The 115,343-nt window shown below is 71.8% G+C and carries 97 protein-coding genes and 2 tRNA genes (1 of these 99 running past the window's edge); 26 read left to right on the top strand and 73 right to left on the bottom strand.

Annotated features, from left to right (window positions below; translation table 11 throughout):
- Positions 1-47, bottom strand: the beginning of a protein-coding gene (locus R3E98_03815; GenBank protein MEZ4422510.1) for a hypothetical protein. It extends 208 nt beyond the left edge of the window; only the first 47 of its 255 coding nucleotides appear in the window; it begins with the start codon at positions 45-47; its stop codon lies beyond the left edge, outside the window.
- A gap of 304 nt (positions 48-351) precedes the next feature.
- Between R3E98_03815 and R3E98_03810 the strand changes: the two genes are divergently transcribed.
- A complete protein-coding gene (locus tag R3E98_03810) occupies positions 352-1,893 on the top strand; it encodes an amidase (GenBank protein MEZ4422509.1) in 1,542 nt (513 codons plus the stop codon).
- A gap of 83 nt (positions 1,894-1,976) precedes the next feature.
- Positions 1,977-2,945 (top strand): hypothetical protein, encoded by a 969-nt coding sequence (locus R3E98_03805; protein MEZ4422508.1) that lies wholly within the window; start codon positions 1,977-1,979, stop codon positions 2,943-2,945.
- Positions 2,946-2,951: 6 nt separating this feature from the next.
- Here R3E98_03805 and R3E98_03800 read toward each other — a convergent pair whose 3' ends face one another.
- The 3 genes from R3E98_03800 to R3E98_03790 form a co-directional block, all read right to left on the bottom strand.
- Positions 2,952-3,416, bottom strand: coding sequence for a prepilin-type N-terminal cleavage/methylation domain-containing protein (locus R3E98_03800; protein MEZ4422507.1), 465 nt, complete (start codon positions 3,414-3,416; stop codon positions 2,952-2,954).
- Between the two features lie 225 nt (positions 3,417-3,641).
- Positions 3,642-4,520: a tetratricopeptide repeat protein gene (locus R3E98_03795; GenBank protein MEZ4422506.1), complete on the bottom strand. Its 879-nt coding sequence runs from the start codon at positions 4,518-4,520 to the stop codon at positions 3,642-3,644.
- Between the two features lie 6 nt (positions 4,521-4,526).
- Positions 4,527-5,378, bottom strand: coding sequence for a Ku protein (locus R3E98_03790; GenBank protein ID MEZ4422505.1), 852 nt, complete (start codon positions 5,376-5,378; stop codon positions 4,527-4,529).
- A 26-nt stretch (positions 5,379-5,404) separates the two neighbouring features.
- Here R3E98_03790 and ligD point away from each other — a divergent pair, with 26 nt between their 5' ends.
- Together ligD and R3E98_03780 are read left to right on the top strand one after the other, a co-directional pair.
- Positions 5,405-7,906, top strand: coding sequence for a DNA ligase D (ligD, locus tag R3E98_03785; GenBank protein MEZ4422504.1), 2,502 nt, complete (start codon positions 5,405-5,407; stop codon positions 7,904-7,906).
- Positions 7,907-7,988: 82 nt separating this feature from the next.
- Positions 7,989-8,456: a hypothetical protein gene (locus R3E98_03780; GenBank protein MEZ4422503.1), complete on the top strand. Its 468-nt coding sequence runs from the start codon at positions 7,989-7,991 to the stop codon at positions 8,454-8,456.
- Positions 8,457-8,544: 88 nt separating this feature from the next.
- Here R3E98_03780 and R3E98_03775 read toward each other — a convergent pair whose 3' ends face one another.
- From R3E98_03775 to R3E98_03755, 5 genes are all read right to left on the bottom strand, one after another.
- A complete protein-coding gene (locus tag R3E98_03775; GenBank protein ID MEZ4422502.1) occupies positions 8,545-9,846 on the bottom strand; it encodes a Zn-dependent hydrolase in 1,302 nt (433 codons plus the stop codon).
- A complete protein-coding gene (locus R3E98_03770; protein MEZ4422501.1) occupies positions 9,843-10,262 on the bottom strand; it encodes a hypothetical protein in 420 nt (139 codons plus the stop codon). Before R3E98_03770 ends, R3E98_03775 begins: the two co-directional genes overlap by 4 nt.
- Complete coding sequence (locus R3E98_03765) at positions 10,259-10,777, bottom strand: histidine phosphatase family protein (protein ID MEZ4422500.1); 519 nt, start codon at positions 10,775-10,777, stop codon at positions 10,259-10,261. The genes R3E98_03770 and R3E98_03765 overlap by 4 nt, the downstream gene beginning before the upstream one ends.
- A gap of 45 nt (positions 10,778-10,822) precedes the next feature.
- Positions 10,823-11,857 carry a carboxypeptidase-like regulatory domain-containing protein gene (locus R3E98_03760; GenBank protein MEZ4422499.1) on the bottom strand — a complete coding sequence of 345 codons (1,035 nt, stop codon included), beginning with the start codon at positions 11,855-11,857 and terminating at the stop codon, positions 10,823-10,825.
- Between the two features lie 176 nt (positions 11,858-12,033).
- Complete coding sequence (locus R3E98_03755) at positions 12,034-12,720, bottom strand: DUF2461 domain-containing protein (GenBank protein ID MEZ4422498.1); 687 nt, start codon at positions 12,718-12,720, stop codon at positions 12,034-12,036.
- Positions 12,721-12,819: 99 nt separating this feature from the next.
- On the opposite strand from R3E98_03755, the gene infA reads away from it, so the two are divergent.
- The gene (infA, locus tag R3E98_03750; GenBank protein ID MEZ4422497.1) at positions 12,820-13,035 is read left to right on the top strand and encodes a translation initiation factor IF-1; all 216 of its coding nucleotides are present in this window, start codon (positions 12,820-12,822) and stop codon (positions 13,033-13,035) included.
- A gap of 39 nt (positions 13,036-13,074) precedes the next feature.
- Here infA and R3E98_03745 read toward each other — a convergent pair whose 3' ends face one another.
- The 4 genes from R3E98_03745 to R3E98_03730 are packed head-to-tail and all read right to left on the bottom strand — an operon-like array spanning position 13,075 to position 15,756.
- Positions 13,075-13,584 carry a hypothetical protein gene (locus R3E98_03745; GenBank protein MEZ4422496.1) on the bottom strand — a complete coding sequence of 170 codons (510 nt, stop codon included), beginning with the start codon at positions 13,582-13,584 and terminating at the stop codon, positions 13,075-13,077.
- On the bottom strand, positions 13,581-14,252 hold the full coding sequence (locus tag R3E98_03740; GenBank protein MEZ4422495.1) for an alpha/beta family hydrolase: 672 nt from the start codon (positions 14,250-14,252) through the stop codon (positions 13,581-13,583). Before R3E98_03740 ends, R3E98_03745 begins: the two co-directional genes overlap by 4 nt.
- Positions 14,249-14,959: a DUF72 domain-containing protein gene (locus R3E98_03735; GenBank protein MEZ4422494.1), complete on the bottom strand. Its 711-nt coding sequence runs from the start codon at positions 14,957-14,959 to the stop codon at positions 14,249-14,251. The genes R3E98_03740 and R3E98_03735 overlap by 4 nt, the downstream gene beginning before the upstream one ends.
- Positions 14,956-15,756 carry a DUF4105 domain-containing protein gene (locus tag R3E98_03730; GenBank protein ID MEZ4422493.1) on the bottom strand — a complete coding sequence of 267 codons (801 nt, stop codon included), beginning with the start codon at positions 15,754-15,756 and terminating at the stop codon, positions 14,956-14,958. The genes R3E98_03735 and R3E98_03730 overlap by 4 nt, the downstream gene beginning before the upstream one ends.
- A 132-nt stretch (positions 15,757-15,888) precedes the next feature.
- Here R3E98_03730 and R3E98_03725 point away from each other — a divergent pair, with 132 nt between their 5' ends.
- Complete coding sequence (locus R3E98_03725; protein MEZ4422492.1) at positions 15,889-16,257, top strand: phage holin family protein; 369 nt, start codon at positions 15,889-15,891, stop codon at positions 16,255-16,257.
- 51 nt (positions 16,258-16,308) lie between these two features.
- On the opposite strand, the gene R3E98_03720 is transcribed toward R3E98_03725, so the two are convergent.
- Positions 16,309-18,687: a serine hydrolase gene (locus tag R3E98_03720; protein MEZ4422491.1), complete on the bottom strand. Its 2,379-nt coding sequence runs from the start codon at positions 18,685-18,687 to the stop codon at positions 16,309-16,311.
- 70 nt (positions 18,688-18,757) lie between these two features.
- Here R3E98_03720 and R3E98_03715 point away from each other — a divergent pair, with 70 nt between their 5' ends.
- From R3E98_03715 to R3E98_03700, 4 genes are all read left to right on the top strand, one after another.
- Complete coding sequence (locus tag R3E98_03715; protein MEZ4422490.1) at positions 18,758-19,078, top strand: XdhC family protein; 321 nt, start codon at positions 18,758-18,760, stop codon at positions 19,076-19,078.
- Positions 19,075-19,761 (top strand): XdhC family protein, encoded by a 687-nt coding sequence (locus tag R3E98_03710; protein ID MEZ4422489.1) that lies wholly within the window; start codon positions 19,075-19,077, stop codon positions 19,759-19,761. Before R3E98_03715 ends, R3E98_03710 begins: the two co-directional genes overlap by 4 nt.
- A 9-nt stretch (positions 19,762-19,770) precedes the next feature.
- A complete protein-coding gene (locus R3E98_03705) occupies positions 19,771-21,423 on the top strand; it encodes a molybdopterin-binding/glycosyltransferase family 2 protein (GenBank protein ID MEZ4422488.1) in 1,653 nt (550 codons plus the stop codon).
- Between the two features lie 117 nt (positions 21,424-21,540).
- Complete coding sequence (locus tag R3E98_03700) at positions 21,541-23,796, top strand: patatin-like phospholipase family protein (protein ID MEZ4422487.1); 2,256 nt, start codon at positions 21,541-21,543, stop codon at positions 23,794-23,796.
- Between the two features lie 4 nt (positions 23,797-23,800).
- Here the strand turns inward: R3E98_03700 and R3E98_03695 are convergent, their stop codons facing one another.
- Both R3E98_03695 and R3E98_03690 read right to left on the bottom strand, forming a co-directional pair.
- The gene (locus R3E98_03695; GenBank protein ID MEZ4422486.1) at positions 23,801-25,210 is read right to left on the bottom strand and encodes an alpha/beta hydrolase; all 1,410 of its coding nucleotides are present in this window, start codon (positions 25,208-25,210) and stop codon (positions 23,801-23,803) included.
- Positions 25,211-25,309: 99 nt separating this feature from the next.
- Positions 25,310-26,068 carry an alpha/beta fold hydrolase gene (locus R3E98_03690; GenBank protein ID MEZ4422485.1) on the bottom strand — a complete coding sequence of 253 codons (759 nt, stop codon included), beginning with the start codon at positions 26,066-26,068 and terminating at the stop codon, positions 25,310-25,312.
- 170 nt (positions 26,069-26,238) lie between these two features.
- Here R3E98_03690 and R3E98_03685 point away from each other — a divergent pair, with 170 nt between their 5' ends.
- From R3E98_03685 to R3E98_03675, 3 genes are all read left to right on the top strand, one after another.
- The gene (locus tag R3E98_03685; GenBank protein MEZ4422484.1) at positions 26,239-28,626 is read left to right on the top strand and encodes a choice-of-anchor B family protein; all 2,388 of its coding nucleotides are present in this window, start codon (positions 26,239-26,241) and stop codon (positions 28,624-28,626) included.
- Between the two features lie 61 nt (positions 28,627-28,687).
- The gene (locus tag R3E98_03680; GenBank protein ID MEZ4422483.1) at positions 28,688-29,812 is read left to right on the top strand and encodes a YncE family protein; all 1,125 of its coding nucleotides are present in this window, start codon (positions 28,688-28,690) and stop codon (positions 29,810-29,812) included.
- Between the two features lie 8 nt (positions 29,813-29,820).
- Complete coding sequence (locus R3E98_03675) at positions 29,821-31,644, top strand: VCBS repeat-containing protein (protein ID MEZ4422482.1); 1,824 nt, start codon at positions 29,821-29,823, stop codon at positions 31,642-31,644.
- Positions 31,645-31,686: 42 nt separating this feature from the next.
- On the opposite strand, the gene R3E98_03670 is transcribed toward R3E98_03675, so the two are convergent.
- From R3E98_03670 to R3E98_03635, 8 genes are all read right to left on the bottom strand, one after another.
- A complete protein-coding gene (locus tag R3E98_03670) occupies positions 31,687-32,862 on the bottom strand; it encodes a glycosyltransferase family 4 protein (GenBank protein MEZ4422481.1) in 1,176 nt (391 codons plus the stop codon).
- A gap of 58 nt (positions 32,863-32,920) precedes the next feature.
- Positions 32,921-34,000: a glycosyltransferase gene (locus tag R3E98_03665; GenBank protein ID MEZ4422480.1), complete on the bottom strand. Its 1,080-nt coding sequence runs from the start codon at positions 33,998-34,000 to the stop codon at positions 32,921-32,923.
- A gap of 175 nt (positions 34,001-34,175) precedes the next feature.
- Positions 34,176-37,679 (bottom strand): efflux RND transporter permease subunit, encoded by a 3,504-nt coding sequence (locus tag R3E98_03660; protein MEZ4422479.1) that lies wholly within the window; start codon positions 37,677-37,679, stop codon positions 34,176-34,178.
- Between the two features lie 64 nt (positions 37,680-37,743).
- Positions 37,744-38,820, bottom strand: coding sequence for an efflux RND transporter periplasmic adaptor subunit (locus tag R3E98_03655; GenBank protein MEZ4422478.1), 1,077 nt, complete (start codon positions 38,818-38,820; stop codon positions 37,744-37,746).
- A gap of 38 nt (positions 38,821-38,858) precedes the next feature.
- Complete coding sequence (locus tag R3E98_03650) at positions 38,859-40,403, bottom strand: TolC family protein (GenBank protein MEZ4422477.1); 1,545 nt, start codon at positions 40,401-40,403, stop codon at positions 38,859-38,861.
- Positions 40,404-40,558: 155 nt separating this feature from the next.
- Complete coding sequence (locus R3E98_03645) at positions 40,559-41,218, bottom strand: TetR/AcrR family transcriptional regulator (GenBank protein MEZ4422476.1); 660 nt, start codon at positions 41,216-41,218, stop codon at positions 40,559-40,561.
- A 294-nt stretch (positions 41,219-41,512) separates the two neighbouring features.
- Entirely contained in the window at positions 41,513-43,444 is a 1,932-nt protein-coding gene (locus R3E98_03640) for a peptidylprolyl isomerase (GenBank protein ID MEZ4422475.1), read from the bottom strand.
- Positions 43,444-46,032 carry a M1 family aminopeptidase gene (locus tag R3E98_03635; protein ID MEZ4422474.1) on the bottom strand — a complete coding sequence of 863 codons (2,589 nt, stop codon included), beginning with the start codon at positions 46,030-46,032 and terminating at the stop codon, positions 43,444-43,446. The genes R3E98_03640 and R3E98_03635 overlap by 1 nt, the downstream gene beginning before the upstream one ends.
- A gap of 151 nt (positions 46,033-46,183) precedes the next feature.
- Between R3E98_03635 and R3E98_03630 the strand changes: the two genes are divergently transcribed.
- Both R3E98_03630 and R3E98_03625 read left to right on the top strand, forming a co-directional pair.
- Complete coding sequence (locus R3E98_03630; GenBank protein MEZ4422473.1) at positions 46,184-47,221, top strand: alpha/beta fold hydrolase; 1,038 nt, start codon at positions 46,184-46,186, stop codon at positions 47,219-47,221.
- 136 nt (positions 47,222-47,357) lie between these two features.
- Positions 47,358-47,573: a cold-shock protein gene (locus R3E98_03625; protein ID MEZ4422472.1), complete on the top strand. Its 216-nt coding sequence runs from the start codon at positions 47,358-47,360 to the stop codon at positions 47,571-47,573.
- Positions 47,574-47,804: 231 nt separating this feature from the next.
- On the opposite strand, the gene R3E98_03620 is transcribed toward R3E98_03625, so the two are convergent.
- The gene (locus R3E98_03620; protein ID MEZ4422471.1) at positions 47,805-48,299 is read right to left on the bottom strand and encodes a hypothetical protein; all 495 of its coding nucleotides are present in this window, start codon (positions 48,297-48,299) and stop codon (positions 47,805-47,807) included.
- Complete coding sequence (locus R3E98_03615; protein MEZ4422470.1) at positions 48,289-49,443, bottom strand: AI-2E family transporter; 1,155 nt, start codon at positions 49,441-49,443, stop codon at positions 48,289-48,291. Before R3E98_03615 ends, R3E98_03620 begins: the two co-directional genes overlap by 11 nt.
- A gap of 123 nt (positions 49,444-49,566) precedes the next feature.
- Between R3E98_03615 and R3E98_03610 the strand changes: the two genes are divergently transcribed.
- On the top strand, positions 49,567-49,944 hold the full coding sequence (locus tag R3E98_03610) for a peptide chain release factor-like protein (protein MEZ4422469.1): 378 nt from the start codon (positions 49,567-49,569) through the stop codon (positions 49,942-49,944).
- Positions 49,945-49,982: 38 nt separating this feature from the next.
- On the opposite strand, the gene R3E98_03605 is transcribed toward R3E98_03610, so the two are convergent.
- Positions 49,983-50,056, bottom strand: a tRNA-Ile gene (locus tag R3E98_03605).
- A 183-nt stretch (positions 50,057-50,239) separates the two neighbouring features.
- Here R3E98_03605 and trkA point away from each other — a divergent pair.
- Both trkA and R3E98_03595 read left to right on the top strand, forming a co-directional pair.
- Positions 50,240-51,583: a Trk system potassium transporter TrkA gene (gene trkA / locus R3E98_03600; protein ID MEZ4422468.1), complete on the top strand. Its 1,344-nt coding sequence runs from the start codon at positions 50,240-50,242 to the stop codon at positions 51,581-51,583.
- An 8-nt stretch (positions 51,584-51,591) separates the two neighbouring features.
- A complete protein-coding gene (locus R3E98_03595) occupies positions 51,592-53,073 on the top strand; it encodes a potassium transporter TrkG (protein ID MEZ4422467.1) in 1,482 nt (493 codons plus the stop codon).
- Positions 53,074-53,182: 109 nt separating this feature from the next.
- Here R3E98_03595 and upp read toward each other — a convergent pair whose 3' ends face one another.
- The 6 genes from upp to R3E98_03565 are packed head-to-tail and all read right to left on the bottom strand — an operon-like array spanning position 53,183 to position 58,866.
- Complete coding sequence (gene upp / locus R3E98_03590; GenBank protein MEZ4422466.1) at positions 53,183-53,821, bottom strand: uracil phosphoribosyltransferase; 639 nt, start codon at positions 53,819-53,821, stop codon at positions 53,183-53,185.
- 46 nt (positions 53,822-53,867) lie between these two features.
- Positions 53,868-55,508 (bottom strand): short-chain dehydrogenase, encoded by a 1,641-nt coding sequence (locus tag R3E98_03585; GenBank protein ID MEZ4422465.1) that lies wholly within the window; start codon positions 55,506-55,508, stop codon positions 53,868-53,870.
- The gene (locus tag R3E98_03580; protein MEZ4422464.1) at positions 55,505-56,269 is read right to left on the bottom strand and encodes a pseudouridine synthase; all 765 of its coding nucleotides are present in this window, start codon (positions 56,267-56,269) and stop codon (positions 55,505-55,507) included. The genes R3E98_03585 and R3E98_03580 overlap by 4 nt, the downstream gene beginning before the upstream one ends.
- Complete coding sequence (gene scpB / locus R3E98_03575; GenBank protein ID MEZ4422463.1) at positions 56,241-57,413, bottom strand: SMC-Scp complex subunit ScpB; 1,173 nt, start codon at positions 57,411-57,413, stop codon at positions 56,241-56,243. The genes R3E98_03580 and scpB overlap by 29 nt, the downstream gene beginning before the upstream one ends.
- Positions 57,410-58,210 (bottom strand): segregation/condensation protein A, encoded by an 801-nt coding sequence (locus tag R3E98_03570; protein MEZ4422462.1) that lies wholly within the window; start codon positions 58,208-58,210, stop codon positions 57,410-57,412. The genes scpB and R3E98_03570 overlap by 4 nt, the downstream gene beginning before the upstream one ends.
- Positions 58,211-58,215: 5 nt before the next feature.
- Entirely contained in the window at positions 58,216-58,866 is a 651-nt protein-coding gene (locus R3E98_03565; GenBank protein MEZ4422461.1) for a site-2 protease family protein, read from the bottom strand.
- A 128-nt stretch (positions 58,867-58,994) separates the two neighbouring features.
- Here R3E98_03565 and rpsT point away from each other — a divergent pair, with 128 nt between their 5' ends.
- Positions 58,995-59,249 carry a 30S ribosomal protein S20 gene (gene rpsT / locus R3E98_03560; GenBank protein MEZ4422460.1) on the top strand — a complete coding sequence of 85 codons (255 nt, stop codon included), beginning with the start codon at positions 58,995-58,997 and terminating at the stop codon, positions 59,247-59,249.
- A gap of 17 nt (positions 59,250-59,266) precedes the next feature.
- Here the strand turns inward: rpsT and R3E98_03555 are convergent, their stop codons facing one another.
- Together R3E98_03555 and R3E98_03550 are read right to left on the bottom strand one after the other, a co-directional pair.
- A complete protein-coding gene (locus tag R3E98_03555; protein MEZ4422459.1) occupies positions 59,267-60,559 on the bottom strand; it encodes a dihydroorotase in 1,293 nt (430 codons plus the stop codon).
- Entirely contained in the window at positions 60,556-61,530 is a 975-nt protein-coding gene (locus R3E98_03550; GenBank protein MEZ4422458.1) for an aspartate carbamoyltransferase catalytic subunit, read from the bottom strand. The genes R3E98_03555 and R3E98_03550 overlap by 4 nt, the downstream gene beginning before the upstream one ends.
- Positions 61,531-61,808: 278 nt before the next feature.
- On the opposite strand from R3E98_03550, the gene R3E98_03545 reads away from it, so the two are divergent.
- Positions 61,809-63,758 carry a Na+/H+ antiporter NhaC family protein gene (locus R3E98_03545; protein ID MEZ4422457.1) on the top strand — a complete coding sequence of 650 codons (1,950 nt, stop codon included), beginning with the start codon at positions 61,809-61,811 and terminating at the stop codon, positions 63,756-63,758.
- An 85-nt stretch (positions 63,759-63,843) separates the two neighbouring features.
- Here R3E98_03545 and tadA read toward each other — a convergent pair whose 3' ends face one another.
- From tadA to R3E98_03490, 11 genes are all read right to left on the bottom strand, one after another.
- Positions 63,844-64,311, bottom strand: a complete 468-nt coding sequence (gene tadA, locus R3E98_03540; protein MEZ4422456.1) for a tRNA adenosine(34) deaminase TadA — start codon at positions 64,309-64,311, stop codon at positions 63,844-63,846.
- Positions 64,312-64,343: 32 nt separating this feature from the next.
- A complete protein-coding gene (locus R3E98_03535) occupies positions 64,344-65,009 on the bottom strand; it encodes a S24 family peptidase (GenBank protein ID MEZ4422455.1) in 666 nt (221 codons plus the stop codon).
- A 114-nt stretch (positions 65,010-65,123) separates the two neighbouring features.
- Positions 65,124-66,554, bottom strand: a complete 1,431-nt coding sequence (gene gltX / locus R3E98_03530; protein MEZ4422454.1) for a glutamate--tRNA ligase — start codon at positions 66,552-66,554, stop codon at positions 65,124-65,126.
- 81 nt (positions 66,555-66,635) lie between these two features.
- Positions 66,636-69,758 carry an efflux RND transporter permease subunit gene (locus R3E98_03525; GenBank protein MEZ4422453.1) on the bottom strand — a complete coding sequence of 1,041 codons (3,123 nt, stop codon included), beginning with the start codon at positions 69,756-69,758 and terminating at the stop codon, positions 66,636-66,638.
- Positions 69,755-73,108 (bottom strand): efflux RND transporter permease subunit, encoded by a 3,354-nt coding sequence (locus R3E98_03520; protein ID MEZ4422452.1) that lies wholly within the window; start codon positions 73,106-73,108, stop codon positions 69,755-69,757. The genes R3E98_03525 and R3E98_03520 overlap by 4 nt, the downstream gene beginning before the upstream one ends.
- Before the next feature lies 1 nt (position 73,109).
- Positions 73,110-74,474: a TolC family protein gene (locus R3E98_03515; GenBank protein ID MEZ4422451.1), complete on the bottom strand. Its 1,365-nt coding sequence runs from the start codon at positions 74,472-74,474 to the stop codon at positions 73,110-73,112.
- Positions 74,471-75,664, bottom strand: coding sequence for an efflux RND transporter periplasmic adaptor subunit (locus R3E98_03510; protein MEZ4422450.1), 1,194 nt, complete (start codon positions 75,662-75,664; stop codon positions 74,471-74,473). The genes R3E98_03515 and R3E98_03510 overlap by 4 nt, the downstream gene beginning before the upstream one ends.
- Positions 75,665-75,858: 194 nt before the next feature.
- On the bottom strand, positions 75,859-76,890 hold the full coding sequence (locus R3E98_03505; GenBank protein ID MEZ4422449.1) for a hypothetical protein: 1,032 nt from the start codon (positions 76,888-76,890) through the stop codon (positions 75,859-75,861).
- 126 nt (positions 76,891-77,016) lie between these two features.
- Positions 77,017-78,312, bottom strand: a complete 1,296-nt coding sequence (locus R3E98_03500) for a 6-bladed beta-propeller (protein ID MEZ4422448.1) — start codon at positions 78,310-78,312, stop codon at positions 77,017-77,019.
- The gene (locus R3E98_03495) at positions 78,288-78,821 is read right to left on the bottom strand and encodes a hypothetical protein (GenBank protein MEZ4422447.1); all 534 of its coding nucleotides are present in this window, start codon (positions 78,819-78,821) and stop codon (positions 78,288-78,290) included. Before R3E98_03495 ends, R3E98_03500 begins: the two co-directional genes overlap by 25 nt.
- A 28-nt stretch (positions 78,822-78,849) precedes the next feature.
- The gene (locus R3E98_03490; protein MEZ4422446.1) at positions 78,850-79,032 is read right to left on the bottom strand and encodes a hypothetical protein; all 183 of its coding nucleotides are present in this window, start codon (positions 79,030-79,032) and stop codon (positions 78,850-78,852) included.
- 437 nt (positions 79,033-79,469) lie between these two features.
- Here R3E98_03490 and R3E98_03485 point away from each other — a divergent pair, with 437 nt between their 5' ends.
- Genes R3E98_03485 through R3E98_03475 form a run of 3 tightly spaced genes read left to right on the top strand, consistent with a single transcriptional unit; the run spans position 79,470 to position 81,261 of the window.
- A complete protein-coding gene (locus R3E98_03485; protein MEZ4422445.1) occupies positions 79,470-80,315 on the top strand; it encodes a hypothetical protein in 846 nt (281 codons plus the stop codon).
- A gap of 45 nt (positions 80,316-80,360) precedes the next feature.
- Complete coding sequence (locus R3E98_03480; protein ID MEZ4422444.1) at positions 80,361-80,888, top strand: RNA polymerase sigma factor; 528 nt, start codon at positions 80,361-80,363, stop codon at positions 80,886-80,888.
- A 49-nt stretch (positions 80,889-80,937) separates the two neighbouring features.
- On the top strand, positions 80,938-81,261 hold the full coding sequence (locus R3E98_03475) for a hypothetical protein (protein MEZ4422443.1): 324 nt from the start codon (positions 80,938-80,940) through the stop codon (positions 81,259-81,261).
- Between the two features lie 22 nt (positions 81,262-81,283).
- On the opposite strand, the gene ispG is transcribed toward R3E98_03475, so the two are convergent.
- The 24 genes from ispG to trxA form a co-directional block, all read right to left on the bottom strand.
- Positions 81,284-82,519, bottom strand: coding sequence for a flavodoxin-dependent (E)-4-hydroxy-3-methylbut-2-enyl-diphosphate synthase (gene ispG, locus R3E98_03470; protein MEZ4422442.1), 1,236 nt, complete (start codon positions 82,517-82,519; stop codon positions 81,284-81,286).
- A 146-nt stretch (positions 82,520-82,665) separates the two neighbouring features.
- Positions 82,666-83,652, bottom strand: a complete 987-nt coding sequence (locus R3E98_03465) for a flagellar motor protein MotB (protein ID MEZ4422441.1) — start codon at positions 83,650-83,652, stop codon at positions 82,666-82,668.
- Positions 83,649-84,425 (bottom strand): MotA/TolQ/ExbB proton channel family protein, encoded by a 777-nt coding sequence (locus R3E98_03460; GenBank protein ID MEZ4422440.1) that lies wholly within the window; start codon positions 84,423-84,425, stop codon positions 83,649-83,651. The genes R3E98_03465 and R3E98_03460 overlap by 4 nt, the downstream gene beginning before the upstream one ends.
- Positions 84,426-84,744: 319 nt before the next feature.
- On the bottom strand, positions 84,745-85,221 hold the full coding sequence (locus tag R3E98_03455) for a c-type cytochrome domain-containing protein (protein ID MEZ4422439.1): 477 nt from the start codon (positions 85,219-85,221) through the stop codon (positions 84,745-84,747).
- 53 nt (positions 85,222-85,274) lie between these two features.
- Positions 85,275-85,358, bottom strand: a tRNA-Ser gene (locus tag R3E98_03450).
- A 202-nt stretch (positions 85,359-85,560) separates the two neighbouring features.
- A complete protein-coding gene (gene purH, locus R3E98_03445; protein ID MEZ4422438.1) occupies positions 85,561-87,195 on the bottom strand; it encodes a bifunctional phosphoribosylaminoimidazolecarboxamide formyltransferase/IMP cyclohydrolase in 1,635 nt (544 codons plus the stop codon).
- Positions 87,192-87,878, bottom strand: a complete 687-nt coding sequence (locus R3E98_03440) for a phosphoribosylglycinamide formyltransferase (protein MEZ4422437.1) — start codon at positions 87,876-87,878, stop codon at positions 87,192-87,194. The genes purH and R3E98_03440 overlap by 4 nt, the downstream gene beginning before the upstream one ends.
- Positions 87,875-88,525, bottom strand: a complete 651-nt coding sequence (locus R3E98_03435) for an MBL fold metallo-hydrolase (protein MEZ4422436.1) — start codon at positions 88,523-88,525, stop codon at positions 87,875-87,877. The genes R3E98_03440 and R3E98_03435 overlap by 4 nt, the downstream gene beginning before the upstream one ends.
- Positions 88,526-88,601: 76 nt before the next feature.
- Positions 88,602-88,934: an iron-sulfur cluster assembly accessory protein gene (locus tag R3E98_03430; protein MEZ4422435.1), complete on the bottom strand. Its 333-nt coding sequence runs from the start codon at positions 88,932-88,934 to the stop codon at positions 88,602-88,604.
- A gap of 93 nt (positions 88,935-89,027) precedes the next feature.
- Positions 89,028-90,422, bottom strand: a complete 1,395-nt coding sequence (selA, locus tag R3E98_03425; protein MEZ4422434.1) for an L-seryl-tRNA(Sec) selenium transferase — start codon at positions 90,420-90,422, stop codon at positions 89,028-89,030.
- A 4-nt stretch (positions 90,423-90,426) separates the two neighbouring features.
- A complete protein-coding gene (locus tag R3E98_03420; protein ID MEZ4422433.1) occupies positions 90,427-91,779 on the bottom strand; it encodes an Ig-like domain-containing protein in 1,353 nt (450 codons plus the stop codon).
- On the bottom strand, positions 91,776-94,532 hold the full coding sequence (locus R3E98_03415; protein MEZ4422432.1) for a valine--tRNA ligase: 2,757 nt from the start codon (positions 94,530-94,532) through the stop codon (positions 91,776-91,778). Before R3E98_03415 ends, R3E98_03420 begins: the two co-directional genes overlap by 4 nt.
- A 110-nt stretch (positions 94,533-94,642) precedes the next feature.
- Positions 94,643-94,861, bottom strand: coding sequence for a hypothetical protein (locus R3E98_03410; protein ID MEZ4422431.1), 219 nt, complete (start codon positions 94,859-94,861; stop codon positions 94,643-94,645).
- Positions 94,862-94,934: 73 nt separating this feature from the next.
- Complete coding sequence (locus R3E98_03405) at positions 94,935-95,699, bottom strand: hypothetical protein (protein ID MEZ4422430.1); 765 nt, start codon at positions 95,697-95,699, stop codon at positions 94,935-94,937.
- A gap of 145 nt (positions 95,700-95,844) precedes the next feature.
- Positions 95,845-97,002 (bottom strand): aminotransferase class I/II-fold pyridoxal phosphate-dependent enzyme, encoded by a 1,158-nt coding sequence (locus tag R3E98_03400; GenBank protein ID MEZ4422429.1) that lies wholly within the window; start codon positions 97,000-97,002, stop codon positions 95,845-95,847.
- Positions 96,999-97,622, bottom strand: coding sequence for a fumarylacetoacetate hydrolase family protein (locus R3E98_03395; protein ID MEZ4422428.1), 624 nt, complete (start codon positions 97,620-97,622; stop codon positions 96,999-97,001). The genes R3E98_03400 and R3E98_03395 overlap by 4 nt, the downstream gene beginning before the upstream one ends.
- A gap of 8 nt (positions 97,623-97,630) precedes the next feature.
- On the bottom strand, positions 97,631-97,831 hold the full coding sequence (locus tag R3E98_03390; GenBank protein MEZ4422427.1) for a hypothetical protein: 201 nt from the start codon (positions 97,829-97,831) through the stop codon (positions 97,631-97,633).
- Between the two features lie 65 nt (positions 97,832-97,896).
- The gene (locus tag R3E98_03385) at positions 97,897-100,443 is read right to left on the bottom strand and encodes a helicase C-terminal domain-containing protein (protein ID MEZ4422426.1); all 2,547 of its coding nucleotides are present in this window, start codon (positions 100,441-100,443) and stop codon (positions 97,897-97,899) included.
- Complete coding sequence (locus R3E98_03380) at positions 100,440-101,705, bottom strand: asparagine synthetase B (GenBank protein MEZ4422425.1); 1,266 nt, start codon at positions 101,703-101,705, stop codon at positions 100,440-100,442. The genes R3E98_03385 and R3E98_03380 overlap by 4 nt, the downstream gene beginning before the upstream one ends.
- Positions 101,702-102,298 (bottom strand): hypothetical protein, encoded by a 597-nt coding sequence (locus R3E98_03375; GenBank protein MEZ4422424.1) that lies wholly within the window; start codon positions 102,296-102,298, stop codon positions 101,702-101,704. Before R3E98_03375 ends, R3E98_03380 begins: the two co-directional genes overlap by 4 nt.
- Positions 102,295-105,645: a hypothetical protein gene (locus R3E98_03370; protein ID MEZ4422423.1), complete on the bottom strand. Its 3,351-nt coding sequence runs from the start codon at positions 105,643-105,645 to the stop codon at positions 102,295-102,297. Before R3E98_03370 ends, R3E98_03375 begins: the two co-directional genes overlap by 4 nt.
- Positions 105,642-106,316: a DUF4159 domain-containing protein gene (locus R3E98_03365; protein ID MEZ4422422.1), complete on the bottom strand. Its 675-nt coding sequence runs from the start codon at positions 106,314-106,316 to the stop codon at positions 105,642-105,644. Before R3E98_03365 ends, R3E98_03370 begins: the two co-directional genes overlap by 4 nt.
- Positions 106,313-107,146, bottom strand: a complete 834-nt coding sequence (gene rsmI / locus R3E98_03360) for a 16S rRNA (cytidine(1402)-2'-O)-methyltransferase (protein ID MEZ4422421.1) — start codon at positions 107,144-107,146, stop codon at positions 106,313-106,315. Before rsmI ends, R3E98_03365 begins: the two co-directional genes overlap by 4 nt.
- Before the next feature lie 29 nt (positions 107,147-107,175).
- On the bottom strand, positions 107,176-107,511 hold the full coding sequence (gene trxA / locus R3E98_03355; protein ID MEZ4422420.1) for a thioredoxin: 336 nt from the start codon (positions 107,509-107,511) through the stop codon (positions 107,176-107,178).
- A gap of 84 nt (positions 107,512-107,595) precedes the next feature.
- Here trxA and mce point away from each other — a divergent pair, with 84 nt between their 5' ends.
- Positions 107,596-108,015: a methylmalonyl-CoA epimerase gene (gene mce, locus R3E98_03350; protein ID MEZ4422419.1), complete on the top strand. Its 420-nt coding sequence runs from the start codon at positions 107,596-107,598 to the stop codon at positions 108,013-108,015.
- A gap of 55 nt (positions 108,016-108,070) precedes the next feature.
- On the opposite strand, the gene R3E98_03345 is transcribed toward mce, so the two are convergent.
- The 3 genes from R3E98_03345 to R3E98_03335 all read right to left on the bottom strand — a co-directional run bounded on the left by R3E98_03345 (position 108,071) and on the right by R3E98_03335 (position 112,959).
- Positions 108,071-108,571, bottom strand: coding sequence for a hypothetical protein (locus R3E98_03345; GenBank protein ID MEZ4422418.1), 501 nt, complete (start codon positions 108,569-108,571; stop codon positions 108,071-108,073).
- Positions 108,572-108,695: 124 nt separating this feature from the next.
- A complete protein-coding gene (gene clpB, locus R3E98_03340) occupies positions 108,696-111,308 on the bottom strand; it encodes an ATP-dependent chaperone ClpB (protein ID MEZ4422417.1) in 2,613 nt (870 codons plus the stop codon).
- Between the two features lie 196 nt (positions 111,309-111,504).
- Positions 111,505-112,959 (bottom strand): M48 family metallopeptidase, encoded by a 1,455-nt coding sequence (locus R3E98_03335; protein MEZ4422416.1) that lies wholly within the window; start codon positions 112,957-112,959, stop codon positions 111,505-111,507.
- Positions 112,960-113,151: 192 nt separating this feature from the next.
- Here R3E98_03335 and R3E98_03330 point away from each other — a divergent pair, with 192 nt between their 5' ends.
- Positions 113,152-115,161: an oligopeptide transporter, OPT family gene (locus tag R3E98_03330; protein MEZ4422415.1), complete on the top strand. Its 2,010-nt coding sequence runs from the start codon at positions 113,152-113,154 to the stop codon at positions 115,159-115,161.
- The coding region (locus R3E98_03325; GenBank protein ID MEZ4422414.1) for a hypothetical protein at positions 115,158-115,343 on the top strand (186 nt) is incomplete at its 3' end. The genes R3E98_03330 and R3E98_03325, both read left to right, overlap by 4 nt.

The following is a 115,343-nucleotide window of genomic DNA, read 5'->3' as shown; positions in this document are numbered from 1 at the left end:
CGCGCCAGGATCATCGCGTCCAGCTCCTGATCGGTCAGCTCGGCCATCGGCCCTCCTGAGGGGTGCGCACGTCGACCAAGGCTAGCCGACGGAACTGGCCGACGCCAACCCGCTCAGCGACGACCCCGAGGCTTGCGCCCGGCGTGCCCCCACCCTACCCCTTCGGGATCGAGTCGTCTGCTTCATCATCCCAGGAGTTCCGTGGCCCCGCATCCCGAGGCCGGCCCGGGCGATCCCCCATCGCCCGATCGGGCCGAGCTGAGCCGCCGCGCGTTCGTCGGTCTGGGCGCCCTGGCCGCGTTCGGCACGGCGTGTGCGCCCGGTGAGGTCCCGCCCGAGGCGACGCAAGCGCTGCGCGCCGAGCCCGCCCCGGCTGCGACGCAATCAACCGCGTTCGCGCTCGACGAGGTCACGGTCGACGCGCTGCAGGAAGGGATGGCGTCCGGACGATGGACGGCGCGCGACCTGACGCGCATGTACCTCGAGCGCATCGAGGCCGTCGACCGGTCGGGGCCCACGCTGCGCTCCGTCATCGAGACCAACCCGGACGCGCTGGCGATCGCCGAGCGACTGGACGCCGAGCGGCGCGACGGGACGGTGCGCGGACCGCTGCACGGGATCCCCGTCCTCATCAAGGACAACATCGGCACCGCCGACCGCATGAACACGACGGCGGGGTCGCACGCGCTGGCGGGCGCATTCCCCGACACCGACTCGTTCGTCGCGCGCCAGCTCCGCGCCGCGGGTGCGGTCCTCCTCGGCAAGGCCAACCTGTCGGAGTGGGCGAACTTCCGCTCCACGCGCTCGTCCAGTGGGTGGAGCGGTCGCGGGGGCCAGTGCAAGAACCCGTACATCCTGGACCGCAACCCGTGCGGCTCCTCGTCCGGCTCGGGCGCCGCCGTCTCGGCGAACCTCTGCGCGCTCGCGGTGGGCACCGAGACCAACGGCTCCATCGTCTGCCCCTCCTCCGCGAACGGCGTGGTCGGCCTCAAGCCCACCCTCGGGTTGGTCTCTCGCTCCCGCATCATCCCGATCGCGCATTCGCAGGACACCGCCGGCCCGATGTGTCGCACCGTGAAGGACGCTGCGTATCTGCTGGGCGCGCTCACGGGCCTCGACGCCGAGGACGAGGCCACCGGAGCGTCCGAGGGCCATCGACAGACCGACTACACGCAGTACCTCCAGGCCGACGGTCTGCGCGGTGCCCGCATCGGGGTCGCGCGCGCCTACTTCGGCTTCCACGCCGACGTGGACCGCGTGCTGGAGGAGGCGCTCTCGGCCCTGCGCGCCGGCGGCGCGACGCTCGTCGACCCCGCCGACATCCCCACGCGTGGCGACATGGACGAACCGTCCTACCAGGTGCTGCTCTACGAGTTCAAGGCGGATCTGAACGCATACCTGGCGGGATTGGGCCCGTCGACCCCCGTTCATTCCCTGGCCGAGCTCATCGAGTTCAATCGCGCGAACCGCGAGCTCGAGATGCCGTGGTTCGGGCAGGAGATCTTCGAGGCCGCGCAGGCCAAGGGACCGCTCTCGTCCCCCGAGTACCAGGAGGCGCTGCAGACCATGCGGCGCCTGGCGGGACCGGAAGGCATCGACCGCGTCATGGACGAGCACCGCCTGGACGCGATCGTCGCGCCCACCGGCGGTCCCGCGTGGGTCACCGACCTCGTCAATGGCGACCACTTCGGGGGCGGCAGCTCGAGCCCGGCCGCGATCGCGGGCTATCCCAACCTCACGGTACCGGCCGGCGCCGTGCACGGTCTGCCCGTCGGGCTCTCGTTCTTCGGACGCGCCTGGAGCGAACCCGTGCTGCTACGCATCGCGTATGCCTTCGAGCAGGCCACCCGACACCGCACCGTCCCGCTGTTCCGACCGACCCTGGGGCTCTGACGACGGCACCCGGCCGGTCCAGCGTTGGCGCGGCCCGGTAGCGCCGGATACGTTGCAGTCCCACCCCCGGACCGGAGGCAGCGGTGTCCACCGATCCCGCCGAACGCGTTCAACGCCGGGTCCTGCTGCTGGTCCTGCTCGCGTTCCTGCCCTCCGTCGCGCTGTACGTCTACGCCAACGGCGCCTTGCGGCGCACCGAGCTGGCGGGCCACGAGGAGGCACTCCTGCACGCGGCCCGTGGCATCGCGGCCCACCACGACCAGAACGTGCAGGAAGCCACGCGGTTGCTGGCCACGCTCGCCGAGGTGGACGCCGTCCGCAGCCTGGAGCGGGGGCGCTGCAGCGAGCTGCTGGCGCGCGTCCTCCCGCACACGCCACAGTTCACGACGCTGTCCGTCATCGGCGGCGACGGCTTCCTGGCCTGCGGCTCCATCACCGCCGGCGGCGACCTCTACCTGGGCGACCGCGCCTACTTCACCCGGGCCACCACGGAGAACCGGCCGGCCGTGGGCGACTTCGCGCTGGGCCGCCTGACGGGCAAGCCCGGCCTGGGGGTGGCCGTCCCCATCGCCACGCCGTCGGGCCTTCCCGGCGTCGTGGCCACCACGCTGGACCTGACCCGCATCGGCACCTGGGCGGAGTCGGTCGAGCTCCCCGAGGACGTCTCCCTCACCCTTCTCGACCGGGACGGCATGGTCCTGGTGCGGCGCTCCAATGGCCCTCCGCCGCTCGAGGGCGACACCCTGGGCACGCCGGCACCGCCGGGCTTCCCGCCCCGGCCCCTCAACTTCACGCCGCTGCTGCTGGACGGGACCGACCTGGACGGCACCGGCCGTCGGTTCGGCGTGGTCGCGCTCCGCGGCGACGGGGTGGAGCCGGTCGGCTACATCGCGGTGGGCCGACGGCGCGACGCGCTCAATGCGGAGGCGTCGCGCATCTTCCACACCGAGCTGGCGCTGCTGGGGTTCGCGGCGCTGGCCATGCTCGCGGCCGCGTCCGTGATCGCCCACTTCGCCTTCGCCAGCCACGACCGCACGCAGCGCGGCGGCTGAGCGGCGTCAGCGGATGATGGAGTTGTTGGGGTTGGGGGCCGAGGGGGGCACGCCGAAGGGCTGCTGGCCGCGCGCACAGGCGACCGTCCCCGCCTGTTGGGCCGGCCAGACCCCGCTGGCCGCGGAGAGGTGGTGGAAGACGGAGCAGCGGACGTCGGGATCGCGACGGCTGGTGGCCACGGCGGACCACCCGTCCTGGGTCGCCTCGCTCACGACGAGATCGACCCCTTCGCTGGGTACGAAGCCCAGCTCGGCGAGGTCCGTGGAGTAGCTGGGCCGCCCGTCCGCCACGTATTGCTCCTGCGCCAGGCGCAACCGGTACAGGTCGGCGGCGAGTGCGGCCCCGAGGGCCCGCGTCCGGACGCGGTCCAGACGCGGGATGGCGGCGGCCACCAGGATCCCCAGCACGACGAGCACGATGAGCAGCTCGACGAGCGTGATGCCTCGACGGCCCTCTGTACGACCCACCATCAGCGTTCTCCGGGACCGGATGCCCCCGGCCCGTGCGTCCGACCCGCGGGCGCGAAGGCTACTGCCCCCGGAACCGCCGCGCCAGCGCAACGTCGGCCGCCGGGAGGCTCGGGAGGGCGCCGTCCGGGGAGCCGGAGCCCGTCCGTCGGGGCGGACCGGCACGACCCCCGCGGCCGCGCCCGGTCGGCCGGAGGCGGGGGCGGCGGGGGTGGACCGGGAGGCGCGTCAGCGGGCGCGCGACAGCCGCCGGTACTCCACCAGGTGGTGGAGCGCGTCGGTCTCCCGCCCCATGGCCTCGTACAGGCGCGACAGGTTGAAGTGGGGCTCGGGCCGCCCGGGGTCGGCCACCAGGGCGCGCGCGTAGGCGCGGACCGCTTCGGCCTCCCGACCCAGATCTTCGAGGGCCACGCCCAGGTTGAAGGCGGCGGTGGCGCTTCGCGGATCCAGCTCGGCGGCCCGTCCGTAGTGATCCACCGCCAGGTCGAGCCGACCTTCCTGGTGGAGCAGACGGCCCAGGTTGGCGTGGGCGTCCGCGAGGTCGGGATCCAGCTGGAGGGCCCGGCGATAGGCGGCCTTGGCCTCCGGGGTGGAGACGTCCTCCAGGTCGATGGCCCGGTCGAACCATTCCGTGGCCGTGCTGCCCTGCAGCCGGGGTTCCACCCAGGCGTCGGCGACGATGTCGTCGGCCGGCTCCAGGACGGCGGTGGCCGTCCCGGGCGGAGGGGGCTCGGGCAGCGTGAAGTTGAAGTAGCGCTGCCCGGTCTCCGGCGCCCAGACCCCTTCACGGTCCCGTGCGATGACCGTCTCGCCCAGCGCGTCCACGCGGATGGCGCTCAGCGGCAGGTCGTCGGCGAGCTGCTCCCGGAGGCCGTGCAGCGCCTTGCGCACCGCGTGGAGCGGGATGCGGGAGCGCTGCAGCTGGGCGCCCATCCGGAGCAGCACCAGGTCCTGGAAGGAGAAGCGGTAGTCCCCCCGCGGCCCCTTCACGGGTTCGATCAGACCGGCGTAGACGAAGGAGCGCACCTGGCGGGGCGACAGCCCCATGACGTCGGCCACCTCGGCGGTGCCGTAGCCCTGGGATTCGCTGTAGACCACGACGGCCATGCGGCCCTACCCTGCCGCCCGCTTCCGGGCGGTCTTGGACGCGTCCTTCTTCTCGGCGCGGGCGGGCGGCTTGCGTTCCTTGCCCCCGTCGGCGGCCAGGCTGGCCTTCAGCGCCTCCATGAGGTCGATGATCTTGGTCTCCGGCTCCACCTCTGCCGACACCGTGATCTGCTCCCCCTCCACCTTCTTCTGGATCAGGGCTTCGACCCGCTCGCGCACCTCGTCCTGATAGGCGGATGGATCGAACCGCTCCTTGGCGGCCTGGTCGATGAGCTGGATGGCGAGCTTGAGCTGCAGCTCGTCCACCTTGCCCTCCTCGAGGTCCACCTCGGAGAAGGCCCGCAGCTCGTCCGGGAAGTAGAGCTGCTCGAGCATGAGCCCGTCCTCCATCGGACGGATCATCACCAGGTGCGTGCGGCCGCGGGCGGCGTAGGTTCCGATGGCCACCCGGTCGGTCTCCCGCAGGGCAGCCGACAGGAGCCGATAGGCCTGGGCCCCGCCCTTGTCCGGACCGAGGTAGTAGCCGCGATCGTAGTAGAGCCGGTCGACCGTGTCGGCCGGCACGAACTCCTTGATCTCGATGCTGTTGGTCGACTGGGCCTCGATGGCCTTGAGCTCGTCGGGCTCGAAGGTCACGTACTGGTCCTTGGCGAACTCGAAGCCTTTGATCATGTCGTCGCGGGAGACGACCTTGTCCGTCGTAGGATCGACGTACTGCTGCTTGACCCGCTTCCCCGTCGCCTTGTTCAACCAGTTGAACGAGATCTTCGACGACGATTCAGCGGTCGAGTAGAGCTTGGCGGGAATCGACACGAGCCCGAACGAGATCGTGGCTGCCGCGATCGGACGTGCGCTCATGGGATCAAGAATATAGGCCAGGGTCCATGCCGGCAAGAAAGAGCGATCCCCTAAAGCCATACCGTGCAAAGCGATCCCCTTCCGCCACGCCGGAGCCCTTCGGGGGAGGGGTCCTGCCGGGCGCGAATCGCTTCGTGGTACAGATGCATGCGGCCACCCGGCTCCACTACGACCTGCGGCTGGAGCTGAACGGCGTCCTGCTCTCCTGGGCGGTACCCAAGGGCCCCTCCCCCAACCCGGCGGACAAGCGCCTGGCGGTCCACACGGAGGATCACCCTCTGGAATACTACGATTTCGAGGGCGTGATCCCCGAGGGCAACTACGGCGCGGGCGGCGTGATCGTCTGGGACGCCGGCACCTGGATCCCCCTGGAGGATCCCGAGGAGGGCCTGGAGAAGGGCAAGCTCCTCTTCAACCTGCGCGGCTACAAGCTGCAGGGCCGCTGGACCCTGGTTCGCACGAAGACCGACTGGCTCCTGATCAAGGAGCGCGACGGGTGGGTGCGGGAGGAGGGCACGGAGCTGTATCCGACCGAGTCCATCTTCTCGGGCCTGACGGCGCAGGAGGTCAAGGCCGGGTCCAGCAAGGGATCCGCCCTGATCGAACGCCTCGAAGCGGAGGGCGCGCCCGCGCGCGACGTGGACCCGCGCACGCTGCGGATGATGCTGGCGGAGGCGCGCGCCAAGGCCTTCACGCGGGAGGGATGGATCTTCGAGATCAAGTACGACGGATACCGTCTCCTGGGCGCGCGCAACGACGGCAAGGCACGTCTGATCTCCCGCAACCACAACGATCTCACGGCGACGTTCCCCGAGATCGAGCGCGCCGTGCGCGGCTTGCCCTACGACGGACTGATCCTGGACGGCGAGGCGGTGGTGCACGACGAGCAGGGCCTGCCCAGCTTCCAACGGCTGCAGAAGCGGGGACGCCTGACCCGCCGCACGGACGTGCTGCGCGCCTCGGTGGAGCTGCCGGCCACGTACTACGCCTTCGATCTGCTGGCGCTCGAAGGGCACGACCTCCGCCCGCTTCCGCTCCTCGAGCGCAAGGCCCTGCTGCGGGAGCTCCTTCCGCCGATCGGGCCCATCCGCTTCTCGGACCACATCCCCACGCAAGGCGAGGCCATGTTCGACCATGCGACCCGCATGCGTCTCGAGGGCATCGTGGCCAAGGACGCGAACGCGCCCTACGTGGCCGGACGATCCAGCAAGTGGATCAAGATCCGCACGGTGGAGACGGACGACTTCGTCGTGGTGGGATGGACGGAGGGGACCGGCACGCGGGACGCCTTCGGCGCGCTGCACCTGGGGCTGTACGACGGCGACACCCTGGTCTACAGCGGGCGCGTGGGCACCGGCTTCGACCGGAAGACCCTGCAGGCCATCGGCGAGCGCCTGGACGCGCTGCCCGCCGCGGATGCTCCCTCGGCGGGGCCGGTGCCCACGGGCGCCGGTCACCACTGGGTGGCACCCGACCTCGTGGCCGAGGTGCGCTACAAGGAGGTCACGGACGACGGCATGCTCCGGCAGCCGTCGTTCGTACGGCTCCGGGAGGACAAGCCGCCCACGGACTGCGTCCTCCGCCTGCGGACCGACACGCTGGAGGAGCCGGTCGAGGTCGTGAACGACGCGGCTGCGAGGGTGGTCCACTTCACCAACCTCGACAAGGTGTTCTGGCCGGCGGAAGGGTACACCAAGGGCGACCTCATCGAGTACTACCGCACCATCTCCCCCGCCCTGCTCCCGTACCTGGCGGACCGGCCGCTCGTGCTCACCCGCTACCCGGACGGCATCGAGGGCAAGAGCTTCTACCAGAAGAACGCGCCGGACTTCGCGCCGGACTGGCTCCGGCTGGAGACGGTGTGGAGTGAGAGCTCCGAGAAGGAGCTGCGGTACTTCGTGTGCGACGATCTCGAATCCCTGCTCTACGTGGCCAATTCCGCGGCCATCCCGCTGCACGTGTGGTCGAGCCGCGTCGCGACGCTCCAGCATCCCGACTGGTGCATCCTGGACCTCGATCCCAAGGACGCGCCGTTCGCCGACGTGGTGGCGTGCGCGCTGCTCATCCGCGAGGTCACCGACGAGATCGGCCTGCCCGCGTTCATCAAGACGTCCGGATCGACGGGACTGCACGTGCTGATCCCGCTCGGCGGCCGCTGCACCTACGACCAGTCCCGCACGCTCGGCGAGCTGCTGGCCCGGGTGGTCGTGCAGGAGCTGCCCGATCAGGCCACCGTCACGCGCAATCCCAGGAAGCGCGAAGGGAAGGTCTACGTGGACTTCCTGCAGAACCGCTCCGGGCAGCTCCTGGTGGCCCCGTTCTCGGTGCGCCCCCTCCCGCACGCCCCGGTCTCGACACCGCTCCACTGGAGCGAGGTGGACGACACGCTCGACCTGCGCGACCACACCATCCGCTCCGTGCCCGAGCGGGTGCGCCGGCAGAAGCGCGACCCCTTCGAGGGGCTGCTCACGCTGAGGCCGGATCTGGTGGGGGCGCTGTCCCGTCTGGCCGGGCGCTTCCGCGGGTAGCGGCCCCTTCCGGGGGCGTGCGACCCCGGGGCGTCCGTTCCCGGCCCGCTCGCGCGTTTCCCTCTGAACCCGGAGGAGACGCATGACCCGAAGCCGTAGACGCTGCCTGACCGCCGTGTTCATCGTGGCAGTCCTCCAGCACGCGTGTGACGCGTCCTCGCCCGCGGACCTGCGGCTCGAGGAGCTGTCCTCCGCGGTGACGTTCGGCTCCGGCGCGCCGGCCTCGTGGGCGCGCGATCCGGTGGAGATCCTGCGTGGCGCCGTCGCCGGAGACACGCTGACCCTGGAGGTCCGCTACGGTGGCGGGTGCGCGGAGCATCGCTTCCAGGTGGTGGGTCAGGGTTCCTTCCAGGAATCGTGGCCCGTGGGACTGGCGCTCATCCTCGCCCACGACGCAGGAGACGACCCCTGCGACGGGCTTCTGCAGACCACCCTCCGCTTCGACCTGACCCCGGTCGCGGAGCGGTACCGCGCGTCGTACGGCGCCTCCAGCGGGATCGTGCGGCTCCACCTGGAGGGGCTCGCGCACGCGCTGGACTACCGCTTCTGAGGAGAGAGCCGGGGGCGGCAGCGGGGGGAGCCCGCGAGGTCGGGCGCCCGTGTCAGCGCACCGGTGCACGTCCGTGCGTGTGGACGCGTCAGTCCGCGTCGGCGGCCAGCACCGTGCCCAACAGGACGTTCGCGCCCTGCACGATGTGCGGGTCCCGCGTGAGCTCGTCGGGGGAGTGGCTGATCCCGTCCACGCTCGGCACGAAGATCATCCCGATGGGACCGAGCCGCGCCATGCTCTGCGCGTCGTGCCCGGCGCCGCTCGGCAGGCGCAGCGTCTCGAGGCCCAGCGCTTCGGCGCTGGCCTCGACATGGCGGCGCAAGCGCTCCTCGGTCGGCGCCGCGTAGCTGACGTAGTACGGCTCGAACGAGACGCGTCCCCCGGCCCCGTCGGCGATCGCCTCGGCGCGCGCACGCACGTCGGCGAAGAGCGCGTCGATGGTCTCCATGCGCAGATCGCGGATCTCCAGCGTGTGCACCACCCGGCCCGCGATCACGTTGGCCGCACCCGGGAACGCCTCGATCTGCCCGACCGTGCCCACGTGGGTTCCGGGCCGCGCCCGGAGCACGTCGTCGATGGCCACCACCACGCGCGCGGCCAGGACCATCGCGTCCGTCCGGTCGGGCATGGGCGTGGTGCCGGCGTGGTTCTGATGCCCCTCCACGGTCACGCGCCAGCGCCGGATCCCCACGATGCCTTCCACCACCCCGATCGGGATCCCCCTGCGGTCGAGCACACCCCCCTGCTCGATGTGCAGCTCGAAGAAGGCCGCGACGGAGTCGGGGCCGCGCGCGGCCTCGGCCAACCGGGCGGGATCCCCGCCGATGCGCGCCAGACCTTCCCCGATGGTGAAGCCGCTCGCGGTGGGCAGCGTCATCTCCTCCGCGCCCACCTCCCCGGCCAGCGCACGGCTCCCGGTCTTGCCGCCCTCCTCGTTGGGGAAGATCAGCACCTCGAGCGGATGCCGCAGCCGGACTCCGCTGTCCAGCAACGTATGCGCAACCTCGACGGCTGCCGCCGATCCCACCTGCCCGTCGAAGTTCCCGCCTTCGGGGACGGAGTCGATGTGCGAGCCCAGACAGATCGGGGCCAGGTCCTCGCGGCCCGGACGACGCCCGACCAGGTTGCCCGCCACGTCGACGTGCACGTCCAGCCCGGCCGCACGCATCCAGTCGGTGAGGTAGGCGCGCGCGGCCAGATCGGCGTCGGAGAACGCGACGCGGGAGATGCCGCCCTCGGGCGTGGCGCCGAAACGCGCGAGGCCGTGGAAGCGCTCCAGCAGGCGCGGCCCATCCACGGACGGCGCGGCGCCGCGGCCGGACCATCCCACGAATGGCGCGAGCGTCAGCGGTCCCAGCGCCGTCACGAACCCGCGTCGCGTGGGAGTCACCGTCGCCCCCCCGCCATGCGCAGCAGCGCGCGTTCATTGCGCCGGAGCGCGTACGTGAGCACCGCCACGGACAGCACGGCGTTGAGCACGCGGAACAGGGAGTGCGGCGCCGCCGGATCACCACCCGCGAGGACGGCATCGGAGAGCGCCACGATCGGCAGCCACAGGCCCACGAAGATCAGGGTCAGATTGAGCGCGCTCTCGGCGATGCCCGCGACCGGAGCCCACCGCGGCCGCCAGCGGCAGACCGCACCGATCGCGAGCAGGCCCACATAGTAGGCGGCACGCGCGCGCGGCGTGGACAGCGCGACCCGCACGGGCGCCTGCACGAGGACATCCAGCACCCAGAACAGCAGCGTCCCACCCAGATAGTAGGCGCTCAAGAACGCGGACGCGTCCGGGCGCCGCGTGCTCATCCGTCCAGGTCCTTCGGGCGCACGAAGTCCACGAGCGTGGCGCGTGTCCACTCCACGTCACGCCAGGCCTCGACGTCCACGTCGAAGACGGCCAATGCGCAGGTGGGGTACTTGGTCTCCAGCCGCTCCACGTCCTTGCGGCGGCCGTCGCCCACCAGCCGACGGGCCAGCTCCTCCATGCCGGGATTGTGGCCCACGAGCATCAGGCGGTCCTCGGACGAGCGCACGGCCTGGATGCGCCGCAGCAGCGTCGACGGCGCCGCCATGTAGATCGTCCGGTCCTGCTCGACCTCCGGGTCCTCACCCAGCTCGGGGGCCACCGCCTGCCAGGTCTCGACCGCGCGTCGGGCCGGCGAGCACAGCACCCGGTCCGGGATCCATCCCTGCGCCCGCAGGTGGCGTCCCATCCGGGGGGCGTCCGCGCGGCCGCGGGGCGCGAGCGGACGATCGAAGTCGTCGAGCGTGGGGTCGTCCCAGCTGGACTTGGCGTGGCGGAGCAGCAGCAGTCGCTTCATGCCGGACGTCTTACCGATCCGGCTCCGCCCGGGCAAGGTCGACGCTCAGCGCGTCGCGCGGATCGAATCCCGGACCGGCAGGAAGGGCACGGAATCCCCCGGAGAGACCAGCCACCCCTCGTAGCGCTGGTAGCGCTCCTTGTAGGTGCTGCCTTCGAGCCGCCGCCAGAACATGCCTTCGGCGGGCAGCGGCCAGGGCCGCGCCTCGGGTCCGGCGTTGGCAAAGACCACCCGTCCCCCGGCGCCCTCCTCCGGCGGCTCCGTACGGAAGGTCCACTCCGCCCACGTCAGCGTGGTGTCGGCAGCGGACACCTTGAGCAGCCCACGGATGCTGGGCCGATCCTCGTCCTTGGGGCAGAACCGGAGCAGCCATCCGTCGGCCGTCTGCTCCTCGACCGAGAAGCGGTGCAGCTTCCCGAACACGGGGTCGACGAAGTGGGTGGCGAAGTCGGCCTCGAGCGGCGGGTAGCCCCACGCGACGTACATGCCATCGGGGCTGGCTGCCGACAAGCGGCGCGCGTATCCAGTGCGCTCCACCCGTCGGGCCCAGCTGGCGCGGAAGAGCGGGGCCGAGCCGCGCTGCTGGGTCCCGGGATGCTCGACGTCGAGCGGACCCAGCTCCGAGATCGGCACCGCTGCGATGGCCGAGGCGAGGTAGGTCGCGATCCCCAGGTCGGCGATCCCCCGGTCATAGCGATCGGTGGCCGCCTCCCAGAGCGCGCGCGCCTCGTGGTCCTCCTCCACCCGGCACACCGGCTCCTCCACCCCCACGACGATCCCGTCGAGGACCACGGGGTCGGCCCGCATGCGGTAGGTGCGCTCGGTCAGGCCGGATTCGACCTCGGGGCGCATGGCCTGGTAGCCCAGCCGGTACAGGTACAGACTACGGGCCCGCTCGGCGATCGGGCGGGTGAACGCGAACCGCCCCTCGCCGTCGCTGCGGGTCGTGGCGAGGCGGTCGGAGGCGCTCCATGCCTCGACCAGCACGTCGGCCAGGGGCGCACCGGCGTCGTCCACCACGCGCCCCCGGATCTGGGCGGCCAGGGGACCGGTCCCGGCGACGCAGAGGACCAGAGCCATCCAAAGGATTCGTCGTGCCATCCCCGGGTACTAGCGGAGCCGCCCGCGTCGTGTTCCCGCGAGGGTGGCGCGCCCCTCGGGGGCGTTCGCGGAGGTGCGGTCCCGGCCATCGCCGGCCGCCGGGACAGGTCCGGTGCCGCGGTGTCCCTGCCTCGGGTCCGTCGCGCTCTCCGGGGTCAGAACGGCACGCCTACCGCCTCGCAGAGGAACCGCATGAAGGGGGTGGCCTCCCGGCACAGCGTGCCCAGGTGCCGGTCCAGGTCGGGGCGGGTGAGGTCGTCCGGCGCCAGGGCGGCCACGGCGATGAAGTCCTTGCGCTTCAGGTCGTCGATGGCCGGGTGGTCGGCGTCGTACCCGCGCGGCGGGCGGACCAGGCTGTGGCCGGCCAGCTCGAAGCGGCGCGCGAAGGCGCGCCCGTTCCGCGCGCGACCCCAGGCGGCGGGATCCTCTGCGATGCGCTCCCGCACCCGCTCCAGGGCGTCGCGCTCGGGCCGCCACATCCCCACACCCAGGAACGCCTGGGTCGGCTCGGCGTGCAGATAGAAGCCGGGCGCGTGCGCGGTCCGGGCCTGCTCGTGCCGGAAGTGGATGCCCAGATGGGTCTTGTAGGGGCTCTTGTCCTTCGAGAAGCGCACGTCGCGGTGGATCCGGTAGAGCGAGCCGCCGACCGGTCGCGGGTCGGCCCGGAAGTGCGGGGAGACCGTGTGCAGCCGGGGTCCGAAGGCGGCGATGAAGGCCAGCGCGGGCTCCTTCAGGGTCGCCTCGTAGCGGTCCCGGTTGTCCTCGAACCAGCCCCGGCGGTTGTTGTCGGCGAGATCCTGCAGGAAGCGGAACAGGTCGGGGGTGAACCAGGGCTCGGCCACGCGGTCTCCAGGAGGTCAGGGGGATTCTCGTTGCTCGGGCGCTGGCGCCGAGGTACTATCTTCGGGGACGTTGAACGCTTCTGATCTGGAACGGAGTGGATGGCCAACGACGCGATCGAAATGGAAGGCACCGTCACCGAGGTGCTTCCGAACGCCAATTTCCGCGTGCAACTCGAGAACGGGCACGAGATCCTCGCCTACCTCTCGGGCAAGATGCGCAAGTTCTACATCCGCGTCCTCGAAGGGGACCGGGTGAAGGTCGAGATGTCGCCCTACGACCTGACGCGCGGCCGCGTCACGTATCGGTACAAGTAGCCCCCCGCCTCCTCCGTCCCGTCCGGGACGGATCCTCCTTCACCGCTCGTCCTCCGGTTCGCTGCGCGAGGCGTCGTCGTCGAGGCGCGCCACCCATTCCTCGATCCGGCGGCGGGTGCCGTCGGGCAGGCGCGGATCGGTCAGCAGCTCCTCCAGCTTTCCGATGAGCGAGTCGGCGCCGCGGGCCCCCGCGGCGAACAGGCCGTCCTCGCGGGCGTCCGCCTCGCGGGCCGGCTGGTAGAGGCTGAGCCACAGATCCCAGCGCTCCCCGAAGCGCAACACCCGGTAGAAGCGCTTGCCCAGGTGGGGTCCGCCCACCGCGAGGTCGAGCAGGAAGACGACCGCGGCGATGGGGCCCAGGATCAGGTCCATGGCGCCGTCCAGCAGCAGCTTCAGCTCGAAGATGAGGAAGTCGCGCACGAGCACCTGCCGGCTGGGGGCCCGCTCGGCCGTGAGCGCGCCCAGACGGCCGTCCGCGCCACAGGCGCTGCAGCGCGGTGCTTCGGCGTCGGGCCAGGGCGCGCCGCACTCCGCGCAGCGGGCGCTCACGACCCCGCCCCGGCCGTCCAGGCCGCGAAGGTGGCGACGGCCTCGTCGAGGACCTCCTCTCCGGTGCGTCCGTCCTTCTTGCGGGTGTGGAAGCCGTGGTCGGCCCCGGCGAGCACGTGCAGGGTGGCCGGCGCGTGCACCCCGGCCAGGACGGAGGCCAGCAGCGCGGGCGCGCCCAGGGCGTCCCGCTCGCCCTGGAGGAAGAGCATGGGGACGTCCACGTCCGACAGGTGGGCCGCCCGCTCGGTGGACGGCCGCCCGGCCGCGTGGAGCGGATAGCCGAAGAAGAGGAGCCGCTGCACACCGGGCAGCGGCGCCTCGGCCTGGGCGAGCGAGGTCATGCGGCCCCCCATGGACTTGCCCCCGGCCCAGAGCGGCAGGTCCGTGTGCGCGGTGGCCGCTGCCACGGCTGCCCGGACGGTCGCCAGCAGCACGGGTCGGGCGTCGGGCCGCTTGCTGCCCCGCTCCATGTACGGGAACTGATAGCGCAGGGTGCCTACGCCCACGCCCGCCAGGCGCGCGGCGACCGCGTCCATGAAGGCGTGGCGCATCCCGGCGCCGGCCCCGTGCCCGAACACGTAGAGGCCGCGCGCGTCCGGGGGCTCGCGGAGCAACGCCGTCACGGCACCAGCGCCCGGCACGTCCAGGGTCCACACACGCTCGCTCATCGGGCCGCCTCCACGTGTTCCAGGAAGCGGGCCGCCAACGCCGGGCCGGTGCCCTCGTCCTCGTGTTTGAAGAAGACGTAGAGATCCTCCGCGTCCAACGCCACCAGCCGTCGGGCCCACTCACCCACGTCCGCATCCGTGTAGGCCACGCGCCGCAGCCGCGCATAGACGAAGGGGGCCGTGCGCTCCACCCGTAGGAGATCGTCCTCGTCGGCGTCCGCGATCACCCACGCCGCGCCCGCGGCTTCCAACGCGGCGCGGACGGCGGGCTCGGCCGCCCAGGACGGATGGCGGAACTCGAAGGCACACCGGAACCCGCGCGGGACCTGGTCCAGGAAGCCCTCCAGGCGAGGCACGTCCACCTTCAGGTTGGGGGGCAGCTGGACGAGCGTGGGGCCGAGCTGTGTCCCCAGCGTCCCCGCGGTGGCCACCCAGTAGTCCATCTCGTCCCCCGCATCCTTCAGGCGCTTCCGGTGCGTGATCCTCTGGGACGCCTTCAGGACGAACTGGAAGGTGTCCGGCACCTGTGCGCGCCATCCCTCCAGCACCGACACGCTCGGCATGCGGTAGAAGGTGTTGTTGATCTCCACGCTCGCGAACCGCTCCGCGTAGAAGCGCAGCATGTCCGCATTCTTCAGATCCTCCGGATAGAAGGACCCCTTCCACTCCTTGTAGGCGAAGCCGGACGTGCCCACCCGCACCGTCATTGCGTCTCCCGGATGCGGGTGGAGAACGCCGGGTCGACCCAGTGCGTGCGCGCCCGGTCACCGACCCGGAAGCGCGCGCGGGCCTCCTCCAGCGTCAACTCGGTGTCGATGAGCCCGTTCTCGAGCGCGACCCGGTCGGAGTACCCGGGCAGCAGGATCCCCGGGCCATAGCGGATGTGGCGGGGGCTGACGCGATTGACGTGCGCGAGGATGTTCGTCGTGCAGTTGTTGAAGAGCGTGTTGTAGAACTCCGGCCGCTCCCGCAAGGCGTTCGCCCGTTCCAGCATCTCCACGAAGAGCGCGCGGACCCCTTCGGGGGTGGCGCGGATGGGGTAGAGATACACGTCGTCCTCCCGATGCACCGCGCGTACGCCGAGGAGGTCCTTCTCCTCACCCACGACGTAGATGACCTGGAAGCGGCGGAGCATCCCCCCGAGCATCGAGTACGGTCTGCCCATCTGTCGGCGCGCCTCCACCGACACGGACACGAAGGTGGAGTCGGCGAACCCGAACGTGAGGAACGAGTGGGCCGGCCCGCGCCAGTCGGTGGAGAACGGCACCAGGACGTACCAGACCGACTCCAGGGCGTCCAGATCGAACGTGCGCGTCTCGTAGCGCGGGACGTACTCGCTGGCGGAGCGGTACTCGAAGTTCCGGTACCCCTGCACCGTGACCGTGCGGCCGGCGAACTCCACCCGGGGCAGCTCGGCGTGGTCGTCCGCCCAGGGCCCGGCGATGGGTGGAGCCAATGTCCACCACGCGCCGGCCGCCGCCGCTGCCAGGGTCAGGACCAGCATCAGCATCCACATGCGGCGCGAGCCTTTGGGAGTCACGGGACCGGATCTACCTTCGGGGGAACCGCACCTGACACCGGCGCGCTGCCGACCGCGTAGGGTCGGCCAGCCCGTCCACGCCAGCCGGATCCGTCCATGCGCGCGCTGCTGCTCCGACTCCTGGTCAACGCCGTCGCCCTCTGGGCCGCCGCCCGCCTGGTGGACGGGGTCTCCCTCGTGGGGGAGCCGATCGACATCGTGATCGTCGCGGCGATCTTCGGGCTGGTCAACGCGCTGCTCAAGCCTCTCGTGACGTTCTTCAGCTTCCCGCTGATCGTCGTCACGCTCGGTCTCTTCACGCTGGTGGTCAACGCCGCCATGCTGGCCGTCACGTCCTCCCTGTCGTCGGTGTTGGACGTGGACGGGTTCGGCCCGGCCCTCCTCGGGGCCCTGGTGGTCTCCATCGTCAGCATGCTGCTCAACTGGCTCGTCCGGGACGAGGGCGACACCCGCAGACGACGCTGAGGCCTGCAAGGCCGGGGCCTGGCCCGCAGCGCCGGGCGAGGCGGAGCGGCCTCAACGCCCGATCCGGTCGAAGGTCTGGTTCCCGAGGGCGTACTCGCGCCACTCCCCATGATCGAAATGCCACCACTCCCATTCGTAGACGTGGAAGCCCTCGTCTTCCATGGCCTCGCGCAACCGCTCGCGTAGCCAGCGCTCACGATCGCTGCCCCCGGGATAGTCCGGGAAGGCCCGGTCGGAGAACTCGTCGTAGCCGCTGACCATCCGGATGGGCTCGCCGGTGCGCAGGTCGTAGAGCGTCAGGTCCACCGCCGCGCCGCGGTTGTGCCGCGACCCCGAGGCGGGATCGGCGACGAACAGGCGCTGCTCCGGCGGGGTCGCATCCCAGAACATCTTCGTCACGTACCAGGGACGGTAGCCGTCGTGCACCAGCAGTCCGTACCCGTCCCGCGCCAGCGCGCGGTGGGCGCGCACGAGCGCCTCCGCGGCGGGCCGTTGCAGGAATGCGCGGGGCTCGTCGTAGAAGCGCGCGCCCATGAAGTTGTTCGTCGTCGCGTAGCGCACGTCCAGGCGGATCGAGGGGTCGAGCGTCACCAGCTCCACGAGCTCCGTCGGGCGGAAGCGGCCCTCCTCCACGGGCGGAGACGCCGCCAGGGCCTCGGGTCTCAGCTCCTCCGCCGTGCGCGTGGGCTCGATCCGGAACGTGCTGCCGTCCTCACCGGAGAGCGCACGCCGCTCGAAGACCACCGAACCCGCCAGCACGGCCCGCGTGGCGCGTCCATCCGCGTCGCGCTCGAAGACCAGCGTCTCGTGGTCGTACAGACCCCGATCGGGGAACCGGAAACGGTCGGGCCCCTCCTCGATCAACGGGTAGCGGAAGAACCACTCGATGAGCGCCTGCAGCTGCCCGTCCTGTTCCAGGACGTAGAGCGTGTTGTGGTCCCACCCGTACTCGCCGATCAGCCCCTCCCAGCGGGCGGGAGGTGGCGGCGGCAGGGGCCGCTGCGTACGGCGCAGCACCGTCCCGTCGGCGGAGACGAGCCCCTCGGCCGCTTCGACGAACCGCGCCCCCCAGGCGGTGCGGTCGTCGACGACGAGCGTGTCGCCGAGCGCGCGGAGCTCGGCCACGGAGCCGCCCGCCACCGGGTCCAGGAACAGCCGGCCGGCCCGCTCGTGCAGATCGAAGGAGGCCGTCCCGTCCGGGCGGACATAGCGCCCCTCCAGGCGCTCGGCGCGCTCGGGCGCCAGCGGGGACGTGGAGACGAGCTCGGGCAGCGGCCCACCGGCCCGGATGGCCAGCGCGGTGCGCAGCGCCGCGTCGGCGATGCGCTCCACGACAGGATTGGCGATGTCCAGGGACGTGACGGCCACGACGCCCAGGCGCTCGTCGGGAAGGGCGGCGAGCTCGGTGGCGAACCCGTAGATCGCGCCCCCGTGCCGCACGACGCGGTGGCCGTCCAGCGCATCGATGAAGAACCCGAGCCCCGCCCCGTCGGCCGTGCCCGCCGGCTGGAACTGCGGGGTCCACATCGTGTCCAACGTGGCCTGCTCCACGATGCGACCCCCCTGCCCCACGCCCCCGGCGAAGAGCATGCCCAGGAACCGTCCGAGGTCGAGGACGGTCGTGTACATGCTGCCGGCGGGCGCCATGCCGAGTTGGAACCCGGGCGCCGGGGTCTCGCGTCCGTCGAGGGTCCACATGGACGCCCGGGCGAGCCGCTGCTGCAACGCCGGACCCGGCTCGAAGGCGCTGCTCTCCATCCCCAGTGGGGCCAGCACGTCGCGCTGCAGCAGGCCCGCGAAGTCCTCGCCCGTATGCTGCTCCAGCGCGTAGCCCACCACGGCGATCCCGGCGTTGGAGTACTTGGTGCGCGTGAGCGGCGGATAGACCAGGCGGGTCTTGCCCAGGCTCTGCACGGTGGCGAGCAGCGTGGGCCCGGTGTCGTCGAAGTAGTGGCCCACCGGCGGCTCGCGCACGAGACCTGAGCGGTGCGACATGAGCTGCCGCAGCGTGATCGGCGTGCCCTCGTCGGGGGGCAGCGCCCCCGCCACGAGGTCCGCGAGCGGCGCGTCCAGGTCCAGCGCGCCCTGCTCCACCCGCTGCATGACGGCCAGGTCGGTGAACAGCTTGGACACGGAGCCGACCCGGTAGACGGTGGTGGCGCTGGCGGGAACCGAATCGGCGGGCCGCTCCCACCCGAAGCCTTCGGCCCAGACGGGCGTCTGGTCGTCCACGAGCACCACGGACACCGCCGGGAGGCCCTTCGCCTCCATCTCGGTCCGGATGAACGCCCGCAGCCGCTCGACCCCCTCTTCCCACCCCGCGGCCGGGTCGATGCGTTCGGGGTCGCCGGACGGAGGTGCGGACGGGGTGCACGCAGCCAGGACGACGGCCAGCAGGGCCGGCCGGAGCCGGACTGGAACGGCCCGCATGGAGCACTCCTCCCGTTCGAGGCAGGCGCGGTCGTTGCCCGCGCGGCGGTGCGTCGGTCACATTCCCGACATGGGAACTGACCGGGAGGTGCTCGCGCAAGCCGCGGCCTGGACCAGGGAGGGCGCCCGGGTGGCGCTGGCCACCGTGCTCTCCACCTGGGGGTCCGCTCCCCGCCCCGCCGGGAGCTACCTCGCGGTGCGGGAGGACGGGCGCTTCGTGGGCTCGGTGTCGGGCGGGTGCGTCGAGAACGCCGTCGTCGACGAAGCGCGTCGCGTGCTCGCGTCCGACGTCCCGACCGTCGTCGCCTACGGGGTGAGCGACGAAGAGGCCTGGGAGGTCGGGCTGGCCTGCGGCGGCCGCGTCGAGATCCGCATCGAGCCGATCACGTGAGGGTCGAGCTCCTGGAGGGCGTGGCGGCCAGCGCAGGAACGCGCCGCGCGCAGGTGCTGGCCACCGCCCTGGACGGCGAGCCCGAGGCGCGTCTGCTCGAGTTCGATGCGGACGCGGTCCCCGCCCCGGACCCGCTCCAGGCCGCGGCAGCGGTCGCGCTGCGGGCCGACACGGCCGCGGTGCACGACGTGGACGGGCGGCGCTGGTTCCTGCGCCCCTTCAACCCCGAGCCGCGCGTGATCGTCGTGGGCGCGGTGCACGTGGCGCAGGCGCTGGCCGCCCTGGCTCCACCCGCCGGCTTCGAGGTCGCGGTGGTGGACCCGCGGACGGCGTGGGCCACGGCCGAGCGCTTCCCCGGCGTGCGTCTGGTGCATGCCTGGCCGGACGAGGCGTTCGGCGCGTTGGGGCTGGACGCCCGCACCGCCGTCGTGACGCTGACGCACGACCCCAAGCTGGACGACCCCGCGCTGGTGGCCGCGCTCGCGGCGCCGGTCTTCTACGTCGGGGCGCTCGGCAGCCGTCGCACCCATGCGCGGCGCGTCGAGCGACTCGCGGCGGGTGGCCTCGCGCCGTCCGCGCTGGAGCGCATCCGGGCCCCCGTGGGCCTGGATCTCGGGGCCCGCACGCCGGGCGAGATCGCGCTCGCGATCCTGGCGCAGGTCCTCGGCGCCCTGCGCTCGTAGCGCCCGGGCGTGCGCTTCGGTCCCCTCCCCCTCGACGCCCTCGCGGGCACGGTGCTCGCGCACAGCGTGCGCCTCCCCGACGGCGTGCTGCGCAAGGGGCTGCTGCTCGGGCCGGACGAGGTGACCCGGCTGGCTGCCGCCGGCCACACGGAGGTGGAGGTGGTCCGGCTCGAGCCGGGCGACCTGTCCGAGGACGCGGCGGCCGCCCGGGTGGTCGCGCTGCTGGCCGGGCCCCACCTCGAGGTCGGCCCGGCCGCGACCGGCCGCGCCAACGTGAGCGCCGTCCGCGCGGGCGTGGTGCAGGTGGACGCCGCCGGCGTGGCAGGCCTGAACGGAGTGGACGAGGCCGTGACCGCCTCCACGGTGCCGGACGGAACGGCCGTCCAGGCCGGGCAGCTCGTCGCCACCGTGAAGATCATCCCCTTCGCGGTGCCCGACCCCGTCGTGGGGGCGGTGGAGGCGCGGGTGGCCGGTGCACCGCTGCTGACGCTCCACCCGTTCCGCCCGGCGCGGGTGGGGCTGATCGTCACCACGCTGCCGCATGAGCCCGCCCGCAAGGCCGCGCTCGCGGAGGTGGCCGTAGGGGCCCGCGTGGAAGCGCTCGGGGCCCGGCTGGACCGGGTGGACGTGGTCGCGCACGAGCGCGCGGCCGTGGCCGCCGTGCTGACGGCGCAGCGCGCCGACGGCCTGGATCCCGTGCTGCTGTTCGGCGCCACCCAGACCAGCGACCGACGCGACGTCCTGCCGGAGGCCGTGACGCGGGCGGGCGGCCGCGTGCTGCGCGTGGGCATCCCGGCCGACCCCGGCAACCTGCTCTTCCACGGGGAGCTGGACGGCGGAACGGTCCTGGGCGTGCCCGGGTGCGCCCGCGCGCCCGCCCGCAGCGGCTTCGATCCCGTGCTCGAGCGCGTGCTCGCCGGACTGGATCTGTCGCCCGCGTGGATGGCGGGGCTGGGCGCCGGCGGCCTGTACAAGGAGAGCGCGGCCCGGGGTCGACCCCGGCGCGCCGCGGAGGAGGAGCGGAGGCCTCCGCGCGTGGGCGCCATCCTGCTGGCCGCGGGTCGGTCGTCCCGCATGGGCGGGCCCAACAAGCTCACCGAGCCCTTCGCCGGGCGGCCCCTCGTGACGTGGGCGGCCGACGCGCTCGTCGCGTCACGCGCCGCTCCGGTGGTGGTGGTCACCGGCCACGACGCCGACGCGGTGCGCACGGCGCTGACGGGGCGGTCCTTGCGCTTCGCGCACAACCCCCGCTTCGCCGAAGGGCTCAGCACCTCGCTGCGCGTCGGTCTCGACGCCCTCGCGGACGAAGCGTTGGACGGGGTCCTGGTGGCGCTGGCGGATATGCCGCTGGTGGGCGCGGGCGACCTCGCGCGCCTGCTGGACGCCTTCGCGCCGGACGAAGGCGTGCATGTCTGCGTGCCCGTGCACGACCGCACGCGCGGCAACCCGGTCCTGTGGGGCCGGCGGCACTTCGGGGCACTCGCCGGCCTGGAGGGCGACGTGGGTGCGCGCGGCCTGCTGGAGGCCCACCGCGCCGAGGTGTGCGAGGTGCCCGTCGACACCCCGTCCGTGCTGACGGACCTCGACACCCCGGAGGCGTTCGCCCGCGCCCAGGCGGCCTTCCCGCCCCCCGACGGGCACCTCCATCCCCGAGACGAGTAGCACGCCCTTCGGCCGGTCGGGCCCGGATCGTCGGGCGGCGAGCCCACGGATGACGTCCCGACGCACGGAAGCCGGTCCTTCCACGAAGGGGGCGGGGTGTCGGGGACCCGAACAGGCATGCGCGGCGCCCACGGGTCCGGTCTCCGGCCGCTCCGCGCGCTCGCGCGCCGCACCGCACGGGCGGGCTCCGCCACCCTGCTCCTCCTCGCGGGCACCCTGCTGCCCCTCCAGGCCCAGACCCCGCCCCGCGCGCGCGTCGCGCTCGTGCTGGGCGGCGGCGGCGCGCGCGGGGCCGCGCACATCGGGGTGCTGCGCGCGCTCGAGCGGATGCGCATCCCGGTGGATGTCGTCGTCGGCACCAGCATGGGTGCGGTCGTCGGCGGGCTCTTCGCCGCGGGTGCCACCGCCACCGAGATCGAGCGCGAAGCGCTCTCCATCCACTGGGGCGACGTCTTCCGTGGCAGCCCGCCCCGCGCCGACCTCAACTACCGCCGGCGGCAGGACGACCGCACGCTGCCCGTGCAGCTGGAGCTGGGCTTCCGCGACGGTTCCCTCGTGCTGCCGCGCGGCCTCGTGACGGGCCAGAACCTCAGCACCCGCTTCATGGCGCTCACACTCCCGCTCGGGCCGGTGCAGGACTTCGATTCCCTGCCCGTGCCGTTCCGCGCCGTCGCGGTGGACATCGGGACGGGCGAGACCGTCGCCCTGGGCAGCGGCAGCCTGTCGAACGCGATCCGCGCCAGCGTCGCCATCCCCGGCGTGTTCGTCCCGGTCGAGATCGACGGACACCTGCTGGTCGACGGAGGCCTGCGCAACAACCTTCCGATCGACGTTGCGCTGCGCTTCGACCCGGACGTGATCATCGCCGTGGATGTCGCGACCCCGCCCATGGCGCGGGAGAACCTGGCCACGGCGCTGGACATCTCGCAGCAGGCGTTCCGCTTCCCCTTCCAGGCCATGACGGCGGAGCAGACGGCGCTGCTGCGTCCGGGGCGCGACGTGTTGATCCGGCCCCAGCTCGACTCGGTGCGCTTCACGTCCTTCGAGGACGCGCCCGCCGCGATCACCGCGGGCGAGCGCGCGACCGAGCGGGCGGCCCTGCGCCTGCGGCAGTGGTCGCTCTCCGAAGACGCCTATCGCCGGTGGCGGGAGGACCGGACCGATCCCGAGCCGCCCGCGACCGTGCCCGCCTTCGTGCACATCGACAACCGATCGCGCATGGCGTCGTCGACGTTGCGCGAGACGCTGGGCATCGCCGCGCACCGGCCGCTGGACATCGACGCCCTCACGCGGGGCATCGACCGCATCTACGGCATGGGCTGGTTCGAGTCGGTCCGGGTCCGCTGGGCCGTGGAGGCCGCCGACACCGGCCTGGTGGTCGACGTGGTCCCGGAGCCGTGGGGACCCAACTATGTCCGGTTCGGCCTGGGGTTCGCCGACGACCTGGGTGGGAACTCGGCCTTCGACGTGCTGGTCAGCTACACCGCCTCGTTGCTGAACGGGTGGGGCGGCGAGGCCCGGGCGGATGTCTCGGTCGGGCGTCGACGTCGCTTCGGGCTCGAGCTCTACCAGCCCCTCGGTGCGCGCAGTCGGTTGTTCGTGTCGCCGCGTCTGGAGTGGTTCCGGGACCTCGAGGATGTCTTCGACGGGCAGGTCCGCGTGGGGCAGCTCCGGCGCACGCGCTACGGCGGCGCGCTGGACGCCGGGTTGGAGCTGGGCAACTGGGGGGAGCTGCGCGCCGGCTGGTGGCTGGGACGCACGGAGCTGGACCGCCGGACGGGGCCCATCGACTCGCTGGAGACGTCCACGCGGGTGAGCGCGCTGCACCTGCGGCTGGGCGTCGATCGGCTCGACGATCGCGCCTTCCCGACGCGCGGCGAGGCCTACCGTGTGGGGGTCGAGCGTCCCTTCCGCGTCCTGGGCGGTGAGACCGAGTACACGCGCCTTTCCTTCCATGCGCTGAAGGCGCTGACGAATCGCGCGGGCACGCTGGTGGCGCACGGGCGCGTCGCCACGTCCTTCGACGCGCCCCTGCCCTATTGGGACGCGTTCGAGCTGGGCGGCTTCCTGGACGTGTCCGGCCTGCGCAACCGCCAGGTCGTCGGGAGCGAGCTCGCGCGGCTGGCGCTGACGGGGTACCGCCCGGTCGCGACGGTCCCCACCACCCTGGCCGGAGGCCGCCTGTTCGTGGGTGCATCCTTCGAAGCCGGGAACGCGTGGGAGCGGACCCGGGACATCGCGCTGGACGATCTGCGCCTGGGCGGGACCGTCTTCGCGGGTCTGGAGACGTTCCTGGGACCGGCGTGGCTGGGCTACGGTCGGGCGGACCGCGGGAGCGGCGCGTGGTATCTGCTGCTCGGCCGCACGTTCTGAGGCCTCAGCCCCCGAAGCGCTCCAGGATCCAGCCGGTCATCAGCTCGAGCGCGGCCGGCGCCACGGTCTCCTCGATCTGCGTGTATTCTGCGGGCGAGCCGGTGCCCGCCGTCTGGAACAGGTGGTTGAGCCCGGGGAGCACCCGCGTGGTGACGTCCGCGTTCCCGCCGGCCAGCAACGCCTCGGCGATGGCGTCCAGGTTCGCCCGTGAAGGGACCTGCAGATCCTTGGCGCCGTTGACGGCCAGCACCGGCACGTCCACGGCGCGCAGCGTGGGCACGGGGTCGTACGCGAGGAAGAACCGGAACCAGGGACCCGCCAGCTCGCGCGCCTGGGCGCGGATGGCCTCCGGGGTCAGGCCCTGCGCTGCGCGCTCACGGCGGCCCATCGCCTGTGCCATGGCTTCGATGCGGGCCACGAGCCGGGTCTCCAGCCCGCGATCGTCCCCGGCCTCGAGGATCATGCGGTCGAGCTCCCGCGTCCGGGCCACCGCCGCCGCCACCTGCTCCGCGGACGCCCCGTTGGCTTCGAGGATCAGACCGGTCTGGAGCTCCAGGATCTCGTGGCCGGGCAGACCGGGACCGGCCATCAACACCAGGAAGGCGACGCCGCCGTGGCGCGTCTCCACCAGAGGGGCCACCAGCCCGCCTTCGCTGTGCCCCACCAGGCCGATGCGTGCCGGATCGATCTCCGGTCGGGCGGCCAGGAAGCGCACGGCGGCGGCGGCGTCCTCGGTGAAGTCTTCCGAGGTGGCCGCAGCGAAGGTGCCCGTGGAGCCGGCCACACCGCGATCGTCGTAGCGCAGCACGGCGATCCCCGCCCGGGTGAAGTGGTCCGCGAGCACGAGGAACGGCTTGTGGCCGAGGAGCGTCTCGTCCCGGTCCTGCGGGCCCGAGCCGCTGATGAGCACCACCGCCGGGAAGGGACCGGAGCCGGGGGGCAGGGTGAGCGTCCCGGCCAGGGTGACGTCCGCCGCGCCACCCGCGAAGGACACGTCGGAGACCTCGTAGGGCAGCGCGCCCACCGGCTCCTGGGGCCGGGGCTCCCGGGCCACGGGGCCGGTCGCGCGCTCCAGCGTCAGCGGGAGCGACGCCGCGCCCTGGCTCCAGGTCCCCTGGACCCGACGCCCGCCATCGGTCCAGGACCCCTCGTAGCGGCCCTGGATGGAGGGAACCGTGAACGTCAGCCCGCGGCCGTCCGCCTGCACCTCCGCCAGGGGAAGGCCGTCCACGCCCTGATCGGGGCTATCCATCGTCCCGGTCCAGGCGCCGTCCGTTCCCGTGAGGTGGACCACGAGGCGCAGGCGCAGGGCGCCGGCCTCGATCGTCCCCGTCCAGTCACCGGCGGGGTGATCCTGGGCGTCGAGGAGCGTGGGCAGGGTCAGGAGTGCAATCGCGAGCAGCAGCCGGCGCATGGACGTCTCCGGGTGGACCGACGGGTGCCGGTGGGTGGGGATCGGGACCTCGTTCCTCCGGCAGACTGTCCGGGTCTACGGCTCCGGCCCGCCGTCCCTTCACGAAGGCGGTGGGGCCGCGGTCTCGCGCAACCAGCGGACCAGCAGCGTGACGAAGGCATCCGGCTGCTCGAAGGGCGCCGCGTGCCCGGCGTCGGGCACGACCGCCAGGCGCCCGCGCGCCCCCAGGGCCTCCACGACGCGCTCCCCCACCGCGCGGTAGCGCCCGTCCCGCTCGCCGACGACGTACAGGACCGGCATCGCCAGGTCCGGGAGCCGGTTCCACAATGGCTCCTGCGTGCCGGTGCCCGCGTCCCGCAGCGCGCGCGCCAGCCCCGCGGCGCGATTCCCCCGGCGCGCCTCGGGGGCACGGGCGGCGGCGGACAACCCGGCGAACAGCGGCTGGGCCAGCCACTCCTCCAGGAAAGCGTCGACGCCGATCTGCTCCAGGCGAGTGGCCAGGGCCTCGTCCGCCGCGCGGCGGCGGGCGCGCTCGGCGTCGTCCTCCAGGCCCGGATGCGCGCCCACGAGCACGAGCCCCCCCACCCGTCCGGGATGGGCCAGCGCGACGTGGAGGGCGTAGCGGCCCCCCATCGAATAGCCGACCCAGGTCCCGGTCCCCCCGCGCTCCGCCAGCCGGTCGGCGCCTTCGGCCAGCGAGCCCCCTTCATCCGAACCGGCTCCGTGGCCCGGCAGATCGAGCGCGACGCTCTCCCGCGGCTCCAGCGCCGCCCGCACCGGATCCCAGATCCGGGCGGACTGCGTGAATCCGTGGAGGAGGATCAGCCGTTGTGGGGACCCGGAGGTCGGAGGGCGCATGGCCGGCAACCTGGCGCGCCCCCGGTCCCATCTCAAGACGGTGCCGGCGCACGCACACCGCCCGCCGCTGCCCCAGGCGCGCGGGAACCGGCGGCGCCGCCCTCCTGTACCCTATGCGGCGCCCGCCGGACCCCGTCGTCGGGCCCTTCCACGGAACCCAGAGAGCGAGCATGACCAGACCCCGACTCCCCTTCCTGTTGGCGGCCGGGACGATCCTGCTGTCCGCTTCCACCGCCCGCGCGCAGAGCTTCCCGGGCGCCCCGGCGGCCCTCCAGGCCGGCTTCGGCGCGTCCGTCGAGATCGCCGGTGCGGACGTGCTGGTGGGCGAGGCCCAGAACCGCATCCGCTCGGGACTCGTCTACGTCTATCGCAAGAGCGGCGGGGCCTGGACGGAACAGGCGCGGCTCGCCGCGTCCGACGCGGAGGGGACCGACGGGTTCGGAGCGGCGCTCGCAGCGGACGGCGACCTGCTCGCGGTCACGCGGCTCGGCGGTGCCGGGGCGCTGTACCTGTTCGAGCGCGATGGGTCCGGCACCTGGGGGGAGGCGCAGAAGTTGACGGGCTCGGACGCCGCCGAAGGGGACGGCTTCGGAGCGTCGGTGGCGCTGTCGGGCGGACACCTGCTGGTCGGCGCTCCCAACCAGGGCATGCGACGCGGCGCGGTCTACGCATTCCGGCGGAACGCGGACGGGGCCTGGACCGAGGTGGGCAAGATGGCCGCGGCCGACCTGCGCGCCGCCGATGGGTTCGGGACCCAGGTGGCGCTGCACGGAGACGAGGCCTTCGTCGCCGCTCCCCTCCGCGATCAGCAGACGGGCGCGGTCTTCCGCTTCCGGTTCCAGGGCAACCGCTGGACCGAGGTCGGCCCGCTGCCGCTCGACGGGCTCGAGCGCGGCGTGCGCTTCGGCAACGCGCTGTCCGCCGGGGAGGACCGGCTGCTCGTCGGCGCGGCCCGCGCCGCAGGTCAGATGGGCGCGGCGTTCGCCTTCGTGCGCGACGCGGACAGCGGGGAGTGGGTACCGGCCGCGCAGCTCCTGCCGTTCCTGGCGGGGCCGCGCGAGACCTTCGGCTCGGCGGTCGCCTACGCCGGCGCGCAGATCTGGGTGGGCGCGCCCGGGGCGGCGGGCGCACAGGGCGCCGCCTACGTCTACAGCCGCGGGCCGTCGGGGCAGTTCGACCAGGTCTCGCGTCTGTCGCCGGGCGTCGAGGGGCGCACCGGCTTCGGCGGCTCGCTGGCGGTCGACGGCGACCTGGCTGCGGTCGGCATGACCGCCGCGGACTTCGGGCTGGGCCGCGTCGCGGTCTACGAGCGGGGCGCCGACGGGGTCTGGCAGAGCGAGACCCTGATGAGCGAAGAGGAGAACTTCGACCGGGTGGCCGGGGGCCAGGTGGATTGCGCGGAGGGCTCGGCCACGGCCTTCGCCTGCACCGAGGTGGATCTCCTGTCGTTCGTGCCGGTGGCCGAGCTGGGCGGCGGCCGCGGTGTGCGCCTGAACGACATCTGGGGCTGGACCGATGCGGACACCGAGCGCGAGTACGCCATCGTGGGCCGTATGGACGGCACCGCGTTCGTGGACGTCACCGATCCGTTCAACCCGGTCTACCTCGGCAACCTGCCGCTGACCGACGGCGCCAATCCCGCCGCCTGGCGGGACATGAAGGTGTACCGGAACCACACCTTCATCGTCTCGGACGGAGCCGGGAGCCACGGCATGCAGGTCTTCGACCTGACCCGCCTGCGGGACTTCGACGGCACGCCGGAGACCTTCGAGGCCGACGCGCTCTACACCGACATCCACAGCGCCCACAACATCGTCATCAACGAAGAGACCGGCTTCGCGTACAGCGTGGGCAGCAGCATGGGCGGGGAGACGTGCGGCGGAGGGCTGCACATGATCGACGTGCGCGACCCCAAGAACCCGACCTTCGCGGGGTGCTTCGCGGATGCGCAGACCGGCCGCGCGTCCACGGGCTACTCGCACGATGCGCAGTGTGTGGTCTACCGCGGCCCCGACGCGGAGCACGAAGGCAAGGAGATCTGCTTCGGCGCCAACGAGACGGCGCTCTCCATCGCCGACGTGACGGACAAGAGCAACCCGGTCGCCCTGTCGCGGGCCTCCTACCCGAACGTGGGCTACTCCCACCAGGGCTGGCTCACCGAGGATCAGCGCTACTTCTTCATGAACGACGAGCTCGACGAGCTCCAGGGTGCCGTCGAGCAGACGCGCACCTTGATCTGGGACGTCAGCGATCTGGACGACCCGCAACTGGTCAAGGAGCACTTCGGCACGCAGAAGTCCAGCGACCACAACCTCTACATCGTGGGCGACCGCATGTACCAGTCCAACTACCAGAGTGGACTGCGGGTGCTCGATATCAGCGACGTGGAGAACCCGGTCGAGGTCGGCTATTTCGACACGGTGCCCTACGGCACCAACGACCCCGGCTTCGGCGGCTCGTGGAGCAACTACCCGTTCTTCAAGAACGGGGTGGTGGCCGTCACCAGCGGTGCCGAGGGTCTGTTCCTGGTGCGTCCTCGCGGCCGCGCCGTGTTCTAGCCCAACGGGCGGCCGGGCCCCCGGCCCGGCCGCCTCCGTCATCCCCAACCTCGAGGGCCCCATGCCCCGCTTGCACACCCGGGCCACCATCGGTGGTCTCGCCATCGTCCTGGCCGCCTGCGCGGCCGCTCCGGCCGCGGCCGGCAACGGACCCGTGCGCCCGCAGGAGGCGCCGGTCTACGCCTACGTCTGCAGCCAGGACGAAGCGATGATCACGGTGATCGACCTGACGACGCAGCGCGTCGTCGAGGAGATCCATCTGACGGAGCTGGGGTTCACGCCGAACGCCAAGCCGCATCACGTGGCGGTCGAGCCGGACGGGTCGTTCTGGTACGTATCGCTGATCGGGGAGAACCGCGTCCTCAAGTTCGACCGGGACAACACGCTGGTCGGGCGGGTGGACTTCGAGGTGCCCGGCATGCTCGCCCTGGACGCCGACGCGGACATGCTCTTCGCCGGCCGTTCCATGAGCGCCGTGAATCCTCCGGCGCGGCTGGGCGAGTTCAGCACGGACGGCATGCGCGCCGATGAGGTGGACGTGTTCTTCCCCCGTCCGCACGCCCTGGCCCTCTCCCCCGACGGAGCGCGCATCTACACCGCCTCCCTGGCGGAGAACCAGCTCGCCACGGTGGACCGGGAGACCGGCGACGTGGAGCTGACGAACGTGGACCAGGGCGGGCACGGCGCCCACGGCGAGCACGGTCACATGATCGCCCACTTCGGCATCGCGCCCGACGGCGACCTGCTCGTGGCCACCACCGAGATGACCGGGCTCCTGCTCTTCTTCGACCTGAGCGGAGACGGCCTGCCCAAGGCGGACGGCCAGATGGAGCTGGGCCAGCGGCCCTGGCTCCCGGTGTTCTCGCCGGACGGCGGCACGCTCTACCTGGCGGTGAAGGACGCGAACGCGGTGGACATCATCGACGTGGCGTCGCGCCAGGTGCGGACCCGGATCACCCACCCGGCGATCTCGGAGCCGCACGGGGCCGCGCTGTCGCCGGATGGTCGCTGGCTCATCGTGACCAACAACAACACGAAGGGAGCCTACGCATCGACCCGCCGCAGCGAGAAGGGCGGCGGCCCCGTCGGCACGGCCGTGATCATCGACACAGGCTCCAACGAGGTCGTCGAGGTCATCGAGGTCGGCGCCAACCCCACCGGGGTCGGCGTCCGGCCCGGCGCCTGATGCCGCGGATGCGGTTTCGACCCGCGCGGGTGCTGCCGGTGGTGCTGACCGCCGCCGGGTGCGCCGGCGGCGGTGGCCCCTCCGATTCGCCGGGTCCCACGACCGGGGTGCCGGTTCCCGGCGGCGCGGCCGCCTGGGTCAAGCAGGTGACGCCGCTGCCGGTGGTGGACGCGGAGGGCACGCCGTACGCCCACCCCTTCCTCGGGGGCTTCGACGTGCCCCGCCCGCAGATGGCCGACATCGACGGGGACGGCGACCTGGACCTCTTCATCCAGGAGCGCACGGACGAGCTGATGTTCTTCGAGAACACCGGCACCGCCCGCGCGCCCGAGTTCGTGTGGCGCACGGACCGCTACCAGGACATCTCCGTCGGAGAATGGACCCGATTCGCGGACTTCGATGAGGACGGGGATCTCGATCTCCTTACGGAGCTTCCGTATTCCTACCTCAGGGAGTATACGAATCAAGGCACGGCCACCGACCCCCGCTTCGTCCAGCGGGCGGACTCGATCCGGGATCCCTCCGGGGAGCCGATCTTCTCGGATCGCCAGAACATCCCCAGCGTGGCCGACATCGACTGCGACGGCCGGCTGGACCTGTTCCTGGGGCGCGTGGACGGGACCGTGCGGCGCTACGAGCAGGAAGGCTCGAATCCCCTGCGCTTCCGCCTGGTGGCCGAGCGCTTCGAGGACATCTCGATCGTGGCCCAGATCGGGTCACGCCACGGCGCCAACAGCATGGCCTTCGCGGACGTGGACTCGGACGGGGACCTCGACCTGATCTGGGGCGACTTCTTCGAGCCGGGCCTGCTCCTGATCGAGAACACCGGCACGTGCGAGAACCCGGTGCTGCGCTCGGAGCCGATCCCGCTCCCGGCGGTGGACACCATCTCCACGTCGGGCTACAACGCGCCGGTGCCGGTGGACCTGGACGCGGACGGCGACCTGGACCTGCTGGTGGGGGTGCTGGGCGGCGCCTTCAATCCCAGCCGCACCGCTCCGGCCAACCTCTACTACTACGAGCGCACACCCGCCGGCCTCACGCTGCGCACGCGCCAGTTCCTGACCCAGATCGACGTGGGCAGCGAGAGCACGACCACGCTGGTCGACGACGACGGCGACGGGGACCTCGATCTCTTCGTGGGCAACAAGCTGGACCTGTCCGCGCCGAACCGCTCCAAGCTCTATCGCTACGAGAACGTGGGCACGTCCACGGCTCCCCGCCTCCGGCTGGCCGACACGCTGGACCTGGGCGAACACTATCACCTCGTCCCCGGGTTCGCGGACCTGGACGCCGACGGGGACCTGGACCTGGTCGCGGGCACGTGGCGCGACGGAGTGTTCTGGTGGCGGAATACGGGCACGCGCACCGCTCCCGACTACGCCGAGCCCGACAGCGCGCTCGTGACCCTCACCCGGGGCAGCAACGCCACGCCGGCGCTCGGGGACGTGGACGGGGACGGCGACCTGGACCTGATGGTGGGCGAGTCCTCCGGCGAGATCAACTACTACCGCAACGAGGGCACGGCGGCCGTGCCCCGGTTCGAGCTGGTGACGGATCGCTTCCTGGACATCGACGCGGGTCGTCGCAGCTTCCCCGTGCTGATGGATCAGGACGGGGACGGAGACGTCGACCTGCTCGTGGGAGGGGAGGACGGCGCCGTCCGGCTCTGGGAGAACACCGGTGGGGAGATCTTCGTGGAACGGCCCGAGTTCGAGCTGCGCTTCACGCCGTTCTCCACGCCCACCTTCGGCGACCTGGACGGAGACGGTCGTCTGGAACTCCTCACGGGGGGGCTGAGCGGCGGTGTGTTCTACTACACGCAGCGGTAGGAACCACGACGGGCGCGCCCACCCGGGGCGCGCCCGTGCGCCTCAGCCGCGCGCCGCCTCCCGGATCACCCGGTACACCTGCTCGAAGTTGGCCTCCTCCCCGTAGTGCTCCGCCTGTGCGCGCGCGGCCGCTCCCATGGCGTCGCGCACGCCGGCGTCCAGCAGGCCGCGCAGGGCGGCGTCGAGCGCCGACCGGTGGTCGGGCGCATCCAACACGAAGCCGTCCACACCGGATCGGACCACTTCGTGGGCTCCCGCGAAGCGGGTCGTCACGACGGGCAGGCCCGACGCCATGGCCTCGAGCACCACGAAGCCGAAGGCATCGTGCCAGCTGGGGAACACCAGCGCGTCGGCCGCAGCGTAGGCGCGGGAGACCGGCCGGACATCACCCGCGAAGCGCACGCGATCCTCGAGCCCGGAGCGCGCCACGTGGGCGCGGGTCCGGCGCCGCTGCCCCTCACCGGTCCCCCGTCCCGCGACCAGCAGCCGGACGGACGCACCGGCCGGACCGAGCCCCGCCAGCGCATCCAGCAGCTCCAGCAGGCCCTTGCGGCGGAAGTTGTGACCCACGAACAGCAGGCACACCGCCTCGGGCTCGATGCCCAGCCGCGCCCGCTCGGCCGCCCGGGCCTCCACCCGCCGCAGCGGCGAGAACTCCTCCAGGTCCACGCCGTTGTGGACGACGTGTACCCGCTCAGCGGGCACGCCGTAGTCGGCGCGGATGGCTCGCGCCATCCGCTCCGAGATGGCGATGACGTGGGGCGCCGGTCGGGTCTGCGCGTACCAGGCGCGCTCGCGGGCCAGGGCCAGGCGCTCCCAGGGAGCCGCACGCGCCAGCGCGTATCCGGCGCGCAACCAGGGGTTGCGGACGGAGCGCAGGTTCTGGATCCCCTGCCGGGTGCCGTATCCCGGCCGGAGCACGTGCATGGGCAGGCCGCGATACGCGTCGGCGCGCTCCGGGTTGGCGAAGAACACGTCGAGGTCGAGCGCACGCACGGCCGCGCGCAGCGCGCCGCCGCGCAGGCCCTTCAGCGAATGCACGCGGCGGCGCGGGTGGGGCGGGACGGCGGAGTCCCCACTTCGTGTGGAGAGCACCTCCACCTCCTCCCCGCGGTCGGCCAGCCAGGTGGCCAACCGCCACAGATAACGCTGCTGTCCGCTCGCAGCGTCGATCGTGCGGATGTCGATGCCGATCCGCAGAGGGACTCCCTCCGTCATGGACCGAACGCTCCGGCCCGGGAGGCGGGGGAGGGGCGCCGCCGCGGTCCCACCCCACTCATCGCCGGATCCAACGTTCGGCGTCCCCGTACAGCGCCAGGTACGCATCGAGGACGGCTCGACGGCCGTGCCTGCGCTCCAGCGCGTCGCGGCCGGCCTCCACCCAGGCGCGGCGTGCCTCGGGACCGGCGGCCCAGGCGCTCTCGAGCACGCGGGCGAGGCCCGCCGGATCGGCCACCGGCGCCAGGCGCCCGTTGACCCCGTCCTCGATCAGCTCGCTCGGGCCGGCCGTACGCGTGGCCACGACCGGAACTCCGTGCGCCCACGCTTCCAGCACCACGTTGCCGAGGGTCTCCTCCCGCGACGGCACCACGCAGAGGTCGGCGGCAGGCAGCAGGGCATCGGGTCCGGCGACCCAGCCCCCGATCCGGACCCGGTCCCCGAGGGTCGCGGCGGCCGCCTCCAGCGCCGGAGCTTCGCGTCCCTCCCCGGCGAGGAGGAGGAACGGTCGCTCCCCCTCCCGGGACGCCGGCAACCGGCCTACGGCCTCGATCAGGTCCTGGAAGCCTTTGCGCGCATCGAAGCGCCCCAGCGCGGCGAGGACGAACGCAGGCTCGGGCACCCCCCACTCGCTCCGCCGCCGCGTGCGGTCCGCCGGGTCCCCCGCCCTGCGTGGCTCGACGAAGTTGCCGATGTGGAAGACCCGTTCCGCCGGGAAGCCGGCGTCCACCATCCACCGACAGAGTCCGTGCGTGTTGCCGACCCACACGTCGGCGTGCCGGAAGTCGCGCAACCGGTACCGCCCGCCGAGCCGCGCCACGTGCAGCGTCCGGCGGGGTCCGCGCAATCGGGTCATGCGCGTCGCGCGTGCCATGTAGGTCTGGATCGCGGCGGGCGCGCGGTCCCGCACCAGGGATCGGAGCGCGCCGGGGCTGCGCAGGTCGATGCCGCGCCGCAGCGGCAGCTCCACCCGCTCCACGCCGGGATCGACCGCCGCGGCGACCGCGCTGCCGCGCTGCACCACGGCCGTCGCCGGGTGACCCGCCCCGGTGAGCGCGGCGGTGAGCCGGAGCAGGAAGTGCTCCGCTCCGCCCAGGGCGGGGCTCCCCACGACATGAAGGCTGGTCAGCGTCTCCACGCGGCGCGGGGTCCGGGGACGAAGGAAGCGCCCCTCGGGGCGCGCTGCGCGCAATCTAACCCGCGACCGCGATCGCGGGCGCAAGCCTCGGCCGGGCCGCACCAGGGATCCCGGACGCACGACGGGGCGGGCCAGGCGGCCCGCCCCGTCGGGAACGTCCTTCACCCCGGGTGGATCAGGCCGGATCCGGACGCAGACGGCTCCGGAACGCGCCCACCGGCTCGGGCTCCGGCACCCGGTCCGGCGTCGGCCGGGCGGGCTCGGACCGCGGCTCGGCCGCCGCGGGCTCGTCCTTGGCCACGTAGTGCCGCTGGAAGAACCGCGTGAAGTCGTCCACCAGCGAGTACATCACCGGCACCAGGACCAGCGTCAGGAACGTCGCGAACAGGATGCCCGCGATCACCGCGATGGCCATCGGACCCCACCAGGCCGCCTGCTCGCCACCCCAGAAGAGGTCGGGCCGGAGCGCCGTGTAGAGGCCGATGAAATCGAAGTTGAGCCCGATCGCCAGCGGCACCAGCCCGAGCGCCGTCGTGATGGCCGTCAGCAGCACGGGACGCAGGCGGGTCTTTCCGCCCTGCACCAGCGCCTCGCGCCGGTTCATCCCATCGCGGTCCCTCAGGATGTCGACGTAGTCGATCAGCACGATGGCGTTGTTGACCACGATCCCGGCCAGGGAGATCACACCCACCCCGGTCATGATGATGCCGAAGGGCATCCGGAAGAACACCAGGCCGAACAGCACGCCCGCCACCGACATGATCACCGACGTCAGGATGATCACGGGCTTGACCACCGAGTTGAACTGCGAGATCAGGATGAAGGCGATCAACGCCAGCGCGATGAGGAACGCCATGCCCAGGAAGTCCGCGGCTTCCTGCTGGTCCTCGTTCTGTCCCGTGTACCGCATGGAATACCCGGGCGGCAGCGACGCATCGAAGTCCGTGAGCGTCTGCTGCACCTCGGCCAGGACGGCGTTGGAGTTCAGGCCGGACGCCACGTCCGCCGAGATGGTGGCCATGCGATCCATGTTCTTGCGCCGGATCGAGCCATACCCCTCACCCACCGTCCAGCGCGCCACCGAGGTGATCGGGATCTGCTGCCCCTCGGCCATGATGGTGAGGTCGTCGAGCGAGTTGAGCTGATCCCGATATTCCGGTGCGAGGCGGACGATGATGTCGTACTCGTCGTTGCCCGTCCGGTACTTGGCCGCCTCGATGCCCTGCACGGCGCCGCGCACCGCATTGGCCACGTCGAACGTGCTCAGGCCGTAGAGCCCCGCCTTCTCCCGGTCCACCACCAGAGAGAGCTCCGGCCGCGCCTCGTCCAGATCACTCTCCAGGCCCACCAGCTTCGGGTAGACCGGCGCGTTGCGCAGCACGCGCAGCATCTGGTCCGACAGCTCCTTCAACACCGCGGGCTCCTCACCGATGAGCTCCACGTTGACCGGCGGTCCGGACTGCGGCGATCCCTCGCTGGGGGCGTCCACCGAGACCTCGGCGCCGGCCAGATCGCGACCCAGCTGCGCCTGCATCTCGGCCAGGAGCGCGAACCCGTCGTGCGCGCGCTCCTCGAAATCGACGAAGCTGAGCGTGATCCGCGACCCGTTCGGCCCTCCCGGCCCGCCGCCCATCGGGTTCCCGCCGCCGCCCCCGCTGCCGGTGGTCGTGACCACGGACTTCACATCCGTCATCAGACCGTCGATCCCGGGCAGCTCACGCTCGATGCGCTGCGCGATCCGGTCGGTGGACTCCGCCAGTGTTCCCACCGGCGCCTCGATGTCCACCATGACCTGCGCGGGCGGGATGTCCTCGGGGAAGAACTCGACGCCCTGGTTGAAGGCACCGAACACCACGAAGGACAGGATCAGCACGCCCACGGAGGCGCCGATGACGCGGACCCGGTGATCCAGCGACCAGCGCAGGGTGCTCTCGTAGCGGTCCGCCAGCCGGGGTAGGAAGGCGTTCTGGAACCACACGCCCGCGTTGGCCAGGAACCTCGTGTGCAGGAAGTACAGTGCCACACCGGTCACGGTGAGCAGCAACGCGGTCAGCGGATTGGCCGCCGCGATCAGCAGCCCCGTGAGCACCACGGCAGCGATGATGGTGAGACGAGCCTCGCGCGTCAGCGGCTTGCGAGGCTCGTCGTCCAGTCGCAGGTAGGCCGCGCACAGGGTGGGCACGATCACCAGCGCCACGAACAGTGAGCTGCTCAGCGTTACGATGAGCGTCAACGGCAGGTACTTCATGAACTCGCCGGTCATGCCCGGCCAGAACATCATCGGTCCGAACGCCGCCAACGTGGTGAGCGTAGACGCGATGACCGGGATCGCCACCTCGCCGGTGGCCTTCTTGGCCGCTTCCTTCCGGTCCCACCCCTCGGTGACGTAGCGGTAGATGTTCTCCACCACCACGATGGCGTTGTCCACCAGCATGCCCAGGGCCAGGATCAGCGAGAACAGCACCACCATGTTCATGCTGACGCCGACCAGCTTGAGCACCAGGAAGGACAGCAGCATGGACGTGGGGATGGACACCGCCACGAACAGGGACGTGCGCAGCCCCAGGAAGAAGAGCAGCACCGCCACGATCAGCAGCAGACCGGAGATGATGTTGTTCTCCAGGCTGCTCACCATCTCATGGATGTCCTCCGACATGTCGGACGTGATCTTCACGACCGTCGTCGGGGGGAACGTCGGCTCCATCTCGGCGAGCACCTCGCGCACCGTCTCCGACGTCTCGATGATGTTGACCCCGGACCGCTTGATCACGTCCAGCGTCACCACCGGGTTGCCGTCGAGGCGCGCAAACGACTCCCGCTCTGCGAAGCCGAAGTCCACCGTAGCCACGTCGCGTACGTAGATGGCCCGGCCCGCGACGGTCGTGACCACCAGGTCCTCGATCTGAGCGGGGTCCTCGAACTCGCCGTCCACGCGCACCAGGTATTTGCGATCCCCGACGTCGATGGCACCGCCCGGGATGTTCACGTTCTCCGCCCGGATGGCGTCCACCAGGTCGTTGAACGTCAGGTTGTAGTACTGGAGCTTGACCAGGTCGGCTTCGACCTTGACCTCACGCTCCAACCCTCCGCGCAGGTCGGCCCGCAGCACGAGCGGCAGCTGTTCCAGCTCGTCCTGCAGGTCCTCCGCGATCTCCTTCAGGCGGACGAGCCCGTACTCGCCGGACAGGTTGACCTGCATGACCGGCACTTCGGAGAAGTTGAACTCGATGATCGAGGGCTCCTCGGCGTCGGCCGGCAGGTCCGGCTTGGCCAGGTCCACCTTCTCACGGACCTTGGCCAACGCGTCGTCCAGGTTCACGCTGGTCTGGAACTCGGCGATGATGCTTGAATAGCCCTCGACCGAGGTCGACGTCAGGTCGTCGATCTCGGAGATCGTGTTCAGCTCCTCCTCGAGGGGCCGGGTCACCAGCGTCTCGATGTCGGCGGGCGAGACCCCGGGATAGATCGTGTTGATCGCGATCATCGGGATCTCGATCTCCGGGAACGACTCCTTGGGAATCGACCGGTACGACAGGATCCCGGCGAGCGAGATGATCACGAACATCATGAAGATGCTGGTGCGGTGCTCCACGGCGTAGCTGGTCATCCCGAACTCCTTGTGGGAGTCGGGGCCCCGGCTGGCCTCCGGTCGCTCCTCCTGCGCTCCGTGTTGACTCATCGATCTCTATCGTTGGCCGCCCGGGGGCGGCGTACACGTCAGGGAGGTCTCTCTTCGGTCCGTCTCAGGAATCGCCGTCGACGATCCGGATGCGATCGCCTTCGGCTACCTGCTGTTGTCCGACCACGATGAGGCGTTCTCCGGCCGCGAGACCGGAGCGGATCTGGACCTGGTTCTGCTGGGAGGCACCGACGTCCACGGTCCGACGACGCGCGACGGTCTGGCCCCCTTCATCCTCCGCCACGAAGACCACGTACCCGTCCTCCACGCGGATGAGCGCCTGCTGCGGCACGACGATGGCGTCCTCGACGCGGCGGCTGCGGATGGCGACGCTCGCCACCATCTCCGGCTTGATGGCCTCGTCGCGGTTCGGGAGCGTGAACTCCACCGGGAACGTGCGATTGCCCGGATCCACCGCGGAGCCGACGTAGCTGATCGTGCCGGTGTAGCTGTCGCCCCCCAGGGCGGCGAAGCGCACGGAGACGGAGTCTCCCGACCGCACGTCCTGGGTGTATCTCTCGGGCACACCGGCCGCGACCTTGACCGGCGTGAGCTGAAGCACACGGGCCACCGGGGTTCCGGGCGAGACCATGGTGCCCACCTCGACCCGTCGATCCTCGAGGATGCCGGCGATCGGCGCCTTGATGGTCGTACGCGCGAGCCGCTCCTCCAGCGAGCGCAGGCTCGCCGTCGCCTGCTCGGCCGAGTACTTCGACTCCAGGTAGGCCAGCTCCGATCCGACCTTGTCCTCCTCGTACAGCCGCTTGCGGCGCTGCCAGGTCTCCTCGGCGAGCCGCGCCTGCGCCCTCGCCTGTTCCACCTGCGCCGCGAGCACGGCGTCGTCGATCCTGGCGATGGGCTGACCGGCCTGCACGCGACGGCCCTTCTCGACGAAGAGCTCGCGGATCACGCCGCCTTCCTCCGCGGAGATGATCACGTCGCGGTTGGCCTCGACCGTACCCGTGAGCCGGATCTCCTCGTCGAACGCCGTCGGCTGGATCGGGCTCACCTGCACGTTGATGATGCGCTGGAACCCGGGCTCCGCATTGGCCTCGTCGCTGGCCCCCGCCTCGGCGCTTCCACCGCACGCCCCGACGGCCAGCACCAGGGCCAGCACGCCCCAGGCCGAACGCCGCTTCACCTCTATCGTCATCGGGATGTTCCCTGTGGTTCGGTTCGTCATGAGCCTGCCTGCGCCATCTGACCTGCGTCCACGCCCGGCACCCGCCCCAACGCCTCGTCGAGACGGGCGCGCGCCACCAGGTAGTCGTATACCGCCTGCGCGTAGTTGAACTCGCTCTGGCGGAGCGCCACCTCGGAATCGGTGAGCTCCAGCTGACTGCTCAGCCCCTCGCGGAACTGCGCCGAGGCGATCTGGAAGCCGCGTCGCGCCTGCTGCACCGCGAGGCTCTGCCCCATGGCCCGCTGACGCGCCTCCTGGGCCTGCTCCACCAGCGACTCCGTCTGGCTGCGTGCCTGGTCGACCATGAGCCGGGTCTGCGTCTCCGCCTGACGCAGCGCCGCCCGCTTCTGGTCGATCCGCGCGTCACGTCGGAACCCCGTGAACACCGGGACCGACACGCGGACCCCCGCGAAGGCCGAGGTGGCGCGCTGGGTCTCGCCGCTGCCGAAGAAATCGGGGCTGCCGTTCTGCTGCGCATTGACCGCGTAGGAACCGAACAGCGAGATCTCGGGCAGATACTCGGCCTGCTCGAGCCGCATCTCGGTCCGGCGCAGGTCCTCGGTCAGCTCCGACTGGCGCAGGTCCGTCCGTCCTTCCAGCGAGAAGGTGGCACCCCCGCCGACCAGCCCCAGGAACTCGGTGTCCGATACGCCGGTGAAGGACAGCACCTGCTGGTTGGCCGGGCTGTTGCCAGCGGGGTCGTCCAGGTCCATCTCGGCGAGCGTACCCGCCACGGCCACGGTCTCGGGCTCGTCCAGCGCCAGCTCGACCGCGAGGGCGCGCCGGTCGGCCCGCACCTGGTTCTCCGCACGGAGCAGGTTGGGCTCGAGGTTGGCGAGCTCGACCTCGAGCCGCAGGACGTCGTACTCCGACGCCAGGCCCGCACGGTTGAGGGCGCGTGTCTCCTCCAGGGACTGCCGCACCCGACGGACCGATTCGGCCGTCAGGCGCCGCTGTTCCTGGGAGAGGAGCAGATTGTAGTAGGTGGTTCGCACGCGCGTGACCACCGACTGCTTCTGCCCGCGCACGACCTCGCTCTGGAGCGAGCGGAATCGCCCGGCGGCGCCCACGCCGACGAACACGCCCGCGCGGAACAGTGGCTGATCCACCGTGAGCGCGGCCGACCAGGCGTTGTCCGCGCCGAACTGCACCTTCACGTAGTCGTCGGGACCCGCCGCCGGATCGAAGATCTGGGCCGGCAGGAAGGACACGGTCGGCTTCAGGTTGCGTGTGTAGTCGGCCGAGGCACTGATCTGCGGGTACACGTTCGACCAGGCTTCGGAGACCTGCTCCTCGGCCACCCGGTACCCCAGGTCGGCGACCTGGACCTCACGGTTGCGCTCGAGCGCCAGGTCGATCACCTGCGGCAGGGACAGCACCTGCTCGGGTGTCTGGGCCAGCAGATCGCGCACGCCCAGGAAAAGGGCGGCGAGTGCGGTCACGGTCAGGACCGCGAGGACGATCAACCGTTCACGGACGTCGGGACGCGGAGCGCTCCCGACCTGGGACAGGAGCGGCTCCCGTCCGGCCCTTCTATTCATGCGTGGATTCTCCACGGATCTCTGGATTCTTCGTTCGGTTCGGTTCCACCACCCATCTCCCCCACCCTGCGTCCTGCGTCCTGCGGGTGTCCGTACGGGCACCGCCCGCCCCTCGTTTCACCTGCCGTTTACGATGTTCACATCTTCGGGGCCCCTCAACTGGCTTTGCGCGCCGGCCTCTCCCGCCGGCCCTGCGGCGGCTCCTCTCCGGCCTTGCGCTCCTCCCAGGCCGGGCCTCCCAGGCCGTTGAGGAGGCGCCGTGAGGACTCCCGGAAGCGCTCGACCAGGTCACCGCGCTCCATCACCGGGCAGATGCCGCGCAGATGGATGGTCACGAAGCCGTGGGCGTGCGCCCACAACGTCAGACCCACCGCGTCCGGGTCCCCCTTGGCCAGGATTCCCGCCTCCATGCCCTCGCGGACCCGGTCCTGCCAGAAGCGGCCGGTGGCGGCGGCCACCTCGGCCACCTCGGGGGGCAACTCGCCCAGGCCCAGGTGATGGGGGGCGACATAGAGCATCTCGTACATCTCGGGGTGCTCGGTCGCGAAGCTCAGGTACTCCGCGGCGGCCCGCTCCAGCCGTTCCGCCGGGGTCCGCCCCTGGAGGGAGCGGTACAGGTACTGGGCCTGGAGCTGGTGGGCCTCTCCCATCATCGCGACGAGGACCCCCTCGCGACTGCGGAAATGCCGGTAGAGCGCCGGCGCCGTGACCCCCACCGAGCGGGCCAGCTTCCGCATCGAGAAGCCCTCCAGCCCGTCCTTCAGGTACAGATCACAGGCGCAGCGCAGGATCTTGCGTCGTTGAATCTCACTCATGTGAACAATGTTAACCGCGGGTTCGGGCGTATTCAACGGGGAGTCGGCCATCCCCGACCAAAGACGGGTGAACGGCCCTCACCTACGGCAGGGCGGGCCGCAGGGTTTCCGCGGGGAGGGGCCGGAGGGGGGGCGGGTCCGTCCGCGGGACAGGCCGGATCGGGGAGGCCAGGATCCCTCCGCGGGAGAGGCCGGGGGCGGAGGCCGGGCGTCGGCCAACCGGAGGGGCCAGGAGAGGCCGGCGGGAGGCCGGGCATCGCCAACCGGAGGGGCCAGGGGCAGGCCGGACGTCCGCTAGCCGGACGGCTCCACCGAGGCGTGCACGATGCGGTCGCCCTGCAGGAGCCGGTCGACCACGTCCATGCCGTCCACGACGCGTCCGAACACGGTGTAGTCGCCGTCGAGGTGCCAGGCCGGACCCTGCATGAGGAAGAACTGCGATCCCTCCGTGTCCGGGCCGGCCGACGCCATCCCGATCGCGCCGCGCTCGAATCCCTGGAGGGACGGCTCGGTGGGGATGCGGTAGCCCGGCCCGCCCAGTCCCTGTCTGCCGCTCACGTCCCCGCCCTGCGCCACGAAGCCGGGCACCACCCGATGGAAGGAGCTCCCGTCCAGGGCGCCGCTGGCGGCCAGGGTGGCCATCGACTCGACCGTCAGGGGCGCGGCCCCCAGGTCCAGCTCCACCTCGATGCGCCCCCGCTCGGTCTCCAGGACGAGGCGGGGCGTCCGGCCCCAGCGACGGGCCGCATCCCAATCGATGGCACGAACCGGAGGCGCCGCGGGCGTCGGGAGACCCTCCAACGAAGCGCCCAGGCCGCCCAGGATCTCGCGCAGGATGGACAGCACGACGGCGTCCGCCACCGGATCGGCCACGCGGGCGCGCTCCCGCAGCACCTCCTCGTGGATCCACGGCCGGAAGGCCTCGTCCGACAGCAGGCTGGCCGCCGCGAGCGCGACCGCCGGCGCCCCGGCCAGGGCCTGCTCCAGGACCGGTGCCAGGCGCTCCAACCGCGCCTCCACCAGGCGGTCCTGACCCCAGCGGTCTCCCAGGGCCTCCAGCGAGCGGGCCGCCACCGATCCTCCCCGCCGCGCCCCCTCCAGCGCCGCCGCGAAGCCCGGCTCGCCGGGCGCGAGCACCAACGCCGCAACCGCAGCCGCGGTATCCGCGGCCGTCGCGTCCGGACGTCCGGACAACCACCGGCGCGCCACCTCCGCCCGGCCCCGCGTCGTGAAGGCGGCGAGCAGCGGATACGCCGTCGCGGCCTCGCGGGGCTCCGCCCCCAGCCAGGACTCGAGGCGGCCCATCTCCTCGTCCGTCGGGGCGGCCAGGGTCGACAGCGCCGTGGCCGCCGCGACCCGGACGTGGGGAGCGGGGTCGTCGAGGGCCGCGAAGAGCGGCTGCCGGACACGGGGATCGTCCACCCGGGGGGTGAGCGCGTTGACGGCCTGGAAACGGCTGCGCCAGTCCGCCCCCTCGACCACCCAGAACAGGAAGCGCGGGGTGTCGGACGTGTCACCCAGCCGCGCCAGGGCGGCCATGAGTGGCCCCGCCGCCGGATCGTCGGCGTCCAGCCCATCCAGGGCGGTACGCAGGCGGGGAGCCAGCGGCGCCCACAGCGTCGGCGTGCCGACCCGCCCGAAGAACCAGGCCGCCCGCTCCCGTACGCCCGGGTCGGCTGCGGTCAGCGCGTCCGCCAGCCGCTGCAAGGAGGCCTCCGACACCGTACCCGCGAGACCCAGCCGGGCCAGGGCCAGCGTGACGGCGGCCGTCTCGGCGGGTCGCGCGTCGAGCGCGAGGAGCGCACGCAGCGCGGCCGGTCCCCCGCTGCGCCCCAACGCCTCGATCAGCCGCGGCCGCACCTCGGGATCGTCCTCCCGCGCCAGCGCCTGCTCGAGCACGGGCACGCGGGTCGGATCACGCAGCTGGCCCAGCGCGAAGGCGGCAGCCCCGCGCACGTCGGGGGCGGGGTCGTCCAGGAGGGCGGCGAGCGCCTCCGCCGCGGCTCGCGCGCGGGTCGCCGCCAGGCCGAGCGCGGCCCGCCGGCGCACCGCGGCATCGCCGTCGGCCGTGGCCTCCATCAATGCGGCGGCGTTGCGTGCGTGCCCGGCTTCCACCACGCGCTGCAGGTCGGCCCGCTCCAGGAGGGCGTCGTCCCGCCGCCCGACCTGCGCCGCCTGACAGGCGGCCAGCGCCAACCCGACCGCCACGACGCGGGCGGCGCGCATCAGGCGTCTCCGTCGGCGACGGGTGCCGGTCCCGCCGGCCAGGCGATCCCGGCCGCGCGCCGCAACGGATCGAGCGCCTGCTCGATCTTGGCGCGCAGACGGGGCGGATAGGCCGGTCGTGCCGCCAGGAAGGCGTCCACCTCGGCGACGGCCTCGGGCGTGTTGTGCCCCCCGAGCACCGCGCCCACCCACCCGGCCGGGAAGAAGATGTCGCCGGTGCGCTGGACCTCCTCCAGGAGCTCGAGCGAGGGTGTCACGAAACCCAGCGCGCTGCGCTGCCGCAGCGGGTGGTTGAGATAGGAGAGCGACTGCAGGACCCACGGCTCCTGCTCCCGCCGGGCGGGCTCGGCCAACGACAGGAAGAACGTGGCCCGCGCCTCTCCGTCCGCGTCGAGCGCCTGCCGGACGAACGCGAAGCGCTGCTGCCGGTCGGGATTGGTGATCCGCTCCGCCTCGCGGTCGAGCAGCGCCTCCCAGCCGTCCACCTCGCGCACCGCCAGCTCGAGCGCGATCCGCGTGCGGTCGTTCTCGGAGAGCGGGACGCCACGCACGTCGACGCTCCCCTCCCAGAGCCCGCGCAGGAACGCCGCCCCCTCGTCCGTCGTGGCCACGGACACGAGCGTGCGCAGCGCCGTCGCGCGCAGCGTCACGGGGTCGTCGGAATCGATCCGGGCACGCAGCGCCGCTTCGACCCGCGGCGCCCACTCCGCGCGCGCGACCGGAGGCAGGAAGCGCCAGAACGCCTCGTCCAGGTCGGACGCCACCCGTGCGAAGATCAATTCGTTGCGCTCGCGCCGGACGCCCTCGAGCGCGAGCTCGAGCAGGCGATCCCGGCGCACCCGGCCTTCCAGGCCCGCGTCCCAGATCGACAACCAGGCCGCGCCCCGCAGGAGCGGACGCGGCAGATCGAACAGCCCTTCCGCCAACGCGGCCAGGCTCACGTCGTCCAGCTCGAACAGGCCATAGGGGATCCCGCTCGCCATCGGGAGCAGCGGCGAGGTCGGATCCCCCGCCGGCAGGCGCGCCTCGGCACCGTCCAGGGCCACCGTCTCGAGCGCGTCCGCCGCGCCTCCGCGCCAGACGTCGAGGTACTGCGGCCACAACCGCCCCTCCCCGCTGGGATCGCTCTGACGGAACACGATGGCATCGGTCGTGCGCTCGACGCGCACGGTGGGCCGTCCGGGCTCCTCCACCCACACGCGACTCCACGCCCGCAGGTCCTCGTCGCTGTTGTCGTCCAGGATGGCGATGAGATCGTCCCATCGTGCGTTCCCGAAGCGATAGCGGTCGAGATACGTGACCAGGCCCCGGCGGAACGGCTCCGCACCCATCCGCCGCTCCAGGTGCTTCATCACGATCGGAGCTTTCTGGTAGATGATGGGCCCATACAGCGTCCCGGCCTCGCGCAGGTTCTCCAGGGGCTGGAGGATCGGGTTGGCGCCCGGCGTGCGATCGATGGCATAGGCGGCAGGATGGTGCGCGAGCAGGAAGCGGAGCGCGTGGTCCACCTCGGGGAAGCTGGGCTCCACGATCTTCGCGGCCATGAAGTTCGCGAAGACCTCCTTGAGCCAGACATCGTCGAACCAGGCCATGGTGACGAGGTCACCGAACCACATGTGCGCCGTCTCGTGCGCGATGACGCTGGCGCGCCCCAGCAACTGGTTCTGTGTCGGGGTCTCGTCCAACAACAGGCCGTCGGCCCGATAGAACACCGCGCCGGGGTGTTCCATTCCCCCATACTGGAACGCGGGCACCAACACGAAATCGTACTTCTCGAACGGGTAGGGGATCTCCGTGTAGGCTTCGAGCCAGCTCAGGGCGCGATCGTGCAGGTCGAACGCGTCCTCCACGTTGCGACGCACCTTGTCCGCATCCGTCTCACGATGGAACATGCGCAACGTGCGACCGGAGCGGACGCGGGTCTCGACCTGGAAGCGGCCGGTCGCGAACGCGAACAGATACGTGGAGATGGGCGCGGTCTCGGTGAACCGGAGGCGCGTGCGCCCGCCGTCCGTCTCGCGCGCCTGCTCCGAGCCGTTCGCGACGGCCTCCCACCCTTCGGGGATGTCGAGCTCCAGCGTGAGGCGCGCCTTGAGGTCGGGCTGATCGAACACGGGGATCGCGAAGTGGGCCCGGTCCGGCACGAACAGGGTGTACAGGTAGTCGTCGTTGCGGTTGAGGGATGCGTCCCCCGCCGTGAACTCCACATCGACCTCGTGGGTCTCGCCGGCGCGCAGCGGAGGGCTCTCGAGGACGATGTGGTCGGCCACGAACGCGGCGGTGACCGGGTTCCCGTCCAGGCGCACGGCCCGGACGCGGGCAGCCGGCTCCATGAGGTCCAGCACCAGCGGCTCCCCCGCGACCCCCGACCAACGGAAGCGCACGAGCATGCGCCCGACCAGAGGCTCGGCCCGCGACGTCGGCACCGACAGCGCCAGGTGATAGCGCAGGTCCGAGATCGTGCGCTGCCGGAGCTCGGCCAGCTCGGACGAGATCCCCGGCTCCACCCAGGCGGCCGGATCCGTGGTCTCCCCCCCGCACGCCGTCAGGAGGACCACGCCTGCCACCGCACCACGCCAACGTCGCATCGCTACCTCTCCATCCCCATCGCGGGTCCGTCCCGCCCGACCGAAGCGGGTCGGGTCGGGCCGCTGCAAGCTCGAACGTCGTTCGGGCCGAAACAAGCGCAGCGCCGGACCCTCCCTTGACCGGGCCCCGGCCGCGCACGAGCCTCGACCGGTGATCCGCACCCAGGCCGACGACCCACCCTTCCGTCCCGCCATCCTGGCGCGGGGCCCGCACGCCCAGACGCTGCTCGGGAAGGCGCTGCGGCGCCCCCCACCCGTTCCGGTCGTGGGAGAGCGGTGGGACACGCCGGACGGCGACGAGGTCCGCGTGGACCTCGGCCCCGGGGCGGACGAGGCGCGCCTCCCCCTCGCGCTGGTGCTCCACGGGCTCGAGGGCAGCTCGGAGCGCGCCTACGTCCGGCTGCTGATGGCGGCCCTGCTGGAGCGTGGCGTCGCCACCGTCGCCCTGAACTTCCGCGGGTGCGGGGGCCCTCCGAACCGGCTGCCGCGCGCCTATCACTCGGGGGATTCGGAGGAGCTGGCCTGGGTGGTGGACCGGATCCGCGCGCGTTGGCCGGATCGACCCCTGGGAGCCGCGGGCTTCTCCCTCGGCGGGAACGTGCTGCTCAAGTACCTGGGCGAGCGCGGTACGGGCACGCCGCTGTCCGCGGCCGCGGTCGCGTCGGTCCCGTTCGACCTGGACGCCGCGGAGCGTCACATCGACGGCCCCGGCGTGCACCGGCTCTACCGACGCTACTTCCTCGCTTCCCTGAAGGCCAAGGTCGCGGCCAAGGCCCACCTCCTGGACGCGAGCCTGGTGGCTCGGGTCCGGCGCGCGCGTTCACTGCGCGCGTTCGACGACCTGGTCACGGCGCCGTTGCACGGCTTCCGCGACGCCACCGACTACTACCGGCGTTCGAGCGCGCTCGGCTTCGTGGGCGGCGTGCGCCTGCCCACCCTCGTGGTCCAGGCCGCCGACGACCCCTTCCTCCCTCTCCCCGCCCCCCCGGCGGACCTCCGCACCAATCCCGCGCTGAGCCTGAGCTGGACCCGTCGAGGCGGACACCTGGGCTTCCTCGGCGGCTCGCTCCAACGACCGCACTGGTGGGCAGAGGAAAGAATGGCCATCTTCCTCGCCTCAAGTTTAGGAGGCTCGAAATCCTCGACCCCCATCGGGGACCGGGCCGGCACCCCACTACCGCCTGGCTGAGCGGCTCCGGGGGACACAGGACGGAAGAAGGTTCGGAGGGTCCGCCCCTTCCGAGCGGTCCGGACACCCCCGGGGACCGCGGTAGGCGCCACGGCAACGGCGGCGCCCACAGCCACATTGGAGGAGTACGCGCACCATGAGGACCACGGGTACCGTGAAGTGGTTCAACGACAGCAAAGGCTTCGGATTCATCGCCCCCGAGGGCGGGGCCGAGCGCGATTGCTTCGTCCACTACTCCGCCATCCAGGGCGAGGGCTTCAAGAGCCTCGCCGAGGGTGATCAGGTCGAGTTCGACCTCGTCGAGGGGCCCAAGGGCCCCGCAGCGGAGAACGTCATCCGGGTGGGAGGCTGATTCCATCCCTCGGGTCCGGCTCCGGGCACCCCACCCGGAGCCGTCCCGGTCCTCCCGCCGCGGAACAGGCGGACCCGCCGGGTGAACGGCGTTGCACGGCCCGTTGGCGACGTGCCTGTTCGCGACGTGCCCGGACAGCGGAGGCGGACCTCCACCCCGTCCCGGTAGACCGGTCGAGTCGCGGTAGACCCCTCGAGCCACGACCGACCGCGGGGGCCACCTGGCGGGAGACTAGGCGAAGGCCCGGCCTACCCAGGTCTCCGACGCCGGCCGCTCCAGCCCGACCTCATCCGCCTGCGCCTTCTCGGTCAGCGTGAGGTCGAAGACCGGCGTGTCGGCGCCGACCGCCCCCTCGGCGCGCCGCGCGCGCCACGTCGACCGCTCCACCCGCTCGATGTCCCCGTCAGGCGTCCGGTAGAAGATGGCTCCGTGCCCCACGAGGCCGACGCCCAGCCGCGCCTCCAGGGCCTTGAGCGAGCGGACGAACGCATCGATCGAGCAGCCCGAAGGGGGCTCGCTCGCCTGGTCGACGCCGACCAGGAGGAAGCGGCCTTCCCGCCATTCCCGCGCACAGCGGAGCGGATGACCGTGGGCTCGCCAGTCCGAGAGGAAGGCGTCGACGGCGTCGAGGAGGCTGCGTTCCTCCGCGGGCTCCAGGGCCCGCTCGGTGCCGAAGACCCAGACGCGTGATGCGGACGGGAGGCTGGACCAGGGATCAAGCGGCATCGCTACCTGCAGGGGTGAGGGGAGCGCCGTTGGCGGCGGGCGCCTGCGCCGCGCCGGGAAGCGCCGCGTCGACCGGCCGGGCCGGCCGCGCCGCGCGCGGCGGAGGGCTCTTGTCCAGGAGGATCGCCGCCCAGCGCAGGTCCTCCGTGTTCTCGAGCATGATCTTGATGACCATCGTGAGCGGGACCGCCAGCAGCATCCCCACCGGCCCCCACACCCAGCCCCAGAACAGCAGCGACAGGATCACGACGAGGGACGACAGACCGAGGCGCCGGCCCAGCAGCGTGGGCTCGATGAAGTTGCCCAGCACGACGTTGATGACCAGGTAGCCGACGGCGACGAGGGCCGCGTGGCCGATCGAGTACTGGATGAGCGCCAGGAAGACCGCGGGAATCGACGCCAGCACGGACCCGACGGTGGGGATGAAGTTGAGCAGGAACCCGACGAGCCCGAGCATGACGGGGAAATCGAGACCGGAGGCCCACGCCCACAGACCGATCAGGATCCCGGTGGTCAGGCTCACCAACGTCTTGATCCCCAGGTAGTCCTGGACCTCCTTGATCGTCTTCTGCATGCGCCCGCGCGAGGGCCCGGGGTCGCGGCGGAAGATCGCGCGGAACTTCTGCGGGAAGACGGTCGCCTCGCTCAGGATGAAGACGAGGATGATGAGCACCAGGAACGTGCCCGATACGACCGACGCGGCACCCTGCAGCGCGCTGCTGATGAGACCGAAGACGGACGAGGGATCCGGCGACAGCTGGTCGGGAACCGGTACGCCACGGGTCTGGAGCGCGTCCGTCCAGACCGCCCACAGCCCCTTGAAGCGGCTGGAGTACCGCGGGAAGCGGTCCTGCAGGTCGGTCACGGCCTGGATGGCCAGCAGCACGATCACACCGAAGACCGCGGCGTTGACCAGGACGGTCACCGTGACCGCCAGGAAGCCCGGCACCCGACGCCGGCGCAACCCGAGCAGCAGCGGAAGGGACAGCACGGTCAGGAACAGCGCCAGGGCGAACGGGACGAGGATCGGGGCGGCGACCCGCAGACCCCCGACCACGACGACCACACACGCGCCGAGCAGCAGGGCGCGTGCGCCCGGATGCCCTTCCAGCCAGGGTCGGGGGAGCCCGGATTCTCCGCTCATGATCGGCGTCCCGCGTGTGCGTTTCGTGTGCCCACCAATACCTTGGACCCTGGGGAACGATCCCCCACGCGCGCGCCCTCCCGGGGCCGCAGCGCGTTCGGCCTCCGCGTCGGGAGCGCGTCGATGACGGACGACACCGCAAGCGCCGTTCCTCCTGCTCCACCGCCTCCCGACGACGAGGCGCTGCTGGCGGAGTGCCGCGTGGACACGTTCCGCGCGGGCGGCAAGGGTGGGCAGCACCAGAACCGGACCGAGTCCGGCGTGCGGCTCGTCCACGCGCCGAGCGGCATCACCGTGACCGCTCGTACGTCGCGCAGCCAGCACCGGAACCTGCGCACGGCGCTCACGGAGCTCAGACGGCGCCTCGAGGAGCGGAGCCGTCCGCCGACGCCACGGAAGCGCACCCGCGTGCCGGCCGCCGAGAAGGCGAGGCGCCGGGAGGAGAAGCGGCGGCGGGGGCGCACGAAGGACATGCGCAAACCTCCCACGCCGGAGGAGTGAGCCGGCACGTGGCGCCGCGGTGCGGACGTGGAGTGGAATGGGCCCGGCAGGACTCGAACCTGCGACCCTCGGATTATGAGTCCGGTGCTCTGACCGACTGAGCTACGGGCCCGGCCTCCGCCTCGCGACCGGCACCCGCCCCCGGGGCGGCGCGCCCGTGGGGGGCGGATGCTCCAAAGTACCGCCGGGCCACGTCTTTGCCACCCCTGCGCCCCCGGTTAGGTTCGGTCCGCGACCTCGGGTCGAGGTTCGGCGCGCCCGGGCCGGCCTGCCCTGCTCCTCCAGCGACGGTTCGATGCGGGTACTGATCATCGGCGGCGGCCAGGTCGGGTACCACCTGGCCCGTCGCCTGTCCGAAGAAAGCCAGGATGTCGTGCTCATCGACTCCGATCCCGACCGGATCGACTACGTCGCGGAGCAGCTCGACATCCTCACCCTGCTGGGCAACGGCGCGTCCGTCCCCGTGCTCGACGAAGCGGGCGTGCGCGATGCGGGCATGCTGCTCTCGGTGACCAGTCAGGACGAGGTCAACCTCATCGCGTGTCTGGCGGCATCGCGGCTGGGCGTCCCCCACACCATCGCCCGCGTCTCCAATCCGGACTACTACGCCTCGGGCAGCGTGCTCTCGTCGGAGCACCTGGGCGTCGATCGTCTCATCAATCCGGAGCGCGAGGCCGCCAAGGAGGCGCTGCAGCTCCTGCGCAGCGCGGTGGCCACGGACGTGGTCCCCTTCGCCGACGGGCGCGTGCAGCTCCTGGGGCTGCGCGTCCGTGAAGGTGCGCCGATCGCGGGCAAGCCGCTCGCCCGCCTGGCGCAGGACCTGGAGGGCTTCCACTACGTGACCGTGGCCATCGTCCGTGACGGGGAGACGATCATCCCGACCGGATCCAGCGCCATGGAGGCGGGCGACCAGATCTATCTGCTGTCGCCCTCCGACGAGGTGGAGAGCATCCCGCCGCTCGCCGGCTACGACGCCCGGCCGCTCAAGCGCGTCATGATCGCCGGCGGCAGCCTGGAGGGGCAGTACCTGGCCGAGGGGCTGGGCGCGCTCGGGGTCGAGTGCACGATCATCGATCGCGACCGGAGGCGCTGCCTGGAGCTGGCCGAGCTGCTGCCTCGGGCCCTGGTGCTGCACGGGGACGCCACCGACCTCGAGCTGCTGGAGATGGAGGGGGTCGCGGGCGTGGACGGCTACGTGGCCGCGACCGGCGACGACCAGACGAACCTGCTCTCCAGCCTCCTGGCCAAGAGCGTCGGCAACGCCAAGGTCATCGCGCTCATCGAGCGCTTCGAGTACCTGCCGCTCGTGCCGCGGGTCGGGATCGACGCGGCCATCTCGCCCCGGCTGTCCACGGTCAACGCCATCCTGCGCTACGTGCGGCGCGGACGGGTGCTGACCGTGGCCTCGCTCACGGGCACCGACGCCGAGGCGATGGAGTTCAAGGTGCGTCCCGATGCCAAGGCCGTCGGGCGCTCCATCCAGGAGCTGGACATCCCGCACGGCGTGCTGATCGGCGTCATCCTGCGCGGCGATCGCATCGTGACCCCACGCGGCCAGGACCGCTTCGAGCCGGGAGACGACGTGATCGTCTTCGGGCTTCGCCAGGCCCTGGGCGCCGTCGAGCGGCTCTTCCAGTAGGCCCACGCGTGTCCTTCCGTCACGTCGTCAACGTCGTCGGACTCCTCCTCATCGTCGTGTCGCTCGCCATGGGCGCCTCGGCGGTGGTGGGCTTCCTGTCCGGCGGGGGTGACGGGCCGGGTCTCGCTCTGGCGGCCGCGCTCACGGCCGCCGTCGGGTTGGGCGCCCATCTCGCGACCCGCTTCCGGGACGACATCGGCGCCAAGGAGGGCTACGCGATCGTCGCGTTCGCCTGGACCACGGTCGGTCTCTTCGGCGCCCTGCCCTATCTGTTCACGGGAACGCTGTCCTCGGTGCCCGCTGCGGTCTTCGAGTCGATCTCCGGGTTCACCACCACGGGTGCGACGGTCTTCACCGACATCGAGGCGCTGCCGGCCGGAGTCCTGTTCTGGCGTTCCATCACGCAGTGGTTGGGCGGGATGGGGATCATCGTGCTCGTGATCGCCGTGCTCCCCTTCCTGGGCGTGGGCGGCATGCAGCTCTTCCGGGCCGAGGTGCCGGGCCCCACCACCGAACGCCTGCGCCCGCGTATCACGCAGACGGCCAAGCTGCTGTGGTTCGTCTACCTGGGGCTGACCACCACACAGGTGGTGCTCTACCTGTTCGGGGGGATGTCCCTCTTCGACGCGGTGAACCACGCATTCACCACCCTGGCCACCGGGGGCTTCTCCACGCGCAATGCGTCGATGGCGGCCTACGACTCCGCCTACATCCACTACGTCACGATCGTCTTCATGTACCTGGCGGGCGTGAACTTCGCCCTGCACTACCGGGCCGCGGCCGGCCACCCGCCCTACCTGAAGGAGCCGGAGTGGCGCTTCTACACGGGGCTCATCCTGGTGGCCGCGCTCCTGATCGCGGTGGTCAACCTCAGCACCGGCTCCTACGGGCTGACGCCCGCGGGGATCGAGCGCTCGGTGCGGGACGGCCTCTTCCAGGTCGTGTCCATCGTCACCACCACGGGCTACATCACAGCCGACTACGAGCTCTGGGCTCCCGGAGCGGTCGCGCTCATCCTGGCGCTCATGCTGACCGGTGGGATGGCGGGCTCCACCGGCGGTGGCATCAAGTCGATCCGCATCCTGCTCGTGCTCAAGCACATGGGCATCCAGATCCGTCGTCACCTGCATCCCCGTGGCGTCTTCCTGGCGTCGGTGGGGGGACGGGTGGTGCGCGAGGAGATCATGGACGACGTGCTGGGCTTCGTCCTCCTCTATGGCGTGATCCTGGTCGCGGGCATCGTGGGCCTGTCGCTCCTCGGCGTCGATGCCTGGACCGCGGTGGGCGCGGTGTTCTCCTCGCTCGGCAACATCGGGCCCGGCGTGGGGGACGTAGGCGCGGTGGACAACTACGGCTGGATGTCCGGGAGCGAGCTGAGCCTGCTCACGCTGCTGATGCTCGTGGGTCGGCTGGAGCTGTACACGATCGTGCTGCTGTTCCACCCGGAGATGTGGGCGCGCAGCGGAAGCCGCACCCGCGTCCGGCGCTGAGCCGCACCGGTCGTCTCGCGCCCCGACGGCGCGTGCGTTCGGGCAACGGCATCGATCCCGGCAGCCACGGGCACAGGGGCACGCAGGTCCCGCGCGTGCCGGCCGGTTCCTACCGCGTCCCGAAGAGCCGATCGCCCGCGTCGCCCAGTCCGGGCAGGATGAAGCCTTGTTCGTTCAGCTCCCGATCGAGCGCGGCGGCGTAGACGCGCACGTCGGGATGGTGCCGCGCCAGCAGCCGAACGCCTTCGGGGGCCGCCACCAGGCACAGGAACCGGATGCGCAGCACGCCGCGCGCCTTGAGACGGTCCACCGCCGCCACCGCCGAGCCGCCCGTGGCCAGCATGGGATCCAGCAGGAGGAAATCCCGATCTCCCGGCGCGCTCGGGATCTTGGCGAAGTACTCGACGGGCTGCAGCGTACGCTCGTCACGGTACAGGCCGATGTGCCCCACGCGCGCGCCGGGCACGAGCCGGAGGATGCCCTCCACCATCCCGAGGCCGGCGCGCAGGATGGGGACGAGCACCAGCTTCTTGCCGCGGATGCGCCGACCCACCGTGCGCTCCAGCGGCGTCTCGACCTCCGCGTCCTCGAGCGGGAGGTCGCGCGTGGCTTCATACGCCATCAGCGCCGCGATCTCGTCCACCAGCTCCTTGAAGCGCTTGGTGGGGGTCGCGCGGTCACGCAGGCGGGTGAGCTTGTGCTGGATCAACGGGTGATCCACCACGGTCAGCGTGGAAGGCAGCGACATGCCGGAGCTCCTGGGTGGACGCGCCTCGAAGGGGATCCCATCTCGCTCAGCGCTTGATCCGTTCCCCGGCTTCCTCGCGGCGGAGGATCCAGGCCGCCAGCTGCCCGGGTCGGATCCGCTCATCCTTCACGGCTGGATCGTGATCCGCCAGGGAGCCCAGGTCCACCGAGGGCTCGGTGCCCTGTTCCGCGCGGATCCGCGTCACCCGCTCCCGCCACCGCGTCCAGTTGGTCGGGCGCAGGTCCACCCAACCCCGTTCCACCGCCCGTTCGTCCAGGTCCCCGCGTTCGGGCGCCGCATGGACGATCGGCCCGCGCAGGACCCGTGCACCATCCGGGTGCAGGATCGGGAGCCCGGCCGACAGCATGCGCTGCCTCAGGTCTGCGTCACCGTCCACCAGCGTCCAGGCGGCGGCCGCGACCGCCGCCGGCTCGAGCGAGGCCGCGGAGGCGAGGGTGCCACAAAGACGGCTCAGCAACGCCGCCTCGAACAGGAGCTTGGACAGGCGGGGCGGACCCAGCATCTCGTACGCCACGGCCTCGACGCCGTGCTGCTGCTCCAGGCGCTCCATCCGCTCCAGCGCGACGGAGCGTAGCACACCCGCGCGATAGGTGGGGCCCATGGTGCTCGCGTCGAGCGCGGCCACGACGTCCCGCCCGGTCGGATGCCCCTGGATCTCCCGCACCACGTTGTCGGCGATCTCCTCCGGGGTGAGGAACTCCATCAGCCCCAGCGAGGTGAGCACCTCGAACTCGCTCAGGGTGAAGAGGCCGTTCTCGCCCGCGTCCAGATAGACGCCCTCGAGCGGTTCCGGGAGCTCGCGCCACGGCTGCGCCCCGTCCGCGAAGGCCTCGGCCACCGGGGTCGGCTCGGGCTGGTCCACACGCACGACGGGACGTCCGCCCCGATGGATTATCCCGTAGCCGATGGACTTCCAGCTGATCGCCGCCGTCGGCTTGATCTCCTTGACGGCGGGCGCGCCGGGGGTCCGGGCCATCAGGTACAGGAGCAGTGTATGCGCACCGGCGAGCCCCGCCTTGGCCAACAGTACGCGCGACGGACGCTCCTCCGAGTGGGTGAAGGGGATGTTCAACCCCATGCCACCCGTCCCCGCGGTCCCGACCTTCACGTACACCTGCGTCCCGGCGCGGCGCATTCCCTCGAGCGCGATCTGTACGTGCCGGATGAGCTGCGGCAGATACAGCGTCGCCAGGTGACGCTCCACGGCCTCGACGCCGACTCCATCCGCACGCGCGGCCTCCCGCAGCGCGCTGGCGGACGCGAAGGCGTTCTGGTACGCGAGCGCGCCGGCCGTGTTGATGCAGTCCACGATCACGTCCGGACGCACGTCGGCCAGGAGAGCCCCCAGCGTGGACCGGGCCAGCACGTCCGGCGTCAGCTCCCCGTACAGGTCGGAGATCCATTCCGCCCGACGGGTCTCGTCGGCCAGGAGCGCGTCCCGGCCCAGGGCGCTCGCGGAGACGGGCACGAACAGGTCGCCCCAAGCCGGTTCCACGGACCCGGGACGGTCGGCGGCGAGCTCCTCGGCGGCGGCGCGCGCGTCGGCCTCCCGCAGCGACGTGACGACCATCCGCCGCGGGGCCAGGGGCAGGATGCGGCGCGCGACCGCCTGCCCCACCAGGCCGGCGCCACCGAGGATCAGAACGGTGCGGTCTTCGAGATTCATGCGCCATCCAGGAGCGCCGCCAGACCGGCGCGCTCAGCAGGGGTGAGATCGCGGTGCGCGCCGGCCTCCAGCCGGCCCAACCGCACGGGTCCGAAGCGCACGCGCCGCAGCCGCTCGACCGGGTGACCCACGGCGGCGAGCATGCGCCGCACCTCGCGCTTCCGGCCTTCGGTCAGCACCAGGCGGATGTGTCCACGGCCCCGCTCGGAGCCGAGCAGCCGCACGTCGCGCGCGCGCGCGGGACCGTCCTCCAGGGCCACGCCGCGCTCGAGCCGGGTCAGCGTCGCCTTGTCGGGCACGCCGCGGGTCCAGGCTTCGTACTCCCGCTCGATCTGGAAGCGGGGGTGCAGCAGGCCCTGCACCACGTCGCCCTCGTTGGAGAAGAGGAGCAGACCCTCCGAATCGAGGTCGAGACGACCCACGTGCCGGAGGCCGTGGGCGTCCGCGGGGAGGAGGTCGAAGACGGTCGGACGCCCCTGCGGGTCGTGCGCGGTGGTGACGTAGCCCGGGGGCTTGTGGAGCAGGATCCAACGCGTGCGGGCCGCAGAGACCGCCCGGCCGTCCACCTCGATGCGGTCGCGCTCCGGATCGACGCGCGAGCCCAGCTCCGTCACGACCTGTCCGTTCAGCCGGACGCGGCCCGCCCGCACGAGGTCCTCGGCGGCGCGCCGGGAGGCCACTCCGGCCTGGGACAGGAACTTCTGGATCCGCAACGTCTTGCGTGCCCCCGGTTCAGCCGCGTTCGAGGTCTGCGGCCTCATCCTCCGTCACGGCACCGGACGCCAGGGCACCGGCCTGCGCGCTCTCACCCCGGGGCTCGTCGGGGTCCTCGTCGAACCCGCCCTCCGGGTCCAGCGGACCGGTGTCGTCGAGCGGCCCCTCCGCGTCGTCGGTCCGCGCGGTCCGCGCGGCCCGCACGGTCTCGTCGTCGGAGGCGTCCTCGTCCTCGAAGGCGTCCTTGTCGTCGTCGAAGGCGTCCTCGTCGTCGTCGAAGGCGTCCTCCTCGTCGTCGTCGAAGTCGTCCTCGTCGTCGTCGAGGTCGTCCTCGTCGGCGTCGAGGTCGTCCTCGTCGGCGTCCTCCTCGTCGTCGTCACGGTCGTCCTCGGCCACGGCCCCGGTGTCCGCCCAGGGGTCGGTGGCCTCCCCGGCCGGGCCGTCCCCCGCGGCCCGGGCGAACGGGTCGCCCACCGCGGCCTCCTCGTCCTGGTCGGCGGTGTCGGGATCCTCGCCGTATTCCCGTAGCGCGGAGGGCTGCTCGCCTTCGGCGTCGGGCTCGGGCTCGGAAGACACGGCCGCGCGATCCCCCTCGGGCCCCTCCTCGGGGGCGATGTCGGCCGGGCCGTCCACCGGCTCACCGTCCTCTTCGATGCCCAGCGGCACCCGCTCGCGCAACACCACGGGCAGCTCCTCGGGCCGGGGCAGCTCCTCCAGCGAGGAGAAGCCGAAGTGGTCCAGGAACTTCTGCGTGGTGCCGTACAGCAGAGGGCGCCCGATCCCCTCGGAGCGGCCCACCACGTCGATGAGCCCACGCTCCTGCAGGGTGCGGATCACGCCGGCCGAGTTCACGCCGCGCACGTACTCCATCTCGATGCGGCCGATGGGCTGGCGGTATGCGATGATGGCCAGCGCCTCCAGCGCGGGACCGGACAGCCGGTTGGGTCGTGGGACGCTGTCGAAGCGCTCCAGGTAGGGCGCGAACTCGGGTCGGGTCAGGATCTGGTAGCCACCCGCGATGTCGAGGATCTGGAACGCGCGTCCCGCTTCGTCATACTCGGCGCGCAGCTCCACCACGGCCTGCTCGACGATGTCCTCGTCCAGCTCGGGGTCCGCGCGCACCAGGTCCGCCACGCTCAACGGCGCGTCGCTGGCGAACAGCACGGCTTCGACGATCTGTGCGGGCTTCACGCGGCCTCCGTGGATTCTTCGTCGAGGGGGATGTCGCGCGGCACCGGGTCCTCATCGTTCTGACGGTACATCCAGAGCTCGCTGAAGGGCCGCAGCTGGCGGAGCGCCACCAGGCGACGCTTCGACAGCTCGAGTCCGGCCAGGAAGGTCATCACGCCGTGCATGCGCTCGCGCCACGGACCCACGAGCCGGCTGAAGCGCACGCGGGTCTCGCTGCGCAGCGTGTCGAGGATCAGGTCCACCTTCTCCTCGATCGCCACGGGGCGGAGCGTGACGCGATGCTCGTGCACGGGGACGGCCTCGGGAAGCTCCACCTTGAGCGCCGCCTTGAAGACCTCGTCCCAGGTCGTCTCGAGCTCCGTCTCGACGATCGGTCGCGGGGGCCGGGTCTCGATGTAGCCCTTGGCTCGCCGCCGGCTGCGCTCGGCCTCCGCGTTGACCAGCCGACCCGCGATCTCGCGGATCTGCTCGTACTCGAGCAGCCGCCGCACCAGCTCGGCGCGCGGGTCGTCGTCCTCGTCGTCTCCATGACGCGGCAGCAGCATCTGCGCTTTGATGCGCACGAGCGTCGCGGCCATCTCCAGGAACTCGCCCGCGTTCTCGAGGTCGGACGCGTCGATGGTCTTGATGGCGGCGAGGAACTGCTGGGTGATGCGGCTGATGGGGATGTCGAAGATGTCGATATCCTGCTGCCGGATCAGGTGCAGCAGCAGGTCGAGCGGACCGTGGAACCGCTCGAGATCCACCACGAGCAGTTGGGCGGCGTCCACGGGTGTCGGGACGGGCGTCTGTTCCACGGAGTTCAGATCCAGAGGCGGATGAAGGCGTGCGTCAAGTCGGTCAGGAACGCGACGGGCGTGAACACGACGTCCAGCGCGCCGGGAACGAGCAGCAGGAGGACCATGAGCGCGAGGATGCCGTAGCGTCCGAAGGACCGGTACGCCGGCCGCGCCTTCCGGGGAAGAAGGTGATACACGACGTGGGATCCGTCGAGGGGCGGGATGGGCAGCAGGTTGAACAAGGCCAGCGTGAGGTTGATCTGGATGGCGAGCCCGGCCGCGAGCACCAGCCCGTCGGCGACCGCCACGCCCAGAAGCGGCTCGAGTCGGAAGGCCACGATGGCCACCAGCGCCGCGACGGGGACCAGGAGCAGGTTGGCCGCCACCCCGGCCAGCGAGACCTTGATGTCGCTCCAGACGGGGTCGCGGAACCGGGACGGCACGATGGGCACGGGCCTGGCCCACCCGAAGACGGAGCCACCCCCCGTGCTGGTGAACAGCACCAGAGGCACCAGCACGGAGCCGATCGGGTCCAGGTGGGAGATGGGGTTGAGCGTGATGCGGCCCTGGCGGCGGGCCGTGTCGTCGCCCTCCCGGTCGGCCACCCAGGCATGGGCCAGCTCGTGCAGGACCACGGAGGCGATCAGCACGGCCACGACCAGGACGCCGGTCACCCTCCGCTCCCCGGGTCGGAGCGGCGGGCCCCCGCCCCTGGTTGACCCTTCCCGCGCCGCAAATTAGCGTTGAGGGCTTGTGGCCCGCGCGATCCGGACGCGGCCCCGAATCCCGTTTGCGACCGACCATGCCGAACATCAAGAGCGCCAAGCGGCGCATGCGGACCAGCCAGAAGGCCCAGGAGCGCAACCGCGCCGCCAAGTCCAAGCTGCGCACTGCCATGAAGCGGGTCCTCCAGGCCACCGACTCCGAGCAGGGCGGAACGCGCCTGCGTGAGGCGTCGGCCCTGCTCGACCGCGCGGCCAGCCGCCGCCTGCTGCACCCCAACAAGGTGTCGCGCTACAAGTCCCGCCTCGCGCGCCACGTCGCCGCCCTGGGCTGATCCGGCCCGCGCGGTCCTCATTCCACGGACCAGACCACGTCGCCACCCACGATGGTGGCGACGGCCCGTCCCTTCAGAGACCAGCCGCCGAACGGCGTATTGCGGCTCCGTGAGCGGAAGGTCCTGGGCTCGACCACCCATTCCCGCTCCAGGTCCAGCACGGTCACGTCGGCCGGCGCCCCCACGTCCAACGTCCCGCCCGGGAGCCGGAAGGCCCGCGCCGGCTGCGTGCTCATCCGCTCCACCAGCGTGGGCAGGTCCAGGACGCCTTCGGCCACGATGTGCGTCAGCATGAGCCCCACGGCCGTCTCCAGACCCACGATCCCGAACGGGGCCTCGTCGAACGTCCGGTCCTTCTCGTCGCGGTGGTGGGGCGCGTGGTCGGTCGCCAGGGTGTCGAGCGTCCCGTCCTGCAGTCCCCTGCGCACGGCCGCCACGTCCTCCGCGCTCCGCAGCGGCGGGTTCATCTTGGCATTGGTGTCGTAGAGCCCGACCGCCTCGTCCGTCAACAGCAGGTGGTGCGGGGTGGCCTCCGCCGTCACGTGGACGCCCCGGGCCTTGGCCTCGCGGATGGCCTCGACCCCGCGCGCCGTCGAGACGTGCTGGAGGTGGATGTGCCCGCCGGTCAGCTCGGCCACGAGGAGGTCCCGGTAGATGTGCGCCTCCTCGGAGGCGCCGGGCTTGCCCTTGAGGCCCAGGCGGGTGGCGACGGCACCGTCGTTCATATGCCCGCCCCGGGCGAGGCCCAGGTCCTCGGCATGGTCCGCGACCGGGATCCCGAACGTCAGCGCGTATTCGAGCGCCAGCCGCATCAGCCCCGAGTCCATGATGGGATCCCCATCGTCCGTGATGCCGACCGCGCCCGCATCGACGAGCTCCCCGACATCGGTCAGGCGCTCCCCCTGGCGGCCCCGGGACAGGGCGCCGACGGGGTACACCCGGGCGCCGCGCACGCGCGCGCCACGCTCCAGCACGAAGCGGATGGAGGAGGCGTCGTCCAGCGGCGGGTCCGTGTTGGGCATCGCGCACACCGCGGTGAAGCCGCCCGCCGCCGCCGCCGCCAGGCCGGAGGCGAGGGTCTCCTTGTGCTCGCCGCCGGGCTCGCGCAGGTGCACGTGCACGTCGATCAGGCCGGGAGTGACGACCTTGCCGCCCAACTCCTGGACGAGCGCCGTCTCCGGCGCCTCCAGGGCTTCGCCGAGGGCCGCGACGCGGCCGTCCGCCAGGAGCACGTCCAGCACGGCGTCGAGCCGGGCGGACGGGTCGATGACGCGCCCGCCGCGCAGCAGGAGGGGCCGAGGCGCGCTCACGCGGACCGGGCCTGGCCGATCCGCGCGGCCGCCTGCGCGGGGTCGCCGCCGGTGAGCAGGTAGAGGACCGCCATCCGCACCGCGACGCCGTTGGTCACCTGGCGCAGGATCACGGAGTGGGGGCCGTCGGCCACGGTGGAGTCGATCTCGACGCCGCGATTCATGGGTCCGGGATGGAGGATGAGCAGTTCGCGCGGGGCCACGGCCAGGCGCTCCTCGGTGATGCCGAAGATCCGATGGTATTCCCGCAGGCTGGGGACATAGCCGGCGGTCATGCGCTCCTGCTGGAGCCGGAGCACGTTGAGGGCGTCCGCCCACTCGATGGCCTCCTCCAGCCGCAGGAAGCGACGGGCGCCCAGCGTCTCGAAGGCGGCGGGTACCAGGGTGGGCGGACCGCACACCGCCACCTCGGCCCCGAGCGTGCGCAGCCCGAAGACGTTGCTGCGGGCCACCCGCGAATGGAGCACGTCCCCCACCAGACAGACCTTCAGCCCGTCGATCCGCCCGAAGTGCTCCCGCAGCGTCATCAGGTCGAGCAGGGCCTGCGTGGGATGCTCGTGCGCCCCGTCGCCGGCGTTGATCACGGCCGACGGGATCCGCTCCGCGAGGAAGGCCGCCGAACCCGATGCGGCGTGCCGGATCACGACCACCTCGATGCCCATCGCTTCCACGTTGCGCGCCGTATCCACCAGCGTCTCGCCCTTCTGCAGCGACGAGGCCGCCACGGCCAGGCTGACGGTGTCGGCGCCCATGCGCTTTTCCGCGAACTCGAAGGAGATGCGGGTGCGCGTGGAAGGCTCGAAGAAGAGGTTGGCGACCGTCGTGCCCTGGAGGAGCGGGATCTTGCGCGCTCCCTCCGCGGCGGCCGAGCGGAAGGGCTCGGCCACGTCCAGGATGGCGCTGAGCTGCTCGGCGGCCAGGCCGGCCAGCCCGAGCAGATCCTTGCCGAGGATGGAGTCGGTGGCCTTCACCGGAGGCGGGAGCGCCGGGGCGCGGGCCAGGGGTGGGAGGTCGGGTGCGGGATGGCCATTCCTCGGGGCGGCGGGGCGCAGGCGGCCAAAGTTGGCCGCCCTCCCGCGCGCCGTCAACGATCGGAGCGGACTGGCCGGGCGCTCGCGGGAGGGCCATCATGTCGCGCCCCGTGCCCACCCCCTCCGAGAGGCGCCCGATGGCCGGTTGCGGCCCCCGAACCCGTTCCCGCCCCGCGCAGCGGACCCGACGGCCTCCGACGCCCGGACGGGTCCGGCGGATGGTCCGCGGGGCCCTGGCCTGGCTCCTGGTGGGCGCCTGGACGGCCCCGACCTTCCTGGCCGGACCCGCCACGCCGCTGGGTGCGCAGGAGGTCCTCGAACCCCCTCACGTGATCCTCCACCGCGTGCCGTTCACGCTGCGGGTGCAGGCGGGCCCGGACGCCGCGGCGCCGTGGGAGGTCCGCGACGCCGCCGGCACCGTGCTGGCGCGCGGCACGGTCGACGCCGGCGCCACGGTGGAGACCCCGAGGATCCGGCTCGACGCGCGCTCGAGCCTGCCGCTCCGGGTGACGGTGGCCGCGACGGAGCAGGTGCTCCAGCCCCGGTGGGCTCCGGGCTGGTTCTCGCTGATCCCCCCGCTCGTGGCCATCGTGCTGGCCCTGCTCCTGCGCGAGGTGGTCTCCGCCCTCTTCGCCGGCATCTGGATCGGCGCCCTGGCACTCGCCGGCTTCGATCCGTTGCGCGCCACCTGGCGCATGATCGACACGTACATCGTGCCGCAGCTGGGGGCCGTCGACGACGGCAAGACGGCCATCGTGGTCTTCTCGCTGATGCTGGGCGGGATGGTGGGCGTCATCGCGAAGAACGGGGGCACCCGCGGCATCGTGGTCGCCCTGGAGGGCCTCGCCACGTCCGTGCGCCGGGGCAAGCTCGCCACATGGCTGGCGGGGCTGGCCATCTTCTTCGACGACTACGCCAACACGCTGCTGGTGGGCAACACCATGCGGCCCATCACGGACCGCCTGCGCATCTCGCGGGAGAAGCTGGCCTACATCGTGGATTCCACGGCCGCCCCGGTCGCGGCCATCGTGCCCATCTCCACCTGGGTGGGCTACGAGATCGGCCTCATCCGGGACGGGCTGGCCATCGCGGCCGAGCAGCAGCGCGCCACCGACCCGCAGATGGCGGCGGAGATGCTGGCCGCGAGCCCGCTCGGCGTCTTCCTGCACACGATCCCCTACCTGTTCTACCCGATCCTCGCGCTCTGCTTCGTGCTGATGACGTCCCTGCTCAACCGGGACCTGGGCCCGATGGCCGACGCGGAGCTGCGGGCCGCGCGCGGGGAAGGGCTCCACCGCCCCGGCGCGATGCTGGCCGCCGAGTCCCACGAGGGACTGCTGGAGCCCGCGGATGGGACACCGCTGCGCTGGTGGAACGCCGCGATCCCCGTCCTGACCGTGGTCCTCGTGGTCCTGGGCGGGCTCTACACGACGGGGCGCGCCTCGGCGGGGCCCGACGCCGGGCTCCGGGACATCTTCTCGGCGGCCGACCCCTTCTCCACCCTGCTGTGGGGGTCGCTGGCGGGGGTCCTGGTGGCCATCCTCCTGTCGCTCGTGCAGCGGCTCCTCACCGTGTCCCAGGCCGTCGAGGCCTGGGTGTCCGGCGTGCGCTCCATGATGCTGGCGATGGTCATCCTGGTGCTGGCCTGGTCCCTGGGCGCCGTCACCGAAGGGCTGGGCACGGCGTCCTACCTGGCGGGGCTGCTCGAGAACTCGCTCTCGCTCAACCTGATCCCGGCCCTCGTCTTCGTGCTGTCGGGCGCCATGGCCTTCGCGACCGGGACGTCCTGGGCCACGATGGCCGTGATGCTTCCCCTGGTGATCCCGCTCACGGTGGCGCTGGGCGGCGGGGTGGGCTTCGACGGCGGCTCCCACCACACCGTGCTGCTGTCGGCCATCTCCTCCGTGCTGGCCGGCGCCATCTGGGGGGACCACTGCTCCCCCATCTCGGACACGACGGTCATGAGCTCCATGGCCTCGGCCTGCGACCACGTCGACCACGTCCGCACCCAGCTGCCCTACGCCCTCCTGGTCGGGGGGGTGGGCCTGGTGCTGGGCGACCTGGGCACGGCCTACGGCCTCCCGGTCTGGGTGGCCCTCCCGGCGGCGGTCGGGGTGCTCTTCGCGGTGTTGCGGATCTTCGGTCGGCCGGTGGCGCAGGCGGCCTGAGCGGCCTCCCGGTGGGGTGCCCCCGGCTCTCGGGGCCGTGGGTGGGCGGGAACGGCCGCCTGGGGGGCGGCCGCGCGGGCGGCCGCTAGTCGCGCGCGCGCCCACGGCGCGCACGGAAGAAGGCGCGGAGCAGCGCGCCGCTTTCCTCGCCCAGGACACCGGTCGTGCGCTCGACGCGATGGTTGAGGCGGGGATCCTGGACCAGGTTGGCGAGCGAGCCCGCCATCCCCGCCTTCGGATCGGGGGCTCCGTAGACGAGGCGCGGGATCCGCGCCAGGACGATGGCGCCCGCGCACATGGCGCACGGCTCCAGGGTCACGTAGAGCGTGGTGTCCAGGAGCCGCCAGTCGCCCAGGCGGCGGGCGCCCTGGCGCAGGACGAGGATCTCGGCGTGCGCGGTCGGATCGGCGTCGGTCAGGGTGCGGTTGTGGGCTTCCGCCACCAGGCGCTCGCCCTGGACCAGCACGGCCCCGACCGGAACCTCCCCGCGGCTCGCGCCCACCCGTGCCCACTCGAGCGCCCGGGCCATCCAGCGGGTGTGCCGCTCATCCACCTAGGACGCCAGAGGTCGGCAGCGCCGACGCGTCAGTGCGCGGTGGCCGCGCCGCCGGTCGGAGCGTCGGCGAAGCGACGCAGCATCGCGACCACCCGTCCCAGCACCCGCACCTCGCGCGGGTCCAGGGGACCGGTGGTGACCTGCGAACCGCGGGTGGAGTGGAGCTCGAGATGTCCCGCGCGCTGGAAGAGCCGACCGTAGGCGGTCACGCCGTCCTGCTCGAAGGCCACGGTGCACCCGTCGGGCAGGGCGCGGAGCTCACCTGGCTCGATCAGCACCTGGTCGCCTTCCTCCACGCCGAGCGCCGCCAGCTCGTCTCCGCGGACACGCGCACAGAAGCATGACTCGCTGGACGCCAGACGTCGATCGAGCGTGAGGTGCTGTTCCAGCAGGTCGCCACCCCCGTTGTCCATGTGCGCGGGCAACCGGCGATAGCAGGGAACGGAGACCGTGTCGGGGTTCAGGTCGACACCGAGGATGCGGACGCCGCGGGAGCGGGAGGGATCGCGCTCGAGGTGTCCCTTGTCGGCCAGCGCCTGCAGGTGCTCCGAGACGGTCTTGGTGCTGCGGATACCGAAGCGTTCCCCGATCTCGCGGATGGAGGGCTGGTACGTGTTGGCGCGCAGATACGTCACCATGAAATCCAAGATCTTCTGTTCGATCTCGGTCAGCGACAGGGGGGTCGCATTCTGCATTCGGTTCCGCTTTCCCTCGGGGCGGTGAAGGGACGGGCGCTTAGGCTACCGGCCGTCCGGGAACGTGTCAAGCAGGCATCCGGGAACGTGCGCGCGAAGCCGGCCGGGCATCCTTCACGCGTCCGGGAGCTGCCCGAGCGCCCGGTCGATCCGCGCCGCCGTGCGCTCCGGTCCCAGCCACACCAACAGGTCGAAGATGCCGGCGCTGGCGGACTGACCGGTCAGCGCCACCCGCAGCGGATGGATCAGCTTGGCCGCGCCCTCGCCGCGCTCCTCGGCGAGCGCGCGCAGCGCGGCCTCCAGGGAGGCCGCATCCCAGGCGCTCGACTGGAAGCGCTCCGCGGCGGCCAGCAACCGGGCACGCGCGTCGGCCGCGTGCTTCCAGTGCTGGCGCACGGCCTGCGGGTCGTAGGTCGGCGCGTCCAGCAACAGGGGCTCCATGCGCTCGAACAGCTCCGGGATCGTGCGCGCGCGCACCTTCATCATCTCCACGAGAACGATGAGGTTGGTGTGCGCTTCCCCGTCCAGCAACGCGCGCTGCCCGCGCCGGTCGGCCTCGTCCCGGACGAGCTCGAGCAACGACTCCGCGGAGCGGCGCGCCAGGTGCTGGCCGTTCAGCCACGCCAGCTTCTCGGGATCGAAGACCGCGCTCTTCTTCAGCACCCTCTCCATGCTGAAGCGTTGGACGAGCTCGTCCCGGGTCATCACCTCTTGTTCGTCCCCCGGATTCCATCCCAGCAACGCCAGGAAGTTGACCATGGTCTCCGGCAGGATCCCCTGGACGCGGTAGTCGCCGACGGCCGTGGCGCCGTGGCGCTTCGACAGCCGCTTCCCGTCGGTGCCCAGGATCAACGGCACGTGCCCGAACCTCGGCAGGTCGTAGCCGAGCGCGTCGTAGAGGAGGATCTGCTTGGGCGTGTTGGACAGGTGGTCGTCGCCGCGGATGACGTGCGTGATCCGCATGTCGGCATCGTCGGAGACGACGGCGAGGTTGTAGGTGGGCGTGCCGTCGGCGCGCAGCACCACCAGATCCTCGATGTCGGCGTTGGCGAAGCGCATCTCGCCGTGCACCAGGTCGTCCCAGACCGTCTCCCCGTCCGGCACCCGGAAGCGGATGGCGAAGGGCGCGCCCGCGTCCAGGCGCTCCCGCTCCAGGTCCGCACCGAGCGCGTCCGCGCGCGTCCGGTAGGGGCGCCGCTCGCCGAGCTTCAGCGCCTTGCGGTCGGCCTCGATCTCGTCGGGGGTGGAGAAATCCCGATACGCCAGGCCGCGCTCCAGCAGCCGGTGCGCCTCCTGGCGGTGCCGCTCCAGACCCCGGCTCTGGAAGAAGGGCCCTTCGTCCCACGACAGGTCCAGCCATTGCATGCCGTCCAGGATGGCCTGGGTGGCGGCCTCCGTGGAGCGCTCCCGGTCCGTGTCCTCCACCCGCAGGATGAACACACCGCCCTGGGCTCGGGCCAGCAGCCAGTTGAACAGGGCTGTTCGGGCCCCGCCGACGTGCAGGTAGCCCGTCGGTGATGGGGCGAAGCGAAGACGCATGGCCATGGGATGGGGGATGCGGACGCGCCGGGAGAGGGGGGGGGAGCACCGGGCGGCGAAGCGCCAACGGCCTTCAAGAGATAGAGGTCACTCGGCGGGCTGTAAAGTGGCCGGGATGGGGGGCACGGGGACGGAGGCCGGGAGGCGGCGGGGACGCTCGAACAGGAGGTAGAGGGCGGGGGTGGTGGTCAGCACGAAGAGCGTCGACGACAGCAGCCCCCCGATCAGGGCGTAGGCCAGCGCGTTCCAGATGTTGGAGTCGACCGACTCCGACCTCAGGACCAGCGGCAGGAGCCCGAGCACGGTCGTGGCGGTGGTCATGAAGATGGGGCGCACGCGCTGCAGCGTGCCTTCCACGACGGCCTCGGCGAGCGGGACGCCCTCATCGCGACGCAAGCGGTTCATCTTGTCCACGAGCAGGATGGCGTTGTTGACGACGATCCCGCCCATCATGATCACGCCGATGTAGGCTTCGCGCGTGAACGTGATGTCGTAGTAGAAGAAGATCAGGAACACCCCGATCAGGGCCATGGGCACGGTCAGCAGCACGCACAGGGGCTGACGCAGCGACTCGAAGAGGGCGGCCGTCACCATGTAGATCAAGCCCACCGATACGAGCAGGACCAGGTAGATCTGGTCGCGCTCCTCCTCCGCCCAGCGGTAGCGGTCCAGCTTCTTGACCGTGTAGCCGGGCGGCGTCTCGGTCGCGGCGATCACCTGCTCGTGCACCAGGTCCCCCAGCTTGGTCGGGCCGCGGAACTCGTAGGCCACGGTGCGCTGGTACTGCTGGTCCTCGCGGCGGATCTCCGAGAGCACCTCCCGGGGCGCGATGGTCACCACGTCGCCCACGCGCACGCCCGTCCCGTCGGGCGCTTCCACCAGCACTTCGTGCAGCGCGCGCACGTCCAGCTCGCGGTTGCCCTCGATGCGGATGTCGTAGCGCAGCTCCTCGCCGCCCACCTTCACGTAGTCCCGGCTGGGCGTCGAGGCGATGGCCGTGCGCAGCCGGCCCACGAAGTCCTGGACCGTCAATCCGTAGCGCGCCAGGGCGTCGCGGTCCACGTCCACCACATACTCGAAGGCCCGGTCCCGGTTGAAGAAGGACCCGGTGGAGTTGGTGTCGACCTCCTGCACCCGCGGCTGCCGCCGCAAGCGGCGCCCCAGGTCCTCGGCGATGTCGCGCACCTGCTCGTAGTTGTAGCCGAGCACCTGGATGGCGTAGTTCGGCGGGCTGCCTCCCCCTCCGTAGAAGGAGGGCCCGAACCCGTAGACGCGCACCTCGGCCCCCGAGAAGCCCAGACCGAAGCTCGTGAGCTGCTCCTTGATGACGACGGGCACCGCCGTCTGCTCCAGCTCGTCCGGGAAGTAGACGGATGTGCGCGCGAAACGCGGGGTCACCTGGGTGCTGAACTCCTCCACCTCGGGCATGCGCTTGATGCGCTCCTCGAAGTACTGGACGAGCTCGTCCATGCGCGCGAGATCCGAGCCCCGGGGCAGCTCGTAGATGATCTGCAGGTACGTGTCGTTCCCCCAGCCGGCCCGGCTCCACACGACCCCGCGGTCCACGTGTTCGTCGAAGAGCCAGGCCGAGCCCGCGAAGACGCCCGCCGTGAGCACGATCATCCACACGGGATGAGCCGTGATGAAGGCGAGCAGGGTCGCGTAGAAGCGCACGTACAGGGGTCGAGGCCCACGCTCCCCGCCCCAGCGCCCATCCCCGTCCGTCCGCCGCTCCGGCAACACCCGCGCCGACAGCGCGGGGATGAACGTGAACGAGACCAGGAGCGAGCCCACGAGCGTCAGCGCGACGACGATGGCCAAAGGCACGTAGAACACGCGCAGCTCGCCCTGCAGGTAGACGAAGGGCAGGAAGACGATCAGCGTGGTCGCCGTGGAGGCCAGGATGGGCAGGATGACGTCCCGGGTCCCCTGCTCCGCCGCCTCGGCCGGCGTCCGCCCGGACTGCCACGCCCGATAGACGTTCTCGAGCACCACGATGGAGTTGTCGACGATCAGGCCGAAACCCATCGCCAGTCCCATCAGGGTCAGCAGGTTGAGGGCGTACCCGCCGAAGTACACGAGATTCAACGCGATCAGCACCGAGAACGCGATCGTGGCGAAGATCACGACCGTGGACCGGACCGAGCGCAGGAAGACCAGCAGCACGACCAGGATCACGAGCGCCGACAGCAAGGCGCGCGTCCGCAGATCGGTGAGCTGGCGCCGGATGTCCTCGCTCTCGTCGTACTCCAGGTCGTAGCTCGTCCCCACCGGGCCCGCGTTCTCCACGCGCGCCACCACGTCCTTGACGCGGTCGGCCACGCGCACCGAGTTCGCCCCGATCTCCTTGACGACCTCGAAGCGCACCGCCGGCTGGGCATCGATGCGGAAGTGGAACAGCGGCTCCTCGTAGGTGTCCCGGACCCGGGCCACGTCCTCGACCCGCACCAGGCGCCCGCCGTCGGCGAGCAGGACGGCGGAGCGGAAGTCGTCCACCGAGCCCGGTCGGTTGCGGATGGTGACCGTCCACTGCCGCTCCCCGTCCCGGTGGGTCCCGGCCTCCCGCACCAGGTCCAGGTCCCCGATGCGGCGGCGGACCTCGTCGGGCGCCAGGTCCAGGGCATGCATGCGCTGCGGGTCGAGCTCCAGCTCCAGCACGCGCTCCTGGCCGCCTTCGACCCGGACGAACCCGACGCCCTCCACCTGGCTGATCAGCGGGGCGACGTCCTCTTCCAGGTAGCGCCGCAGCGCGCCCAGGGTATGGGGACCGGAGAAGGTGTAGGCCAGGAAGCGGCTGTCCTGGTTCGAGAACTGCTCCGGGACGTAGGGCTGCACGGTCACGTTGCCCACGCCGGGCGGCAGCTCCTCACGCAGCGTGGCCATGCGCTCGGCCAGCTCCATCCGCGTGAAGTCCATGTCCACGTCGCGATTGAACTCGATGTCCAGCTCCGTCTGCCCCTCGGACGAGACCGACGTCACCTTCTCCACGCCCTGGATCTGCTGGACGGCGGCCTCCATGGGCGAGGTGAGGAACGCTTCCACCGTCTCGGGCGACGCCCCCCGCCACTCCCCCGTGACCGATAGACGGGGCAGGCGCGTGTCGGGCAGCAGCTCGATGGGGATATTGCGCCAGGCGGCGACGCCGAGCAGGGCCACGGACGCGTAGGCCATCGCGACGGCGACCGGACGACGGATGCTCAGCCGGATCACAGGCGCGCTCCGACCGGCCGGGGCGTGGCGGCCAGATCGGCCTCCACCCCCACCGGGACGTCCCGTGCCGCCATCCCGCCCTCCACGACCGCGTAGACGACGGGCACCACGATGAGCGTGAGCGCGGTGGCCAGCATGAGGCCGCCGATGACCGCGATCGCCAGCGGCGCCCGCAGGTCGGCTCCCCGACCGATGCCGAGCGCCATGGGCAGGAGGCCCAGCACGGTGGTGATGGTGGTCATCAGGATGGGGCGGAGGCGCACACGGCCGGCCTCGAGGATGGCCTCCCGCAACGGGGCTCCCCGCGCCCGCGCCTGGCGGATGAAGTCCACCTTCACGATGGAGTCGTTCACCACGATGCCGACGAGGATCACCATGCCGATCAGGCTCATGGTGTTGAGTCCCTGCCCCGTCAGCGCCAGCGCCAGCAGCGCCCCCACGAGCGCCAACGGCACCGCCGTCAGGATCGTGAACGGGTGCGCGAACGATTCGAACTGGGCAGCGAGGATCATGTAGACGAGCAGGAGCGCAAGACCGAACGCGAAGGCCAGATCCCGGAACGAGCGCCGCATCTCCTCGTTCTCCCCCCCCACCTCCACACGCAGCCCGCGCGGCAGGACGAGGCCACCCAGCGCACCCTGCACCGCCGTGAGCGCGTCGGCGAGTCCGCCGTCGACGACGTCCGCCAGCACGGTGGTCACCCGGCCCTGGTCCTCCCGCCGGACCTCCGACGGCGCCAGCGCCTCGCGGACCCGCACGAGCTCCCGGAGCGGCACGCCCTGCACGCGCAGCAGGTCGAGCGAGGCCACCGAGAAGCGGTGGTCGTCCGGCAGACGCACCACGACGTCGATCTTGCGATCGAAGTCCACGAACTCCGTGGCGCTCGCACCCCGCATGGCGCGCTCCACCGTCTCGGCGACCAGGCGCGGCTCGATGCCGTAGCGGGCCGCCTGCTCGCGCAGGACCTCGACCTGGTACTGGGGCCGCCCGTGGGTCTGTCCGATGCGCACATTGCCCAGGCGGGCCACCCCGGCCAGGCGGGCCTCGATCTCCTGGGCGCTCCGGTAGGCCCCTTCCAGGTCCTCCCCGCGGATCCGCACCGCGATGTCCGCCTCCGCGCCGCCGAGCAGGCGCCCCAGCGCGGTCGCTTCCCCCTCCCGAACGGACAGCGCACCCACCGGGAGGGGCAGGTCCGGGTGGCGGGCGCGCTCGGCCACCACCGCCGTGTGTGCGCCGGGACGGAGCCGCACGTCCAGGGTCGCCGTGTGCAGACCGCGGTCCTCGTCGCTCTCGGCGTAGGCGCGCACGTCACGCCCGACCCGCGTGAAGACGGTCTCCACGTCCGGGTCGTCCAGGAGGGCCTGCTCCAGCTGGGAGGCCACCTCGGTCGTGGTCTCGAGGCTCGTCCCCTGTTCGAGGGCCAGGTGGACGGTGAAGCTGCCCTGGTCCACATCGGGAAGCACGTCCCGGTCGAGGAGCGCGCCCACGAGGGCGGCCACGGCCAGCCCGGCCACCGCGCTCCCCACCACCACGGCCTTCCGGTCCAGAGCGGACTCGAGGATCCGGTGGTACCCGGACTCGAAGACGGCATACCCGCGGTCGAAGCCCGCGAAGGCACGTGTGGTGAGGGGACGGAGCAGCCGGGCGACCAGGCCGGCCCAGAAGACGAGAAGAGCCAGCACGAAGGGGAGCAGCCGGTCGAGGAGGCCCCAGATCAGCAGGGCGCCCACCCAGCGGGCCGCCAGGACGGCCCGGAGCGGAACGCCCCGGACGCCCACCGGGGCCGCGGCGCGGACCTCCCGCCAGCGTGGCCGGGGACGGGGCGCGGGCGCCTCGCGCGGACCGGCGGCGAAGCGCGCCGCGACGGCCGGAAGGAGGGTCAGGGCGACCAGGAGGCTCATCAGGAGCGAGAAGGCGACGGTGAGCGACAGGTCGCGGAACAGCTGACCCGCCACGCCTTCCACGTAGATGATGGGTCCGAACACGGCGATGGTCGTGAGCGTGGACGCCGTGATCGCACCCTGGACCTCCTCGGCGCCCAGGGCAGCGGCCTCTTCCGGTGCCGCACCCAGCTCGCGGTGCCGGAAGACGTTCTCGAGCACGACGATCGAGTTGTCCACCAGCATGCCCACCCCGAGCGCCAGCCCACCGAGGCTCATGATGTTGAGCGAGACGTCGAATCCCTCCATGAGGGCGAAGGTGCCGATGACCGAGATGGGGATGGCCAGCGCCACACCCACCGGGTAGCGCGGGTCGCGCAGGAAGAAGAACAGCACCAGGAAGGCCAACAGGCCTCCCAGCACGAGCGCCTGCACGACGTTGCTGATGGAGTCGGAGATGAACGCCGCCTGTGTGGAGGCGACGTCGAGCCGCAACGTGGGATACTCGGACCGGAGCTGGGTCAGCACCGTCTCCACGTCGCGGGCCACGGAGACGGTGTTGGCGCCGGACTCCTTGAACACGAGAAGCCCCACCGCCTCGCTGCCTCCGTAGCGCGCGAGGGACTCGCGGTCGGAGTACCCGTCGATCACCCGGGCCACGTCGGCCAGACGCACGAGTCGGGCGCCGGCCTGCTCCTCGCGGGCCGCATCCGCGAAGATGGGCTGGCGCGCCACGACCACGTCGCCGATCTCGGCGACGGTCTGGAACTCCCCCAGCGTGCGCAGCGGATACCGATAGCGGCCCCTCAGGATGGTCCCGCCCGGCGCGCTGTAGTTGGCAGCGGCCAGCGCGGAGGCGATCTGCTCGAGCGTGACGTTGTAGACGTCGAGCAGCTCGGGATCCACCTCCACCTGGATCTCGCGGTCCAGGCCGCCGGTCACGGACGCCTCGGCTACGCCGTCCAGCTGCTCGAGCCGGCGGCGCACGACCGTCTCCGTCAGCTCCTTGGTCTGCCAGAGGTCGGCCCCACCCGTCACCGACAAGGCCAGGATGGGCTCCGACTCGGGATCCACGCGCAGGATGCGCGGTCGCGACCGGGCCGCGCTCTCGGGCAGCTGATCCCGCACGTTGTCCAGCCGCTCGCGCAGGTCGAGCGTCGCAAAGTCCATGTCCGTCCCCCACGCGAAGCGGAGGGTCACCAGACTCACGCCCTCACGGCTCACGGACGTGACGCGCTCGACACCCGGCACAGCCGCCGCCTGGCCTTCGATGCGCTCGGTGACGAGGCGCTCGACCTCGGCCGGGGCCACGTCCGGATAGGACGTGTAGACCACGAGGCGCGGATAGCTGACGTCCGGGAGGAGGTCGATGGGCAGACGGAAATAGGAGATGAGCCCGAGCAGGACGACGCTCAGGTAGAGCATCGCCACCGCAACGGGACGCCGCGTCGAGCCGCGGGGAAGCGACACGTCAGTCCGGCTCCGGCGCGCCGGGCCGGATCGGTGCCCCGACCGCCGTTTCCAGCGCGACGCGCGCCAGCACGAAGTCGTAGCGGGCGGAGACGGCGGCCCGGCGAGCCTCGGCGGCTTCACGCACGGCGGCCTGGAGGTCCTCGAACGACTTCACGGCCAGGCGGTACTCCTCGCGCACGAGGCGCAGACGCTCGTCGGCGACCTCCTGGGCCTGCGCGGTGGTCTGGACCTGTTCATAGGCGTTGTCCAGGTCGATCGACGCCTGCCGCACGTCACGCTCCACCTCCAGGCGGCGCTGGCGCGTGGTCTCCTGCGCGTTGCGCGACGCGACTTCCGCCTGGGCGATCTGATACGACGTCTGGAAGCGACTGAAGAGGGGGATGCGGAGCGACAGCTCCAACGACCCCTGCGACTGGTCGTCGGGCGTCAGGTCGAACAGGGCGTCCGCGTCGGGCCCGAACGTCCCGCGCCCGAGCCCTCCCGACAGGCTCACGGACGGCCAGCGCGCCGCGCGGGCCGCGGCGGCGCTCGCGTTGGACGCCAGCTGCCCGGCTTCCGCGCCGCGCACCACGGGGCTGGTGGCCACCGCACGCTCCACCAGGGCATCGATGTCCAGCGCGGCCGGGTCGAAGAGGTCCAGCGCCGCCGGCGCCACGGCGCCCACGGGCGCCGCCCCCCCCACCGCCGCCTCCAGCGAGAGCAGGGCCTTGGCGCGCTCCCCCGAGGCGCTCCGCACCTCCACCTCCTGGCGACGCACGGCCAGCTGGGCACCGAGGACGTCGCTGCGGCTCTTGGCGGCCAGCGCGAAGAGGCGCTCCGTGGCATCGAGGTCCCTGCGGTTCTCCTCGAGGAGCTCCTCTTCGATCGCCAACAGTTCCTGCTGGCGCTGCGCCGCGAAGAAGTCGCGCTCCACCTGCGCGGCCACGCGCACGAGCTCCGCGGTGGCCGTCCAGCGCCGCGCCTCACCGGCGGCGCGCGCCTCGCCCAGGGCGTGGAAGCGACGTCCGCCCTCGAACAGCGGCATGCTGATGCTGAGGCCCTGACGGGAGCCCGAGTTGTAGCGCGTCTGGGCGTTGGGGTTGGCCACCGGGTTGCCGAAGTCGTCCGTTCCGACGAGCTGACGCACGAACCCGCCGTTGGTCCCTGCCGACAGTGAAAGCTCGGGCAGGAACGCGCCCCAGGCCTGTCGCGTCTCCGGCACCGTCAGCTCCAGGTTGTTGAGCGCGGCGCGATACTCGGGATTGCCGGTCCGGGCGCGCTCCAATGCCTGCTCGAGCGTGAGGGGCGCGGGCTGCTGCGCCGCGAGGGCCGGCGGTCCGCCCGCGGCGAGGGCGCACAGCAGCCCAAGCGCGCGCAGCCTCATCGGCCGGGTCTCCCCTGCCCTGGCGCGAGGGTCTCCTCCAACCGGATGACCGCGTCGTGGATGAGGTAGGTGTGCCCCTCCACCAGGACGATCTCGCCCGGCTCGACCATGCGCGTGTCCGGGTTGTCGAGGATCTCGACGAGCGTCTCGTTCTCACGCCCCGGTGTGACGTAGCGCCACTCCGATCGGAGGATGTCCCCGTCGGGTCGGGCCACGAAGAGCATGGGCCGTCCGTCCCGTTCCAGGACGGCGCTGCGTGGGACCAGGATGCGGTCCGGGAAGTGCTGCGCTTCCAGCGAGACGCGGGCGTACATGCCGGGTTTGATACGCCCTTGTGGATTGCGCAGGTGGAGCGTGACCCGAGCGCTGCCGGTCTCGGGATCGACGACCGGGTTGATGGTCTCCAGCGTGCCGGAGAACACCTCGTCCGGGAGGGCCGTGAACGTCACCCGCGCGCGCCGACCCCGCGAGAGGAGGCTCAGGTCCTTCTCGAGGACCTGGGCCTCCACCTTGATGGGGTCGAGGTCCACCAGCGTGAGCAGCTCGGTGCCCTCGGACACGAACTGGCCGGGCACGACCTTGAGGTCCGCGACCCGCCCGGCGAACGGGGCGCGGACACGGGTACGCTGCAGCGCGAGCTCGGCCACCTCGAGCGCCACCTGGGCGCGATCGAATCCGCTGATCGACCGGGCGAAGCGCTCGCGCTCGGCGCGCAGGGCGGGATCGGGGATCTCCTCGTCGAACAGGATCTTCTGGCGGTACTGCGCCTCCGCCGCCAGGACCTCGCTACGGTTGCGCGCGACCTCGAGCGCGTACTCCGTCGAGTCGATCCGGATCAGCGTTGCGCCCTCGCCGACGGCGTCGCTCTCGCGCACGTCCACCGAGCGGATCTCTCCCGCCACGAGCGCGTTGACCCGCGCCTCCCGGATGGGCTCCGCCCGTCCGTCCGCCGTGACCGAGATCCACAGGGTGTCCCGCCGGACCTCGCGTCCCACGACCGGCACGGCCCCCTGGGTGGAGAACTGGAGCGACGCCGAGGTCTCTGCGGTGGGGTCGTCCGTCTCTTCCGTGGACGCGGCAGCCTCGCCTTCGGGCGTCTCCCCGCGCAACCTGAAGTACACGCCCGTGGTGAGTGCGGCCAGGATGAGAAGGACCGTGAATCCGCCCAGCGTCTGCCTGGAGAACGTCATGAGGCCACCTTCCGCCTGTGGATCCGCCGGACCGGAGGTCGGCGGGGACACGCCCGCAGCGCCGCAACGCTCCCGTTGGGATGCGCGCTCACGGCCCAGCGTTGCCACTGGCGGGAGACCCGCCCGTGCCGAGAAGCGTACGGGGGGTGGCTATGGAGGGTCAATGCGATCCTGGGACGACCGGGTCCCCGCGCTCAGACCACCCGCGCGGCGGGGAACGGGATGACGCGGGCCTGCATCCGCTCCGCTTCGGGCGCGTAGCGCAGGAGGCCGGGACCCGGATCGCGCACGGCCGTGAACAGCGTGCGACCACAGGGCGACAGCGCGATGGCCACCGCATCGTGGTCGAGCTCGAACGCGCGGCGCAGGGTCAGGTCCCAGCCCAGCTCGACGACCAGACGGCCCGCGGCCGCAGCCGACCCGCACTCCAGGGGCCGGCGACCGGAATAGAGCGCCACGATGCGGTCGCGCCGCGCCACGACGTCCAGGTAGCCGGTGCGCGTCCGCTCATCGAAGAGGGCCACCGGGCGGCCGAACGTCCGGTCCACCCGGTAGTGGGGCTCGAACTCCTGCAGTCTGGGCGCCGATGCCAGCACGCTGCCCTCCGCGCCCAGGATCTCGAGGCGGTCGGCGCGGCGGGTGGCCAGCACGTAGAGTCCGCCGTCCGGGTGCACGCGCAGCACGGAGTCGTAGCCGCGGTGACGCGTTGCGATGTCCTCGTCGGGATCTCCCGGCACGGTGCCGAACTGCTCGAGCAGCCGCCCGTCGGCGTCGAAGCGGGCCAGCCGCCCCGACGGAAAGGCCCCCGTGCTCACGACCGTGTCGGCGTCCCATTCCGCCTGCTGGACGGGGTGACGCGCGTCGAGGGCCACGACCTCGGGCGCAGGCTGGCGCGCCGGGAGCGCGAACGCGACCTCTCCCACCTCGAAGCGGGTCAGACGCTGCAGGACGGAGTCGAAGGCCCACACCCCGCCGGCGTCGCCCGGTCTGCGTGTCAGCGAGCGCGGCCCCAGGAAGGCCCCGGGCGCGTGGCCCCGGCTCCCGCTCTGCCGCACCACCCGTGCACGCGCGACGTCCACCACGCGTAGCGCGGGTGGGGCGGTCTCGTTCAGCAGGACGAGGTGATCCTCGTCCAGGGTGAGCATCTGCTGCGGATGCCCCACCATGCGCGAGGGACATACGCGCGCTCCCTGGAGCGCGCCCACAGATCGCACTGTCTTGATCATGCCCATGAGACAACCGCGGGCGCCGGGGGCGCCCCGTTCAGGGGGAGAGCGGCGCGACCTGTCGGCGCACCGTCTGAACCGGTCTTGCAGGGCGGGCCGGGAGCGACACGCGGCCCGTCCGGGGCTTCACTGCTGCAACGCACCTCCGCCGGCAGAGGCGAGGCGGAACGGGCCGGCGTCGGATGCCTCGCCACGACCGCGGGGCGCGGGATCCGGGGGACCGGCCGCGAGCAGGACCGGGGTCCGCGACGCGCGTGGATCGACGCCGGGTAGCGCCGAGACGAGGACGGTTCGGACCGCGGTCTCGAGCTCCTCCGTGATCACCGCCACGCGGTCGCCCTTGTCCGACGCGAGGGTGACGGCACGGCCCGGAAGCTCGTAGCTCGCCTCCACCCGACCCCGCCGGTCCACCACGTCGACGAACGAGCGGGGCCAGAAGTCCTTGTAGCCGCCGTCCCCCGTCCCGCGCTGGACCTCGCGCCACTCGCGGAAGCGCAGCACGGCGAACCGACCACCCGAGAGCGCGGCCAATCCCGTCACGTTGGGCTGGTAGACCGCGCGATTCTGCCGGTAGCCGAATGCGACCGGCCTGCCCACCATCACGACGGGGTCCACCCCACGGTGGTAGACCGGGAGCGTGATCGGCTCGCCCACCGGACGGCCGGACGCGTCGTACCCGCGGATGGTCGCGTCCGCCTGGGTCAGGACCCACAGCGTATCGCCGACGAAGTCCGCGCTCACGTGGTTGAAGACACGCCGGAGCACCACGTCCTCGTAGGGCGTGGGCTCGCCCACACCTCCGATGGTCGCGCCGTCGGGCCCCCATACACGCACGAGCCGGACACCGTCCCAGGCGGCCGGATCCTTCAGGTAGGGCCCGAGGTCCGCGCTGAACCAGGAATCGACCCAGCGTCCGTCGCGCGCCAGGGCGAACTCACCCATGAACGGGATCCCCTGGGGGATCGGAGGCGCCTCCAGCACCTGCTCGTACCGTCCCTGTCCATCGAAGAACTGGACGGTCCACTGCTCCGCATCCACGGCCATGAAACCGGTGCCGTCGTCGCGGCAGCGGACGGTCTCCAGCCGGCGGAACTCGCCGGGCCCCTCGCCGTCGCGCCCCACCGAGCGGACGTGGCCGCCGCTCTCGTCGAACCAGTCGATGCGCTCCGTGGCGCCGTCACTGACGAGCAGGCTGCGATCGAGGAAACAGAGCGAGTTCGGGATGAGCAGGAGCGTGTCGCGGCCCGAGAAGTCCGAGCGCAGGTCGGTCCACGGAAGCGGCTCGGCGGGAACGGCGCTGGACAGCTCGCGGCGACCGTCCAGCAGCACGGCACGATCGAGATCGCGCGCGGCGCCTGCGCCACACGCGACCAGAAGGACGGCAGCCGCCGCCGGGATCAGGACTCGACCGCGGCGGTGCATTGCTTCTCGTAGCGTTCGGGCTTCTCGTTGCCCTGGTAGGGCCATGTGTTCAGCACCTCTTCCCCATCCCGGATCAGCAGCGCAGCCGGGACGGCCTGGATGTCGAGCACCTTCTTGATGTCGTCGCGGAAGACCACACGACTGTCGGAGTGGACCAGCTCCCTGAACTCCCGCGCCCCGGGATCGTCGGTCGGCACCACCCACGTGGTGGGCAGGGCCGGCCCTTCATCGCGACGCGCCTCCCGCTGCGCGGCCTCGTGGCACCATGGACACGTGGACTCGAAGACCACGACGACCTCGCAGGAACTCCCCGTCAACAACGTCGTCGGGGTGCCGTCGGTCAGGTCGGTGACATCCAGGGACGCCAGATCACGCACACGCTCCCCGATCTCGAGTCGGGACACGTACACGTTGCCACCACCGGAGAGCTTGGCCTGGATGAAGGCGTGGGCTCCGGTGACGAGGGCCAGCAGGCCCACGATCATGAAGGTCTTGCGGGATCCGCTCATCGGGGGCGCGGGAGCTCCGGGTGGGAGATCAGACGGAGCAGTAGCAGAACAGCCAGCAGTTCGCGCAGCAGGCGAACAGCTCCTCGGCGCCGCGATCCAGACAGACGTTGTTGCTGAAGCCGGCCGCCGCGGGGGCCGCAATGCCGAGGTTGACCAGCACGAACGATGCGAGGATCCAGTGCTTGCGCACGACCCTGAGGGCCTTCCGCATGGGTGCTCTCCTTGTCCAGATCTGGTTGTGTTTGGTCTCGACCCGAACACGGAGAACGACCGCCCCAGCGTGAGACGATCTCGTGTGCGCCCCCCATCGCCCACTCAATCGCTCGCCGCCTGAAACCACCGAAGTGGCCGGGCGGCCGCCCCCATGTTCGACCCTATAACGCCACGACCCCGGAGATCGGTTTACACGGGCGTCGAATCGGTTCGGACGCCCCTTCCCGGGAGCTTCGCGGCGCTCGTCGGTGGGCGCAGCCCGGGCGATCGCGGTGCCGCTGGACGGCACGGGTTCCGGGGCGGCGGGATCGGCCCCAGTAAACGGTTTCGGTCCGTGGTAGCGTTCTCTTACGTTGAGGAGGGGGCCCGTCCGGGCCCTCTGCGGCTGCGAGCCCCGGGGGTGCAGTGAGCGCGGTTGACGTGGTTCGATCGGACGTGGATCCGGACGCCCGGGACGCCAAGGCCTGGGTCCACTTCTGGATCCTGCTGGCGCTCGCATCGGTCGTGTTCGTGCTGGGCACGCTCTTCGCTCCGGCCGGCCCGCGGGGCGCCCGGACCGCCCTCCTGCGCCTGCCTCCCTTCCTCTTCGACATCGTACCGGTGGCCGCCGGCCTCGTGATCGGCGCGCTACCGCCGCGACAGATCGTCGCCCGTCAGGCCCTGACCCTCGCATTCGTGGCGTCGGGCCTTATGCTGTTCATGGACTCTGCGGTCGGACCTCCCAGCGCTCGGGCATTGCTGAACCCCACCACGGAAGCCGCCTCCACGCCTGCGGCAGGCGCGCATCGGCCCGACGCGGGCGCGCCTGGGTCGAACACGCTCTGGGGTTTCGATGACCACACGCTCATCGACACGGTGGGTGCCGCACAGGCCATGATCCGGGTGCTCGGGAGCAACGAGGCGTCCGACGCCGACGCGAGCGCCAGCCGCATCGGACTCCGGGACCCCCGCAACGTCGCGGTGGCGGCCGGCCGGCGGTTGCTGTCGCTGAGCCTGCCGTTCATCCTGATCGGCCTTGCGGTGGGGCTGTCCACCTGGCTGCACGCCCGGGTGGCGTTCCGCCGCGAGATCGACGGACGGGTGGCCCAGCTCCTGATCGGCTGGACGTTCGTGCCCCTGGTCGCGTTCCTGCTCTCCGCATGGGCCAACGTCACCCGCTTCAGCGCGCTGTTCGAGGGGGCGCCCCTGTCGATCCTCCTGGTTCCCTACGTCCCCTTTGCGGTCGCAGCGGCCGTGGGTTGGAAGACGTCTCAGCGCGCGGCGCGAGAGATGGATCCCTGACGGGGCCGCTCGCGGCCCCTCCCCCCCGATGACGAGCCCCCCGGCGTGAGTACCGCGGACGCGCGACAGATCCGCGAGATGATCACGGAGTACACGCCCCGGCTGCTGCCGGTGGCGGCGGCCTTCGCGGAGGGGGACATGGAAGCCGAAGACATCCTCCAGGACGTCTGGATCCACGTCAGTCGCAATCTGCATCGCCGTCCCCCGGAGGCGCCGCTCGGGGCGTGGCTGTATCGCATCACGTTGAACGTGGGGCGGTCGCACCGGAGAAGACGTCGGCGCAGGGAGGGACTGCGCGTTGGTCGTTGGGGGTGGTGGAACCGGGAGACGGACGGAGACCTGCCGCCGACCATCGAGGGCGAGCAGGCCAAGTCCCGCATCTGGCAGACCATCGCGGATCTGCCCGCACTCCAGAAGGAGGTGGTCCTGCTACGAGTGGTGGAAGAACGCAGCACCGCGGAGGTCGCCGAGATCCTCGGACGCGCCGAAGGCACGGTGAAAGCCTCGCTGCATCGGGCCCTGGGGCGTCTGCGCTCCGAGATCGGAGAACGGCACGATCTTCGCTTGACATGAAACGCGCGTGAGAAGTCGACATCCACCTCCCCCCGAACGGAGGTACGGAATGGAACGGAACCCCGAACGCAACCCGCTCGAGCATCCGGACGAGGAGCTCGTGCTCGCCCTGCGGGAGCTGGCGCGAGAGGAGGCCCCGCTTCCCCTCGGCATGGTGTCCCGTCTCGAGGCGGGGGTGAACGCCGCGCGCGGGCGCTCCCAGGGGATCAGCGCCGACGCCGCCACGGTGATCGCATCCGTGGTCTTCGTCGTCGCCAGCATCACCTACATGGATTTCTTCTCGATCGGCTTCGCGGTGACCCTCGCGGCCGCATCGGGTCTGTACGGCTTTTCGCTGAAGTGGATCCTGAACCCGACGCGGGGCACCTCGTGACCGTACACGCTGACGGCGGCTCCTAGCGAGCACCCCCCGCCGTCACCCCCCCGTAGGTCCGCTCCACGTAGGCCTCGAGGATGTCCTGGAACTCCTCGACCAGACCGTCCCCCTTCAGCGTCGTGTAGTGCTCGCCGTCCACGTAGACGGGCGCCTTCGGCTCCTCGAAGGTACCCGGGAGAGAGATGCCCAGGTTGGCGTGCTTGGACTCCCCCGGGCCGTTGACCACGCATCCCATCACCGCGACGTCCATCGACTCCACCCCCGGGTAGCGGGTTCGCCACTCCGGCATCCGTGCGCGGATGTAGTCGGTGATCTGCTGTGCCATCACCTGGAAGAAGGTGGACGTGGTGCGCCCGCATCCGGGGCAGGACGTCACCTGGGGCTCGAAGCTGCGGATCTGGAGGGATTGCAGGATCTGTTGTGCCACGCGCACCTCCTCCGCACGATCCCCGCCCGGCTGCGGCGTCAGGGAAACGCGGATGGTGTCGCCGATGCCCTCCGACAGCAGGACCGCCAGGCCGGCCGTGGTGGCGACGACGCCCTTGGTCCCGAGTCCGGCCTCGGTCAGGCCGAGATGGAGCGGGTAGTCCGAGCGGGGGGACAGTTGACGGTAGGCCCGCACCAGGTCCGGGACCGAGGACACCTTGGCCGAGAGGATGATGCGATCGTGGGCGAGGCCGGTCTCCTCGGCCAGGGCGGCCGAGCGCAGCGCGCTCTCCACCATGGCGTCGATGAGCACCTCGCCCGCGTCCTTGGGCGCGGCCGCCCGGGCGTTGGCATCCATGAGCTCGGTCAGGAGCCGCTGGTCGAGCGAGCCCCAGTTCACCCCGATGCGCACGGGTTTGCCGTGCTCCAGCGCCACCCGCACGATGGCCTGGAAGTTCTCGTCCCGGCGGGAGGTGCCCACGTTGCCGGGGTTGATCCGGTACTTGTGCAGCGCACGCGCGCAGTCGGGGAACTCCGTGAGGAGGAGGTGCCCGTTGTAGTGGAAGTCCCCGACGAGAGGCACCTGCACGCCCCGATCGGTCAGCCGCTCCGCGATCTCGGGTACGGCGCGCGCCGCCTCGCGATGGTTGACGGTCACGCGCACGAGCTCGCTGCCCGCCGCCGCCAGCAGGGCCACCTGCTCGACGGTGGCGCCCACGTCCGCGGTGTCGGTGTTGGTCATGGACTGGACGACCACCGGGGCGTCTCCACCGACCTGGACCCCGCCGACGTCGACCGCGACGGTGCTCCTGCGCTTCCACGTGCTCACTGCGGGTGCTCCCTCCGAGATCTTCCGCGCCTGGATCGAGCGTGGAATCTAGCAGGTCGCCGAACCACGGGGGCACCCCGCGGGGGGAGCGCACGCGCCGTGGAAGAGGGCCGGTCCGGGCGCGGGCGCGCCTGGGGCGCGGGTGCTCAGCCCGTCGGGGGCGCCTCGGCCGGAGGCACGTCGGCAGGGGCCTCTTCGGACGCCGCCGCTTCGGCCGCCGGGGCGGCCTGGTCGTCCAGCAGACCGCGCTCCCGCATGATGTCCTCGATCGCCTGACGCGAATAGAACAGCTCCACCCGGCGATTCTGGGAGCGTCCTTCCTCCGTGTCGTTGGGTGCGAGCGGACGGTACTCCCCGTAGGCCTCGACCGTCAGCGAAGCGGGCTCGTGTCCGGCCGCGACCATCAAGCGGGCCACCCCCGCCGCGCGCGCCGCCGACAGCTCCCAGTTGGAGAAGAAGACGGGGGAGCGGATGGGCCGATCGTCCGTATGTCCGGAGACGACCACCGGCACCTGGATCGCCTGGAGGATCATCCCCAGCCGCTGCACGATCTCGACGCTGGCTTCCTCGATGTTGGACGATCCGGGCCGGAACAGGGCCACGTCCTGGATGCGCAGGTAGACGCCGTTCGCGTCCGACGACACGACGACCTGATCGGCCATCTCGTTCTCCTGCACGAACTGCTGGAGCACGCTGGCGATGTCGGTGATGGCCTGGCTCACCTTCCGGGCGCCGGCCTCCCCCACGACGATGGTGGTATCCGACGGGGTCCCGGCCGTCGGCTCCGACGGCGCGAATCCCGGCCCGATCTCGCCGAACGCTTCGTTGAGCGACTCCGCCGCGGCCTTGAACTTCTCCACTTCGATGGTCGACATGGAGAACAGCAGGATGAAGAACGTGAGCAGGAGACTCATCAGGTCCCCGAACGTCATGACCCACGCCGGCGCACCCTCTTCGGGCGGGGGACCGGAAGGGCCGTCGTCGGGCAGCGGTGGGAGCTCTTCGACCGCCTTGCCCTTGGCGGGAGGTGGCGCGGGCGCGGGAGGCGGTGGAGCGGCCGCGGGCGGCCCCGGTGCCGATGCGTCCCGGGTCTCCGGCTCGGTGCCGGCGGTCGCGGTCCCGCCCGGGGTCACGCCTGGCCTTCCAGGGCGGTATCGAGGTCGGAGCGCTCGGGCATGAAGGCCTTGAACTTCTCACGCATGAGGACGATCGAATCCTCCTTGCGCAGCGCCATCATCCCCACGAACGCGAGCTGGAGTTGCACCATCTCCACGTTCAGGCGCCGGTCCAGCTTCGTCACCATCGGCAGGAAGATCAGGTTGGCGAGGAGGGCGCCGTAGAGGGTGGTGAGCAGCGCCACCGCCATCTTGGGACCGATGCTCGCAGGATCGTCGAGGGTGGCCAGCATCTGCACCAGACCGATCAGGGTGCCCACCATCCCGAAGGCGGGTGCGAACTTCGCGGCCTCGTTGAAGATCTTCTGCCCGGTGAGATGACGCTCCTGGATGGCCTTGCGCTCGGTGGCCAGGATCTCCTGCAGGGCGCCGGCGTCGGTCGCGTCGGCCACCAGCAGCAGCCCTTTCGCGACCGCTTCGCTCGGAGCCTTCTCCGCCAGCCCCTCGAGCGCGAGCAGTCCGTCCTTGCCGACGGCTTTGCGGCACTCGATGAGGAACTGCATCAGGGCGATCATCTCGTGCTTGGGGCTCTTGAAGACGCGCCCGAGCACCTTGCCCACCATCTTGAGCTCGCCGCCGGGGAAGGCGATGAAGACCGCGGCGATGGTACCGCCGACGACGATCAGTACGGACGGGACGTCGATGAAGGCACCGATCCCCGACCCGAGCATGATGGCGGCGAGCACGAGGCCCGCGCCGGCGACGAGGCCGCCGAGACTTCCGATGTCCACGCTGGACCGCTCCCCCTTCCTGGACGGCCGGGACGACACCACCCGGCGGGCGCCGGGCATCACCCCCGTGCACCGTCAGTATCGGCAGTGCTCGCACGGGGTTTGAGCGGGTGCTGCGGCCGGGTGGGCGGGAGGATGCGAAGGGGTTGATGCGGGGGGATGGCGCTCGGGAGGAGGCCGGATCATCGATCGGAAGGGCGGGCGGAAGGACCCGCCAGGCGTCACTCGACCCGCCCCGGAGCGGAACGACCTGTGGGCCGCCCGCCGGCGCGGCCACCCCGGGCGGGAGGGCCGTCCGACCCTCCCGCCCGGGCCATCGTCAGTTGTTCTGGGCGCCCTCGTTCACCCAGGTGCGCAACACCTCGAGCTTCTCCGCCGGGAAGGGCTCCTCGGCGTCCTTGGGCATGTCCCCGTCCACGATCATCTGGATGAGGAGGCTCTCATCGGCGTTGCCGGCCTCCACGACCGTACCCCAGGTCGAGCCCTGCATGAGCGTCTCGTGCGAGGTGAGGTCGAGCCCCTCCTCGAGCTGCTTCTCGCCGTCCTTCACGTCGCCGTGGCACTGCGTGCAGTACTGCTTGAGGATCGGCATGACGTCGTTGGCGAAGCTGACCGCCCGGTGTGCCTCGGGCGCCGGGGTGGCGGCTACGGCGTCCGCGTCACGGCCGGGAACGGCCGCGACGAGCGCCAGGCCGAGCCCCGCCAGGACGGCGCTCATCCCGAGCCCCCGCAGGTGCTCTCGAAGTCTGGATCCGGCCGAAGCCGCGGCCGGGGCCTGCACGGGCACTCGCTGCATCTCTTCCTCCATTGGAATCCACGTCGTCATGTCGGTCGGGCGCGGCCCGACAGCGGAGCGGGTGGGATTCGAACCCACATGCCCTTGCGGGCGCCGGTTTTCAAGACCGGTTCCTTAGCCAGTTCGGACACCGCTCCAGGCCGGCCAATGTAGGGGCCCCGCCCCTCCGCTCAAGGCTGCTACACCGGAAGCTGGAGGTTCGTCCCCCTCGGAGGGAGCCGAACCGGCGAGGCGCCCCGGACCGGGCCTGCCATCCGGGCCCCCGCTCCGGACCGATGCCGCGGGGGCGGCGGGCCGGGCACCCCCGAGGCTGGGTCGGGGGATCGGCGCCCCACCGACCTAGTGCCGGAACAGCCGGCGGCCGGTGAACACCATGGCGATCCCATGCTCGTTCGCGGCCGCGATCACCTCCTCGTCGCGGACGGAGCCCCCCGGCTCCACGATCGCCGACACACCGGCGGCGGCCGCGGCGTCCACGCCGTCGCGGAAGGGGAAGAAGGCGTCCGACGCCAGGGCGGAGCCCTGAAGCGGGAGCCCGGCCTCCCCGGCCTTCCAGACCGCCAGCCGCGAGGAGTCGACCCGGCTCATCTGGCCGGCACCGATCCCGAGGGTGGCCCCATCCCTGGCGAAGACGATCGCGTTGGACTTCACGGCGTAGACCGCGGCCCAGGCGAAGCGCAGGTCGCGCTCCTCGGCGGCCGTGGGCGCACGCTCGCTCACGACCCGCCACTCCCCACCGTTCCCCTCGGGCCAGGGCGGGAGTGGGGAGCGCTGGCGCAGGACGCCGCCGTACACGGTGCGGTACTGATCGGCGGCCGCCCCCAGCCCCGGCCCGAGCAGGAACCGCGCGGCCCGCGCGCCACCGGGGAGGGCCGCCAGCCCGGCCGGCAGCTCCAAGGAGACGTCCGCCGTCTCCGGCATACGGATCAAGCGCACGTTCTTCTTGCGGGTGAGGATCTCCAGCGCACCGGGATCGAAATCCGGCGCGATGAGGCACTCGACGAACAACCCGCTGATCGCGGTGGCCGCCTCGGCGTCCACCACCCGGTTGACGGCGATCACGGAGCCGAAGGCGCTCACGGGGTCGGTGCGGAGTGCGCGCCCGTAGGCCCCGCTCAGCGAGGTGTCCTGGGCGATGCCGCAGGGGGTCGTGTGCTTGACGATCACCACCGTCGGCGCCTCCGAGAGCGCAAACGGGGCGAGCGCCAGCAGCGCGCCGTCGAGGTCGAGGTAGTTGTTGTACGAGAGCTCCTTGCCGTGGAGCTGCTCGATCGCCGCCAATCCCCCGCCTCCGGCCCGCGCGTAGAAGGCCGCCGGCTGATCCGGGTTCTCACCGTAGCGGAGCGCGCGATGACCCTGCATGTGCAGCGTGTCGGCGTCTTCGGCGTTCCCGTCGCCGAGGAAGCCCGCGATGGCGGCATCATACGCGCTCGTGTGCGCGAAGACCTTGGCGGCCAGCCGCCGACGCAGGTCGGGATGCTCCCCGCCTTCGTCCAGCGCCGACAGGACCACGGCGTAGTCGGAGGGATCGACGATCACCCACACGTCCGCGTGGCTCTTTGCCGCGGCCCGGATCATGGTCGGTCCGCCGATGTCCACCTTCTCCATGGCCGCGGGGACGCCTACGTCGCCCTGGGCGACGGTCTCCCGGAACGGATAGAGGTTCACGGCCACCAGGTCGATGGGGCGGTACCCGTGCGTGTCGAGGGCCGCCATGTCGTCCGGGCGGTCCCGGCGCGCGAGCAGGCCGGCGTGGACGGCCGGGTGGAGGGTCTTCACCCGGCCATCCAACATCTCGGGATGCCCCGTGACCGCGGATACGCTGAGCACCGGCACGCCGGCCGCCTCGATCGCCTTGGCGGTTCCACCGGTCGACAGGATCTCCCATCCTCGCTCGTGCAACGCTGCCGCCAGGAGCTCGATGCCGCGCTTGTCGGAGACGCTGAGGAGGGCGCGTCGGGGGGTGTCGTTCATGTGCAGCTCGTTCGCATCAGGGTCGAAGGATCGGAAACTCCGGTCGGCGCCACGGCGAGCCAGGCGCCCGACCAGTCGAGCGGGGTGACGGGGCGGCCTCCGGAGAGGGCGTGACACACGTGGTCCAGCACCAGCGGATACAGGGCACGCTCGGCACTCTGGACCCGCCCGCGCAACGACGCGACCTCGTCCCCCGCGAGCACCGGAACCGGCCATTGCGCGAGCGGCCGTCCGCGATCGTACTCCGCGTTGACCAGGTGCACCGTCGGTCCCGTGAGCCGCGCGCCCGCCGCCAGCACGGCCCGATGCACGTGGTCGCCGTACATCCCCTTTCCCCCGAAGGCCGGCAGGAGCGCGGGGTGCACATTGAGCATGCGATCGGGGAACGCCTCCACGAGTGCGGCTGGAACGAGTCGCAGATAGCCCGCCAGCGCAACCACGTCGGCACCCCGGACGCGCAGGTGCGCGAGGGTCTCCTCCGCCACCTCCGCGTCGGGGCGGCCGGTGACCGGGATCACGCACGCGTCGATGCCTGCCGCGCGTGCCCGATCCAGCGCGTGCGCGTCCGGCCGGTCCGAGACGAGCGTCACCACCTCCCACCCGGGTCGGTGGTCCTGGACGTGGTCCAGGAGAGCCTGGAAGGTCGTGCCGCTGCCGGACGCCAGCACGGCGACCCTGATCACGCGCGCTCGCCTCCGTACTGCGGGATGAGGAACGGGTTGGAGACGCGCTCGTGACGCACGGTGGTCTCGGGCCCGTGGCCGGGCAGCAGGCGCGTGTCGTCCGGCAGCCCGAGGACCTCACGCCGGATGGACGCCATCAGCGTGTGGAAGTCGCCGCCCGGGAGATCCGTCCGTCCGATCGAGCCCAGGAAGACCACGTCGCCCACGAGGGCCCATTGCTCGGCCGGTGCGTGGAACAGCACATGGCCCGGCGCATGCCCGGGCACGTGGCGGACGTGGAGCTCCAGCTCCCCGGGCAGCGTGAGCACCTGTCCGTGGTGCAGGTCCGTCTGCACGGTGGGCAACGTGCCCAGCTCCACGCCGAACGCCGCTGCCTGCGCCGGGGCGGCGTGGTAGAGCGGCAGGTCGTCGGGGTGGAGGCGGACCGGGAGGGGCGCGTGGTCCGCAAGGAGCGGCAGGCCCTCGACGTGGTCGATGTGGGCGTGGGTCAGCAGCACGGCGTCGAGCGGGAGCCCGCGGTCCTCCACCGCGCGCAGCGCCCGGGGCGTGGCCCAGCCGGGGTCGACCAGGGTTGCGCGCCCGCCGGAGATCACCAGGTACGTGTTCTCCGCGAACGGCCCACCCTCGAAGCGGAGCACGTCCGTCATGCGAGGGGTCCCAACGACCGAGCGGTCCGCGGACGCGCTTCCACGGACCGCTCGCTGTCTTCCTGCCCGAAGCCGCTCAAACGGTGAAGGAGGAGCCGCAGCCACACCCGCCGGTGGCGTTCGGGTTCTTGAAGGTGAATCCCGAGCCCATCATCCCGGTGACGTAGTCGATCTCCACGCCCTCCAGGTACTGCGCGCTGAAGGGATCCACGAACACCTTCACCCCGGAACGGTCGAGGATCTCGTCGTCCTCTTCCGGCCCGTCCTCGATGTTCAGACCGTACTGGAAGCCGGAGCAGCCGCCGGGCAGGACCGCGACCCTGAGGCCCGCGCCACCCGTGCCGCCATGCTCTTCCAGGAACTTCTCGACCGTCTTGACGGCGGTCGGTGTCAACGTCAGCTCCGCCATGCGTCCTCCTGAGCGCCCCTGTATGGCCGGGGTCCATTCCTGGTACCCCCGGCGCGTCCATCGGGTTCGGACGACAGGGGGCACGAGGCGAAGCTAATCCGGGGTCGGAAACGAGGTCAACGCCGTGCGCAGGGCCCCGACCAACGGCCCGTCCTGCTCGGGCAGGATGGTGCGGAGGTCCAGAAGCACCGCCCCCTCCTCCACGCGCGCCACCACGGCGGGCTCGCCGAGTCGGAGCCGGGCGGACAGGGCATCGCCACCCGGCACCCGCAGCACGCGGGTCGGCAGGGTGGCGCCCGGCAGGGTGCCGCCGCCCACCACGGAGGCCCCCGCCTCCACCCCGATCGCGACCGGAAGGTCGGCCAGCGCGCGGGCCACCGCCCGGGCCCGCGCCTCCAGGCGCGCCTCGGGCAGGGCGATCATGCGCAGGGCGGGGATCTCTTCCCAGGCGCGTCCGGGATCGCGGTAGGCGGCCAGCGTGGCCTCCAGGGCCGCCAGGGTCAGGCGGTCCGCCCGCACGGCCCGGGCCAGCGGATGACGGCGGGCCAGCGCGACCGCCTCGTCCCACCCGGCCAGCACCCCGGCCTGGGGACCGCCCAGCAGCTTGTCCCCCGAGAAGACCGTCAACGCCGCGCCGGACCGGACCGACGCCTGGACGGTGGGCTCGTCGGGCAGACCGTGGGATGTCAGGTCGACCAGCAGACCGGTCCCGAGGTCGTGGACCACCGGGATCCCCCGCGCGGCTGCCAACGCCACCAGGTCCTCCGGCGCCACCTCCTCGGTGAACCCGGACATCCGGAAGTTCGAGCGATGCACCTTGAGCACGGCCCCCACGCCCGGCGGCTCGAGGGCGCGCATGTAGTCCGCCAGACGGGTGCGGTTGGTGGTGCCGACCTCGTGGAGACGCAGCCCGGCTGCTTCCACCACGTCCGGGATCCGGAACCGGCCGCCGATCTCGATCAGCTCCCCGCGCGAGACCACCACCCGACCGCCGCGCGCCACGGACGCGAGCGCGAGCACGAGCGCCGCGGCGGCGTTGTTGACGACGAGGGCGGATTCCGCCCCGGTCACCTCGGTCAGGTGGGCCTCCGCACGGAGGCCCCGATGCCCGCGCTCCCCCCGGTCCAGGTCGAACTCCAGCGTGCAATAGCTGCGGGCGATCCCGGCCACCGCCTCGGCGGCACCGGACGAGAGGACGGCCCGCCCCAGGTTCGTGTGCAGCACCACGCCGGTCGCGTTGAGGACCGGCAGGAGTCCGCGCCGCCGCTCGGCCGCCATGTCGGTCTCCACGCGCTGCCGCCAGCCGGCCGCGTCCGTGGGCAGCGGAAGCCGCGCGTCGCCGCGGCGGGCATGGTCGAGGACGCGCCGGATGTGCCGCACGACGTCGGCCGTCGGCGTGACGGCGAGCAACGGGGCGAAGGCGTCCGAGTGCAGCAGGCGATCCACCGCGGGGAGGTGGCGACGCGGATCCGAGGAAGGCTGCGCCACGGCCTCAGCGCTCCGGGAGGGAGCGGACGCGCACGCGTGCCCGGGGCGTTCGCGGAGGGGTGGAAGGGATACGCGCAGCCCGACCCGAACCCAGCGACGGAGTCGACGCGGACCCGACCCTGCCCCGGGCGATCCCCGTCGTGTCCGGCCGCAGGCTGTCCGGCACGCTGAGCGTGTCCCCGGGCGGCACCACCGTGTCCGCGGGAGCTTCCCACACGACCGTCTCCTCGCCGCCACCCAGCGGGATGCGGTGGATATTCACGACCCCGCTCACCTCCACCGTCAGCGGCACGTCCACCGGTAGCGGCCGATCCAGCAGCACCACGATGGACTGCCCGGGACGGGGCTCGTCGGGGGGGACGGCACCGGGCGGCTGGGCCACACCCGGCGCCACCGGCACACGCGGGGGGAGCGGACGGGCGGCGACGGTGTCTCCCAGGGTATCCGCCGCGGCCGCCTGCTCCCGCAGCAGCGCCTCATACTGATGGGGGTGGAGCACGCGTTGCATGTTCGGCAGCGTATCCGCAATCGGACCCTCCGCGGGAGTGAAGCGGAGCCGCACGGTGTTCAGCGGGAGGTCGGGATCGAGGTAGTCGTCGAATTCGAGCGCCAGCGTGGCCGAATCCCGCACCTCGATCCCGGTGAGCCGCGCCGCGGTCGAATCGCCCTCCAGCACGGCCAGCGTATAGATCACGGTGTCGGCGCCACTGTTCAGGAGCGCCGTGGTCTGGGCCTGCGCCTCCGAGAAATCGATCTCGGCGTCGCGGTCGCGATCCTCGAACGCGCGCAGGCGGTACCGCCCCGGGGGCAGGTAGCGCAGCGCGAAGATCCCGTTGCGATCGCTGCGCGTCGGATACACGGACGCGCCGCTCTCGTCCACAGCATCCACGCGCACCTCGCGCGGCTGTCCGGTGATACGGTCCGTGACCGTTCCCGCCACGACGGTGGGGACCGGCTCGGGGCCGGTCGAGAACACCAGCTCGAACGGATCGCGCATCGAGTTGCCGAAGAGATCCTGGATCGCCGGGCGCACCGTCACGCGGTAGACGTGACCGGGGGGGAACCCACCGGGCGCCCGGATCTCGAGCCCCGTGCGGGTGTGCTCCACCAGCACGTCCTCGAGCTCCGGAGAGACGACGACGGCGTCGTCGAGGGACCCTCCGCCGCCGCGCTCGCTGATGCGCTCGTTGAAGCGGATCACGACCGGGTCCTCCCAGCCGTCCGGCACCACCGCGAACGGGGCCGGGCGGGTCTCCACCACGATGGGGGGGATCCGGTCCGGGGGACCTCCCGGAATGGCGCCCTGACGGGCGCACGCGGCGCCCGCCAGGGCCAGCAGCCACACCCGGCGTCTCATCGGCTCGTCAGCGCCCTCCGCTTCTGTTCCAGCGTCTCGGCCTGCTCACGGAAACGCGCTTCCTTCTCGCGCTCCTTGGCCACCACGTCCGCCGGTGCCCGCTCCACGAACGCCGCGTTCGCGAGCTTGGCTTCGGTTTGCGCGTGCTGCGCCCGCAACCGCTCGATCTCGGTCGCGAGCCGCTCCCGCTCGCGGTCCAGGTCGATGAGGCCCTCCAGCGGCACGAACACCTCGGTGCCGTCGGTGAGGACCGCGCTGGCCCCGACACCCGCGACGGCGCCGTGGGTGAGCGACCCGATGCCGCCGATGCGCGCCAACGCCTCCGCTTCGCGCTCGAGGTGGCCGATGTGCACGGCGGCCCGCTCCCCGTCCAGGCGCACCGGCACGGTCTGGCCCTCCGGCACGCCGTATTCCTTGCGCAGGCTGCGGACGGTCACGACCAGCTCCTGCAGCTGCGCGAAACGGGCCTCCGCGTCCGCATCCCGCCAGGTGGCTTCGGGCTCGGGCCACCGGGCGACGATCAAGGCGCCCCGCCCTTCCCCGCCGGCCGCGGGCAGGCGGCCCCACAGCGCCTCCGTCACGAAGGGGATGAGCGGGTGCAGCAGCCGCAGCGCGCCGTCCAGCACCTGCACCAGGGTCGCGCGGGCCGCCTCCCGGCTGGCGGCGTCGGCCTCCGGCTTGAGCCGCGGCTTGATGAGCTCCAGGTACCAGTCGGCGATGTCGCCCCAGAAGAAGTGGTACGCGAGGTCGGCGACCTCCTTGAGACGGAACCGCTCGAGCCCTTCTCCGATCGCGGCGGCGGCGCTCTGCAGGCGCGAGAGGATCCAGCGGTCGGCCGCCTCGAGGTCGCCGGCCACGTCCTCCACGCGGAGCACCGGCTCGTCACCGAGGTTGAGCAGCGCGAACCGCCCGGCGTTCCACACCTTGTTGGCGAAGTTGCGGCCGGGCGCGAACGAGCCCTCGACGTCCTCGTGGTCCAGGTAGATGTCGGTGCCCACCGCCGCGGAGCTCACCAGCGTGAAGCGCAGCGCATCCGCCCCGAACGCGTCGACCACCTCGAGCGGATCGATGCCGTTGCCGAGGGACTTGGACATCTTGCGACCCTGCTTGTCGCGCACCGTGCCGTGCAGGTACACCGAGGTGAAGGGCGCCTCACCCAGGAAGGCGTATCCGGCCATGATCATGCGCGCCACCCAGAAGAACAGGATCTCCGGGGCGGTCACGAGTGTGCTGCCCGGATAGAAGGCGCGCAGGTCCTCCGTCCGCTCCGGCCATCCCAAGGTGGAGAACGGCCAGAGCCACGAGCTGAACCACGTGTCCAGCACGTCCGGATCCTGACGGAGGGCTCCGCTGCCGCAGTGCTCGCACGCGGTGGGCGCGTCCACCGCGACGGTCATGCCGGCGCAGTCGTCGCAGTACCACACGGGGATCCGGTGTCCCCACCAGAGCTGCCGGGAGATGCACCAGTCGCGGATGTTCTCCATCCAGTGCTCGTACACCTTCTGCCACCGCTCGGGCGTGAAGGTGATGGTGCCGTCGCGCGACGCGGCCAGCGCCGGCTCCGCCAGGGGCTTCATGCGCACGAACCACTGCTCGGACAGACGCGGCTCCACCACCGTGTGGCAACGGTAGCAGTGCGGCACCGCGTGCGTGTGCGGCTCCGACCCCGCGAACAACCCCTCGGCGGTGAGCGCCTCCACCACGCGCGTGCGCGCCTCGAAGCGGTCCAACCCCCGGAACGGCTCGGGCACGCGCTCGTTCATGTGCCCGTCCGGGGTCATCACGTCCAGCAGCTCCGCTCCCGTGCGCTGCGCGATCTCGAAGTCGTTGAGGTCGTGCGCGGGCGTCACCTTGACCATCCCGGTGCCGAACTCGGGGTCCACTGCCTCGTCGGCCACCACCGGGATGGTACGGCCCGTCAGCGGCAGCTCCACCCGTGCTCCGGCCAGCGCGCGGTAGCGGTCGTCCCCGGGATACACCGCCACGGCGGTGTCGCCCAGCATGGTCTCCGGCCGCGTGGTGGACACCGTCAGGGCCCAGCGACCGTCCTCCAGCCGGCTGACGGCACCGGCCCCCGCGGCCGCGGCCTGCTCGGCGCGCGCGGCGTCCTCGGGCGCGAAGGGATAGCGCAGGTGGTAGAGCCGACCTTCGGTCTCCTCGGCCTCCGCCTCCTCGTTGGACAGCGCGGTCAGGCAGCGCGGACACCAGTTGATGATGTACTCGCCGCGATAGATCAGGCCGCGTTCGTACAACTCCACGAACACCGTGCGCACGGCGCGCGAGAGCCCGTCGTCCAGCGTGAAGCGCGTACGGGTCCAGTCGCAACTGCACCCGATGGCCCGGAGCTGGTCCAGGATGCGTCCCCCGGTCTCGTCCACGAAGGACCACACGCGCTCCACGAACGCGTCGCGGCCCAGGTCGTCACGGGTCTGCCCCTCGGCGCGCAGCTGGCGCTCTACCACGTTCTGCGTGGCGATGCCGGCGTGATCCGTGCCGGGAACCCACAGCGTGGGCCGGCCGGTCATGCGTTGCCAGCGGATGAGCACGTCCTGGATGGTGTTGTTCAGGCCGTGTCCCATGTGCAGCACGGCCGTCACGTTCGGCGGCGGGATGACGATCACGTAGGGACGGTCCCCGGCGTCCCGGTCCACCGCGTCGGCGGGCACGTGGAAGTGGCCGTCCGCCTCCCAGGCGGTGTAGATCGGGCCCTCGATCGCCTTGGGCTCGAGGCGCTTGGGCAGTTCCTGCGACACGGTGCTGGCTCCGATGCTGTGGAGGCGGACGCTCCGGGTCCGCTGCGGGGGCGCGCCTTGCGGAGGGACGAGCCCGGCGGCGGGACCGCCCGGGGCTGGGAGGCGAAACTCTAGACGATCCAGAGACGGTTGACCACCCCGACCACGCCCTCGGCCGACTCGACGGCGCGCTCGATGCGCTCCGCCCGCCCCCGGCTGTCGACCTCGCCCACGAGCTCGTAGAAGCCTTCGCCGAGGTCGAGGATCTCCACGCCCGCGTCGTCCCCCGCGATGCGCGCCCGCAGCTCGTCCGGGGTGGGTGCCAGCGGGACGCGCCGCGTCAACAGCACGGCCAGGGCTCCGGCCGCGACGCCGACCGCCAGGAAGGCGAGCGACGGGCCGAGCAGCGCGGTTCCGCGCGGCTCAGCGACGCGAACCCGTCGTATCCGGGCGCGCAGCGCGCGCCTCCTCTCGCTCGCGGTCCTTGCGCGCGCGGATCGCCTTGGCCCGCTCCTCCCAGCTCTGCCAGACCCGGGCGCGCCCGGCCTGACGCTCGATGGCGTCGTACTCCTGGAGTCGCTGGTCGAGCGCCCGGTTCACGCCGGGCGGCGGGCCGAAGTTGAGCGGAAGCGGCAACGTCAGGCTCCCCAGGTGCAGCTTTCCGGGTGAGACGCCCCACTTGTTGCCGTCGGCGTCCGTGTGCGTCCAGTCGAGCGCCTCTTCGGCCGCCCGTGCCTCGGCGGCCATCGCCTCGTTCCACTCCGTGAGCGCCCAGCGCATCCGCAACTCGGCCTTCTCGTGGTCGCTGAGCTCGGTGAGGGCGGGGTCCACGCCCCGCCAGATCAGGGAGTCCTCGGCCTGGGGGCGGAGGATCTCGGCGGCCGAGCGCCCGGCCCGGCCCGGTTCGACGAGTCCGGGGCGACCCGCGCCCTCGTCCCGGGGCGCCCCCGGCAGGACGGGCCGCACCGATTCCTCCAGCTCCCGGATCTCCTCCGGGCGTTCGGGGGCCTCGACGTCGCCCTCGGCGATCTCGGAGATCACCACGACCCGGGTGCCGGCCGCCTCGCCCGACGTCTCGATGGTCCCCGGCAGCGTCACCCCGCCCACGTCGGGACGCCCCAGCCAGGGGTAGATGAGCACCGCCGCGACGTGGAGGAGGGCCGAGATCCCGATGGAGACCCAGAACACGCGGTTCCGCCGGTCCCGTCCACGCAGGGCGGGCGAGGGGGAGGCGGACGCGTGGCGGGCCGGGTCTTTCATCGGGAGTTGAACACCGCCCCTGGAAGGGGGGTTCCGGCGCTTCCGCCGGTCACGCGAGCCTCCGCGGGGCCGGTCAGAGCAGCTGGCCCAGGCGCTGGACCGCGGTCTCCAGGCGGTCCGGCTCGACCGTCAAGGCGATGCGGAAGAAGCCCTTTCCGCCTGCTCCCAGGGAGGACCCGGGCAGGATCACCACCCCCTGCTCCTCGAGCGCGCGCCGGGCGAGGGTCGCGTCGTCCTCTCCGGGCGGAACCGGCACCCACAGGTACATCGTCGCTCGCGGGGCGTCGACGCGGAAGCCTGCGGCCGTGAGGGCCCGGACCCCGGCATCCCGACGCTCCTGGAAGCGCCGCACGTTGTCCGGCACCCACTCCGCCCAGCTCCCGAGGGCCGCCACGCCCGCGGCCTGCACGGCCAGGAACGCCCCCGTGTCCATGAACGTCTTCACCCGGGTCAGGGCGGCGATCAACGGCGGGGCCCCCACCGCCCACCCCAGGCGCCACCCCGTCATGTTGTAGGTCTTCGAGAACGAGTGGAACTCCAGGGCGACGTCACGGGCGCCCGGGATCTGGAAGATGCTGGGCGGCCGATAGCCGTCGAACGCGATCTCGGAATAGGCGTGGTCGTGGGCGAGGACGATGTCGTGCGTCCGGCAGAACGCGACCGCGCGCTCCAGGTACTCCAACGGCGCCGAAGCCGCCGTCGGGTTGTTCGGGTAGTTGAGGAACAGGATGCGTGTGCGCGCCACGATCTCCGGCGGCAGCGATTCCAGGGGGATGAGGAAGTCGTGCTCCGGCAGGAGCGGCACGGCCCACGGCTCCCCGCCGGCGAGGACCACGCCACCCCGGTAGGCCTGGTAGCCGGGGTCGGGCAGGACGCCCACGTCTCCCGGATCGAGCAGCGCCAGGGGCAGGTGCGCGATGCCCTCCTTGGAGCCGATCAGGGGCAGCACCTCGCGGAAGGGATCGAAGGACACGCCGAAGCGGGTCTCCATCCAGCCCGCGATCGACTCCCGCAGCGCGGGGAGACCGAGCTGGAACCCGTAGCGGCCGTACGCCTTCTCCCCCGCGGCGGCGCGCAGGGCTTCCACGACGGCAGGCGGGGGAGGCAGATCGGCGTCGCCCGCCCCGAGGTCGATCACGTCCACGCCCGCCGCCTCCAGGCGCCGACGGGCTTCGGCCACACCGGCCAGCGGATAGCCCGGCAGCGCCTCGAAGGCGCGCCTCAGCTTCAAGGGCGGGCGTCCTCGACGACCGGGTTGGAGATCCAGGCCACGCCCGGGATCTCGACCTCGACGGTCTGGCCGGCGTGGATGGGGCCCACCCCTTCCGGCGTGCCGGTGAGCACCAGGTCGCCGGGCTCGAGCGTCATGATGCCGGTGATGTACTCCAGCAGGACGCCCGGAGGGAAGGCCATGTCCGACACCCGACCGTTCTGGCGCTCGGCGCCGTCGACGCGTGTGATCACCTGCAACGCGTCGACGTCGAGGCCGTCCAGCGCCACCGGCGGGCCCAGCACGCAGAACGTGTCGAAGCCCTTGGCCCGGGTCCACTGGTCGTCCTTGCGCTGGAGGTCGCGCGCGGTCACGTCGTTGGCAGGCAGGACGGCGTCGACGTAGCTCCGCCAATCGGCCGCTGCCACGCGCCGGGCGCGTTTGCCGATCCGGAAGGCGATCTCCCCTTCGTAGTCGACGCGACCCACGCCCGGGGGCAGCCGGATGGGATCTCCGTCGCCGACGATGGCGGACGGCGGCTTCAGGAAGATGAGCGGCTCGTCGGGAACCTCGCCGCCCAGCTCACGCGCATGGGCGAGGTAGTTGCGGCCGACGCAGACGATCTTGCTTGGGCGATCCACCGTCGGCCTCAGCCCCGCTGGGCGCGACCGTGGATGAGCCCCCCCACGATGGCGGCGCCCGCGGCGATGGTCAGCAGCGAGCCCACGACCGCCCACCAGAACTGGAGGTCGTCCGCCCCCGTGCTCCCACCCGCGGCGGAGAAGCCGAACGCGCGGAACGCGAAGACCAGCCAGATGACCCCGATGACGATGCCGATGACGCTCTTCATGCCTCACCCGTCCTGGTGGATTGGGGCCGGGGTCCGCCCTCCGGTCGGTCCGGGCCGCGGGGAATCTACCGATCCTCGGCGGCGTCGAAAACCGCGGCCTCCGCCCGCGGGCGACCTCCCGCGTCCGGGCCGTAGAAGTCCGCGAGGGAGCGCTCGACCTCCCAGCCCAGCCCCTTGAGCACGGGGGCCGGCGGCAGCGCCGCCCGCAGCGCGCGGCCATAGCGGCGCGTCAGCACCCGCGAGTCCAGCAGCACCACGGCCCCCCGGTCGGAGCGCGAGCGGATCAGCCGCCCGAACCCCTGCTTGAGCCGGAGGGCGGCGTGGGGCAGCATGAACTCCTGGAAGCTGTTCCGCCCGGCGGCCTCCAGCGCCTCCAGCCGCGCGGCCGTGATGGGCTCGGAGGGCACGCGGAAGGGCAGCTTCTCCAGGAGCAGGGCGCGCAACGGATCCCCGGGCACGTCGACCCCTTCCCAGAAGGAGGCGGTGCCGAGCAGCACCCCGTTGCGCGCGTCCCGGAACGCATCGAGCAGACGGGAGCGATCGCCGTCTCCCTGCACGAACAGCGGCCAGCGCGACTCGATCCCGGCGGCCCGCAGCAGCTCCGCCACCTTCCGCAGGGAGCGGTGGGACGTGAACAGGGCGAGCACCCCGCCCCCCGAAAGCCCGGCCAGGACCCGGATCCACTCGGCGGTCTGGCGCTGGAACGTGTCGGAGGAGGTCTCCGGTGGCGCCACGTCCGTGGGGATGGTGAGCAGGGCCTGCGACGTGAAGTCGAAGGGGGACGGAGCCACATGTTCGACCACGGCCCGATTCCCTTCCAGCGACGACGTCTCCAGCCCGATCCGCGAGCGGACGAACCGGAAGCCCTGGTCCGTGGTGAGCGTCGCCGACAGCAGCGCCGCCGAATCCACCTTCTCGAACAGGGCCGAGCGCAGGAGCGGTCCCACGTCGATGGGCGCGGCGGCGAAGACCAGGTTCCCGCGCGGCAGTCGCCCGCGTCGCTCCACCCAGCGCACGAAGTCGCGATCGCCGGGATCGGCGTCGAGGACCGTGCGCAGCGCCGTGGCCGCCGCGTCCACACGCCGCTCCACGCTCTGCACGTCCAGCAGCCGTCCCCCGAGCCGCTCCACCAGCGCTTCGCGCTCTTCGGCGAGCGCCCGCACGCGCGCCAGGTGTCGTCCGAGCTCCGCGAAGCCGACCAACGTGCCGTCCAACGCCTCGCGCACGGTCTCGCGCTCCGCGAGTTCGCCCAGCGGAGGCGTACCCAGGCGGGCGGTGGTCTCCTCCGCCGGGAGCACCGCGTCCACCGCATCCACGAGGCGGGCGAACCACGCGCGGGCGGTGGACAGCGCCGGGCGGACCCGATCCTCGATGAGGTCGCGCACCTGGTCCGCCTCCTCCGAGCCCCCCGCTTCGTCGCCGAGCGCGCGGAGCAGACCGCGACCCCGGGTCTCCAGGCGGGCGAGCAGACGAGCCACGCCGATGCGGCTGACGTCCACGCCCAGGTGGGTGGTGGCCGCGTCCTCGACGTTGTGGGCCTCGTCCAGGATCACGTGGCGGTACGGGGGCAGCACGGCCGCCTGGGTCCAGTTGTCCGTGGCCCTGCGCACGGCCAGGTCGGTGAACAGCAGATGGTGGTTCACCACCAACAGCTCGGCGGCCGCCGCCCGACGCCGCGAGCGCTGGTAGAAGCAGGTCTGGAAGTGCGGGCACTTGGCGCGGAGACAGACGTCGGCGTCGCTCTGCACTTCGTCCCACAGATCGGACGAGGGTGTGAACGGCAGATCCGAAAGGCTGCCGTCCGCGGTCGTCTCCAACCACGCGAGCAGCCGGTCGATCTCGTCGCTGCGATCCTCGTCGAAGAGGGACTGGATGCTCTCCGCGGCGAGCCGGGCACGCCGGATCGACACGTAGTTGCCGCGGCCCTTCACGAGCGCCCACCGCACCTCCCGACCCAGCACGCGGGCCACGAGCGGCAGGTCCTTCCCCACCAGCTGCTCCTGCAGGTTGATCGTGTTGGTGGAGACGACCGTGCGCTCCTCGTTCTCGACCGCCCACACGGCCGCGGGCACCAGGTAGGCGAGGGACTTCCCGGTCCCGGTCCCCGCTTCGATCAAGGCCACGCCGCGCTCGTTGAACCGCGTCGCGAGCACGCGCAGCACCTCGCGCTGCCCGGGACGGTCCTCGAAGCGGGGATGCACCTCCGGCAACGGACCTTCCGGCCCGAGCAGGGTCTCGAGCGCCTCCACGTCCAGGGCCACCCGCTCCTTCGGCACGGGGGGCTCGACCACGACATAGAGCCTGGTGACGTCGTTGTCCGTGATGGCCGTGCCCAGGCCCAGGTCGTAGAGGCGGGCGGCGACACCGAAGTCGGCCTCCGACGGCTCCAACGTGCCGCTGGGATGGTTGTGGATCATCACGTCGCCCGAACGGGCGTCACGCGCGGCGACGAGCACGGCCTCGTAGTTCCCGCGGGCCACGGCCCGGGGGTCCGTAACCACGCGCGCCGGATCCACGTGCGCGATGAAGCAGACCTCCCGCCCGCCCGCCTTGCGGATCTCGGTGCGGATCCGCTCGGCCGCCTCGGGGGCGAGACGGAGCTCCGCGCTCACGTCTTCAGCTTCTTCTTCTTCGCGGCCGGGAAGAGGACGTTGTTGAGGATGAGCCGGTACGACGGGGAGTTCGGGTGCAACGCCAGGTCGGTGGGCGCGTCGCCGATCTGGTGCTCGGGGTCCTCGGGATCATGACCGCCGTAGAATGTCCAGGTGCCTTCGCCGAAGGTGCCGTGGATGTACTTGGCCCATTCGCCCTCTTCCGCCAGGACGGTGGTGCCGGGCTTGAGGCGCTTCTTCGCGAACGACGTGGTCAGCCCGTAGAAGTCCGGGATCACGGCCTCGTGGCTCTGCGTCAGCATGGTGGGGACGGGATCGAACTTGGCGGAGAAGTCGAAGAGCGTGAACGCCCCCAGCTCGCTGCGCCACGGGGTGTTGACCTGGTGGCCGTCGATGTCGCTGAACGAGCTCACGGACGGCGCCACCTGCACCTCCGCCCCCTCGAAGGCCAGCGCCCTGCTCCAGTCCATCTTGCTGCTGGCGCGAGGATCGGCGGGCGTGCCGTCGGCAAACGAGGCGGCGATGTCGACGTCCTCCGCCGCCAGGGCCAGATCCAACGTCTCCGTCGCCGAACACATGGCGAACAGGAAGCCGCCCTTCTCCACGAAGTCGCGGATCGTGCGCGCCACGCCCTTCTTGAGCTCGGGCACCGAGGGGAACCCCAACTCGCGCGCCACTTCCTGGTTGCGGGCCACCTCGTCCTGCAGCCAGGGCGCGCCCGCGTACGTCAGGAAGAACTTCGAGTACTGCCCCGTGAAGTCCTCGTGGTGCAGGTGCATCCACTCGTAGTCGGCCAGTCGCCCCCGCATCACGTCCGCGTCCCAGATCTTGTCGTAGGGGATGTCGGCGTACTCCAGCGCCATGGTGACCGCGTCGTCCCAGGGCGTGGAGTTGGGTGGCGTGTAGATCGCGATCTTGGGCGCCTTCTCCAGGGGTACCGTCTCCATGTTGGACTGGGCGATGGTTCCCCGGATCGTCGCCTCCTGTCCGGCGGAGACCTGCTCCACGCTCACGCCCATGAGCGCGGCCTGCCGGCGCACCACCTCGGCATCCGGCAGCAGGAACGATCCGCCCCGGTAGTTGAGGAGCCACTCGGCCTTGAGGCCCTGCTGCAGGGCCCAGTACGTGAGGCCGTAGGCCCGCAGATGATTGGCCTGGGCCCGGTCCATGGGGACGAGCGTCGATTGGGCGTCGAGGCGCCCCGCGCCGAGCAGACCGGCCAGGACGCCCACGAGCACCAGGCCGCGACAGGGACCTCTCATCCGGCACTCCGCAGGCGGTCCAACACGCGGCGGGCCTCCGGCACCAGCGCCCCGCCCGGCTGCTCCACGATCAAGGCTTCCACCCAGGCGATGGCTTCGTCCACGCCCTGCCCACGCCGGGCGCGGGCCTCGGCGACTTCGAGGATGGCCGCGGGCCGCTCGGTGGCTTCGGGGAACGCTTCGATCAGCCGGACGCGGAGCGCCTCGGCCTGGGCAGCGTCCCCCGCCCCGTCGGCGAGATCGGCGGACAACGCCAGCAAGGGGGGCACCTCTTCGGGTCGGGCGTCGGTCTCGAGCGCGAGCAGCGCGGCGATGGCCTCGGCGGAGCGCCCGCGGTAGGCCTCCGCCACGGCGCGCGCCACGCGGGGCGCGAGCTCCGGTCCCATCTTGCCCAGCACGCGCGCGACCTTCAGGTGGGGCACGGCGGCGGACGGTGCCAGCGCCGCGCTGGCCTCCATGAGCGCCGTGCGTCCGTCCTGCACGCGACCCTCGGAGAGAAGGGCATAGGCGCCATCGATCCCCGTCTGCGCGGCCAGCGCGGCCGGCAGGATCAGCGCGCCCAGGCACACGAGGTGCGGCAGCAGCCGTCTCATCGGCCGGGGCCGGGCGGCGGCGAGGCCTGCCGGTTGAGGCGCTCGAAGTAGCGCCGCACCAGCTCGCGCTCGGCCGGCGTCAGACGCTCGAGTTGCTCCGCAGAGGGGAGCGGATACCGGGGGCCCCGCAGAAGCTCCGGGGCCAGCGGCGCCACGTCGCGTCGCTCGTAGGAGCCCGCGGTGGTGGACTCGCGCTCCTCGGTCTCCTCCTCCTCTTCCTTCTCCAGGCTGCGTCCCGCGTCCAGCAGCCGGTGGAAGAGGTCCTGCTGCCGCTCCATCACCTCCCGGTCCAGACGCCCCTCCTGCAGGAGCTGGGCGATGGCCTGCGCCTCCTGGGCCAGGGCCTCCAGGTCGCCCATCGCCTGCTCCTCCGCCCCGGGCTCGTCGGAGAGCTGCCCCAGCTCCTCGGCGACGGACTGCTGACCCTGCGCCATCTGCTGCATCTGGCTCTGCATGGCCTGCTCACCGAGCTGCATGGGCATCATCTGCTCCGACTGGTTGAGCAACTCCGATTGCTGCTCGGCCAGTTGCTCCAGCTGCTCCATGACCTGCTCGCCCGACATGCTCTGTTGGCCGTTCTGCGACATCTGCTCGGACGCGGCCATGGCGGCCAGCGCCAGGCGGTTGAGCGCATCGACCGCGCCTTCCGCCGCCGCGGCCGCGGAGGTCCGGCTGTCCGCTGGCGCCTCGAGCGCCTCGGCGGTCTGCTGCGTGCGCTCGCGTGCCTCGGTGGCGCGCTCGGTCAGCGGATTGCCCTCCGCCGGATTGACCTGCATCGCCTCCGAGAGGCCGCGCTCCAGGTTGCGCGCGCCTTCCATCACCGTCGACTGCTCCTGGCGCAGGCGGGCGCGCGTCTCCTCGTCGGCGCCGCGCATCTGCCGACGCAGCTCCGACTGCCGCTCGGCGAGCTCGAGGGCGTCCTCGGCGGCCCGATCGAGCGCCTCCATGATGCGCTCCATGATCTCGGCCGCCATCTGGCGCTGGGCCTCCTCCATCTCGCGCATGCCCTCGTCGACCGCCTCGGCGGCCTGGTCGGCGCTCTGGCCGGCCTGCTCCGGGCTCTGCTGGGCCTGCTGCGCGGCCCGTTGCATGGCTTGGCGGGCCTGCTCCATCCGCTCCGAGGCCTGTTGTACCCGCTCGCTGGCCCGCTCCTCCCCCAGCTGCTCCAGGCGCTCACGCAGCGCCTCCATCCGCTCCTGCAGCGCTTCGGCCTCCGCCGACAGCTCCTCCTGCTGCTCCGCGCGCTTCTCGGGGTCGTCCCCCTCGCGCAGCGCGTCGGCCAGGGCGCGCTCCTGCTCCGCCAGTTCGCGCGCCTCTTCGGTCGTCGCGCGGAAGTCCTGCTCCACCGCCGCGCGCCGGAAGCGCTCGAGCGCCTCCTCCAGGCGTTGCCGCATCTCCTCCTGCTGTTCGGCGAGGCGGGAGAGATCCTCGCGCGCCTGGCTCGCCTGGGACTGGTCCAGGGAGTTGGACAGCTCCTGTAGCTGCTCGCGCATCTCGTCCGTGAGCAGGGACTCGAGCAGGGCCTCCAGCTCCTCCATGCTCTTGCGCAGCTCGGGATCCGCGAGACCGGCCTCCCGCAGCTGATCCGCAAGGTCCTGGAGCTCGTTCTGCATGGTCTCCAGCTGGCCGTCCACGTCCTGCTGGCCTTCGAGGGCCTCGCGCATGCGCTCGCGCTCCTCGAAGCCCATGCGCCCGCCGGCCTGCTCGCGCTGTTGCGACGCCCGTTCCAGGTCGCGCGAATCCTCGGCCTCCGCGCCCGCCTGCTCCGTGAGCCGGGAGAGGCGCTCGGCCAGGGAGTCCAGCTCCTGTCCGGCCGTGCGGCGCAGCTCCGCGAGCTCCGGCACGCGCAACAGGAACTCGTCCGACTCCACCGTCTGCGCGAGCGGTGAGTTGTCGGTGGCGCGCACGCGGTAGCGGACGGAGTCCCCCGGCAGGAGCTTCCATTCGGACAGATCCAGCAGCGGACGCGCCATCACGTCGCGGGCGCCGTCGAGCGGCAGGCGCTGCGTGGTGCTGCGCGCGGCCAGCCCGGCTCCCGACTGGACGGCCACCACGGCCACGTGGTCGAGCCCGTAGTCGTCCCGGGCCTCGACCACCAGGGGCTGCTTGTGCGAGATCGGCATCACCGTGTCCACACCGGGGAAGACCACGGTGAGCGCGGGGAGCGAATCGCGCACGAGCGTCAGCTCGAACGGCGCCGGCGCGGTCTCGGGGGCCTCGCCCTCGGGGTCGCGGAAGCGCCACTCGTAGGCGCCGCTCCGGCTGGGCGACCACTCGCCTTCGAACGCGGCGCCGACGGGCGTCAACACCACTCCCGCCTCGGGCGCGCCCGGTAGCTCCAGCGAGGCCTCCGCCAGCGTGCGGCTGGCGCGACCCAGGATCCGGATCCGCGTCCCTACCGGGAGGGTCGCGGGCGGCAGGGGCTCGCGCAGCTCCTCGGGGGGGATGCCCGTATGGGCGGGGAAGGACAGCTGGAGCGTCAGATCCGTGACGAGCAGGGGGTTGATGGGCGAGAGCACGTAGCGCTCGCTCCGGGCCCCGTCGGGCGTCTCGGCCCAGTACTCGATGTCGGCGTCCACGCGCTCGAAGGGGAAGCCGGTCTCGTCATCCTCGAGCGGTTGCGTCCGCTCCTGGGGGATGGCCCCCCGCACCACCCAACGCAGGGTGACCTCGGTGCGGCCCGGGGCCCGCACCCGGATGAGCACCGGGCTGCCGCGCAGGACCTCCACGCTGCCCGGGGTGACCTCCAGCGGCGGATAGTCCCCACCGAGGTAGGCGTGCACGGGGCGCGCCAGCCCTCGGACGGCCTGCCAGGACCGTTGGGGCGTCAACGCCAGCAGGACGACCAGCGCAGGGACGATCAAGCCGAGCGCGGCCAGCCCCCGTCGCGCCACCCCGTCCACCCGGGCACCCAGGGCGCCGGTCAGCTCACGCGGGGTGCGCCCGGCCAGCCCGCGGGCCGCTTCATCCGTGGCGGCCCGAGCCAACCCGGCCGACGTCCCCTCCGGCACCTTCCGCTCCAGCTCCAGGGAGCCCAGGACGGTGCCGCGCCGCAGCGCGGCGGAATCCTCCACCGCGGCGGCGACCCGCCGCTCGGCCAGCAGGTCGGCGGCGACCCGGCGGACGAGCACGATCCCCACCACCAGCACCAGCAGGAGGAGGGCGTCCAGCAGGAGCGGCCAGACGGAGCCCACACGCCAGCCCGTGCCGACGGCGAGCCAGGCCGCCAGGAGCAGGGCGCCCACGAGGGCACCCCCCCAGAGGGACGCGGCCATCCCCAGCCGCCCCCGCAGGTGGCGACGCACCGCGGCGAGGGTCGCCGTGACCGAGGCGGGCGCCGGGCTCACCGGACGTACTGCCCCAGCACGTGGAGATACAGGTTCACACCCATCCGCAGCGCCTGCTCCCGCACCTCGTCGGGATCTCCGTGCACGTCGGAGTCCTCCCACCCGTCCCCCAGGTCCGACTCGTAGCTGTAGAAGACCATGAGCCGTCCCTCGTCGAAGATGCCGTAGGCCTGCGGTGCCGCGCCGTCGTGCTCGTGGATCTTCGGCAATCCGTCCGGGAAGTCGTACACGCCATGGAAGACGGCGTGGTCCGCGGGAAGCTCGACGAGAGGGTGGTCGGGGAAGATGGCCGCCATCTCGGCCCGGAACGAGTCGTCCAGGCCGTAGTTGTCGTCCGCGTGCAGGAATCCACCGCCGAGCAGGTAGGCCCGCAACGCTGCGCGCTCCTCGACCGTGAAGCGCACCTGCCCGTGACCCGTCATGTAGAGGAAGCCGTAGTCGGGCAGCGCGGGGTCGAGCGTCTCCACCACCGCTTCACGGGCGGCCGTGGGCACGCCCGTACGGTCGCGGATGGCGGTCAGGAGGTTCGCGATCGAGGAGGGGTTGGCATACCAGTCCCCGCCCCCGCCGTACTGGAGGCGCGCGACGGTCAGCAGCGTGTCGGAGCTCGCCGGGAGCGGCGCCACCGGCGGGGAGCCGGCCAGGGCGGCGAGGGTGAGCGCGAGGATCATGGATCACGACCTGCCAGGGATTGGACGACACGATAGGCGTGGTTGCGGGAGATGCCAAGCCGCTGGCTCAGCGCCTGGGCCGCCTGGCTCGGCCGGAGCCCTTCGGCCAGCAGCGCCCGCGCGCTCGCCTCGATGTCGGGGTCCTCTACCCCGCGCGGGGCGGACGGAGCCACGACCAGCGTGACCTCCCCCCGCGGCGGGTGCGCCTGGTAGTGATCGGCCAGCTCCCGCAGGACGCCGCGCCGGAACTCCTCGTGCATCTTCGTCACCTCGCGGGCCACGCACGCCTCCCGGTCCTCGCCACACGCCTCGGCCAGGTCGGTCAGGAGCCGGACCAGCCGGGGCGGCGCCTCGAAGAGGACGCATGTCTCCTCGGATGCAGACACGCGCTCGAGGGTTCGCTGGCGCTCGGCCCCCTTGCGCGGGGCGAATCCCAGGAAGGTGAAGCGCTCGCCCGGCAGACCGGAGGCGACCAGCGCGGCCAGGACGGCGGAGGGACCGGGGATGGGCACGACCGGGTGGCCGGCCTCCACCACGCTGCGGACCAGACGGCTGCCCGGGTCGGAGACGAGCGGTGTGCCCGCGTCCGAGACGAGCGCCACGGTCCCCCCGTCCGCGAGACGCTCCAACACCGACTCGACCCGTCGAGCCTCGTTGTGCTCGTGCAGGGACGACAACGGCGTGCCGATCCCGTGGTGGTCGAGGAGGATCCGGGTGCGCCGGGTGTCCTCCGCCAGGACGAGATCGACACGCCGCAAGGTGTCGAGCGCGCGGAGCGTGACGTCCGCGAGGTTGCCGATCGGTGTGCTGACGAGATAGAGCTCGGCCACGCCGCGGTCGGCCCCTTCGTGCTCCGGGACTACAGGTGCTGCTTGAGCTTCTGCTCGAGCACCGCCTTGGGCACCGCGCCCACGACCGTGTCGACGTGCTGGCCGTCCTTGAAGAACAGCACGCTGGGGATGGAACGCACGCCGAAGCGGGCGGCCACCTCCGGGTTGTTGTCCACGTCCAGCTTGCCCACCGTGACGCCCTGGTCGTTGTATTCGTCGGCGATCTGGTCGATGAACGGCGCGATCAGTCGACACGGACCACACCAGACGGCCCAGAAGTCGACCATGGCCACGCCCTCCGCACCCTCGATCTGTTGGGCCCAGGACTGGTCCGTTACGGTAAGCAGGTTCGCACTCTCGGCCATCATGATCTCCTGATCTCCACGCTCGTCGTGGCCCGCCTGCTGCGCGGCACCACCGTCGGTCAAACCTAACATCGGACACCCAGGATGGAGACACCGAGCCCGCACCCCACCGCCGGACGGCGGCTCCACCATGTCGGTGTCGCGGTCCCGTCCATCCGGGACGTCCTACCGCTCTACGAACGCATGGCGGGCACCCCGGGTTCCCCCATCGAGACCGTCGAGAGCCAGAAGGTCCGGGTCTGCTTCGTGGGGCTGGTGGAACTCCTCGAGCCCACGGATCCGTCCAGCACGGTGGCCCGGTTCCTGGACCGGCGCGGGCCGGGGCTGCACCACCTCGCGTTCGCGGTGGACGACCTGGCGGAGGAGCTCGACCGCCTGGCCGGCGAGGGGGTACGCCTCATCGACCGCGTGCCCAGACCCGGCGCCTTCGGGCACCGGGTCGCCTTCCTGCACCCGGAGTCCACGGGACGGGTGCTCACGGAGCTCGTGGAAGCCGCCGGCTGAACGTCGGCCCCGTGACCTGCGCCCGGGGTCCGGGCGCGCGTGGGGCGCTACGGCTTCAGCGCGAGGCGGTCACCCGGTCGAGGCCGATCTCCTCGATGTACCACGACCCGCTCCCGCCCTGCACCACCACGAAGGGAATGCCTTCCACCTCGCGGCCCTCCTTGGTCAGGGTGACCTGGAGGCGCGTGGTGGGCCGCTCGCGACCGGCGACCCGCTCGTCGGCGCCCAGCTGATACCGCTGGCTGGCGAGGACGTCGGCAATCAGGTTCATGCGGACCTCGACCTCGGGCCGCGTCAGGCACCGGTCCCCGAGCCCGATCCACGAGCCCATCTTCTTGAACGCGCAGCCGAACGTGCTGCCCGTGTCGCCGATGGGACCGTCCCCCGTCCCGAAGATCCGGGCCATCGTCTCCAGGTCCCGTCGGTTGGCCGCCTCCAGGAAGGTCTCCACGGACAGGGCCGGAGCCACCGAAGCGGCCCCGCGCGAGCCGGAGACCTGTCGGGTCACGCACCCCGCGCTCATGAGCAGGAGCGCGCCCAGCACCAGTGTCCTCACGCCTTCCTCCTGAAGGGACCGCCTCCACCCGGGCCGCCATCGGCCCGCCCCCGGCGATCGTCGCATCGGCACCACGCAGGTCCCGTACCACACCGGTGGCGACGGGCCGTCCGGCGTTCCGCCGTCAGACCGTCGCCCCGGTCGGGCCGACCGGCTCGAAGACGAGCCGTTCGGCGCCGGGTGCCGCGTCCACCCGGATCACGGTGCCCTCCTCAACCTCGTGGTCGAGCAGGTACAGGGCGAGGGGGTCCTGCACCAGGCGCTGGATGGCCCGCTTGAGCGGCCGCGCCCCGAACACGGGGTCGTAGCCCTCCTCGGTGATGCGGGCGCGGGCGCCGTCACTGACGTCCAGACGCACGCCCAACTCGTCGGCCAGCTCCTGGAGGCGCTGCAGCTGCAGCTCCACGATGCGCCCGAGCTGCTCGCGGCCCAGAGGCTGGAAGACGACGATGTCGTCCACCCGGTTGATGAACTCCGGTCGGAAGTGACGCCGCAACTCCTGGAGCACCGCCGCCTCCACCTGGTCCCACACCTCCGAACCCGAGCGCTCCAGGATGAGCGGGCTGCCGATGTTGGAGGTCATGATGATCACCGTGTTCCGGAAGTCCACCGTGCGCCCCTGCGAGTCGGTCAGACGACCGTCGTCCAGGATCTGCAGCAGCACGTTGAAGACCTCCGGGTGCGCCTTCTCGATCTCGTCGAACAGGACGACGGAGTGGGGCCGACGCCGCACGGCCTCCGTGAGCTGGCCGCCCTCCTCGAACCCGACATAGCCGGGTGGCGCGCCGATCATCCGGGCCACGGCGTGCTTCTCCATGTACTCGGACATGTCGAGCCGCACGATGGCGCGCTCGTCGTCGAACAGGAACTCCGCGAGCGCGCGGGCCGTCTCGGTCTTCCCGACCCCGGTGGGACCCAGGAAGATGAACGAGCCGATGGGGCGGTGCGGGTCCTGCAGCCCGGCCCGCGAGCGCCGCACCGCGTTGGCCACCACACCGACCGCCTGCGGCTGCCCCACGACCCGCTCGGCGAGCAGGTCCTCCAGGTGCGTCAGGCGCTGCCGCTCCGACTCCATGAGGCGGTTCACAGGAATGCCGGTCCATTCGGCCACGACCGCCGCGATGTCCTCCTCGTCCACCTCCTCCTTCAGGAACTTCCCGTCCTTCTGGAGCTCCTGCAGGCGGCCCTCGGCCTTCACCAGTTCGGCCTCGGTCTTGGGCACCTCGCCGTACTGCAGCTCCGCCGCCCTTCCCAGATCGCCGGTCCGCGTGGCCTTGTCCGCCTCCACCTTGAGCTCGTCCACCCGCTCCTTGAGCGACTGGATGCGCACGATGGCCGCCTTCTCCGCCTGCCAGCGCGCCTTCATGGAGGACGAGCGCTCCTTGAGCTCGGCGAGCTCGCCCTCGATGGCCTCCTTGCGCTGGAGGGCGCCCGACTCCTTCTCCTGCGCCAACGCGGCCTTCTCGATCTCGAGCTGCGTGATGCGACGCTCGACCTCGTCGATCTCCTGCGGAAGCGAGTCGATCTCGATCCGCAGACGGCTGGCGGCCTCGTCGATCAGGTCGATCGCCTTGTCCGGCAGGAAGCGCCCGCCGATGTAGCGATCCGACAGCTTGGCCGCGGCCACGATGGCGTCGTCGGTGATGCGCACGCCATGGTGGACCTCGTAGCGCTCCTTCAGACCCCGCAGGATGGCCACGGCATCCTCCACGGAGGGAGGCGCCACGAACACGGGCATGAAGCGCCGCTCGAGCGCGGGGTCCTTCTCGATGTGGTTGCGGTATTCGTCCAACGTGGTCGCACCCACGAGCTGCATCTCGCCTCGCGCCAGGGAAGGCTTGAGCATGTTGCCCGCATCCACGGCCCCTTCGGCGGCGCCGGCGCCGACGATGGTGTGCAGCTCGTCGATGAAGACGACATAGCGACCCTCGGCGTCGATGATCTCCTTCATCACCGCCTTCATGCGCTCCTCGAACTCGCCGCGGTACTTCGCGCCCGCGAGCATGGCCGAGATGTCGAGGGAGATCAGCTTCTTGTTGGCGAGGCTCTGCGGGACGTCACCGGCGACGATGCGCTGCGCCAGCCCCTCCACGATCGCGGTCTTCCCCACCCCGGGCTCCCCGATGAGCACCGGGTTGTTCTTCGTGCGTCGCGCCAGGACCTTGACGACCCGCCGGATCTCCTCGTCGCGGCCGATCACGGGGTCCAGCTTGCCCTGCCGCGCCAGATCCGTGAGGTCGCGGCTGTAGCGGGCCAGGGCGCGGTACGTGTCCTCGGGCGTCTGGTCCGTCACGCGGTGGCTGCCCCGAACGGTGTCCAGCGCCTCCAGCACGGTGTCCTCGTCCGCGCCGGCCTCCTCCAGGATCGCGCGGGCGTCCCCCCGGGCCGAGGCCAACCCCACGAGGAAGTGCTCGGTGGAGACGTACTCGTCTCCCAACTCGCGCGCCTTCTTCTCCGCGGCCTCCAACGCCGCGCGCAGCTCCCGCGACAGGGTCGGGTCTGCGCCGCCGCTCACCTTGGCCAGACGGCCGATCCGCTCCTGCACACGCGCGCGCACCCCGTCCACCTGCACGCCGATCTTCTGCAGGACGGGAAGGACGATTCCCTCCTCCTGCTCCAGCAAGGCGCCGAGCAGGTGCGGTCCGTCCACCTCGGGATTGCCGCGCCCGCGGGCGTCGTTGGCCGCCAGGCGCAGCGCCTCGGTGGCCTTCATGGTCAAGCGTTCGAAGTTGATCATCGCTCGTCGCGTTCCGGCGCCGGGGACGCGCTCATCGCCCCGGCCACCCTCCGTTCGTCGCTGTCACTGTGGCAGCAGGCGCCGCGTAGTGGCAGCGTCCTGCGTCACTTCGGCGCAGGGAGCGTCTCTCCGCTGCGCCGTGCGGTCCGAAGTTCAAGAACGGAGCCAGCGCCGGCCGCAGACGGAACGCCAGACGTCAGCGGGCGCCGGTCACGCGCTTGGCCAGCTCGCCGCGACCCAACGTGGTATTGCCCTGGAACTGGTTGATCAGGCTCACGGTGGATTCCGGCACCGAACTCGGGAAGCGACGCAGGAATTCGGGCACGCTCATGGAGGTGGGCACCTCCACGACGTCCACGCGATCGGGCTGCGCACCGAGCACCGCCGGATCGCTGACGGGGCGGAAGGAGCGCGCGAACGCCTCCAGCGCGCCCGCCCGGGCGCTCCATCGTGCTTCCGTCGTGTATCCCAGCAGCCGGAACACGGCACCGCGATGCTCCACGAACGCGGCCAGCCCGTGGAGCTGGGTACCGTCCTCGGTCTGACCCGTGAACTCGGCCCACGCCGCCGGCAGGCCCGCGATGGCCTGCTCCGAGCGCCCCACGGCCTGGATGCCCTCCTGGCCCAGGAACGCGTCGCGCGCCGTGCGCGCGGCACTGGCGCCCTCGGCGAGCGTCAGCATGGCGATGGCGTCCTGGTCCGGGCTCACGCCCTGCACCGCCTGCTTCTGGTTCACCGTCTGCCAGCCCGACGGGAACGTGATCCCGAAGCGCAGCGTCGGGTGCAGGAAGACGCCGCCGTCCTCGAAGTACCCCTCCCGCGGGTCCGGGCCGAAGACCACCCCGTCGATGGTGCGGAGGTACTCCGGGCGCCGCACCAGCGCGTTGGGAGGCACGCCGCCGGCCTGCTGCGCCATGGCCAGGATCGTCTCGGCGCGCCGGCCGGGGTCGGGATGGGTGGAGAGCCACTCGGGAATGCGCTGCCCGCCCTGCGCGCTGATCTGACCGAGCATGTCGAAGACGCGGCTCATCTCGCGCGGGTCGTATCCCTCCCCCGTCATGTAGCGGAAGCCCAGCTCGTCCGCCTGGCGCTCGTCGTCGCGGCCGTACTTCAGGAACAGGAGCTGGAGGCTCTGCATCGCGACGTCCCCGAACTGGCGCACGGTCTCGGAGAACACCATGCCCACGCCCAGCCCCAGCGTGTACAGCTGCTGGCGGCTGATCTGGTTGACGGAGTGCTTGGCGGTGACGTGCCCGATCTCGTGGCCGAGCACACCCATCAGCTCGGCCTCCGACGTGAGGTGGGTCATGATGCCGCGGGTGATGTAGACGAAGCCGCCCGGCAACGCGAAGGCGTTGACGACCGGGTCGTCGACCACCCGGAACGTCCACGGCAGGTTCGGCCGTTCGGACTCCTGCGCCATGCGCAGGCCCAGCCCACGGACATAGCGCTGCACGGCGGAGTCGGGGTACAGCCCGAGGGAGGCGACGATCTGCGCGTCCGCCTCCCGGCCCATCTGGATCTCCTGCGCCTCGGAGACGAACGACAGCTCGCGCTCGCCCGTGGCGGGATTGACGGCGCACCCGGCGAGGAGCGCCGAGACCACGAGGACGCCCCGACGCGCGCGGGGACCCGACACCGACCGGCTCATCGACACCTCACCTGCCTTCCCGGGGAGGACGCCCGGAACCCCCGGGCATCACATGCGGTCCGAGTCGGGGGCCCCGGAGAGCGATCCGGCTGGCTACCCCGGAGGGCCGGGCCATGCTCCCGCTCCGGCTTGACGCCCTCCGTGGGCCCGATCCAGCTTCCCCGGGCTGAATTCCCCAGACGAGGGAGGGACATGGCGCACGTCGACGCTCCGGCCCGCCGGGGCCTGCCCCCGGAGGCCTACGAGGAGATCCCGGGCGACCGCTACCGGCCCTACGTGCCGGCGGACCAGAGCCCGGCGGAGTTCACACTCCGGGCCGTGGCACTCGGGATCGTGCTCGGCGTCGTGTTCGGGGCGGCCAACGCCTACCTGGGCCTGCGCGTGGGCCTCACCGTCAGCGCCTCCATCCCCGCCGCCGTCATGGCCGTGGCGCTCTTCCGGGCCCTGAAGCGCGGGACGATCCTCGAGGCGAACATCGTCCAGACCGTGGGATCGGCCGGGGAGTCCGTCGCCGCCGGCGTGATCTTCACGCTGCCGGCGCTCTTCATCTGGCAGCGCACCGATCCCGACGTCGTCGTCAGCCTCATGGAGATCTCGGTGATCGCGGCCCTGGGGGGGCTGCTGGGCGTGCTCTTCATGATCCCGCTGCGCTCCTACCTGATCTCGCGCGAGCACGGCAAGCTTCCCTATCCCGAAGGCACCGCCTGCGCCGAGGTCCAGGTGGCGGGCGAGGTGGGCGGCACCAAGGCGCGGTTGCTGTTCGAGGGCCTCGGCGTCGGCGCCCTGTACCAGGTGCTCTCCAACGGGCGCGGCCTGTCGCTCTGGAACGAGTCCCCGAGCTTCGCGCTCCCGCGGAAGGCACAGATCGGTGGGGACTTCACCCCGGAGCTGCTGGGCGTGGGCTTCATCATCGGACCGCGCATCGCCGCCATCATGTTCGGGGGGAGCGCGCTCGCCTGGCTGGTGCTGATCCCCCTGATCAACGCCTGGGGTGGCACCGACGTGGTGTACCCGGCGACCGCGCCCATGGCCGACCTCGGGTCGGGCGACATCTGGAACCACTACATCCGCTACGTGGGCGCGGGTGCGGTGGGGTGCGCCGGCATCCTCACCCTCATCAAGAGCCTGCCCACGATCGTCGAGAGCTTCAAGCTCGGCATGAAGGAGACGGGCGGCGGCGGGGGCGCCCACGTCCCCCGCACCCAGCAGGATCTGCCGCTCGGTCTGGTGCTCGGCCTGGCCGGCCTGATCACGGTGGCGCTCTGGCTGTGGCCGGGTGTCCCGGTCAACCTCGTGGGCGCGGTGCTGATCGCGGTGTTCAGCTTCTTCTTCGTGACGGTCTCCAGCCGCATCGTGGGGTTGATCGGCTCGTCCTCCAATCCCGTCTCCGGCATGACCATCGCCGCGCTCATCCTCACCTCCTTGATCTGGGTGGCGCTGGGGCTGAACGACGGGTCGGTCGCAGCCAAGGCCTCCGTCCTGGCCGTGGGCGCCGTGGTGTGCATCTCGGCGGCCATCGCGGGCGACACCTCGCAGGACCTGAAGACCGGCTTCCTGCTGGGCGCGACGCCGCGGCTGCAACAGATGGGCGAGTTGATCGGTGTGCTCACGTCCGCCGCCGTCATGGGCGCCGTGCTGGTGGTGCTGAACGAGTCCTACGGGATCGGCACGGCCGACGGCCTGCCCGCCCCGCAGGCCACGCTCATGAGCCTGGTGATCGACGGCGTGCTCAACGCGTCGCTGCCCTGGGGCTTCGTGCTGCTGGGGGCGGCGCTGGCCGCCGTGGCCGAGCTGGTCTTCAAGCTGCCTTCGCTCGCGCTCGCGGTCGGGATCTATCTGCCCATCTCGCTCATGACCCCCATCTTCGTGGGCGGCCTCATGCGACAGGCCCTGACGCGCCGCTACGAGGGCGCAGGCACGGACGCCGACGGGGTGGAGGTGCTGGCCGAGAAGCGCGAGCAGGGCGTCCTGTACGCATCCGGCCTCATCGCCGGAGCCGCCCTGGTCGGGGTCCTGATCGGCGGCGCCATCTACGGCGTGACCCGCGTCACGGGCGATCCGTCCAACGCGGACCGGTGGGTCATCGGGCACCACTGGTCGGAGTTCACCGCCTGGTCGTCGCCGGTGATCGGCACGCTGGTGTTCGTGGGGCTGTGCGGCCTGCTCTGGCGTGCGGCCACCCGGGCCATGGAGGCCCGATGAGACGTGCCGTCACGCACGGACTCCTGGCGGCGGCGGCCGGGGCGGGATTGCTCCTCGCCTGCGACTCCAGCGACCCCGGCGGCCCGGCGCGCACCATCAGCGCCGACGTGTTCATCGACACGTACGTGGACCTGCGCATCGCAGGGTTGAGCAGCGCCGGTCTGGAGATCGCGCCCGAGGAG

This window comes from Gemmatimonadota bacterium (assembly GCA_041390125.1).
In the GTDB taxonomy this organism is placed as follows: domain Bacteria; phylum Gemmatimonadota; class Gemmatimonadetes; order Longimicrobiales; family Gaopeijiaceae; genus JAGQIF01.
The sequence above is the reverse complement of the archived record's forward strand: the minus strand, read 5'-3'. Positions and strand labels throughout refer to the sequence as shown.

Bases quoted from the DNA above. Each gene is read 5' to 3' on its own strand.
- R3E98_03800 (MEZ4422507.1), bottom strand. From the start codon at position 3,416: ATGGTGGGTCGTACAGAGGGCCGTCGAGGCATCACGCTCGTCGAGCTG.
- R3E98_03795 (MEZ4422506.1), bottom strand. From the start codon at position 4,520: ATGGCCGTCGTGGTCTACAGCGAATCCCAGGGCTACGGCACCGCCGAG.
- R3E98_03790 (MEZ4422505.1), bottom strand. From the start codon at position 5,378: ATGAGCGCACGTCCGATCGCGGCAGCCACGATCTCGTTCGGGCTCGTG.
- ligD (MEZ4422504.1), top strand. From the start codon at position 5,405: ATGCCGGCAAGAAAGAGCGATCCCCTAAAGCCATACCGTGCAAAGCGA.
- R3E98_03780 (MEZ4422503.1), top strand. From the start codon at position 7,989: ATGACCCGAAGCCGTAGACGCTGCCTGACCGCCGTGTTCATCGTGGCA.
- R3E98_03770 (MEZ4422501.1), bottom strand. From the start codon at position 10,262: ATGAGCACGCGGCGCCCGGACGCGTCCGCGTTCTTGAGCGCCTACTAT.
- R3E98_03765 (MEZ4422500.1), bottom strand. From the start codon at position 10,777: ATGAAGCGACTGCTGCTGCTCCGCCACGCCAAGTCCAGCTGGGACGAC.
- R3E98_03760 (MEZ4422499.1), bottom strand. From the start codon at position 11,857: ATGGCTCTGGTCCTCTGCGTCGCCGGGACCGGTCCCCTGGCCGCCCAG.
- infA (MEZ4422497.1), top strand. From the start codon at position 12,820: ATGGCCAACGACGCGATCGAAATGGAAGGCACCGTCACCGAGGTGCTT.
- R3E98_03740 (MEZ4422495.1), bottom strand. From the start codon at position 14,252: ATGAGCGAGCGTGTGTGGACCCTGGACGTGCCGGGCGCTGGTGCCGTG.
- R3E98_03735 (MEZ4422494.1), bottom strand. From the start codon at position 14,959: ATGACGGTGCGGGTGGGCACGTCCGGCTTCGCCTACAAGGAGTGGAAG.
- R3E98_03730 (MEZ4422493.1), bottom strand. From the start codon at position 15,756: ATGCTGGTCCTGACCCTGGCAGCGGCGGCGGCCGGCGCGTGGTGGACA.
- R3E98_03725 (MEZ4422492.1), top strand. From the start codon at position 15,889: ATGCGCGCGCTGCTGCTCCGACTCCTGGTCAACGCCGTCGCCCTCTGG.
- R3E98_03720 (MEZ4422491.1), bottom strand. From the start codon at position 18,687: ATGCGGGCCGTTCCAGTCCGGCTCCGGCCGGCCCTGCTGGCCGTCGTC.
- R3E98_03715 (MEZ4422490.1), top strand. From the start codon at position 18,758: ATGGGAACTGACCGGGAGGTGCTCGCGCAAGCCGCGGCCTGGACCAGG.
- R3E98_03700 (MEZ4422487.1), top strand. From the start codon at position 21,541: ATGCGCGGCGCCCACGGGTCCGGTCTCCGGCCGCTCCGCGCGCTCGCG.
- R3E98_03695 (MEZ4422486.1), bottom strand. From the start codon at position 25,210: ATGCGCCGGCTGCTGCTCGCGATTGCACTCCTGACCCTGCCCACGCTC.
- R3E98_03690 (MEZ4422485.1), bottom strand. From the start codon at position 26,068: ATGCGCCCTCCGACCTCCGGGTCCCCACAACGGCTGATCCTCCTCCAC.
- R3E98_03685 (MEZ4422484.1), top strand. From the start codon at position 26,239: ATGACCAGACCCCGACTCCCCTTCCTGTTGGCGGCCGGGACGATCCTG.
- R3E98_03680 (MEZ4422483.1), top strand. From the start codon at position 28,688: ATGCCCCGCTTGCACACCCGGGCCACCATCGGTGGTCTCGCCATCGTC.
- R3E98_03675 (MEZ4422482.1), top strand. From the start codon at position 29,821: ATGCGGTTTCGACCCGCGCGGGTGCTGCCGGTGGTGCTGACCGCCGCC.
- R3E98_03670 (MEZ4422481.1), bottom strand. From the start codon at position 32,862: ATGACGGAGGGAGTCCCTCTGCGGATCGGCATCGACATCCGCACGATC.
- R3E98_03660 (MEZ4422479.1), bottom strand. From the start codon at position 37,679: ATGAGTCAACACGGAGCGCAGGAGGAGCGACCGGAGGCCAGCCGGGGC.
- R3E98_03650 (MEZ4422477.1), bottom strand. From the start codon at position 40,403: ATGAATAGAAGGGCCGGACGGGAGCCGCTCCTGTCCCAGGTCGGGAGC.
- R3E98_03645 (MEZ4422476.1), bottom strand. From the start codon at position 41,218: ATGAGTGAGATTCAACGACGCAAGATCCTGCGCTGCGCCTGTGATCTG.
- R3E98_03640 (MEZ4422475.1), bottom strand. From the start codon at position 43,444: ATGCGCGCCGCCCGCGTCGTGGCGGTCGGGTTGGCGCTGGCCGCCTGT.
- R3E98_03635 (MEZ4422474.1), bottom strand. From the start codon at position 46,032: ATGCGACGTTGGCGTGGTGCGGTGGCAGGCGTGGTCCTCCTGACGGCG.
- R3E98_03625 (MEZ4422472.1), top strand. From the start codon at position 47,358: ATGAGGACCACGGGTACCGTGAAGTGGTTCAACGACAGCAAAGGCTTC.
- R3E98_03620 (MEZ4422471.1), bottom strand. From the start codon at position 48,299: ATGCCGCTTGATCCCTGGTCCAGCCTCCCGTCCGCATCACGCGTCTGG.
- R3E98_03615 (MEZ4422470.1), bottom strand. From the start codon at position 49,443: ATGAGCGGAGAATCCGGGCTCCCCCGACCCTGGCTGGAAGGGCATCCG.
- R3E98_03610 (MEZ4422469.1), top strand. From the start codon at position 49,567: ATGACGGACGACACCGCAAGCGCCGTTCCTCCTGCTCCACCGCCTCCC.
- trkA (MEZ4422468.1), top strand. From the start codon at position 50,240: ATGCGGGTACTGATCATCGGCGGCGGCCAGGTCGGGTACCACCTGGCC.
- upp (MEZ4422466.1), bottom strand. From the start codon at position 53,821: ATGTCGCTGCCTTCCACGCTGACCGTGGTGGATCACCCGTTGATCCAG.
- R3E98_03585 (MEZ4422465.1), bottom strand. From the start codon at position 55,508: ATGAATCTCGAAGACCGCACCGTTCTGATCCTCGGTGGCGCCGGCCTG.
- R3E98_03580 (MEZ4422464.1), bottom strand. From the start codon at position 56,269: ATGAGGCCGCAGACCTCGAACGCGGCTGAACCGGGGGCACGCAAGACG.
- rpsT (MEZ4422460.1), top strand. From the start codon at position 58,995: ATGCCGAACATCAAGAGCGCCAAGCGGCGCATGCGGACCAGCCAGAAG.
- R3E98_03545 (MEZ4422457.1), top strand. From the start codon at position 61,809: ATGGTCCGCGGGGCCCTGGCCTGGCTCCTGGTGGGCGCCTGGACGGCC.
- R3E98_03535 (MEZ4422455.1), bottom strand. From the start codon at position 65,009: ATGCAGAATGCGACCCCCCTGTCGCTGACCGAGATCGAACAGAAGATC.
- gltX (MEZ4422454.1), bottom strand. From the start codon at position 66,554: ATGGCCATGCGTCTTCGCTTCGCCCCATCACCGACGGGCTACCTGCAC.
- R3E98_03515 (MEZ4422451.1), bottom strand. From the start codon at position 74,474: ATGAGGCTGCGCGCGCTTGGGCTGCTGTGCGCCCTCGCCGCGGGCGGA.
- R3E98_03510 (MEZ4422450.1), bottom strand. From the start codon at position 75,664: ATGACGTTCTCCAGGCAGACGCTGGGCGGATTCACGGTCCTTCTCATC.
- R3E98_03505 (MEZ4422449.1), bottom strand. From the start codon at position 76,890: ATGATCAAGACAGTGCGATCTGTGGGCGCGCTCCAGGGAGCGCGCGTA.
- R3E98_03500 (MEZ4422448.1), bottom strand. From the start codon at position 78,312: ATGCACCGCCGCGGTCGAGTCCTGATCCCGGCGGCGGCTGCCGTCCTT.
- R3E98_03495 (MEZ4422447.1), bottom strand. From the start codon at position 78,821: ATGAGCGGATCCCGCAAGACCTTCATGATCGTGGGCCTGCTGGCCCTC.
- R3E98_03490 (MEZ4422446.1), bottom strand. From the start codon at position 79,032: ATGCGGAAGGCCCTCAGGGTCGTGCGCAAGCACTGGATCCTCGCATCG.
- R3E98_03475 (MEZ4422443.1), top strand. From the start codon at position 80,938: ATGGAACGGAACCCCGAACGCAACCCGCTCGAGCATCCGGACGAGGAG.
- R3E98_03455 (MEZ4422439.1), bottom strand. From the start codon at position 85,221: ATGCAGCGAGTGCCCGTGCAGGCCCCGGCCGCGGCTTCGGCCGGATCC.
- purH (MEZ4422438.1), bottom strand. From the start codon at position 87,195: ATGAACGACACCCCCCGACGCGCCCTCCTCAGCGTCTCCGACAAGCGC.
- R3E98_03435 (MEZ4422436.1), bottom strand. From the start codon at position 88,525: ATGACGGACGTGCTCCGCTTCGAGGGTGGGCCGTTCGCGGAGAACACG.
- R3E98_03430 (MEZ4422435.1), bottom strand. From the start codon at position 88,934: ATGGCGGAGCTGACGTTGACACCGACCGCCGTCAAGACGGTCGAGAAG.
- R3E98_03420 (MEZ4422433.1), bottom strand. From the start codon at position 91,779: ATGAGACGCCGGGTGTGGCTGCTGGCCCTGGCGGGCGCCGCGTGCGCC.
- R3E98_03390 (MEZ4422427.1), bottom strand. From the start codon at position 97,831: ATGAAGAGCGTCATCGGCATCGTCATCGGGGTCATCTGGCTGGTCTTC.
- R3E98_03380 (MEZ4422425.1), bottom strand. From the start codon at position 101,705: ATGAGAGGTCCCTGTCGCGGCCTGGTGCTCGTGGGCGTCCTGGCCGGT.
- R3E98_03375 (MEZ4422424.1), bottom strand. From the start codon at position 102,298: ATGAGACGGCTGCTGCCGCACCTCGTGTGCCTGGGCGCGCTGATCCTG.
- R3E98_03365 (MEZ4422422.1), bottom strand. From the start codon at position 106,316: ATGATCCTCGCGCTCACCCTCGCCGCCCTGGCCGGCTCCCCGCCGGTG.
- trxA (MEZ4422420.1), bottom strand. From the start codon at position 107,511: ATGGCCGAGAGTGCGAACCTGCTTACCGTAACGGACCAGTCCTGGGCC.
- mce (MEZ4422419.1), top strand. From the start codon at position 107,596: ATGGAGACACCGAGCCCGCACCCCACCGCCGGACGGCGGCTCCACCAT.
- clpB (MEZ4422417.1), bottom strand. From the start codon at position 111,308: ATGATCAACTTCGAACGCTTGACCATGAAGGCCACCGAGGCGCTGCGC.
- R3E98_03335 (MEZ4422416.1), bottom strand. From the start codon at position 112,959: ATGAGCCGGTCGGTGTCGGGTCCCCGCGCGCGTCGGGGCGTCCTCGTG.
- R3E98_03330 (MEZ4422415.1), top strand. From the start codon at position 113,152: ATGGCGCACGTCGACGCTCCGGCCCGCCGGGGCCTGCCCCCGGAGGCC.